This window comes from Vibrio sp. 1CM2L (assembly GCF_023161695.1).
In the GTDB taxonomy this organism is placed as follows: Bacteria; Pseudomonadota; Gammaproteobacteria; order Enterobacterales; family Vibrionaceae; genus Vibrio; species Vibrio coralliirubri.
In genome coordinates this window covers 1-115343 of the sequence record NZ_JALNTT010000009.1, presented here as the reverse complement: position 1 = coordinate 115343, position 115343 = coordinate 1, and the positions used below count along the sequence as shown (strand labels likewise).

102 protein-coding genes and 2 other RNA genes (1 of these 104 running past the window's edge) are annotated in these 115343 nt (G+C 44.1%); 28 read left to right on the top strand and 76 right to left on the bottom strand.

The window, feature by feature from the left end; translation table 11 throughout:
* From MSG34_RS21985 to MSG34_RS21960, 6 genes are all read right to left on the bottom strand, one after another.
* Positions 1-307, bottom strand: the beginning of a protein-coding gene (locus MSG34_RS21985) for a hemolysin family protein (protein ID WP_050646966.1). 983 nt of this gene lie to the left of the window's left edge; only the first 307 of its 1290 coding nucleotides appear in the window; its start codon is at positions 305-307; the stop codon falls past the left edge of the window.
* A gap of 214 nt (positions 308-521) precedes the next feature.
* Positions 522-2084: an AbgT family transporter gene (locus MSG34_RS21980; protein ID WP_248339404.1), complete on the bottom strand. Its 1563-nt coding sequence runs from the start codon at positions 2082-2084 to the stop codon at positions 522-524.
* A gap of 298 nt (positions 2085-2382) precedes the next feature.
* Positions 2383-2832: a type IV pilin gene (locus tag MSG34_RS21975; RefSeq protein ID WP_248339403.1), complete on the bottom strand. Its 450-nt coding sequence runs from the start codon at positions 2830-2832 to the stop codon at positions 2383-2385.
* Positions 2822-4162 (bottom strand): hypothetical protein, encoded by a 1341-nt coding sequence (locus tag MSG34_RS21970; RefSeq protein ID WP_248339402.1) that lies wholly within the window; start codon positions 4160-4162, stop codon positions 2822-2824. The genes MSG34_RS21975 and MSG34_RS21970 overlap by 11 nt, the downstream gene beginning before the upstream one ends.
* Positions 4159-4791, bottom strand: a complete 633-nt coding sequence (locus MSG34_RS21965; protein ID WP_248339401.1) for a pilus assembly protein PilW — start codon at positions 4789-4791, stop codon at positions 4159-4161. Before MSG34_RS21965 ends, MSG34_RS21970 begins: the two co-directional genes overlap by 4 nt.
* Complete coding sequence (locus tag MSG34_RS21960) at positions 4772-5278, bottom strand: GspH/FimT family pseudopilin (RefSeq protein WP_248339400.1); 507 nt, start codon at positions 5276-5278, stop codon at positions 4772-4774. Before MSG34_RS21960 ends, MSG34_RS21965 begins: the two co-directional genes overlap by 20 nt.
* 51 nt (positions 5279-5329) lie before the next feature.
* Between MSG34_RS21960 and MSG34_RS21955 the strand changes: the two genes are divergently transcribed.
* On the top strand, positions 5330-5812 hold the full coding sequence (locus tag MSG34_RS21955) for a type IV pilin protein (RefSeq protein ID WP_248339399.1): 483 nt from the start codon (positions 5330-5332) through the stop codon (positions 5810-5812).
* Positions 5813-5998: 186 nt separating this feature from the next.
* On the opposite strand, the gene dnaJ is transcribed toward MSG34_RS21955, so the two are convergent.
* The 5 genes from dnaJ to grpE all read right to left on the bottom strand — a co-directional run bounded on the left by dnaJ (position 5999) and on the right by grpE (position 13268).
* Positions 5999-7144 (bottom strand): molecular chaperone DnaJ, encoded by a 1146-nt coding sequence (gene dnaJ, locus MSG34_RS21950; RefSeq protein ID WP_102432252.1) that lies wholly within the window; start codon positions 7142-7144, stop codon positions 5999-6001.
* A gap of 284 nt (positions 7145-7428) precedes the next feature.
* On the bottom strand, positions 7429-9342 hold the full coding sequence (dnaK, locus tag MSG34_RS21945; protein ID WP_017059868.1) for a molecular chaperone DnaK: 1914 nt from the start codon (positions 9340-9342) through the stop codon (positions 7429-7431).
* A gap of 389 nt (positions 9343-9731) precedes the next feature.
* A complete protein-coding gene (locus tag MSG34_RS21940; protein ID WP_248339398.1) occupies positions 9732-10769 on the bottom strand; it encodes a polysaccharide lyase family 7 protein in 1038 nt (345 codons plus the stop codon).
* 254 nt (positions 10770-11023) lie between these two features.
* Positions 11024-12298, bottom strand: a complete 1275-nt coding sequence (locus tag MSG34_RS21935) for a dicarboxylate/amino acid:cation symporter (RefSeq protein ID WP_019823920.1) — start codon at positions 12296-12298, stop codon at positions 11024-11026.
* Positions 12299-12686: 388 nt separating this feature from the next.
* The gene (gene grpE / locus MSG34_RS21930; RefSeq protein WP_248339397.1) at positions 12687-13268 is read right to left on the bottom strand and encodes a nucleotide exchange factor GrpE; all 582 of its coding nucleotides are present in this window, start codon (positions 13266-13268) and stop codon (positions 12687-12689) included.
* 143 nt (positions 13269-13411) lie between these two features.
* On the opposite strand from grpE, the gene nadK reads away from it, so the two are divergent.
* The 3 genes from nadK to bamE all read left to right on the top strand — a co-directional run bounded on the left by nadK (position 13412) and on the right by bamE (position 16768).
* Positions 13412-14296, top strand: a complete 885-nt coding sequence (gene nadK, locus MSG34_RS21925; protein WP_248339396.1) for an NAD(+) kinase — start codon at positions 13412-13414, stop codon at positions 14294-14296.
* A gap of 280 nt (positions 14297-14576) precedes the next feature.
* On the top strand, positions 14577-16241 hold the full coding sequence (gene recN / locus MSG34_RS21920; RefSeq protein ID WP_248339395.1) for a DNA repair protein RecN: 1665 nt from the start codon (positions 14577-14579) through the stop codon (positions 16239-16241).
* Positions 16242-16408: 167 nt separating this feature from the next.
* Complete coding sequence (gene bamE, locus MSG34_RS21915) at positions 16409-16768, top strand: outer membrane protein assembly factor BamE (protein WP_004735159.1); 360 nt, start codon at positions 16409-16411, stop codon at positions 16766-16768.
* A 183-nt stretch (positions 16769-16951) separates the two neighbouring features.
* On the opposite strand, the gene MSG34_RS21910 is transcribed toward bamE, so the two are convergent.
* Both MSG34_RS21910 and MSG34_RS21905 read right to left on the bottom strand, forming a co-directional pair.
* Entirely contained in the window at positions 16952-17263 is a 312-nt protein-coding gene (locus MSG34_RS21910) for an RnfH family protein (protein ID WP_017084430.1), read from the bottom strand.
* Positions 17264-17266: 3 nt separating this feature from the next.
* Complete coding sequence (locus MSG34_RS21905) at positions 17267-17695, bottom strand: SRPBCC family protein (protein ID WP_012603332.1); 429 nt, start codon at positions 17693-17695, stop codon at positions 17267-17269.
* A gap of 119 nt (positions 17696-17814) precedes the next feature.
* On the opposite strand from MSG34_RS21905, the gene smpB reads away from it, so the two are divergent.
* The 5 genes from smpB (at position 17815) to MSG34_RS21880 (ending at position 22310) form a co-directional block, all read left to right on the top strand.
* Positions 17815-18300, top strand: coding sequence for an SsrA-binding protein SmpB (smpB, locus tag MSG34_RS21900; RefSeq protein ID WP_004735156.1), 486 nt, complete (start codon positions 17815-17817; stop codon positions 18298-18300).
* Between the two features lie 66 nt (positions 18301-18366).
* Positions 18367-18723, top strand: a transfer-messenger RNA (tmRNA) gene (ssrA, locus tag MSG34_RS21895).
* Between the two features lie 210 nt (positions 18724-18933).
* Positions 18934-19300, top strand: a transfer-messenger RNA (tmRNA) gene (gene ssrA, locus MSG34_RS21890).
* Positions 19301-19602: 302 nt separating this feature from the next.
* Complete coding sequence (locus MSG34_RS21885; RefSeq protein WP_248339392.1) at positions 19603-20670, top strand: DUF4297 domain-containing protein; 1068 nt, start codon at positions 19603-19605, stop codon at positions 20668-20670.
* Entirely contained in the window at positions 20670-22310 is a 1641-nt protein-coding gene (locus tag MSG34_RS21880) for an AAA family ATPase (protein WP_248339391.1), read from the top strand. The genes MSG34_RS21885 and MSG34_RS21880 overlap by 1 nt, the downstream gene beginning before the upstream one ends.
* Positions 22311-22411: 101 nt before the next feature.
* On the opposite strand, the gene MSG34_RS21875 is transcribed toward MSG34_RS21880, so the two are convergent.
* The 4 genes from MSG34_RS21875 to MSG34_RS21860 are packed head-to-tail and all read right to left on the bottom strand — an operon-like array spanning position 22412 to position 27832.
* Positions 22412-22855: a hypothetical protein gene (locus MSG34_RS21875; RefSeq protein WP_248339390.1), complete on the bottom strand. Its 444-nt coding sequence runs from the start codon at positions 22853-22855 to the stop codon at positions 22412-22414.
* The gene (locus MSG34_RS21870) at positions 22852-24858 is read right to left on the bottom strand and encodes an ABC transporter ATP-binding protein (protein ID WP_248339389.1); all 2007 of its coding nucleotides are present in this window, start codon (positions 24856-24858) and stop codon (positions 22852-22854) included. The genes MSG34_RS21875 and MSG34_RS21870 overlap by 4 nt, the downstream gene beginning before the upstream one ends.
* Positions 24855-26570: a hypothetical protein gene (locus MSG34_RS21865; protein WP_248339388.1), complete on the bottom strand. Its 1716-nt coding sequence runs from the start codon at positions 26568-26570 to the stop codon at positions 24855-24857. Before MSG34_RS21865 ends, MSG34_RS21870 begins: the two co-directional genes overlap by 4 nt.
* A complete protein-coding gene (locus tag MSG34_RS21860; protein ID WP_248339387.1) occupies positions 26570-27832 on the bottom strand; it encodes a tyrosine-type recombinase/integrase in 1263 nt (420 codons plus the stop codon). Before MSG34_RS21860 ends, MSG34_RS21865 begins: the two co-directional genes overlap by 1 nt.
* A gap of 811 nt (positions 27833-28643) precedes the next feature.
* On the opposite strand from MSG34_RS21860, the gene hipB reads away from it, so the two are divergent.
* Together hipB and MSG34_RS21850 are read left to right on the top strand one after the other, a co-directional pair.
* A complete protein-coding gene (gene hipB, locus MSG34_RS21855) occupies positions 28644-28892 on the top strand; it encodes a type II toxin-antitoxin system antitoxin HipB (RefSeq protein WP_017110259.1) in 249 nt (82 codons plus the stop codon).
* Positions 28892-30208, top strand: coding sequence for a type II toxin-antitoxin system HipA family toxin (locus MSG34_RS21850; protein WP_248339386.1), 1317 nt, complete (start codon positions 28892-28894; stop codon positions 30206-30208). Before hipB ends, MSG34_RS21850 begins: the two co-directional genes overlap by 1 nt.
* Before the next feature lie 130 nt (positions 30209-30338).
* Here the strand turns inward: MSG34_RS21850 and MSG34_RS21845 are convergent, their stop codons facing one another.
* The 4 genes from MSG34_RS21845 to MSG34_RS21830 all read right to left on the bottom strand — a co-directional run bounded on the left by MSG34_RS21845 (position 30339) and on the right by MSG34_RS21830 (position 35932).
* Complete coding sequence (locus MSG34_RS21845) at positions 30339-32219, bottom strand: RimK/LysX family protein (RefSeq protein ID WP_050651470.1); 1881 nt, start codon at positions 32217-32219, stop codon at positions 30339-30341.
* A gap of 305 nt (positions 32220-32524) precedes the next feature.
* Entirely contained in the window at positions 32525-33334 is an 810-nt protein-coding gene (locus tag MSG34_RS21840) for a M15 family metallopeptidase (RefSeq protein WP_248339385.1), read from the bottom strand.
* Between the two features lie 98 nt (positions 33335-33432).
* Complete coding sequence (locus tag MSG34_RS21835; RefSeq protein ID WP_248339382.1) at positions 33433-34161, bottom strand: DUF429 domain-containing protein; 729 nt, start codon at positions 34159-34161, stop codon at positions 33433-33435.
* Positions 34162-34219: 58 nt separating this feature from the next.
* Entirely contained in the window at positions 34220-35932 is a 1713-nt protein-coding gene (locus MSG34_RS21830) for a class I SAM-dependent methyltransferase (RefSeq protein ID WP_248339379.1), read from the bottom strand.
* Between the two features lie 270 nt (positions 35933-36202).
* Between MSG34_RS21830 and MSG34_RS21825 the strand changes: the two genes are divergently transcribed.
* The 4 genes from MSG34_RS21825 (at position 36203) to MSG34_RS21810 (ending at position 41612) form a co-directional block, all read left to right on the top strand.
* Positions 36203-37141, top strand: coding sequence for a hypothetical protein (locus MSG34_RS21825; RefSeq protein WP_248339376.1), 939 nt, complete (start codon positions 36203-36205; stop codon positions 37139-37141).
* A 197-nt stretch (positions 37142-37338) separates the two neighbouring features.
* On the top strand, positions 37339-38106 hold the full coding sequence (locus tag MSG34_RS21820) for a 1-acylglycerol-3-phosphate O-acyltransferase (RefSeq protein WP_248339374.1): 768 nt from the start codon (positions 37339-37341) through the stop codon (positions 38104-38106).
* Positions 38107-38253: 147 nt separating this feature from the next.
* On the top strand, positions 38254-39609 hold the full coding sequence (locus MSG34_RS21815) for an MBL fold metallo-hydrolase (RefSeq protein WP_248339372.1): 1356 nt from the start codon (positions 38254-38256) through the stop codon (positions 39607-39609).
* Between the two features lie 455 nt (positions 39610-40064).
* A complete protein-coding gene (locus MSG34_RS21810; RefSeq protein ID WP_017069529.1) occupies positions 40065-41612 on the top strand; it encodes an alanine/glycine:cation symporter family protein in 1548 nt (515 codons plus the stop codon).
* A 159-nt stretch (positions 41613-41771) separates the two neighbouring features.
* Here the strand turns inward: MSG34_RS21810 and MSG34_RS21805 are convergent, their stop codons facing one another.
* From MSG34_RS21805 to guaB, 5 genes are all read right to left on the bottom strand, one after another.
* On the bottom strand, positions 41772-42365 hold the full coding sequence (locus tag MSG34_RS21805; RefSeq protein WP_010440610.1) for a GPR1/FUN34/YaaH family transporter: 594 nt from the start codon (positions 42363-42365) through the stop codon (positions 41772-41774).
* A 1040-nt stretch (positions 42366-43405) separates the two neighbouring features.
* The gene (locus MSG34_RS21800) at positions 43406-44956 is read right to left on the bottom strand and encodes a Na+/H+ antiporter NhaC family protein (RefSeq protein WP_248339370.1); all 1551 of its coding nucleotides are present in this window, start codon (positions 44954-44956) and stop codon (positions 43406-43408) included.
* A gap of 273 nt (positions 44957-45229) precedes the next feature.
* Complete coding sequence (locus tag MSG34_RS21795; protein ID WP_248339368.1) at positions 45230-46942, bottom strand: chitinase; 1713 nt, start codon at positions 46940-46942, stop codon at positions 45230-45232.
* A 324-nt stretch (positions 46943-47266) separates the two neighbouring features.
* Positions 47267-48820 (bottom strand): glutamine-hydrolyzing GMP synthase, encoded by a 1554-nt coding sequence (gene guaA / locus MSG34_RS21790; protein ID WP_048614358.1) that lies wholly within the window; start codon positions 48818-48820, stop codon positions 47267-47269.
* Positions 48821-49198: 378 nt separating this feature from the next.
* Complete coding sequence (gene guaB / locus MSG34_RS21785) at positions 49199-50662, bottom strand: IMP dehydrogenase (RefSeq protein ID WP_017062496.1); 1464 nt, start codon at positions 50660-50662, stop codon at positions 49199-49201.
* A 269-nt stretch (positions 50663-50931) separates the two neighbouring features.
* Here guaB and xseA point away from each other — a divergent pair, with 269 nt between their 5' ends.
* Positions 50932-52278 carry an exodeoxyribonuclease VII large subunit gene (gene xseA / locus MSG34_RS21780; RefSeq protein WP_248339366.1) on the top strand — a complete coding sequence of 449 codons (1347 nt, stop codon included), beginning with the start codon at positions 50932-50934 and terminating at the stop codon, positions 52276-52278.
* Positions 52279-52390: 112 nt separating this feature from the next.
* Here the strand turns inward: xseA and ureG are convergent, their stop codons facing one another.
* From ureG to trmJ, 34 genes are all read right to left on the bottom strand, one after another.
* Positions 52391-53032, bottom strand: coding sequence for an urease accessory protein UreG (gene ureG, locus MSG34_RS21775; RefSeq protein ID WP_004735125.1), 642 nt, complete (start codon positions 53030-53032; stop codon positions 52391-52393).
* A gap of 46 nt (positions 53033-53078) precedes the next feature.
* The gene (locus MSG34_RS21770; RefSeq protein WP_050052930.1) at positions 53079-53759 is read right to left on the bottom strand and encodes an urease accessory UreF family protein; all 681 of its coding nucleotides are present in this window, start codon (positions 53757-53759) and stop codon (positions 53079-53081) included.
* 42 nt (positions 53760-53801) lie between these two features.
* Entirely contained in the window at positions 53802-54398 is a 597-nt protein-coding gene (locus MSG34_RS21765) for a HupE/UreJ family protein (RefSeq protein WP_248339365.1), read from the bottom strand.
* A gap of 73 nt (positions 54399-54471) precedes the next feature.
* Entirely contained in the window at positions 54472-54924 is a 453-nt protein-coding gene (ureE, locus tag MSG34_RS21760; protein ID WP_052879465.1) for an urease accessory protein UreE, read from the bottom strand.
* Between the two features lie 77 nt (positions 54925-55001).
* A complete protein-coding gene (ureC, locus tag MSG34_RS21755) occupies positions 55002-56705 on the bottom strand; it encodes an urease subunit alpha (RefSeq protein WP_048614369.1) in 1704 nt (567 codons plus the stop codon).
* A gap of 39 nt (positions 56706-56744) precedes the next feature.
* Positions 56745-57080 (bottom strand): urease subunit beta, encoded by a 336-nt coding sequence (locus MSG34_RS21750; protein WP_004735120.1) that lies wholly within the window; start codon positions 57078-57080, stop codon positions 56745-56747.
* An 11-nt stretch (positions 57081-57091) separates the two neighbouring features.
* Positions 57092-57394 carry an urease subunit gamma gene (gene ureA / locus MSG34_RS21745; RefSeq protein WP_004735119.1) on the bottom strand — a complete coding sequence of 101 codons (303 nt, stop codon included), beginning with the start codon at positions 57392-57394 and terminating at the stop codon, positions 57092-57094.
* A gap of 133 nt (positions 57395-57527) precedes the next feature.
* A complete protein-coding gene (locus MSG34_RS21740; RefSeq protein ID WP_248339364.1) occupies positions 57528-58475 on the bottom strand; it encodes an urease accessory protein UreD in 948 nt (315 codons plus the stop codon).
* Entirely contained in the window at positions 58472-59167 is a 696-nt protein-coding gene (gene urtE / locus MSG34_RS21735) for an urea ABC transporter ATP-binding subunit UrtE (RefSeq protein WP_248339362.1), read from the bottom strand. The genes MSG34_RS21740 and urtE overlap by 4 nt, the downstream gene beginning before the upstream one ends.
* A 1-nt stretch (position 59168) precedes the next feature.
* Positions 59169-60011, bottom strand: a complete 843-nt coding sequence (urtD, locus tag MSG34_RS21730; protein WP_017062506.1) for an urea ABC transporter ATP-binding protein UrtD — start codon at positions 60009-60011, stop codon at positions 59169-59171.
* Positions 60008-61180: an urea ABC transporter permease subunit UrtC gene (urtC, locus tag MSG34_RS21725; RefSeq protein WP_248339361.1), complete on the bottom strand. Its 1173-nt coding sequence runs from the start codon at positions 61178-61180 to the stop codon at positions 60008-60010. Before urtC ends, urtD begins: the two co-directional genes overlap by 4 nt.
* Before the next feature lie 10 nt (positions 61181-61190).
* The gene (urtB, locus tag MSG34_RS21720) at positions 61191-62819 is read right to left on the bottom strand and encodes an urea ABC transporter permease subunit UrtB (protein ID WP_248339360.1); all 1629 of its coding nucleotides are present in this window, start codon (positions 62817-62819) and stop codon (positions 61191-61193) included.
* 135 nt (positions 62820-62954) lie between these two features.
* Complete coding sequence (gene urtA / locus MSG34_RS21715; protein WP_048615208.1) at positions 62955-64241, bottom strand: urea ABC transporter substrate-binding protein; 1287 nt, start codon at positions 64239-64241, stop codon at positions 62955-62957.
* A 294-nt stretch (positions 64242-64535) separates the two neighbouring features.
* The gene (locus tag MSG34_RS21710; protein WP_086970921.1) at positions 64536-64763 is read right to left on the bottom strand and encodes a zinc ribbon domain-containing protein; all 228 of its coding nucleotides are present in this window, start codon (positions 64761-64763) and stop codon (positions 64536-64538) included.
* Between the two features lie 42 nt (positions 64764-64805).
* Positions 64806-65801, bottom strand: coding sequence for a sensor domain-containing diguanylate cyclase (locus tag MSG34_RS21705; protein ID WP_248339359.1), 996 nt, complete (start codon positions 65799-65801; stop codon positions 64806-64808).
* Between the two features lie 289 nt (positions 65802-66090).
* Complete coding sequence (locus MSG34_RS21700; RefSeq protein WP_248339358.1) at positions 66091-66993, bottom strand: alanyl-tRNA editing protein; 903 nt, start codon at positions 66991-66993, stop codon at positions 66091-66093.
* A 131-nt stretch (positions 66994-67124) separates the two neighbouring features.
* A complete protein-coding gene (der, locus tag MSG34_RS21695) occupies positions 67125-68606 on the bottom strand; it encodes a ribosome biogenesis GTPase Der (protein WP_017062511.1) in 1482 nt (493 codons plus the stop codon).
* Between the two features lie 158 nt (positions 68607-68764).
* Positions 68765-69925, bottom strand: a complete 1161-nt coding sequence (gene bamB, locus MSG34_RS21690) for an outer membrane protein assembly factor BamB (protein ID WP_048608131.1) — start codon at positions 69923-69925, stop codon at positions 68765-68767.
* 10 nt (positions 69926-69935) lie between these two features.
* Positions 69936-70550: a YfgM family protein gene (locus MSG34_RS21685; RefSeq protein ID WP_048615205.1), complete on the bottom strand. Its 615-nt coding sequence runs from the start codon at positions 70548-70550 to the stop codon at positions 69936-69938.
* 79 nt (positions 70551-70629) lie between these two features.
* A complete protein-coding gene (gene hisS, locus MSG34_RS21680; protein ID WP_017062514.1) occupies positions 70630-71898 on the bottom strand; it encodes a histidine--tRNA ligase in 1269 nt (422 codons plus the stop codon).
* 70 nt (positions 71899-71968) lie between these two features.
* Positions 71969-73090: a flavodoxin-dependent (E)-4-hydroxy-3-methylbut-2-enyl-diphosphate synthase gene (gene ispG, locus MSG34_RS21675; protein WP_050619863.1), complete on the bottom strand. Its 1122-nt coding sequence runs from the start codon at positions 73088-73090 to the stop codon at positions 71969-71971.
* Positions 73091-73097: 7 nt separating this feature from the next.
* Positions 73098-74054, bottom strand: coding sequence for a cytoskeleton protein RodZ (gene rodZ / locus MSG34_RS21670; protein ID WP_050052941.1), 957 nt, complete (start codon positions 74052-74054; stop codon positions 73098-73100).
* 440 nt (positions 74055-74494) lie between these two features.
* Complete coding sequence (locus MSG34_RS21665) at positions 74495-75637, bottom strand: bifunctional tRNA (adenosine(37)-C2)-methyltransferase TrmG/ribosomal RNA large subunit methyltransferase RlmN (RefSeq protein WP_019822113.1); 1143 nt, start codon at positions 75635-75637, stop codon at positions 74495-74497.
* A gap of 799 nt (positions 75638-76436) precedes the next feature.
* Positions 76437-76871, bottom strand: coding sequence for a nucleoside-diphosphate kinase (gene ndk / locus MSG34_RS21660; protein WP_016797173.1), 435 nt, complete (start codon positions 76869-76871; stop codon positions 76437-76439).
* A gap of 106 nt (positions 76872-76977) precedes the next feature.
* Complete coding sequence (gene pepB, locus MSG34_RS21655) at positions 76978-78273, bottom strand: aminopeptidase PepB (RefSeq protein ID WP_017062517.1); 1296 nt, start codon at positions 78271-78273, stop codon at positions 76978-76980.
* Positions 78274-78479: 206 nt separating this feature from the next.
* Entirely contained in the window at positions 78480-78680 is a 201-nt protein-coding gene (iscX, locus tag MSG34_RS21650) for a Fe-S cluster assembly protein IscX (protein WP_004740335.1), read from the bottom strand.
* Between the two features lie 134 nt (positions 78681-78814).
* Complete coding sequence (gene fdx, locus MSG34_RS21645) at positions 78815-79153, bottom strand: ISC system 2Fe-2S type ferredoxin (protein ID WP_010440525.1); 339 nt, start codon at positions 79151-79153, stop codon at positions 78815-78817.
* Between the two features lie 20 nt (positions 79154-79173).
* Positions 79174-81024 (bottom strand): Fe-S protein assembly chaperone HscA, encoded by a 1851-nt coding sequence (gene hscA, locus MSG34_RS21640; RefSeq protein WP_248339357.1) that lies wholly within the window; start codon positions 81022-81024, stop codon positions 79174-79176.
* 22 nt (positions 81025-81046) lie between these two features.
* Positions 81047-81562 carry a co-chaperone HscB gene (gene hscB / locus MSG34_RS21635; RefSeq protein WP_048608145.1) on the bottom strand — a complete coding sequence of 172 codons (516 nt, stop codon included), beginning with the start codon at positions 81560-81562 and terminating at the stop codon, positions 81047-81049.
* 84 nt (positions 81563-81646) lie between these two features.
* The gene (gene iscA / locus MSG34_RS21630) at positions 81647-81970 is read right to left on the bottom strand and encodes an iron-sulfur cluster assembly protein IscA (protein ID WP_010440519.1); all 324 of its coding nucleotides are present in this window, start codon (positions 81968-81970) and stop codon (positions 81647-81649) included.
* 97 nt (positions 81971-82067) lie between these two features.
* Positions 82068-82445, bottom strand: a complete 378-nt coding sequence (gene iscU, locus MSG34_RS21625; protein WP_004740340.1) for a Fe-S cluster assembly scaffold IscU — start codon at positions 82443-82445, stop codon at positions 82068-82070.
* A 33-nt stretch (positions 82446-82478) separates the two neighbouring features.
* Complete coding sequence (locus MSG34_RS21620) at positions 82479-83693, bottom strand: IscS subfamily cysteine desulfurase (protein WP_048613459.1); 1215 nt, start codon at positions 83691-83693, stop codon at positions 82479-82481.
* Positions 83694-83720: 27 nt separating this feature from the next.
* Positions 83721-84242, bottom strand: coding sequence for a Fe-S cluster assembly transcriptional regulator IscR (iscR, locus tag MSG34_RS21615; protein WP_010440512.1), 522 nt, complete (start codon positions 84240-84242; stop codon positions 83721-83723).
* A 116-nt stretch (positions 84243-84358) separates the two neighbouring features.
* Positions 84359-85087: a tRNA (cytosine(32)/uridine(32)-2'-O)-methyltransferase TrmJ gene (gene trmJ, locus MSG34_RS21610; protein ID WP_017062835.1), complete on the bottom strand. Its 729-nt coding sequence runs from the start codon at positions 85085-85087 to the stop codon at positions 84359-84361.
* A 181-nt stretch (positions 85088-85268) separates the two neighbouring features.
* Here trmJ and suhB point away from each other — a divergent pair, with 181 nt between their 5' ends.
* Positions 85269-86072: an inositol-1-monophosphatase gene (gene suhB, locus MSG34_RS21605; RefSeq protein WP_017062836.1), complete on the top strand. Its 804-nt coding sequence runs from the start codon at positions 85269-85271 to the stop codon at positions 86070-86072.
* A 318-nt stretch (positions 86073-86390) separates the two neighbouring features.
* Here suhB and secF read toward each other — a convergent pair whose 3' ends face one another.
* From secF to queA, 5 genes are all read right to left on the bottom strand, one after another.
* Complete coding sequence (gene secF, locus MSG34_RS21600) at positions 86391-87338, bottom strand: protein translocase subunit SecF (protein WP_017062837.1); 948 nt, start codon at positions 87336-87338, stop codon at positions 86391-86393.
* A gap of 14 nt (positions 87339-87352) precedes the next feature.
* Positions 87353-89209 carry a protein translocase subunit SecD gene (secD, locus tag MSG34_RS21595; protein ID WP_082154832.1) on the bottom strand — a complete coding sequence of 619 codons (1857 nt, stop codon included), beginning with the start codon at positions 89207-89209 and terminating at the stop codon, positions 87353-87355.
* Positions 89210-89229: 20 nt separating this feature from the next.
* Positions 89230-89559 (bottom strand): preprotein translocase subunit YajC, encoded by a 330-nt coding sequence (gene yajC, locus MSG34_RS21590; RefSeq protein WP_248339356.1) that lies wholly within the window; start codon positions 89557-89559, stop codon positions 89230-89232.
* A 110-nt stretch (positions 89560-89669) separates the two neighbouring features.
* Positions 89670-90806, bottom strand: coding sequence for a tRNA guanosine(34) transglycosylase Tgt (tgt, locus tag MSG34_RS21585; RefSeq protein WP_017056177.1), 1137 nt, complete (start codon positions 90804-90806; stop codon positions 89670-89672).
* Between the two features lie 190 nt (positions 90807-90996).
* Entirely contained in the window at positions 90997-92049 is a 1053-nt protein-coding gene (queA, locus tag MSG34_RS21580; RefSeq protein ID WP_017062523.1) for a tRNA preQ1(34) S-adenosylmethionine ribosyltransferase-isomerase QueA, read from the bottom strand.
* A 334-nt stretch (positions 92050-92383) separates the two neighbouring features.
* On the opposite strand from queA, the gene MSG34_RS21575 reads away from it, so the two are divergent.
* Complete coding sequence (locus MSG34_RS21575) at positions 92384-92830, top strand: CBS domain-containing protein (protein ID WP_048615199.1); 447 nt, start codon at positions 92384-92386, stop codon at positions 92828-92830.
* 69 nt (positions 92831-92899) lie between these two features.
* Here MSG34_RS21575 and MSG34_RS21570 read toward each other — a convergent pair whose 3' ends face one another.
* The gene (locus MSG34_RS21570) at positions 92900-93805 is read right to left on the bottom strand and encodes a hydrogen peroxide-inducible genes activator (protein WP_017062525.1); all 906 of its coding nucleotides are present in this window, start codon (positions 93803-93805) and stop codon (positions 92900-92902) included.
* Between the two features lie 210 nt (positions 93806-94015).
* On the opposite strand from MSG34_RS21570, the gene MSG34_RS21565 reads away from it, so the two are divergent.
* The 5 genes from MSG34_RS21565 to MSG34_RS21545 all read left to right on the top strand — a co-directional run bounded on the left by MSG34_RS21565 (position 94016) and on the right by MSG34_RS21545 (position 98027).
* Positions 94016-94624, top strand: coding sequence for a peroxiredoxin C (locus MSG34_RS21565; RefSeq protein WP_004740353.1), 609 nt, complete (start codon positions 94016-94018; stop codon positions 94622-94624).
* 313 nt (positions 94625-94937) lie between these two features.
* Positions 94938-95681, top strand: coding sequence for a copper homeostasis protein CutC (locus tag MSG34_RS21560; RefSeq protein WP_248339355.1), 744 nt, complete (start codon positions 94938-94940; stop codon positions 95679-95681).
* Positions 95682-95780: 99 nt separating this feature from the next.
* On the top strand, positions 95781-96710 hold the full coding sequence (locus tag MSG34_RS21555) for a LysR family transcriptional regulator (protein WP_248339353.1): 930 nt from the start codon (positions 95781-95783) through the stop codon (positions 96708-96710).
* Between the two features lie 128 nt (positions 96711-96838).
* Positions 96839-97390, top strand: a complete 552-nt coding sequence (locus MSG34_RS21550; RefSeq protein WP_050052383.1) for a porin family protein — start codon at positions 96839-96841, stop codon at positions 97388-97390.
* Positions 97391-97535: 145 nt separating this feature from the next.
* Positions 97536-98027, top strand: a complete 492-nt coding sequence (locus tag MSG34_RS21545; RefSeq protein ID WP_248339352.1) for a hypothetical protein — start codon at positions 97536-97538, stop codon at positions 98025-98027.
* Positions 98028-98036: 9 nt separating this feature from the next.
* Here the strand turns inward: MSG34_RS21545 and phoU are convergent, their stop codons facing one another.
* The 4 genes from phoU to MSG34_RS21525 form a co-directional block, all read right to left on the bottom strand.
* Positions 98037-98735 carry a phosphate signaling complex protein PhoU gene (gene phoU, locus MSG34_RS21540; protein WP_009848270.1) on the bottom strand — a complete coding sequence of 233 codons (699 nt, stop codon included), beginning with the start codon at positions 98733-98735 and terminating at the stop codon, positions 98037-98039.
* Positions 98736-98809: 74 nt separating this feature from the next.
* Positions 98810-99628, bottom strand: coding sequence for a phosphate ABC transporter ATP-binding protein PstB (gene pstB, locus MSG34_RS21535; protein ID WP_009848269.1), 819 nt, complete (start codon positions 99626-99628; stop codon positions 98810-98812).
* A complete protein-coding gene (gene pstA / locus MSG34_RS21530) occupies positions 99629-101338 on the bottom strand; it encodes a phosphate ABC transporter permease PstA (RefSeq protein ID WP_017062529.1) in 1710 nt (569 codons plus the stop codon).
* Positions 101339-101449: 111 nt separating this feature from the next.
* Positions 101450-103666: an ABC transporter permease subunit gene (locus MSG34_RS21525; protein WP_248339351.1), complete on the bottom strand. Its 2217-nt coding sequence runs from the start codon at positions 103664-103666 to the stop codon at positions 101450-101452.
* A 200-nt stretch (positions 103667-103866) separates the two neighbouring features.
* Between MSG34_RS21525 and ppk1 the strand changes: the two genes are divergently transcribed.
* Both ppk1 and ppx read left to right on the top strand, forming a co-directional pair.
* Positions 103867-105963 carry a polyphosphate kinase 1 gene (gene ppk1 / locus MSG34_RS21520; protein ID WP_248339350.1) on the top strand — a complete coding sequence of 699 codons (2097 nt, stop codon included), beginning with the start codon at positions 103867-103869 and terminating at the stop codon, positions 105961-105963.
* Entirely contained in the window at positions 105954-107465 is a 1512-nt protein-coding gene (gene ppx / locus MSG34_RS21515; RefSeq protein ID WP_248339348.1) for an exopolyphosphatase, read from the top strand. Before ppk1 ends, ppx begins: the two co-directional genes overlap by 10 nt.
* Positions 107466-107553: 88 nt before the next feature.
* Here the strand turns inward: ppx and MSG34_RS21510 are convergent, their stop codons facing one another.
* Genes MSG34_RS21510 through phoB form a run of 3 tightly spaced genes read right to left on the bottom strand, consistent with a single transcriptional unit; the run spans position 107554 to position 110549 of the window.
* Complete coding sequence (locus MSG34_RS21510; RefSeq protein WP_248339347.1) at positions 107554-108531, bottom strand: phosphate ABC transporter substrate-binding protein; 978 nt, start codon at positions 108529-108531, stop codon at positions 107554-107556.
* The gene (gene phoR / locus MSG34_RS21505; protein WP_019823041.1) at positions 108528-109826 is read right to left on the bottom strand and encodes a phosphate regulon sensor histidine kinase PhoR; all 1299 of its coding nucleotides are present in this window, start codon (positions 109824-109826) and stop codon (positions 108528-108530) included. Before phoR ends, MSG34_RS21510 begins: the two co-directional genes overlap by 4 nt.
* A 33-nt stretch (positions 109827-109859) precedes the next feature.
* Complete coding sequence (phoB, locus tag MSG34_RS21500; protein WP_004735064.1) at positions 109860-110549, bottom strand: phosphate regulon transcriptional regulator PhoB; 690 nt, start codon at positions 110547-110549, stop codon at positions 109860-109862.
* 194 nt (positions 110550-110743) lie between these two features.
* Between phoB and rdgC the strand changes: the two genes are divergently transcribed.
* The 3 genes from rdgC (at position 110744) to MSG34_RS21485 (ending at position 113557) form a co-directional block, all read left to right on the top strand.
* Positions 110744-111658, top strand: a complete 915-nt coding sequence (gene rdgC / locus MSG34_RS21495; RefSeq protein ID WP_248339346.1) for a recombination-associated protein RdgC — start codon at positions 110744-110746, stop codon at positions 111656-111658.
* Between the two features lie 206 nt (positions 111659-111864).
* Positions 111865-113268 carry a tRNA 5-hydroxyuridine modification protein YegQ gene (gene yegQ, locus MSG34_RS21490; RefSeq protein WP_019823039.1) on the top strand — a complete coding sequence of 468 codons (1404 nt, stop codon included), beginning with the start codon at positions 111865-111867 and terminating at the stop codon, positions 113266-113268.
* Positions 113269-113302: 34 nt separating this feature from the next.
* On the top strand, positions 113303-113557 hold the full coding sequence (locus MSG34_RS21485; RefSeq protein WP_004735061.1) for a YfhL family 4Fe-4S dicluster ferredoxin: 255 nt from the start codon (positions 113303-113305) through the stop codon (positions 113555-113557).
* Positions 113558-113598: 41 nt separating this feature from the next.
* On the opposite strand, the gene MSG34_RS21480 is transcribed toward MSG34_RS21485, so the two are convergent.
* The 3 genes from MSG34_RS21480 to MSG34_RS21470 form a co-directional block, all read right to left on the bottom strand.
* Positions 113599-113907, bottom strand: a complete 309-nt coding sequence (locus MSG34_RS21480) for a hypothetical protein (protein WP_048613433.1) — start codon at positions 113905-113907, stop codon at positions 113599-113601.
* A gap of 274 nt (positions 113908-114181) precedes the next feature.
* Positions 114182-115021, bottom strand: a complete 840-nt coding sequence (gene mepA, locus MSG34_RS21475) for a penicillin-insensitive murein endopeptidase (RefSeq protein WP_248339345.1) — start codon at positions 115019-115021, stop codon at positions 114182-114184.
* A gap of 129 nt (positions 115022-115150) precedes the next feature.
* The coding region (locus MSG34_RS21470; RefSeq protein WP_248339343.1) for a hypothetical protein at positions 115151-115343 on the bottom strand (193 nt) is incomplete at its 5' end.

The window sequence follows — 115343 nt, the reverse complement described above, 5'->3', positions numbered from 1 at the left end:
CAACCGCAGTAGACAAGATATTTGCTTGTGTTGGGTCTAATCCCCACAGTTCAAGTTGAACGGCTAGTGGAGCCGATAGCGTCGCCTCACCCACAATACCGCTGAGTAGGCCGATTACCGTGATACCGATTTGGATTGTTGAGAGGAAGCGGGTTGGGTTTTCTTTGAGCTCAAGAGCAATCTGAGCGGAACGGTGTTTTTCGGCTAAGCGTTTCAGCCGACTATTTTTTGCTGCTACCAATGCTATCTCTGACATGGCAAACAGACCATTTAAAACAATTAACCCTACTAAAAGCAGAATCTTCATGTGGCTTGGATTTCCTAAATTTACCGGCCAACAATTAGCCGTAATCCGGAGTATAAGCTGAGTGCCTTTATTTTGAATATAAAAAGTTTTGGATATAGAAAGTTTTGGATACAAAAAGTCTTGGATATAAAAAAATAGCGAAAAAAAAGCCCGCACATTTCGGTGCGGGCTTCGATGATTTTTATGTTACTTACTTTTGCTTTTCTTACTTCGCTTACATTGTGTAAGTGTAAGGTGCTTGGATACCTAGTGGGATACCAAGAGCCCAGTAAGCTAGCAAGAAGATAGACCAACCGATTAGCATAGCAATCGAGAATGGCATCATTAGAGAAGCTAGAGTACCGATACCTGTCGACTTAACGTAGCGCTGACAGTAAACAACAACCAGTGGGAAGAACACCATTAGTGGAGAGATGATGTTAGACACTGAGTCACCTACACGGTAAGCCGCTTGAGATAGCTCAGGAGAGATACCCACAACCATTAGCATTGGAACTAGGATTGGACCGATAAGAGCCCACTTAGCTGAAGCCGAACCTACAAGCAGGTTAACTGAAGCCGTTAGTAGAATCATACCAACAACCGTTGCTTCACCCGGAAGGTCCATCGCTTTCAAGCCTTCAGCACCGTAAAGTGCCAGCATAGTACCGATGTTTGATTGACCGAATGCAGATAGGAACTGTGCACAGAAGAACGACATTACAATGTATGCGCCCATCGTAGCCATTGTCTCTGACATTGCTTTGATTACGTCATTGCTGTTCTTGAAAGTACCCGCTACACGGCCGTAGACGATACCTGGAATGATGAACAGGATGAAGATCAGAGGAACGATAGACTTCATAACTGGAGCAGAGAACGCTGTCAGCTCACCTTCAGGCGAACGAAGCGCTGAGTTCTCAGGAACTAGAGCTGCGATAAGCAGACCAATACCCGCAACCATTGCCCAACCAGCAAACTTGAACGCTTTAGATTCGATTGCAGTGAACGTACCTAGATCAGGTGCTGCTTCTGCATCTTCATCAACTGGCGTATTAGCAAGACGAGGCTCGATAATTTTCTCAGTTACGTACCAACCGATAGCAACAATAAGAACTGAAGATAGGCCAGTAAAGAAGATATTCGCTAGAGGGTTAATCACGTATTCAGGGTCAAGAACGTTTGCCGCTGTTTGAGTGAAACCTGCTAGTAGCGGATCAATACCTGAAGGGATAAAGTTCGCTGAGAAACCACCTGATACACCAGCAAACGCTGCTGCAATACCCGCTAGAGGGTGACGACCCGCAGCGTGGAAGATGATACCGCCAAGAGGGATTACTAGAACGTAGCCTGCATCTGCTGCTGTGTGAGACACGATAGCAACAAGAATTAGCATTGGCGTTAGTAGCTTAGCTGGCGTGAAGTTAAGCATCTTCTTAAGGCCAGTCGTAATGAAGCCTGAAGAGTCTGCAACGCCAACACCTAGCATAGCAACAAGTACGATGCCTAGAGGTGCGAAGCCTGTGAACGTGGTAACCATATTCGCTAGGAAGCTAGCAAGCGCTTCACCAGTTAGTAGGTTGTTTACTTCAAGAGCAGCACCCGTTTGAGGGTTGATTAAGTCGAATGAAAGATTCGATAAAAGTGCAGATGCTACCCATACAATAACTAGAGCCCAGAAGAACAGGATTGCTGGATCTGGAATTTTGTTGCCGGCGCGTTCAATGAAGTTTAGAAAGCGGTCCATACCACTGATCTTGTCAGTCGATGGTGCTTTTTTTACGGCTTGGTTACTCATGGTAACTCCATATGTGATGTTGTTTTGTTTAGGCCTAATATAAGTTTTGACCACGGCCTATTGGTACAGCACATATTCTATTAAAGTCGTTATTAAAAAGCACAAGATTCCACCTAATTTTCCATAAATGGAGACATATTTTGCAAAAATACCATACAACCACAACAATATAAAAACACAAAAAACACCATTCCATATACAGAGTTTTAACTAGCACGTAAACAATGTCCGAGGAGTGAAAATTATCAGTAAAAGGAGTGGCATGAGCCTTGGCATGCAGTAAACGTTTGCTTGAGGGTCAATCAAACTCACTGTATTTGGAGAGCATAGTTTCGAGGTAAATACGTTGTGCGTGGTTCATACGATCTTGCCATGCAATTGTGACAGTAATGCTTTTTAACGCACTAGACAAAGCACCGTTTGCATCAGTCACTTCACAAGTCATGGCATAGGCAGAACCCGACAAACCGGATAAAGGGTCTGAACTTGCTATGTTGAGACAATGACTCGCCTGATTTAGTTCCGAAAAAGGAATTAAACCTACCGCCCCACTCGCATTAGACGCCCGAGTTCGATAATACTCCATCTGCCTTTCTGCAAAATGCAGCGCTTCTACACTGTGGAGCGCGAAATCCGATTTTTGTTCAGCATAAACTTGCAGCTTAACCAACCCAAGTGAGGCAACGCCAATCAACAGAAAAGGGATAAGAACCTCTATCAAGCTAAAACCTGAGTTCTTAGAAATCATTCCATGATCCTCGCTTCCACTGATAAGTTGAAGGCGGATCAATCGGATTAGAATCCGCACGAAAATCTAAGTCCATGTCACCAACAATGGTCGTCACACCTGCAGGTGAATCAAAAATAAGGCCACCAGAAGGCAAACCAGATGCAAACTGAATACCGACACTTTTTTTAATGACGCTAGCCTCATCAATATCTTTGATAAAAGGCGCAAACACGTTATTAGCAGCGAGCGAATTCCAGAAACCATCGACTCGAGTTTTCACATGGCTCTTTTGATAATCGACCAAATGATAAATCACTCCGTTGTAAGCCATGGCTCCATTCAATGCGAACACACCATCTTGCACAACCAGAAGCTGCGATGGATTGATTGTGGCCGCAACCGCAGCGTTGATATGGCAGTTGCCTTCAATCCACAGCCCTTTGGTTTGCCCTGCAGTAAAGTGGTCCATTATCTCAGTACCGCACTCCGTCGCATTCAATAGCTGAACATGCTTAAACAGATCTGTATCTTGTGATAAATCGACAATATTTTGATCGGTTTTAGTAACACCAAAGAAGGTGTAAAACGGATTCATATTTGGATCAGGGTTAAAGTCTTTCTGGAACGGAGGTGGGTTCGCTTTTTCATAGTAATCAGGAGCATAAATCGAATGGGAGCTGCCGGAAGTACCTTTCGGGATCGCTGTTTTATAGTCGCTATAGCAAATACCATCGAAGCCAGAAAATGGACCATCAGCACTAGGATCGAGCACCTCTAACCCCAATGCCTGCCCTGAATTACTATGTGTTGCGTCATATTGATAGGTGAACAGATCAGCAAAAGTAACACTGACACACTCATATTCATTGCCACTAATAGGGTCTTCTTTCGCTGTCGGCTTAAGACTCAGTGTACCGATGAGCTCAATAGGCCCCGTCGACTGAATCGCCCCACTGCCGAACTGAGACCTTTCTCTTACTGTCTTAAAAAGTGACTGTGCGTTTGAGGATGACGCTACGATGTAAGCGCTAGAGATCGCACTATCCGAGATGTCGATCTGCGGTTTATTTTCGTAAGGAGAACACCAATCAGAAAAATCTGCTGGGCGAGCACTCGCGTCTTTGATATCAGCAATTGTCTTGTCTAATTCAAGTAAGTAGGAGTAGGTACACTCTAAGCCCCCTTCCGAGCGCCAATGTTCTTGTCTGCCCTGAACTTCATTCTGAGCAACTCTAATTTGATGGAAAACACTGCGATACGTGCCCAACGTCACCACCAAAGCTCCAACTAAAAGAACCGATGTCACCAACAAGGTCACTACGCCGCGTTGCTTTCTAGACATCATCATTGCCAGTTCCTTTGTTTAACAGAAACCGAAACCGACTTAGAAACACCCGCAGTTGGAATTGATGCTGTGATATTGATATCGGTAAGCGTGGTTTTAATAGAGTTATGCTCTAATAGATGAGCATCAACGCTAAATGCGTCTACTTCGATAAGACTGTCATCGAACAATGAATAACACGATGTGACTTCATTGAACGAAAGGAGGTCATCTGAAACAAGCATGCCTTTTTCACATATTTGTAGCCGAGTCCCATCCTTGCGGTAAACGATATGTCGATGATCTTTACCGCTACTCGACCCTTCTCGGAAATAAACAAAACCCACCGCCACACCGCCACTGACTTGAATGGTGTCACTCGCGCCAGATAACTTGATTGAGTAACCGTTTGAACCATCGTAACCCGCTCGTTGGATATCCTCTTTCATGACCTGCATGGTGCTTGTTAGATTTTGTAGCAGCAATAATTCAATGCCTTTGTCTTTGGCAATTCTCTGCCCTGTTATAAAGACACTGCCAATAATCGAAATCGCAAACACACCAATCACTGACGCCACCATTAACTCAATTAATGATGTGCCTTGCTGTTTACTAGGTGCTACCACAATCGGATTAACACACATCATAGCCATACTGCGCACTCGACTCACCGCACACCTTAATTCGCCCAGGAGGGCTGGATAGTTTAACCAACAATCTGTCTGTGGACCCTGTGTTTGGAGAAAGATAAATCGTCCCTCTGGCTGGCCGCCCTCTCACACTCTCAAAGCTAATTCTTGCGCCTGTGTAGTTATGAGAAAACGAGACATCTCGAAACGGTTGACCCGATAACATCATCAGCGTTTCGCCGGAGAGATCTTCGGACGGCTTCAGCAACAAACTCCACTCCCCTGTAGATTGCTCTTCATTTTTATCCATAGAGAAATGCACCCACAGATCTTGGTTCCTTTTGACCGATTCAGACTTGGCTTGAATGAGAAAACCATTCAACTCTCCGGCGAGTCGCTGCATCTTGACGGTTTCTGTAACCGAACTAAAACTCGGGGCAGCCGCAACTATCAGTATCGATAGTACCGATACCGTTACTAACAGTTCTAATAAAGTAAACCCGCGAGTCATTTCCCAAATTCCTATGTAACTCAATGCGTAACTGCATTTAATCTTGCACCGATGCTACCACCAGAGAAAAATGGGCAGAGCTATGAAAGGAAACTACTCGCGATGATTCGAAGAAATATATGTAACAACAACAACTTAAGCATTAAAGGAATGACATTGATCGAATTATTGATCGCTGTCGCCATCGTGGGGATACTCGGTGCTATTGCCTATCCAAGTTATACAAACCATGTAATCAAGGCGCATCGAGTCACAGCGATGGCTGATATGACCAAGATACAATTGGAGATAGAAACGCTATACACGGGAAACTACGCGTCGGCAGCGAAGAATATTATTTCAGGAGGGACATGCTTGTTTTGCGATACCGATACTAGCCGGTACACGCTAGCGATCTCTGCGAGTAGCACCACCTATTCGATTCAGGCTGAACCACTTTCACCACAAACAAACGATGAGTGCTTAGATTCAACGACCGATATCTTGGAATTACACCACTCAGGGGTTTCAGAACCAGAAGCGTGTTGGAAGTAGCAAGGGCAACCACCAAAGGGCTCTAGAATTTTTCTGTGCAACCTCAGTTCTTTCCTCTATGAGCTTCTTTTCTCTAACCTACAGACACAAAAAAGCCTGCTACATAAGCAGGCTTTTCCAATTTTATCAACAACTTGAATCATCAAAAACTCAAGGTATCAATAACCTAAGACATCAATAAATTGATTACTTAGTTAGGTCATCGAAGAAGTTTTTAACGCCGCTAAAGAAACCTTCAGACTTTGGCTTGTGCTTGCTTGCCGCTTCGCCACAACATGTTTCTTCGAATTCACGCAATAGTTCTTTCTGGCGAGAGCTTAGCTTAACTGGAGTCTCAACCACTAGCTTAACGATTAGGTCACCCACACCGCCGCCACGAACGCCTTTCACGCCTTTGCCACGCATACGGAACATACGACCCGTTTGTGTTTCTTCTGGCACTTTAAGGTTTACACGACCATCCAGTGTTGGAACTTCAACTTCACCACCTAAAGCAGCCATAGAGAAGCTTACTGGAACTTCACAGTAAAGGTTGTTGCCGTCACGCTCAAAGATGTTGTGCTCTTTTACGTGTACTTGTACGTACAGGTCGCCAGCTGGAGCGCCTTGCTCTCCCGCTTCGCCTTCGCCAGATAGACGAATACGGTCGCCAGTATCAACACCAGCAGGGATCTTAACGTTAAGTGTTTTCGTCTTCTGTTTGCGACCTTGACCATGACATGAGTTACATGGGTCTTTGATGATCTTGCCTTTACCGTTACACGTAGGACAAGTCTGTTGAACCGCAAAGAAACCTTGGCGCATTTGTACTTGGCCGTGGCCATGACAAGTGCCACACGTTTGTGCAGAAGAACCCGCTTTCGCGCCGCTGCCATCACAAGTATCACACTCTACAAGTGTTGGTACTTCGATTTCTTTAGAAACACCACGAACCGCTTCTTCTAGAGAAAGTTCCATGTTGTAACGTAGATCTGAACCACGTTGTGCACGCTGTTGACCGCCGCCACGACGACCGCCGCCGAAGATGTCGCCAAATACGTCACCGAAGATATCGCCGAAGTCACCTTGGCCACCGCCGCCGAAACCGCCGCCGCCCATGCCACCTTGTTCAAAGGCTGCGTGACCGTATTGGTCGTAAGCTGCTTTCTTTTGAGAATCGGTTAGGATCTCGTACGCTACTTTTACTTCTTTAAACTTATCTGCTGCGGTCTCGTCACCCTGGTTACGGTCCGGGTGGAATTTCATCGCTAAGCGTTTGTACGCTTTTTTAATATCGCGCTCTGATGCATCGCGGCTTACGCCTAATACTTCGTAAAAATCACGTTTTGACATGTTCTAGGTCACCAAAATAATTGCTACTACCGAATGATCACTTCAGTAGTCTGTGTATCAATCTAGATAAAAGTTCTGCCGGCTGAAACGCCGAATAAAGCTATTATCTAGATCGACAAGTCTAAATACAAATTTACGGGCGTGAGAGTTACCTCTGACGCCCGCAATAATAAGTCTTTGAGACAAATTTCTAAGCAGATAGCTTGAGTTCTAGGAGGAAGCGCGGAGCCTACGTTAGTAGGTGAGCACTTCCGACAACGAAATCAGGCTACTCTGCAACGAAATTATTTTTTGTCTTCTTTAACTTCTTCAAACTCAGCGTCTACAACATCGTCGTCTTGCTTAGGTTGTTCACCAGCGTCAGCACCAGCTTGTTCAGCTTGAGCTTTCTGTTGAGCAATTTCCATTAGCTTTTGAGCTGCTTGCATAAGTTCTTGAACTTTAGCGTCGATAGCTTCTTTGTCGTTACCAGACTTAACTTCTTCTAGTGCCGTGATAGCCGCTTCGATTTTAGCTTTCTCGTCTGCAGGTAGAGCTTCACCAGCTTCTTCTACTTGCTTCTTAGTGCCATGAATCATTTGGTCAGCTTGGTTACGTGCAGTTACTAGCTCTTCGAACTTTTTGTCCGCTTCTTTGTTAGCTTCTGCTTCTTGTACCATTGCTTCGATCTCTTCCTCAGACAGGCCGCCTGATGCTTGGATAGTGATCTTCTGCTCTTTACCTGTTGCTTTATCTTTAGCAGATACGTTCAGGATACCATCAGCATCTAGGTCGAATGTTACTTCGATTTGTGGCATGCCACGTGGTGCTGGTTGGATACCTTCTAGGTTGAACTGACCAAGAGACTTGTTGTAAGTCGCTTGCTTACGCTCACCTTGAAGAACGTGGATAGTTACTGCGTTTTGGTTGTCTTCAGCTGTAGAGAACACTTGATCCGCTTTAGTAGGGATAGTTGTGTTTTTCTCGATAAGCTTAGTCATCACGCCGCCCATCGTTTCGATACCGAAAGATAGAGGAGTAACGTCTAGTAGTAGAACGTCTTTAACGTCACCAGCTAGTACACCACCTTGAACAGCAGCACCCATTGCAACAGCTTCGTCAGGGTTCACGTCTTTACGTGGCTCTTTACCGAAGAATTCAGTTACTTTAGCTTGAACCATAGGCATACGAGTTTGACCACCAACTAGGATAACGTCAGTGATTTCGCCTACAGATAGGTCAGCATCTGCTAGAGCAACTTTTAGTGGCTCAAGAGAACGTTGAACTAGGTCTTCAACTAGAGACTCAAGCTTCGCACGAGTCACTTTGATGTTCATGTGCTTAGGACCAGTCGCATCAGCAGTAACGTAAGGTAGGTTTACGTCAGTTTGAGTAGTAGAAGAAAGCTCGATTTTCGCTTTTTCTGCTGCTTCTTTAACACGCTGCATTGCTAGTGGATCAGCTTTAAGGTCGATACCTTGCTCTTTCTTGAACTCATCTACTAGGTAGTTGATCATGCGGTTATCGAAATCTTCACCACCAAGGTGAGTGTCACCGTTAGTTGAAAGAACTTCGAAAGTCTTCTCGCCTTCTACTTCATCGATTTCGATGATAGAGATATCGAATGTACCACCACCAAGGTCGTATACAGCGATAGTGCGATCACCACCTTGCTTGTCTAGGCCGTAAGCTAGAGCAGCAGCAGTTGGTTCGTTGATGATACGTTTAACATCTAGACCAGCGATACGGCCAGCATCTTTAGTTGCTTGACGTTGAGCATCGTTGAAGTAAGCAGGAACAGTAACAACTGCGCCAGTTACTTCTTCACCTAGGAAGTCTTCAGCTGTTTTCTTCATTTTCTTAAGAACTTCAGCAGATACTTGAGGAGCAGCCATTTTTTGGCCTTGCGCTTCAACCCATGCATCACCGTTATCAGCTTTAACAATGTTAAAAGGCATGATTTCGATATCGCGTTGAACTTCTTCATCTTCAAAACGACGACCGATTAGACGCTTAATTGCGTATAGCGTGTTTTGAGGGTTAGTAACTGCTTGACGTTTCGCAGGTTGACCAACTAGCGTCTCGCCGTCAGTGTATGCGATTACCGATGCTGTTGTGCGTTCGCCTTCAGCATTTTCTAGTACGCGTGGTTTGTCGCCGTCTAAAACAGCAACACAAGAGTTAGTAGTACCTAAATCAATACCAATGATTCGACCCATCAGGCTATCTCCGAAATATAATCTATATTAGTTTTTTGCTATACCCACATATGTGGGGGGCGGTAATCAGGGATTCAACCCTAATACACAAAATTTAAGTGCAAATGTAATTTGCTTTCGTATGCACCATAGATAAGGGCTGCAAACTGGTTTTCAAGGGAATAAGTAAAAAAAATCTGTTTTTTCCCGTATCTTTTTACATAAAGGTAAAAAGTGACCGATCCCTTGCCAATTAAGGCTCCGATGTTGAGAAATCCTCGCATTTGACGCCATATTAAAACCTCAACCCTATTCCAGATGCCATAAAAAAAGACCTTCATGTAGAAGGTCTTTTTCAAATAGATATTAATCAGTTAAATATTGTTCAAATGATTACTGATTCATACATGTTATTGGTTGAGCACTAACTGGTAGAAGCTCGCTTGAGTGTAATCACCTGCTTCCATACCACGCCATTCACAGGCAGAGCTCGACTTCTTGGTGTTGCATTGATTGTATGCGCCCGCCTTGAAGTACATCCAGTCTTGTCCATAACCAAGGTCGATATCATGCCCCTGATATTTGCCCTTTGCTAAATCGACATCATACGTCTTCACAATAGCATCGGCTGAGTTTGGATTCTTAGTAAAGGTTAAGTGCATGATGTTATCTTTGATATTCACATCGTATGAGAACACTTCACCTAGCTTGATACCATCAGTAGGATCAGAGCTGCCTTTTTTCAGATTGTATTGACCAAATACATCATGGCGAATGTCTTTACGAAGTTTCTTTCCGTTTTCATCCTTCGCATCTTTCATATCTGTCGGCGGATTGAGTTCATAGTTCCACGTTAACGAACCATGCTCATGCTCCGGCAGTTTACGGTAAACAATTTTCAGAGGCTCATTGTCTGAACCATGAATTTGGCCAATCACTACCGAGAATGCGCCTGTTTTTTTGTAGCTTCCGCTGGTACTCACCTGATCAACAGAAAGTGTTGCCGTCATTTGGCCACCGATAGAACCAAACTCTTCTGCGTTCTTATGGCTTGAAATCGCGAAGTTGTTGCTCGGCGCCGAGTAGCTGTCTGCCAGCATCGCTCTTAGTTCACTGCGTGTGTTTTTACTGTTTGGTGTCGTTGGTGCTGTATTCGGAGCCACAAATACCATCGCGCCAGATTCTGCATCAGTGTAGAACCATTTAGGATGAACGTAAGGCGTGTCTACATTCGACAATTCTTGCTTACCGATCTCCAATGTTTTGCCTTTTCTAGAGCCTTCTGTTGTTAGCTCCGGTAGGTTAATTTTCCATTTAGATAAATCGAAGTTTTGTGCTGGCGCTTTTGCTGGATCAAGATTGAACTGCTGACCAATATCGTGATTAGAAGCAAGAGCGGGAGCTGCTAAGAGGCTAGCAGTCAGTAGGCTAAGGTAAGACAACTTCATTATTTGGTTTCCTTTATGTCGTCATAATGTAGGTTGCCAGAACAATAAAATAATATTGTATTATTATATGTGATCTATATTAAATATTGAAAACTGATGACCCATTCAGCGCGAGTAAAAAGAAAAAATGAGACTTCGCACCAACACTGCCCCTTTTTGACATAGCAGCAGATAGCCTAAAACACCGATCAGCAGAGACAAAAAAGCCCCGCTCTGGTTGAGCGGGGCTTCTAATATCAAATCTTAATTAAGAATTAAGCTTCTGCTTTTTGTAGCTCAGCTTCTTCGTTAGCTTCAACGCCAATTTCGTTTTCAGATTTAGCAACGATAGTGTTAACCGCTGTATCACCGACTACGTTTGAAGAAGTACAGAACATGTCACAGATACGGTCAACAGCAGCAACAATCGCTAGACCTTCTGGTGGTAAACCTAGTTGGTGCAATAGAACACCGACCATCACAACACCGCCACCAGGAACACCACCAGCACCGATAGACAGTAGCAGGATAGTTAGACCAAGAGTGAAGATATCAGCAGTGTTGATTGGCTGACCAAACGCATTTGCTACGAACATAGTTGCTAGTGCGATGTAGATAGATACACCAGACATGTTCATGGTTGCACCTAGTGGTACACCGAAACCCGCTACTGACTTAGATACGTTTAGTTTGTCAGTTAAAGTACGCATTGTTACTGGGATTGTTGCGTTCGAACTTGCTGTAGATAGTGAGAATAGAACTTGCTCACGCGTTGCACGTAGGAACTGCTTTGGAGAAATACCAGTGAATGAACCAACCATCATTGGGTAGAAGAAGAAAATCCAGAACACAAGCATTGCAACCACAAGCGCCACATAGCCAGCAACTGACATTAGCGTGTCTGCATCCAGTGTTGCGCCCAGTTGAATCATCAGAGCAAATACACCGTATGGCGCCAAGCTCATTACTAGGCCGATAAGCTTCATCATGATTTCGTTAGCCATCTTGAATGTCTTGATAGCTGGGCCACCACGAGAATCAAGCGCTTGAATAGCAAGACCTGTCAAAATTGCCATGAAGATGATTTGTAGCATGTCGCCGCTTGCAAACGCTTCTACAGGGTTGCTAGGAACGATGTTAACAACAAGAGAGAAGATGTCTGGTGTTTCAGTTGTTGTAAGCGCAATTGTCTCAGAAACCGTACCCGCTAGATTCGCACCTGCACCTGGTTGGAAAATAAGACCAATCGTTAGCGCTGCTGAAATCGCGATGATGGTGTTAATAATGTAAAGACCAAAGGTTTTACCACCAAGACGACCAAATGAACGAATATCTTTTAGCTCAACAATACCGCAAACAATAGATACGTATACAAGAGGAACTACAAGCAATTTGATAAGTGATACGAACATACCACCAGCACCTTCGGCAGCGCCAAGTAGATACGTATCAAAAATAGCAATACCGCTGAATAGGTACTGAATAGCAGTACCAATAAGTAGACCGGCGAACAAGCCTACAAAAATTTTACTTGAGAGCGATTTATCCATCGTTCTTCTCCAGTTTGTTGTGTTTAAAATTTGTACTTTTATAGTTATATATGCGACCAAAATCGCTATATGGCAGTGGATTTTACATACAAAGATAACAATTAAAAGTATTTATTTACAAAAACATCACAAATGTGACATCAAAACATTTACTCAATCACAACAAGTTTCATAACACAAAACTCTAAATCGCTGATCTGAATGAAATAAAAAGAACGACATTCTTAATGCGGTTTTGATGCTTATTTACGTGGACTCTCAAGTTATAGGCACAAAAAAAGAGAGGCCTATGCCTCTCTTTTTATTTTACGTAAACCAGTGATTTATTTTGTCGCAGCGACTAACTCAGTCAATGTGCCAGTCAATCACTTGGCAACGTAATTCGTCATTACTTAGCAACCATAACCATCGCTGGGCGAACCACACGACCGTTTAGTTCGTAGCCTTTTTGCATCACAAACATAACTGTGTTTGATTCGTGATCTGGGCTTTCTTGGATAGACATCGCTTGGTGGAATTCAGGGTTGAACGCTTCACCTTCAGGGTTGATCTCTTTAAGACCAAACTTAGCAACTGTGTCTACGAACGTTTTGTGCGTTAGCTCAACACCTTCATACAGTGGCTTAACCACTTCGTTTTCAGCGTCTGCCGCTTGCATTGCACGCTCTAGGTTGTCGATTACAGGAAGCAGACCTTCAGCAAACTTGTTCAAAGCGAATTTACGCGCTTTATCAATTTCTTGTTCGCTACGGCGACGCATGTTTTCAACTTCAGCTTTCGCGCGAAGAACAGAATCTTGCTGATCTTTCACTTTAGATTCGCTAGAAAGCAGTGCAGCTTCCAGTTGAGCGATTTTTGCTTCCTGCTCATCAGCAGCGTCTTCATTCAGTTCAGCTTCTTCAACTTTCTCAGCTTCAGCGATGATCTGATCTAGCTCTGCTTCGGTTACTTTGTTTTCTTCGTTGCTCATGATATCTCCAGAATTCGTTTTCAATGCAAGTGACAGGCGTGTTTGCGCCCCAAATTGATATAAAACACTCGCATAGACGTTCAACTTGCCTTTATTATGGGGATGAAGAATTTTGATTCAAGCCTAATTCGTTTGGAAACGTTATGAAAAAGCCATTTGAAGTCATCGCCATTATCGGTAAACCTCGAGATCAGCAAGCAATTCAGACTCATAGAGAGCTCTATCAGTGGTTAAGTGCTGAGGGTTATCAAGTGTTTGTTGATGACAGACTCGCCACTATTTTAGACGACATCCCAAAAGAACATTTTTCCAGCCTGATTGAGTTAGGTAAACGCGCCGATCTCGCCATTGTGGTCGGTGGTGACGGAAATATGCTCGGTGCCGCTAGAATCCTGTCACGTTTCGACATTTCAGTAATTGGTGTTAACCGAGGCAACCTTGGTTTCCTAACCGATCTCAACCCTGAAAACTTCCAGAGTGCACTGACTGATGTACTCAAAGGCGAGTTCATGGAAGAAGAGCGCTTCTTACTTGAAACGGAAATTCATCGTCACGGCCAGATAAAAAGCCACAATGCAGCACTTAATGAGGCTGTACTGCACCCCGGACAAGTTGCTCACATGATCGAGTTCGAAGTGTACATCGATGACAGCTTCGCCTTCTCACAGCGCTCTGATGGCTTAATCATCTCAACACCGACAGGTTCTACCGCCTACTCGCTTTCTGGCGGCGGCCCTATCCTGTCTTCAAGCCTAAATGCTATCTCATTAGTGCCGATGTTCCCGCACACCCTTTCAAGCCGCCCACTTGTGGTGGATGGCAAGCGTCGTATTAAGCTGATCGTATCGCCTGATAACCGCGGAACTCAGGAAGTGAGCTGTGATGGTCAAATCTCACTGCCTGTTTCTCCTGGCGATGAGATCCACATTTACCAAAGCCCAAATGTGCTCAAACTGATCCACCCTAAAGACTACAACTACTACCACGTTCTACGTAACAAGCTAGGCTGGTCGAGTAAGCTGTTCTAAGTGAAAAGCGAACTATTTTAAAAGGCTGACGACATTCGTCAGCCTTTTTTATTGCCGATTCAAAGCCCACAATCTCTACCTTTACGCCAATCCACCACATCGTCATTCCCAAGAGGGAGGGACGACTGAGTTGGGAATCTATAGCGGTTTCAGTGATCTACAGACAAGCTCAATTCTGAGAGCTGTCGCAAAAAATTTTCACCTGTCGACTTTACTGTATAAAGAAACAGTATATACTGAGCTTATATACAGTATTGTTCAGTTATACAGGTAAATAAAAATGCTGGCTCATTTAAGTGTTAATAATTTCGCTATTGTTAAGTCTTTACAGCTAGAACTCTCTAAAGGCATGACAACAATCACCGGGGAAACTGGTGCGGGTAAATCTATCGCTATCGATGCTTTAGGCTTGTGCCTTGGGGGAAGATCCGATGCAGGAATGGTTCGACAAGGTGAAGAAAAAACCGAAGTCAGTGCCGCTTTTTTACTTGAGAACAATCTGCATGCAACCCGCTGGTTAGAAGACAACGAATTGCTCGATGGCAGTGAGTGCATCCTACGCAGAACCATCTCAAAAGAAGGTCGCTCTCGTGCATTCATCAACGGTAGCCCTGTCCCTCTTTCGCAATTGAAATCACTTGGACAACTGCTGATCAACATCCATGGTCAACACGCGCATCACCAGTTGATGAAAAGCGAGTACCAAATGGCCATGCTTGATCAATACGCAGGCCACTTGAACCTATTGAAATCGACACGTAATGCTTATCAAGCTTGGCGACAAGCGGATAACCACTTAAAAGAGTTACGTGGAAATAGCCAGCAAAACCAAGCTCAAAAACAACTGCTTGAATACCAAATCAAAGAGTTAAATGAGCTGTCTATTGGGGAGGAAGAATATGAAGACCTCGAACAAGAGCATAAGCGCCTCTCCAATAGCGGAGAACTGGCCACAACCTGTCAGCAAGCTATCGAGCTTATTTATGAAGGCGAAGAAGTTAATGCGCTTGGTATTCTGCAATCGGCCAATAACTCCTTAATTCAGTTAGCTGAGCTAGATGAAAGATTGGCCGAGTTACCTAACTTGCTTTCTGAAGCCATTATTCAGATCGAAGAGACCAACAACGAGTTAAGAACATACCTAGACAGCATTGATGTTGATCCCGGTCGTATGGCTTACGTTGAGGAGCGCTTCTCTAAAGTGATGTCGATGTCTCGTAAACACCACGTATTACCTGAAGAGCTGTATAAGCACCATCAAGACTTACTACAACAAGTTGAAGCGCTTGATTGCTCTGATGAAAAATTGGAAGAATTGGCAAACGAGGTAGAAAACCAATACCAATCGTTCGTTGCTAAATCCGAGAAGCTTCATAAATCTCGAACTCGTTACGCAAAAGAGCTCAACAAGCTGATCACGCAAAGCATGCACGAACTGAGCATGGAAAAAGCGCAGTTTGCCATTGAAGTGAACAACACCAACACACACCCTTCTCCATTGGGTATGGATAACGTGACCTTCATTGTTTCGACCAACCCAGGCCAACCGATGCAGCCAATTGCGAAAGTGGCCTCTGGTGGTGAGTTATCACGAATCTCATTAGCGATTCAGGTGATCACAGCGCAAAAAGTAGATACACCAAGCCTGATTTTCGATGAAGTCGATGTGGGTATCAGTGGGCCAACCGCTGCGGTTGTCGGAAAAATGCTACGTAAGCTGGGGGAATCTACGCAGGTGATGTGTGTGACGCACTTACCTCAAGTTGCCGGTTGCGGCCACCAACAGCTGTTTGTAGCGAAGAACACGAAATCAGGTAAAACCGAGACTCAAATGCATACGCTTGATGAGCAACAACGCGTTTCAGAGCTTGCTCGACTGCTTGGTGGCAGCCAGATTACCGAATCGACGCTTGCCAACGCAAAAGAGTTATTAATCGCAGCTTAGGTTACATATTCAGCAACTTTCTGATAATTTACCGAAAAATCTTGGCAATTTTGCAACTTAATTCAAAATTGCCAGTCATAACAAGCTCAAAGCGCAAGGAGCTTTTTACTTCTTGCTGGAGCTTGTTTATTATCAGGCAGTATTTTAGCGAAGAAAGATCTCAAACTATGCGAATTAAAAAGTGGTTAGTTGCAGTTCCACTTGCACTAACAATGTTGACCGGTTGCTCTCTATTAGAGAAGTTGGTTTATCGAATTGACATCAATCAGGGTAACTATGTTGAACAGGAAGCTGTCGACCAGCTCAAGTTTGGCATGACAAAAACACAAGTTCGTTACGTTATGGGCTCACCTATGCTTATCGAAAATGGCTACCCAGATACGTGGTACTACATTTACCACCACCAAAAAGGCCATGAAGACCCGATTCAGAAAAACCTAGTCGTTAACTTTGATGCCACTGGCACTCTAGTAACGATCAATGGTGATTTTGAAGCCAGTGATGAGTTCTTCGAAAGCCTTCGCTAGCTTTCCAGTCAACAAAGCTCTCAGCCGACAAAGCTATCAGTCGACAGAGCCAGAATCGCAAAAGCCTGCTCAATGAGCAGGCTTTTTAATATCTGCTAACAAATTAGGTCCGTTGTCTAATCCTCAGGCACAAAAAAGCTCGCCAATATAGCGAGCTCTCTTCTTAGTCAAACTTGTTTAGCATTACGATTTAGCTGCGGCCGCTTTTGCTTGTTCAGCGCGCTTACGACGAATCTCTTTTGGATCAGCCAACAATGCGCGGTAGATTTCGATACGATCTTTATCGCGAACCGTCGCATCAAGCTTAACGTTACGACTGAACACGCCAACCTTATTTTTCGCTAAATCGATTTCTGGATACAGTTCCAAAACACCAGACTGCGCAATAATCTCTTCAACGGTTGCGTTCTTGTTCACTATCAAGGTAAACACACGCTGCTCGTGCGGAAGTGCAAACACAACCTCTACGTGGATCATATCTGATTCAATAGTCATGGCTTAGTAAACCTGTTTCGCGCGTTGAGTAAAAGCACTGACCATATTGCTCGTCAGCTCATTGAAAACCTTACCAAATGCCATTTCAATCATTCGGCTAGAGAATTCAAACTCCAACTTAAGCTCAACCTTACACGCTTGATCGTCGAGCGGAGTGAAATACCAACCACCCTGCAGTTTCTTAAATGGGCCATCCACCAGCTCCATCAAGATCTCAGCGCCATCCGCTAAGCGGTTAGACGTAGTAAATGTTTTGCTGATACCGGCTTTAGATACATCAACCGAAGCCACCATAGCTGAATCTGAAGATTCGATCACACGTGAACCAGAACACCCTGGCAAAAACTCGTGATAACGAGCAACATCATTGACCAAGCTGAACATCTGGTCGGCACTAAACGACACTAATGCTGAACGAGTAACCTTTGGCATATAGACTCCTGTTAAAGACAGCGTTACATTAACACAAACTGCAATTTTAATTGTATTGGGCCAGAGCGCAAATAAAAAGGATTCCCCAACTAGGGCGCAATCCGTATAATGAGGCCATTATGGCAAAGAATAAATCAAAATCAAAAGCCGGTAGTAATACCATTGCGCTTAATAAGAAAGCTCGCCACGAATATTTCATCGACGATGAGATAGAAGCGGGGCTTGAGCTACAAGGCTGGGAAGTAAAATCCCTACGTGAAGGCAAAACCAATATCGCAGAAAGCTACGTTTACATCCGAGATGGCGAAGCATTCATCAGTGGTATGACGATCACTCCGCTGACTCAGGCGAGTACTCATATCGTGGCGAACCCAACACGTATCCGTAAACTCCTGATGTCGAGAAAAGAACTCGACAACCTTATCGGTCGTATTAACCGTGAAGGCATGACACTTGTCGCAACCGCACTTTACTGGTCTCGCTCTTGGGCGAAGATTAAAGTTGGCGTAGCGAAAGGTAAAAAGCTGCACGATAAACGTACTGATATGAAAGAAAAAGATTGGGCGAGAGATAAAGCACGAATTATGAAGAGTAATTTGCGTTAATTTTAAGCACTTAAACGCACAGTGCTAGACAGGGTAAGCTTTTCTGGTACTATGCAAATAACACTTGGGGCTGATTTAGGATTCGACAGGAATTTTGAAGTCTGAGGTGCATGCCGTGGGGCGGTTGGCCACGTTAAAAGCCGCAAAAAAATAGTCGCAAACGACGAAAACTACGCACTAGCAGCTTAATAACCTGCTCAGAGCTCTCTTACCCTAGCTTCCGCTCGTAAGACGGGGACCAATAAGAGATCAAACCCAAACTAGCTAGCGTGGCTTCTCCCACCTGAGAGGAAAAGCGCGAATTATAATTCAGGTTAGCCTTTAACTAGCGTGTCGGTTCGCAGGTTGCTGGTGAAATTAAAGATCGACTAAGCATGTAGTACCAATGATGAATGATTTTTGGACGCGGGTTCAACTCTACCATCAAGTCTTAAGTTTAGTATTTTTTATGAAAAGCCTTACTGAGTAAGGATTCAACGATATTTTTTCTGTTAATCGTATTTTTCATAAAATCTTGCATAAATTCTTAGTTATGATTATATTATTCATAACTTTAGTAAACGAATAAGTCGTTTTATGAACCTCAGATTCATAAAATGCACCGTATAAATTGCGAATCGATTTATACACAACGGGGGTGATTTAGGATTCGACAGGAATTTTGAAGTCTGAGGTGCATGCCGTGGGGCGGTTGGCCACGTTAAAAGCCGCAAAAAAATAGTCGCAAACGACGAAAACTACGCACTAGCAGCTTAATAACCTGCTGAGAGCCTCTTTGCCCTAGCTTCCGCTTGTAAGACGGGGAACAACAAAGAGTCAAACCCAAACTAGCTAGATCGGATTCTCCCGCCTGAGAGATGAAGTTCGAAATTTAATTCAGGATAGTCATTTACTAGCGTGTCGGTTCGCAGGTACTTGGTGAATTTAAAGATCGACTAAGCATGTAGTACCAATGATGAATGATTTTTGGACGGGGGTTCAACTCCCCCCACCTCCACATTCGAGAAGCCGTATATTCACTGAATATACGGCTTTTCTTTTATCTAGATTCTAATAGAAAAGACCAATCACAGAAATACACCTTAAATAAGCAATCCACCTTTATACAATTTGTTGCTTACTGTGAATATGGTAGTATGAACAATATGAACTCTACTTAACTAACATCATTAATAAAGTTGCCAGTAGTGTCTATAGCGAAAGAGTGAAGCAAGACATGCTTCCATTTTAGCCAAGAAGCTTGCACTCTTAGTAAACATATACGAGCCATATTTGGGCTTAAACGTCTAATAAAGGATTATGATGGAATTAGCTAAGAGTCTAATCGCTGTGCCGCAAACTGAACGAGGTGGTGAGATTGCTCAAAGAGGGTTTGATTTTCAAGCTTGTTGGGCTATTTCTCATATGTTTGAGTATGAACTTCTAGGAAAAGAGTACGTTTTTGTATTCGAATACCATGATGATGTACTAATTCTTGATTCAGAGACAACACCAACAAAAGCAACATTTGCTCAAGTTAAGACCAATGAAAAACCTTGGACATTAAGCAAGCTCATTGCCAGCACCAACAAAAAACCTATATCATTTATTGGTAAGCTATTCGAACAAAAAAGTAAGTTTGATAAGTCCGATGTAGAATTAATGTTTGTTTCAAATGCTTACTTCAGTTTTGATAAAAGAAATACTTTTAAGGCTAATGAGATTAAGCAGAACCATCAAGATGATTTACTTAATAAAGTATCGGCACAATTAACTAGTAATGACTCACTTGAGCTTTCAAAACTAACATTCTTAACTTCTGATTTAAGCTTAGAAGATCACTCTTCACATTTGAAGGGAAAGATCTGTGATTTTTTCGAATGTTATTTCGATGATGATATTGAAATAAATCCAGCATCTTTCGCTAGGACTTTAGAAAGTGCATGTCGAGACCGAGCCAAAGTAAGATCATCAGACATTAGGGATTTCGATGAACTTGTTAGAAGGAAAGGTTTTACTTCTAGCTTTATCAAAGACACTCTCAATAACATCTTCACTACCAGAATGCTACAGCCTGACTGGGAAAACGCTCGTGCTATATTCTCGGATATAGGAAAGAACCCTATTCAAATTCTCTCTTTGCAGTCAACATTTGCACGTATAAGCATTTCAGTAAAATCATCAAATAGTGTTGAAAAATTATACTTGGAAAAGACTGATTTGTTATTCAGCAGAAAATCTGTTGAAGCATGCATATCTAAATATATAATTAAATCTATTAAATCATTAGAAATATCAATACCCGATTACTCTCTAGCTTTAACTGATTCAAAAAAAGAATGCATCATCGTTTATTCAATAATTAAAAACATTATAGAAGGCGAGAAATAATGAGCCTAATACATTTTAAAGACATATCTATTCTTTCTCGTAGAGATAGAAAAGGTTTTAGTTTCGAATTTTCTCCTTCTGTTAATATGATCTTTGGCGAAAATGATACTGGAAAATCTAGTTTAATAAAAGCCCTGTATTTTACTCTGGGTGGTGACTGTCGTATTGATAAAGATTGGAAAGACGATGATATAATTACAAAAGTTTGTATCTGTGTTAAAGGGAAAAACTATTCATTTATTAGGCATAATAAGCGGATCTCCATATTTTCAGGAACGGACGATTCGAAGCCATTAGTAACCTCTAGCCACATGAGTGCTATTGCAGATAAAGTTAAAGATATTTTCGATTTTAATTTACAACTTTCTAATAAAAAGACAGGTAAACAAAGTCAAGCGAACCCAGCATGCTTATATCTTCCCTTTTACATTGACCAAGACAACGGTTGGCATACTATCTTATCGTCATTTTCAGGTTTAGCAATGTATGATGATTGGCAAAAGAACTCACTACAATTTCACTCAGGAATGAAACCTAAAGAGTTCTATGAACTTGTGGGGGAAATCAAGACAATACAGATTGATTTGGAAGAGCTTAGTGCGACACTTAAAGTAGTTTTAGCTGCTAAAAAGAAGTTTGAAGAATCATTCGGAAGAGTATTGTTTGATATAGATGTTGAATATTACCAAGATTTACTAAATAAGTTCTTAGCAAAGTGTCAAGAACTAAATGAAGACGAATCAGAATATAGATTAAATCTGTTGAATTTACTCTCTAGTAGAGATTCAATAGCGAATGAAATCGATGTATGTCGTAGCCTCCTAGAGAACTTTGGTGATCATACTACTAATGATGCCGCTGAAAAATATCATATGTTCGAAAGTAGAGAGCAAATATTAGAAATTCTTCCTTTAATGTATGATGAAAAGCAGATTTTAGATGACCAAATTAACTCAATTAAAGAGGAGTTAAGGCAGTCTAAAGCCTTGAGTTCAGAATTAAATGCCATGATGCAAGAAGTTCGAGGGGAGTTGACGTTACAAGACGTAATAAAGTCTCAAGCAAGTAAGGAAGTTGAGTTCACTTTTGATGAGCAGATAAAAAATCTTCATGAAAAAATTGGAGCACAAACAACAGCTTTAGAAGGTTTAATAACACAGCAAAACGAATTTACTGATCGAAAGCGTACACAAAGTATAAACGATGACTTTAAATCCTTTCTTGCAATAGCACAAGATCGATTAGGCATAGGTTCACCGATTATTGCTCCTTTAATCCAGTATGGGAAGATAACGAAAAGTAAAACTGGTAGTCGAAGCCCTAGATCAATCTTTGCTTACCATTATGGGTTACTAAAAACAATGGAAAAACATTCAACAATGAATATGTTACCTATTGTAATCGACTCTCCTAAACAACAAGATCTAGATACTGAAGGCACAGAGAAGTTAATAAGCTTATGTACAACCGATTTAGGTAGAAATAATCAAATGATTATTGGAGCTGTATCATTGGAAAGTAATATGCATGGCTATCATCAAATCGAACTTACCGAGAAGTATAGCTTATTGAAATCTGATAACTATGAAAAAGCCTTTAATGAAATAATGCCACTTTATGAAAGAGGTTTATGTTATTAAACTAGCTATCTCTTTCTAAAAGAGGCAGCATCATGCTATTTCCTCTCAAATAAATCCATCTTTTATAAATAAGTAAAAGATGGATTAGTTAAAGGTCACAATCATTTCAACAAAGACCTTATATTATCCGAAATATTAACCTTCGTTACTGAGCCAACCACACTGTCTAGGTCAATGTCTCGTCTGTTCTTATGCGCCACTGCATTCAATAAGGTAAATAACTCGGCATTTGTTCTGATTAACTCACTATTAGCTTTACGTAACTCAGATAGCTCCGCCTTCTTCTCAGCTAACTCTTTCTTTATCTTATCAATGTCTTCCGTTTTTTCTTGTCTGACATTTTGACTTAAAAGCCCCTGTTTTTGGGCTTTTTTTGCCTTGATAGCTTCTTCATGCAAATCAGGATATTGTCTTATTAAGCTACGACTAACTCTTGCCTCATCTTCTACAGCGGAAAGCGATATTTTCCGATCTGGGCTTATATTAATCGGCTTACCTTCCTTCAATCTTGTTAAAGCATCTCTTAATTTTTGTTCGCTACTCATGCTTGTACCTCAGGTTCTAAATTGAATGCTTTCATGATACGTAACGCCACTGCATTCTGACTTTTCATCATTTCCTCATTCCCTGCAAAGCCTTCCAAGCTCTCAAGCTTGAGTAACTTCATATTTCTATCGTATAGCTTTTTCCAATTAATGGCATTCTTTAGTGTGATTATCGTTGTATCACAAGTTTCTCCACAAGATGACGGATCGATGGTATCCGTTTTTTCACACTTATGCCCTTTTGTGCAATAGCCAAAAGGCGTTCTCGTTATATCCCATTCTCCACTTTCTATCAAAACCCTAATTTCATCATCAGTTAACTGAATTGCAGAGCCTCTCATTGCCTCGATCTCTTTGCCCTTGATACCTTCTAGGTGGCAGCCTGAGTAATGTAAGTCTCTGTATATGTTGGTTTTAACCAAGATGCTCTCATTAGCGATATCTTCCATGAAAGACCCATCTCTTAGCAACCTTTGAGTAAATGCTAATTCTGACCCTTTGCCATAATACTCTGTCATATACCCGTACATATGCTTTACCTGTTGTTTAACCGCTGGGGCAGAGGCAAGATCATGGGTAAGAAAATTAACTATTAGAGTTCTCCTGAATTGGTGTGTATTCAACTTCCAGATGCTTCCGAGCTTCACGCTCTCTCGACCTCGATTCATCGCTTTGCTTTGCTCTAAATCAGATTCAGTTACCATAAGTCCGATGTTTTTAGCTAAGTCTTGCAACGATTTTGTAACTGGGTTTAGGGCTGCGAATGTTGGGAGGATGCTGACATTTGCACTGACCAACAGAAAGTCGTTATCCTTCAAGGATGGGACTAATTTTTTAGCAGGTCTATGTATCAACTTTATGAGATCAATAGCTTTTTTCACTTCAGGAATAGTAATGTAATCTACATCAACCCCTCCTGATATTTTTGTCTCATATGCTCTAACATAATAATATTTATCGTCATCGTCATCGTCATCACCTGGGGTACATCGAAAACAATCATCTTTTAATGATGTAATTTCATCAAACCGCATCCCTGTATAAGATGAAATAATTACATAGCAAGCAGCAAACACACGGCTTATATATCCATGGTAGACTCTTGTATTCTTGTCTTTTGAGGCAAGATGACCCAACCCTTCATCTATCAAGAGCTGCTTTAAGCTTTTGAACTCACCCTTCTTTTCTTGAGAAACTCGATGCCTTTCTGCCTGGTATGTTACGTCTGTAAGAAACTTTGATTGTGCAACTGTTCTGGATTCTCTAACTTGCTTGAACTTTTTCTCTAAAACTCGATTAATTTTCGTTATCACATCTGGTGCGTCACGAATGATCTCTAACGATTCAGATACTAGCTTTGAGTGCAGCTCTAACGGTATGTACAAGGTTTGCTTAACATGAGCATTCTCAGCCACGTAAGGAGTAACTAGCTGCTTTATTGAACCCCAGCTACCCTTTAGTGTGTTTCCTCTTAGTGGAAGGCTAATATTTAAGCCATTTAGATCCAAACGGGAAGCAGAGTTAAGCCTCCCGATCCTACCTTCTAGTGTTGAATGAGAGTATTTCCCTTTAATTGAATCTAAATATTTAATCATCCCTATACTGCTGTTTAGCTTAGTCACTGACATAAGATTGCATTCTTGTAGCTCATTGAAGAGCGGGCGTAATGTTCTCATGGCTTCCGTGGCAACAGTTGCACGACCACTGGACTTGTACTCTGATTTAAAGACAGCTAAAACAACGACCCTCAGCTCTAACAGTAAGTTTGCCGACATTTTATCGGTTGGAAAGTACACTTTACATGTTGAGTTAGAACTGTTTTTCCTAAGGTCTCGATATGCACTGAAATCCCATTCAGGATCAGTAAACCTAGAAGCAACTTTGCCCTTTAAATCATAAGCAACAACAGGGTTTTGAGTTAATAACTCAAAAATATTCAAATCGGATAGGTTCTTACAAGGCTCTTTAACAAAGACTTCTGATTTAACTGAATATTTATTCATAGGTCATACATCCACAATGGTGAAATACCCTGTTCTCTCATCATATCTTTAGCTTTCTTAACCAGTTTTTTATCTAACTTATGCTCAGCAAGGTATTTAATATTCTTGATAGCGTTCTCTATTACTTTTCTACTTCCAAAAAGCCCTCCAGCCTCGCATTCATATCGACTATTAATTAAAACTTGTCGTAACGATAACAGTTGGTAAACATGGCTTTCGGATTTTACAAACAGATGATTTGGGCAGGTAATACACGACAAAAAACTTGTACAATAAACAACCTCCCCCTCTTTACGTAAGCCAGACTTCTTGATTTTTCGAGTGTTTCGCTCAGCCTCTTTAGATGAAACTGCATTGGTACACACTCCCCCCGAAGGCGTTTTAGTTGAGTTTTCATTATCATTAAGTACAGTTTTCGAGGCTGCTTCATCGATCACTTTTACCTGAATCAAATTTTGATAGGCAGCCATGCCTTTTTTTAGAGCTTTATTGTTTTCTTCGACAGAGCCTTGGTTATAGTGCTTATCAGAAACAGCTACCGAGTTATTAAGTACTTCTGCTCTTTGTTGAATGTCATTGAAAAATAATCCGTAGGAGTGTCGTAGCTTTCGAGTATCTAATTTTAAACTCTCAGTTCCTAGTGATAGATTTAAAGGGCTTAGAGTATTGCGCAGAAGACCCCTGTACGCTTGTGACTGAATAGGACCAATGCTGCCATCTGGGTTAACAAACGGAAAAAGGAATTCTCCGTCTGGATCAATCCTTTTTGAATGTTCAATAATCTTCTCAAGTAAAGCTTTAAAATGCTTCTTTACTAGTAACGGTTTTTCTGCATCTTTCTTCTTCTTTCTTTTGTCTGTTATCGATATCTTTATCATGTCATCTATGATTTCTGATTCCGATATAGAGCTTCTCTTCAACCTGAAAGCAGGAGACTGGTTGATACCCGTGATTGCAACAAACACCGAAGAATAAAGCATCGAAGCTATGTTCGAGATGTATCCCTTAGTATTGATAACTCCTGCGACCCTATGCTTGATGGTATAGGTTACATCTCTGATATCATGCTTAAATTGTGTGTCGTTAAGGCACTCAATTGGAGCACCTTGAGCACTCAAAGTGTGATAGAAACCAGCAGCATCTACTAAGAACTTAAGTAAAGCTTTGTACCCTTCTTTACTGTAACCTTTCGAGTTATCAATCCCATTAATAGTTGCGCCAAACAGCACCCCTGTTCGCTTACCTAAAGATGGAAAATACTTATCAAAGTCATGTTTATCTATAGAAAAGCAGTCAGACATCACTTGCTTCAGAATTTTTCTTTTCTTCTCGAAAGTCGCTTTTGATATCTCTTTAAGGTTGTATCTCCTGTGTAACAGTCCTTGATAACTTTCAATGTTATCTTTTGCTGCAACTGGCTTAACAGTGTCATACGTGCTTAAGTGCTGTACATATAATCTAAAATCTCGAACTTTGGTCAGTTTAGTTTCTGAAGAGGACGAACTACTTACAATATGCTTAACAAATAAAGATAACTCCTGCCTAATTTCTTTTGTATCTAACTCTGTTTCTTTTATCCAATTCAGCACATTTTCGGAATACTCTTTACCAAACTCATTGTCGAATTTGATGCAATATCCGATATCAGCAGCCCTGGTTTCCCTCGCCTGAGAACTCTTCGATACTTCGATCTTTCTTGATTTCTTAGCCATTAAGCCGCCTCACTAAAAATTAAGCCTAATAACTCTTCATTTAGCTTTGATTGCTCCACCAAAGCTTTAGACTTCTGAAAGTAAGAGAGATATCGCAATGTATCTGTAATATTTTTATGCCTCATTTGACTTTTAGTAAATCTCAATGCCTCACTATTGCTGAGGCTCTTTACGTTTAGAGCGGCATTCATTACATCAACACCAAATGTCACCCTTAGATCATGAAAGTCATGAGAAAATTCTGGATATTCAGGGTAGATATGTTTATGCACAAATTGATTAAAAAGGGTGGATATTGTGTGTTGTGAATAAGCTCCACCTCTTTGAGTAAGGAAGATATTAGCTCTTTCACCACCATTATTTTTGAACTTATTTAGTCGATTTACATAACGACTGCTGATGTGGTAACTCTTTAACATCTTAACGGCAGAACCTGCAATTGTGACGGGAAGGTCACTGTTCTGCTTCGTTTTGTGTTGTACTTTCGCGCCCAGTTCTAACTCAAAATGAGGATCATCATCTTTGTAACTCGTAAACATGTCTGTCCTAAGGTCTGCTATTTCACTTGCTCTAAGCCCTGATAGGATTGCCAACGAACATATCAGCAAAAATTCTTCCGAACCATGCTCTTTCAGCTTCGTAAAAAACATTTCTTGCTCCTGTACAGTAAACGGCTTTAAAGACCCTTCCTGACTTCGAGCTGACACGTCCAATTTTTCTTTAGATACGCACCTGACTTTGCTTCTTCCTGCTATATGTGCAAATGCATCATTATCAAACTGATTTATTTCTATATGCTCATATTCCATAGGAATAGAGGTAAATGGAGTATTTATATCTAAATGAAATATATAGAATTTAGCGACAACGCTAAAATATGATCGAGCAGTACTACCAGCAATATTGCCTTCTTCATACTGTTCTTTTAACCACCACTTAAACTCAGTAAAGGGTCTATCAACAGAGTCTGGCGCACCTACATTCCAAGAGAGATTGTGTTGATGAAGAAAGTCAAAATATAGCCGTAACGCTTTAGCCTGTGTTGCCGATGAGGTTTTTGAATGACTTCTATAGTGCGATACGATAAATGATAATACAGGCGGTACAACCACGCCTGTCTCACTCTCTATAACAATATATAGATTCTCACAAGTCTTCTTTTCGGACTCGGCATAGAGCACTCCATCTTTCAAGGATAAGTTTTTCTGCTCATAAAAATCGGATAGAAGATTTAGGTTTTTGATCTTGTGAGTCATGTACATACGAAGGCAACTTAGCTGTTAGTAATACAATCAGATTCGTTCATAAAAAACACAAAGTCAAGACTTTAGGGTTGTTCATATTATTAAAACATTAAGACTTGAGGGTCAATTCATACTTTAAGACTTGACGATACAACTCCCGCCAGCTCCACCAAACGTTTGGAAAGGGCGGTAACTCACTGAGTTATCGCCCTTTTTGTATTTATAATCATTAATTATACTATTCGTACTAAAAGCAGGTACTAAACGCGCCACCTTTCACTCCCGGTAAAAGGTACCTTGCACTTTCGCTTTCAAGTCCCCTCTCGCTTTCAACATACCTTCAAAAGTCGTAAATAAATCAAACGTAGCCTCCGCACATCCAGCTTGGATGATGCTCATGCCTTGCGTTACCATTATTTATTTCTTAATCGCCTGTGCTTTCACTCACAGGGGGACGTACAGTGTAAAGTGCTTTTGATTGCCATGACTTTAGTTTCGAACCATCTCATTGCGCTTCAAAGTCAGTATTTCTAATCAACTTTGTGTGGCATATTTGATCTACTTACGTGTAACCCTCATCTCACCTTACCCGCACGGATAATCGCTAGTCGACAGAAGAGCTTAGCGACAAGTCTAACAAAGGCTGGTATCCACCTTCTTGCAATACCTCTTTAAGCTAAAGGCTTTAATAATCCTACTTTATCCTCTACAAGGTATATAGCTTGCAATATCCCCTATAAGGTATAAAGTTACATATATCCCTTTGTTGGGATAGCATGACCAATATCCTCTCATGGGGATGAAACCTCATAGTAAGGAGTGATAACTTGTGATTTATAGCCCACAACAATTAGCTAATACTTTACTGCTAATACGCCAAAAGAATAGGTGGACTCAGTCTGAGCTGGCAAAAAAAGTAGGGATAAAACAAGCAACCATTTCGAACTTTGAAAATAGACCAGAAAAGGCCACTATTTCAACAATGTTCAAGCTCATCCAAGCATTAGATCTCACCCTTAAAATCGAACCCAAAGATGCAAAAAATAGTCAAAGCACTGTTGATGAGGAAGATTGGTAATGCAACGACTTAATGCCTATATGAATGGTGAGTTGGTCGGTACTCTAACAAAGCAAAACAATGGCTCTCATGAATTTAAATATAATGAGTCTTGGCTAAGTAGCGACAAATCTCGTCCATTATCTTTATCCCTTAAACTACAAATACCTACGATAGCTTCTGATGCCGTTATCAACTACTTTGACAACCTGTTACCAGACAATATTGCTATACGTAATAGGATTGTTGCACGCTATCAAACGGCTTCAAATCAACCTTTTGATCTTCTGAAAGAAATTGGCAAAGACAGCGTTGGTGCCATTGCTCTGCTCCCTCCAAGTCAACCCTATATCGAGAACAAACTGTCATACGAACTTCTTGATGAATCTCGGCTTGAAAAAATCTTAGCTGCCCATCATTCCGATATTCCATTAGGTATGATTAAGGAAGAAGATGATTTCCGAATATCGGTTGCTGGCGCTCAAGAAAAAACAGCATTGCTAAGGTTGAATGGAGATTGGTGTTTGCCTAAAGGGAATACACCTACAAGCCATATCATTAAGCTACCTATTGGTGAGATTAAGCAGCCCACCTCTATTCTAGATCTGACTGAAAGTGTCGAGAATGAGTTCATCTGTATTGAGTTAGCTAGAGAGTTGGGGTTTGATGTTCCGACCGTCGAGATCATCACAACCCATAATTATAAAGCCATTGCTGTTGAGCGTTTTGATAGACGTTGGATTAAGGATCGTACACACCTACTGCGCCTTCCTCAGGAAGATATCTGTCAAGCCAAAGGAATCCCTTCATCGATAAAATACGAAAGTGATGGAGGCCCCGGAATCGCCGATATTATGAAGCTACTTGAAGGCTCATCAAATGCACTGGAAGACAGATATAACTTCATGAAGTTTCAAGTTTTCCAATGGGCTATAGGCGCTATTGATGGGCATGCAAAAAACTATTCAATATTTATTGAAAAGCAAGGTAGTTATCGCTTAACACCATTTTATGACATTTTGTCTGCTTACCCTATCACGGGGAAAAAAGGACTAAACATCAGAAAATTAAAGTTAGCAATGGGATTAAAAGCTAGTCGTGGTAAGAAATACCAGATAAGCAAGATCTACTCTCGCCACTTTCTTGATACCGCCAATTCAGTTGGCTTTAATTCTGATAGCATGCAAAGCATATTGGATGACATGCAAACTGAATTACCCAAAGCAATTGAGCGCCTCGCCGCACGCTTGCCTGAAGATTTCCCAAAACACATAACCGAAGCTATCTTTGATAACTCTATTGCCATGCTTAACAAATTGAATTTGAGCAAGAACTAGATCATTTCCCTCTAGAGAAGATAGAGCTTGATGTGCTTTATAGAGCACTCAACAAAAAGCCACACATCCCAATACTGAAATGTGTGGCTGTTTAGAACTATTCTGATACGAACTTAGATAAGTTTAGGGATTACTCCATATCACCCAGCAAGTAATCTTCATCGCTGCTGACTACTGCGCCGTGTTTCAGGAAGTTCTTACCTAGGATCATGCTGTATTCGAAGCGAGAGCGATCTTGAAGGTTTACCCTCACCTCTTTCTCTAGGTCTCCGAGCTTAACCTTCATTTCAACGACAGGGCGAATGTTCACCTTCTCGCCTTTCTTGGCTTTAATACGCATTACATCAATCACGGGCTTGGTAAAGTCTTGCTTATCGCCTTGGTTGTTTTGATAGGTAAAGCTCACCATGTCTTGACCATCTTTCTTAAATCGTTTGATGTTGACTGCGTTCATTGAGCTTACATCCGCACCAGTGTCGAGCTTGGCCGGGAACTTCATGCCGTTCACTTCAACGACTTCAATGTGCCCTACTTTAAACAGTGGCTCAGCTTTCAGAAGGTAATCAGAACGCGTATTAACGTAAACGCCTTCTTTGGCCATCTTCTTGCCTAAAATAAAGTACGCTTCTTTCTCATTCGTATTGAGCACATCGATGGCAAACTCTTGCGTACGCACTTTTCCAGACACCGCAAACTCACCACTTACAACCGGACGAGTATCATCCCCGACTTTAAGCTTCTTAATAATTGGCTTGGTCACCTTCTGCTTCTCACCATTTACATCGGTAAGATAAAATTCAACGGAAGCATCTTTGCCTTTACCTGTCATTTCAAAACTGTCGACCTTCAGCAAAGGCGTATTGACAGTGAAAGAAGCCACAGCCTTAAGCGGGAAGTCATCTAGGGTGATATCCTCTTCCGGCGAGATAATCATAGGCTCACCAGACTCAGCCACATCACTAAAGTTCTCTGAACCTTCTGATAAAATATTCTCAGCACTGGTGTCAATCATGAAGAGTTCGCTGGCGGTGTTGGTTCCAAATCTCAACTGCGACTCACTACTTGAGCGCTCACGTAGGTATACTAGAACGTCTTTAGTTGTGTTTTCATCGAGTTGAACAGGCACATACACCAAAGGTCTCTTCTTACCGCTCACGCTTAACATACGAACCAACGGCAATGTCATCTCTTTTTGCTTGCCGTCGTTGTCGAACATATCAAACGTCACTTCTTTGTTCTTTTTGTCTATGTCGATGTCTTTTGCATGCAAAATGCTGTAGCGATTCTTTAAAGAGAAGGTCGCATTCATCGCCATTCCAGAGATAGAAACCACTTCTTTACGGCCAACCACCGTTGCGTTCTCTTGCTCTTGCAAGTAGTCATAGCCCGCAAACACCAGTGCGTTATCTGCAAGGAAGGTTTTGCCAATCAATACTGGTGCAGAGAAGTGACTTCTGTCAGTCAGGTTAACGTCTGTTTTTAGCTCTTGGTCTGCAATGGTAAGCGACATTTTTACGGTAGGACGAAGTAAAGGCGTGCTGCTGGTGCGGCTGCGTATCATACTGACACGCTCTAAAGGCGCTTCGATTAATACCATATCTCCTGTACGTGGATTTTGAACCTTAAAAGACACCACAGCTTCATATTTCGCAAAGGTACTGCCATCCCAATCATCGTAATCAACATCGGAATTGTTCAACAGGTCTTCGGTTAACGCCGCCATCAACTCTTTGTCTTTGAGGTTTTGGTAGTCGGGATTAGAGCTCTTCACATGAATGTCTTCAGCATGCATAGAGGTGGTTTCCGCACCGGTATCAATTTTACCAATGAAAGGAACGTCTTTTAGCCCTTTAACGCTTGATAGGTACACGTTCTCAGTGCGACCTAGTACCGACTTACCATCGAGTTCGTAAGTGGGATTTTGAGTGGTAGGTGAAGTGTCAGTAGCCAAAGTGTATTGTGAAAAAAGTAGAGTGCTTAAAAGAGTTAGAGCCAAAGGTATCTTTTTCATTAGTTGGTCCGTTGTGATCAGTTCACTAATAATACTGGCGTTTCAGCGAAGAGTTCCCCCACCAGCAATGGTTCTCACATAACGTTAACGCTATGAGTTTTTAAATGACAAACCGATGACTTTGCGCTGCATTCGCTTATCGATTATTGACTAATGGATACCCAATAACCTTTTCAATGCTCGGTGTTCTATTGAAGAGATGAATACAAAAAAGGCCAACGACGAGCGCTGACCTTAGCGATTCAAAACACACCTGAAGCGAGTTTAACTTGCTAAAACACAAACGGTTCTAGATAAACATAGCACTAAAAAGTCCCGACTGTTTTCTTTGCACAGATAGCTCGAGCTTTTTCTGCGTCCTCACCTTTATTTTTGAGATAGCACTGTCGATAAGATTCGACGTAGCGCTCAAATAACACCTTGGCTTCAGGTTGTGGTTTAGAGAGCAGTTGGTTAACAAACTTTCTTGAGCCGACCTCAAAATGCTGAGTATCAATTGGGGAGTTCCAGTCCCCTCCCCAAATCATAAATCCGTGATGGGCAAACAGCTCCACCACATCTTCTGCCATGCCGCGGCGTTCTATTTCATCACGCGCACGAAAGCGAGTACGGTTCACATAACTTGTCGCAGATTGTGAAGGTTTTACCGTGATTTTTCCGTTGCTATCGAACTCTAAGAAAGGGTTTTGAACTGGGTTGATGTCTATCGCCACACCATAGGCATGCTTCGACCAACCTCCTCCGCCTGTAATAGGCCGAGCATTAAACGCACTGCTGTTGTTCGCGTCCATTGAGGCGTTATCGTCACCTCTGAATTCACGCATTAGGCGAGCAGAATGAAGAGGGAAATTGCGCTGTTTGAGTTCTGAAAAGATTTGTTCAACAGCAGGTGCAACCACATCAAGCACGATCATATTGCCCTGTTGCGTTTCCCCTTTGAAATTAATGAAGTCGAAATCCACTTTGGATAGTCGCTCACAACCAACAGGCGCACCACTACTCAAAACATTGTTCTTTTTCATCATGTCGCATTGCCATTGAGATATAGGGGCAACTTGGGCATAACTCGCAGCACTAAGCACAGTGGCCAGCAAGCCGACAATAAAACGTTTCATATCAAAGACTCAAAAATAGTAAGAGTGAAAAGTAGCAGAGTTGGAAAATAACATAAGTTAGACAGTAACATATCAAGCCAAGTTGAGCGCACGCTTTGTTAGCGCGTTTTGTCCCAATAAACAATCTCTCGAACTCGTCCGTTGTGGTCGACATCCGCTTCTCCACCAACAACAAAAGGCTCTGGTAAGGTCGATAATTGCGGAGCGTAATAGGCAACCAACATAAGTACGAACGCATCATAGATATCGTCTATTGCGACGTCTTTACGCTTGGTTTTTGAAATGGCCAACGACAAGCCGTCACACCATTGATGAGCAAGTTGCTGAATAATAGAAAGCCGTTCCTCTTTGCCTTCTTGTGTTCGTTTGGAAAACGTCAGCGGTTCGCCTTTCAATGCTGCAAACACCACCTCAGGATGTGATTCTCTTATCGAAAGGCTTGGGTAAGATTCAATGAGCTCATCAAGCTCGCGGATCTTGGGCACAATTCCCCAAGTCTGTTTAGAAAACTTCTTATCAAGCAGCTCCACATTGGCACTGCACGCTGCAACGTAATCGGTTTGGTAAACCGCCTCTCGGCACGGCACTGGAAACACGGAGGAACCACGCTTGCTGGTTAGAAAACGTCTTGCTGCTTTATCGCATAATCTATCCGGAGTAAGCGAATCGCTAAAGCCAATCGGCATGTCGATTAACGTTGTTGATCCCGTAAGATCACCAACCAACTCATCGAGCGTATTTACCACCTTAAACGTAGGTATCTCATTGCCAGAGACAATCCAAGCGATCCAACCCGCCTTGCAGCCATCAATTCCGATGTATTTCATTATGTTCTCGATGATTAGTTTGTTGAGGGTTATTTGGGATAACTAGCCCACTTAATGATCAGTGCCACTCACTAATCAGCAGTCTGCTTTTTACACCACGTACCTGCAAGCCCATTGCATCGAACACCTCTTCAAAGTCTCGACACTGCGCAGGGATGTTAGGTAACGAAAGCGCGGCTTCTGAAAAGAATTGTTGTTCAAAATGAGCCGAATCGTTCCAAGCGAGTTGCCACCACTCTAAAATCCGTGACTTAGACGAGCGCAGCTTTTCAGCCGTAGGAACTTTGTCACTTTTACTTAAGTTCTCTTTGCTTGTAGTTGGAAAAAGATTCCACTTATCGTTGTTTGGCCAGTAAGCAAAAGGCAAACAGTGATCAACGTGATACTCATTTTTTAATGATTTTCCACTCCATACGCTGACAATGTCGGCATGATCAGATCTAAGTTTCTCGACACGTTTACGCACATCACGAGTATCGTGGTTTTGATCGATCCATACCAAGCAGTCGTGATAAGTCTGTAGTGAGATACTTCGCTGTCGGTTCAACTCGAAACGCTGCATCTCCATGACCCATTGATTCACCACCAACGGTTCAATCCAAGAGTGGTAGATTCTAAAGCACTCCCACAGGCTTTCATCGAGAGTGAAATAGCCAAAGCTTTCTAAGAACTCACTATCAATGACCAGCGATTCTCGGCTCTTCCGTCGTTTGTGAGGTGGGTATATATCGAATAGTCGGTTGTCTTTCGAGCCTTGATAAATAAAAGTCACAGGTCCTGATTTAATGGTACTAATCGTTTGTGAAAATAGCTTTTGTAGAGCCTTGGCTTCATCGCCGAGAAACATAGCGCCTATCGCTAGGTCATCAGCACTTAGGTGTTTGAGTTTATTCCACCCATCCTCTTTTACAAACCCAAGTCCCTTCGTTGTGTTGCTATTTTGCTGAATCCCAGCGCCTTGTATATCGATATCAATCAGTCGCTTAAACTGCCTAACCCAATACAGAGCAACCAAGCCCACTGGTAGAGAAATTTTCCCATCAGTTCGATCAATCACAGCGCCTGAATGCGCATCCGCAATTCTCAGTAGAGTTCTCAACAAAGCCAACTTGTATGTGGCCGACTTATTGTCATTCACAATAATGTGGCGCACCTTGTTCAAATCACCGGAGCCATCGTCTGGCAATGTCATCACCACGGTTTGCCACCACACTTCACTGCGGTTCAATGTATCTTGGCTATCATCAACATGACGAACCAACAAGGCGCTGTTTTTTGATAAACGCTCGAGCTCTTCAACCGAGACTTCATAGCCTTGTCGACTGTCTATAAATTCCCCATGACGCAGAGTGATCACCAGCTTGCCATTTGGAGCTAGCAAGTTAGACAACTTTCTAAATGCTCGTTCTCGATGAGACGGGGCTAAGTGCATCCAAACCGCACTGACCAATATCAGGTCAAAACGCATTCCGAGGTTTTCAGTGCGGCTAAGCGAAGGCAGTGAATCATCAATCCAGGTAACACTTGGGCCTGTATATTTCGAGCCTTGTTCGCGTAATGAAGCACTTGGTTCTATCGCAATAACATCAGCTCCGGCTTTGTGCATCCATAGAGCATCACGACCGCATCCAGCACCAACATCTAGTACTTTATCGCCCACTAAAGGCCAATAAGCTTGCCAGCTTTTATGCACCGTCTCGAATGTCACTGAGTTGTACTGCTGGCAAAGTATGTGAGCATTTTTATCGTAAAAAGGAATCGATGAGGACATATGCGTTATTAGGGTAAGGAGCCTATCTCAATAGTAATGGGGAGCTTAGGCGATTGCTAGCAGCTCATGCAAGTTCAGCCACACCGAGCAGTATTTATCGTTAGTGACTGTTTTATATCAATATCCACCTAATGAGTTCATCAGGCGAGTCACATCACGAATCAGTTTCGTCAGCAAAATAAAAACAAACAAGGTGCAAGCTGAGGTGCGAACAGAGATAATTGTTTGAAGATGATTAACTCGCCTCAAGCACCTAGCTGATAAAGACTAATGAACACATACTCACACATAGATACCCCATTCAACCTGCGCCATACCTGTTGGTTTTGTGGTGAACCTTCCAGTAACCTTGTTGAATTTCCTAAGACAGCGCAGGTTGTTGCCAAGATTGGCCACTCACCGATAGCACTGCCGGCTTGTAATGAGTGTGCGAGAATTAACTATTCAAAGAATCTGACCTCAATTTGGTCTGTGCGCGATCAGATAAAACACACGCTCATAGACAAGTACGCTAAGCACCTTGGCATCGGTGAGAACTGGACGGAGCAAGAGCTTATTGATTCTGATTTCTCGGGCTCGACACTTGGTGGGTTTGGACGCAGCGCTTGGAAGATGTATCAAATCGCCAAGCAACGCGTCGATTATAAAGGCTGGCCTTTGTCGGTTGATGACATCCCACTTGAGGTATACGACGAAACCAGTGGCTTTGAGTTTGACGGTACTCGTTATGCCTCAATCAATTCATGTATCGACTATTTCACCAAGGCAGCAGGCGTAGACAAAGAGCTGTTGTCGCAGCTTGTCGACATTGTTTCATCAGAAAGGTTTAGCTACGCACTGCGAATCGCCAAGCTGAACAAAAATGTCTCTAATACCAAGCGCTCGGAGATCGTCGAAGAGGTGCTGCAACAGGAGTCTGAACAAGAAGAGATATTGCTTGAGCAAGCTAATTCAATGTTTAACCCAAACGTCGAAGAGGTGAATATTTCAGGCTCAATAGCGCCTGTATTTGCAATTCAGTGGGCGCTGGCTAACAAGGTTAAAGATTTAGCCCACCTTTGTGCTCTCGAAGATGAGTATTTTGACTATTTCGAGCACCTCGGCGGACCTGCAGCTTTCATGTCTTATAACGGCCTACAACTCTACTTAGAATCTCGTCAAGATCCTGAATGGGTAGAAAAATCGGATCCAAATAAACAGTATTGGTGAACATACCTACCTACTGGTGAACACGTGTAAGCTCGATGATCGTGTCAAACACCCATTGTTAGTCATTGTTTTATATAAAGATCTAAAAACAGCCCCCTATAACAGTTAATTGTTGCAATTCGGTTAAATAGAGTGAAAACTTCAAGCATCTAAAACTATTTAATCACTGCAATCTTGCGGTGAGTAAGGAGTGAATTGTGCTTGCTGTTCTTCGTATAATTTTGGCTACGGTGTTTATTATTTTCACCACTCTATGTGCTTTTGTTTACTGCTTGTTTAGCCCCAAGAACCCTAAGCATGTGTATGTTTTCTGCCGTTGGTTCAATCAACTCCAAAAGATCGTCGGTGTAAAACTGGTGCAGCGCGGCCTAGGCAATGCCCCGACACCAGAAAACAGCGTCTACATCTCTAACCACCAAAGCATATTAGACTTTGTAACCGACCCAGGAATGCTAAGACCACGCACTGTTTCATTGGGCAAGCGCGATTTGTTGTATGTGCCTTTCTTTGGTCTGCTGTATTGGATCACCGGTAACATCATGATTAACCGCGAAGACAAATCCAAAGCACGCGATACCATCAAGCAAGTGGCGGAAGCGATTCATCAGAGAAACCTGTCTGTTTGGGTTTACCCGGAAGGAACCCGTAGTAAAGGGCGTGGATTGCTGCCATTCAAAACGGGCGCTTTCCGAATGGCGATTGAAGCTGGAGTTCCTATCACCCCGATGTGTACCAGCACCACTCACAATAAGATCGACTTTAATCGTGCCAATAATGGCATTGTGATCACCGAGATGCTGGAACCTATCGATGTATCCGGCTACAAGCTCAGTGATGCAAGGGAGCTGGCCAATCGCTGTCACGCACTCATGGCAGAGAAAATTGCAGAGCTTGATGCCGAAGTGGCTCGTTTAGAGGCACAGCAAAAACCAGAGCTGGATTCAGACCGTTCTTCTACGAACTAACTCGCAACGAAACCACTGAGTCATCGCTCAGTTACTTAAAAAGACACTCAACGATCGCAACTCTCATTGTTCTTGTTTTACTTGCTGGCGCTTATCCGCAAAATAAAAACAGGCGTTATCGGCTTTATAGAGCAATGGGAGTAAACGATGGAAGTGATTCACCATGGTGGCAAACATACTGTCACAGGATCTTGTCACGAGCTAAGAGATTCAGGCCAAGCGGTGCTCATCGATTGTGGCCTTTTTCAAGGTAAAGAGTCCCAAGGAGAAGATGCACGCCCTCTTGATATTGAATTTGAAACCTCCCACCTTAATGCTCTGCTGCTGACCCATACTCACATTGATCATATTGGCCGATTACCTTGGTTACTCGCCAGTGGGTTTAACCAACCTATTTATTGCACGCAAGCCACCGCTGAACTTGCCCCTTTAATGATTGAAGATGGCTTAAAACTGCAAGGACTCAGCAATAAACAGTCGAAGCTGATACTCAAAAAGATTCATTCGTTAATTGCTCCCAAGCCTTACGGGGAATGGTTTCCAATCACGTCTAAACAGCAAAACAACGGAATGGATCATCATAGGCCAAATACTCTGCATGCTCGCTTTCAACCTGCTGGGCACATCTTAGGTTCCGCCTATATCGAGATTAAGTTACCCAACCAAGAAGTAGTTGTGTTTTCTGGAGACTTAGGCCCGAGTAACACACCACTGCTGCCGGATCCCAAGTCACCACAGCAAGCCGATTATCTGTTTATCGAATCCACTTATGGCACCTGTACACATGATGATATTGCTACGCGATCTGAGCGTCTCAAGGCCATTATTGATCGTTCACTGCTCGATGGTGGCGTTATTCTAATCCCGGCTTTTAGTATCGGTAGAACTCAGGAATTGCTGTTTGATATCGAACACCTGATCTTTGAGCATCAACTAAGTAGAGATATTCCTATTATTCTCGATTCTCCGATGGCTCAAAAAGTGACGCGTTCATACCGACGTTTTAAAGAGTTGTGGGGACAAGAAGCAAAGCTGCGTCTTGAACTGAAACGTCACCCACTCGCTTTTGAGCAGTGCATTACCGTTGATGGACATAGAATGCACAAGAAAATCGTGAATCGCCTCAAGTCGACAGGTGAACCCGCGATTGTGGTCGCAGCTTCTGGAATGTGTCAGGGTGGCAGGATAATGAACTACTTATCTGCCTTGCTTCCCGATAAACGAACCGATGTAATTTTAGCGGGCTATCAAGCGCACGGGACGCTCGGGCGAGAACTGCAACAAGGCGAAATGCAGGTTTCTATTGATAACAAAGACGTTGAGGTTAATGCTCAAATTCATGGCATGTCTGGCTATTCTGCCCATGCTGATAAAGAAGACCTCTACCGATTTATAGAGGGCATCGCGACTCCACCGAAAGAGGTGCATTTGATTCACGGCGAGCCAAATACTCAGTCTGAGTTCGCTAAAGAATTACAGGCACGAGGGTTCGTGGTTGTTTGAAACAGGCATAAAATTAGCCACTTTCACTAGGTAGATATTAAAGCCTCAATTATCAAACCTTCAAAAACCATAGTCTCTTAGACCTGCTAGCTCACCCGATGCAGGTGATATATTCCAACCTACTTATCCCACCATCCATATGTCAGCCGTTTATGCTAAGTGGCTTTAACCGCTGTTTTGCGCAATTTCGTTTCTTATGCGCACCTCAAGATCCCCTTTCTGTATTAATCACTATTTATTCACTTTGCAAAACACCAGAAAACACAACCAGTTGCATAGGCAATTAAATAGAACGATTATCGAATTAGCACTAAGCATTAACAAACACCCTCTATAACTTGCTTTATGTCACAGTAATCCTAATGCGCAGTTAAATAATTTAACACTCGGGTTACAAGTGAAGTATTGTGTTGTTCGAAAAACAATCATAAGCAAAACTAACAGGGAAAATACTCATGCAGTCATTCGTTGATTTTTTGAATGGAATAATCTGGAGTCCAGTACTTATCTACCTATGTTTAGGTGCAGGTTTGTTCTACTCCATCATGACTCGATTTGTTCAAATCCGTCACTTCTTTGAAATGTGGCGCTTGCTACTATCGGGTAAAAGCTCATCAAAAGGCATCTCGTCTTTCCAAGCTCTAGCCGTTTCGCTATCTGGCCGTGTAGGTACAGGTAACATTGCTGGTGTTGCTGCCGCTATCGGTTTCGGTGGCCCAGGTGCAGTATTCTGGATGTGGGTTGTAGCCTTCTTTGGCGCCGCGACTGCTTACGCAGAATCTACGCTAGCGCAAATCTACAAAGAAGAAGACGAAGGCCAGTTCCGTGGTGGTCCGGCTTACTACATTGAAAAAGCAATGGGTCAGAAGTGGTACGCATGGATCTTTGCTATCGCGACTATTTTTGCATGTGGTATTTTGCTTCCAGGTGTTCAGTCAAACAGTATTGGTAATGCTGTAGAAGCTGCATTTGGCTCAGGTGACATGATTGAAACAGCTGTCGGTACATTCAGTTTCGCTAAAATTTTCACCGGTACTGTTGTTGCTATCATCCTTGCTTTCATCATCTTTGGTGGTGTTAAACGTATTGCGAACTTCACACAAATCGTTGTTCCTTTCATGGCATTGGCTTACATCATCATCGCGTTCGTTATCATTCTGCTAAACATCAGCCAAGTGCCAACTGTTTTCGCAATGATTGTTGGTGATGCATTCACACCTATGGCAGGCTTCGGTGCTGCAATTGGTTGGGGTGTTAAGCGTGGTGTTTACTCAAACGAAGCGGGTCAAGGTACTGGTCCTCACGCGGCAGCGGCTGCAAGTGTTGATCACCCAGCTCAGCAAGGTTTGGTACAAGCGTTCTCTATCTACATCGATACTCTTCTAGTATGTTCTGCTACAGCGTTCATGATCATCATCACTGGTGCTTACAACGTTCACGGCGGCGCGGAAGGTGTGTTCCTTGTTCAGAACCTAGCAGCAAACATTGGTGCGAATGGTCCTGTATTTACACAGCTTGCTATTGAAAGTGCACTACCAGGCATTGGTAAGCCATTCATCGCATTTGCTCTGTTCTTCTTCGCATTTACAACGATTCTTGCTTACTACTACATCGCAGAAACGAATATTGCTTACCTACGTCGTACCATCAAGATCCCTGGCATGATGTTCGTACTTAAGCTTGTTCTTATCACTGCGGTTTTCTATGGCACAGTCAAAACAGCTAACCTTGCATGGGCAATGGGTGATGTTGGTGTTGGCTTGATGGCATGGTTAAACATCGTAGGTATTCTGATCATCTTCTTCATGTCTAAGCCTGCGCTTAAAGCGCTAGCAGATTATGAAGAGCAACAGAAACAAGGTGTGACTGAGTACACATTCAACCCTGTAAAACTAGGCATTAAAGGTGCTACTTACTGGGAAGAGAAGTACAAGCGTAAAACAGGCAAGTCTCCTGAAGCAGAAGCTGCAGACACTAAACCTGTAGAGCAACCTTCAGCTTAAGATTACCTTAACAAATAGATTGCTTTAATAAATAGATCGCTTTAACTCGCGCTATTAATAACGCATAAAAAAGGGGTTAGCCATTTCGGCTAACCCCTTTTGTTTTATTCATAACCAATAAATGGCTTATAACAAACTAACTGTTCCCGAGTTAGAGTATTAAGCAGCGATTTCTTGTGTTGCCATTTGAGGTGCTTTCTTCTCACCGATAGGCAGTACTGTGCGGCCGTATTCGTTGTTGATTACTTGTGCCATTGCAAAGTAAATAGCTGAAGCACCACAGAAGATACCTTCAAAACCAGCGATAGTGCCGATTAGTTCGCTGCCAGTGAAATCACGAGCTGCAAGTAGGAAGAACAAGATAGTTAATGAACCGAATACTACTTGTTTCGCCACTGGGTAGCATAGAGAACCGATGAACATGAAGCCTGTGAAGATGCCCCATAGTAATAGGTACCAACCCATGAATGCAGCAGGGCTTGCAGGTAGGCCCATGTAAGGCATTACGATTAAACCAACCAAAGACAACCAAAATAGGCCGTAAGAAGTAAACGCAGTTGTACCGAACGTGTCACCACGTTTGAAACACATTGTGCCCACGATAACTTGGCTCAAACCACCGTAAAAAATACCCATAGCAAGAATCATTGAATCGATTGGAAAGAAACCTGCGTTGTGGATATTAAGAAGAATAGTGGTCATACCGAAACCCATTAAGCCTAGTGGCGCTGGGTTAGCTAGTTTGGTCGACATTGCGAATTTACCTTATTAAAGTGGTTGATTAAAAAAAAACGATAAAAGTTATCAGAAAATTTTAATCTATAAACCGTATAACTAGGTAATCCAGTTATCGAAAACTAAGATTGTGTAAATGATCTTATGGAAAATTAGTTTCATAACAATACCAATCAATTCACAGAAACTATAAGTAAGCAGGTTCCCTATCACGCTATAAAAAAGATGCGAGTAACGAGATACGAGATGCGAAAACAGTCTTTAGATTTGAGTAAGCGCCCCCTTAATAGCAAACGTAGGCAACAGAGGACGAGCTCTTCGTTACTCGTTTACTCGTATCCCACATCTACTTACTCGGTCGTCATTCCAGAATCGAGGGACGAGATATCTGGAATCTGCCCTTAGACATAAATACCAACCGTAAACGCCAGAGATTCCCTATCACGTTCGTTCCTCACTGTAGGGAATGACGGTGGTGTGTTTAGGTACGAGTAAACGAGGTTCGGGATACGAAGAGCGTGTTGAGATTGAAGTCAGTGATATGCATATAAAAAGGTACGGGTAACAAGATTCGGGATGCAAAAAGAGTCTTTAGGTTTGAGTAAGCGCCCCCTTAATAGCAAACGTAGGCAACAGAAGACGAGCTCTTCGTTACTCGTATCCCGTATCTACTCACTCAGTCGTCATTCCAGAATTGAGGGACGAGATATCTGGAATCTCGCACTTAGACATAAACACCGACGATAAACGCCAGAGATTCCCTATCGCGCTCGTCCCTCACTGTAGGGAATGACGGTGGTTTGCTTAGATGCGAGTAAACGAGATACGGGATACGAAGAGCATGTTGAGATTGAAGTCAGTGATATGCATATAAAAAGATGCGGGTAACGAGATTCAGGATGCGAAAAGAGTCTTTATATTTGAGTAAGCGCCCCCTTAATAGCAAACGTAGGCAACAGAGGACTAGCTCTTCGTTACCCGTATCTACTCACTCAGTCGTCATTCCAGAATCGAGGGACGAGATATCTGGAATCTCATCCCTCGTTTGTAATCTCAAATTACGCTTGTTGTGGTTTAGATTCAGGCACTTGAGATTGAACTTCTGAAGAAGCGTTTTTACTCGCGTCGCGCTTGGCTAACAGAGTGACAAGAATAAGCTGAGCAACAAGAGCGCCTAACACAACCAATGCACTTCCTGTAAAGCCTGCCACTACAAAACTAATCAGAGCGATAGAGCCGTTCATTAATGCGTAAGGGAGCTGCGTCTTAAAGTGTTCAAACTGATCACACCCCGCCCCGGTTGAAGAAAGAATCGTGGTTTCAGAGATCGGTGAGCAGTGATCACCGAACAAGCCACCTGATAACACGGCACCAATTGCGACGAGAAGCGGAGCATCTATCGCAATCGCGGTTGGAATAACCAATGGCATCATTATCGCGAAAGTTCCCCACGATGAGCCCGTTGCGAATGAAATAATGGCAGACAGCAAGAACGCGACCGCAGGCACTAACCAGTATGGAAAACCACTCTGTGCTTGCTCAGCAATATAAGCCGCTGCACCCAATTCTTTACCGACTGTGCTTAATGCCCAAGCCAATACTAAGATGATCGCTACGGGCATCATGTTTCCCATGCCTTTTAAGTACACAGAAACACCGTCTGAAAGCTTTCTTACGCCGTAGTAAGCCATTAATGAAATTAAGGTAATCGCGGCAAAGAAATAAGCCGATGATAATGCCGCTCTGAATGATGAACCGGCGACCTTTTGGAACGGGAAGCCTTGTGGAACCAACATGGCACACAACACCACCAGCATCACTAACAATGGTGCCCAGACAAAAGATGCCTTTGCATTTTTATGCGAGAACGGATTTAGTGATTCGTTATTCACGCCAGAGTTAATTCCCGCCTGGCAATCACGCTCAGCTTTTGCCATTGGCCCAAAATCTAAACCTTTAACGGACACGAGCGGAACGATGAAAATCGCGAGGAATGCGTAGAACTGAAAAGGAATTGCACCAATGAACGCATCCCAATCAGACATATTGACATTCAACGCCGTAAACTCTTTTTGGATCAGGCTCATGATGTAAACGCCCCATCCAATGAAAGGGATAAGAATAGCGACAGGCGACGAGGTTGAGTCGATGATGAATGCTAGCTTCTGCCTTGAAAGTTTTAGTTTATCGAAAAGAGGACGAAAAACAGGACCAACAATTAAAGGGGTGCCTAAGTCTGAGAAAAATATAACGATTCCACCCAACCATGCGGAGATTTGAGCTTGGCATTTGTTGCTTACCCACTGAGTAACACGTTTTGCAAATGCAACGCCGCCACCGGACTTCTCCATCAAAGCAACAAAGCCACCGATGAATACCAACAGCATAATCACGCCAGCGTTGTAGCTATCAGTCAATTGAGGGACTAGGTAACCCTTAACCATGGTACCAAACGTATCAAGCGGATTGAGTTCGCTGAACATGCCAGTCAGCATCGCAACGCCACTTAGCACGCCAGCAAAAAGGCCGATCACCACATTCCTTGTCGCCAACGACAACACCAAAGTAATCACAATGGGGATGAGTGACGTGATATCTGTCTGTTCCATAGGTACACCTTAACCCTAAAATAAGAGAATAAATATAAATTAAATTTGAATATAAATTCACATCCATCATTTGTACAGAACTTTATCCTCTAACTGGATAATTAGTCTTTAAATGCGCTTCAACATAGTCACATAGACCAATAGCCCTCCTTAGATAGCCAAGTTCGAAACGAAAAAAAGCCGAAAGTAGACACTTTCGGCTTTTGATTATTTATATCATTATGGTCGTACTACTGAACTCGTCGGTTAGACCGCTTTTCAGTATTCAGACGATCAATTACAACTAATTTCATCCCAGAACCAATTCGATTGAACAGGGCTTTCCCATACGCCCGGGCCGTTTTTAGCCACGAAGCACTTACCGTTATGCGTCACTTTATCCCCATTACTCACTTGGCTAACGCCCGCTTGCCATGTGATAAACACCGATGGGTCAACAACGACAGGCGGCTCAGTAACTGGCGGTTCAACTGGTGTTGGGTCTACCGGAACAGGATCAACAGGTGTAGGGTCGACTGGCGCAGGATCGGTGACGACTGGCGGTGTTGGCTCACCTGCCACTAATTTCCAAGGGCCGCCGTTGGCAGGGTCATCCCCTTGTGTCCACCATTTCGCTTCATAGGTTGCGCCGTTGTGAGTCACTTGCTCGCCCGCGTTGTAAACCTTGGTCGCACTCCAACCATTACCACCGGGATCTGTGCCAGGTTCTACCGGATCCAGCTTATCGACTACTTTCACTTCAGGCCAACTCGCATGTGACCCATAAAAATTGGTCACACACTTCTCGTAATCGCCAGCCACCAGCGCGGAATAAGCGGTTTGGAAACCAACAAGCTCACACTCAAATGAATACCCTTCTGGGCGGTCTGCGTAGTATTTCCAGTTACCATCCCAGTTGGTGTACAACACATCCGTTGCTCCGTTGAGATTCAAGCTTCCGTAAGGCGTTTGCTGCCAACATGTATTGGCTTCATCGGCTTCTACAGGAATTTCATAGTGCGCTGCTAACCCTTCCCAATAACGAATACGGTTAACTGGTTGGCCTTTGTCTTTGTTCTGCTCGCCACATTCAATACCACCATTGATCACGTTGATCGTGGTACCAAAGCCATAACCAATACCCGCATCCAATTCGCGTTGAGAGGGAGTCCAAGTACGGTCAATAACATGCAGCATTGCTGGTTTAGGTGCTTGAGGAGTAAGGAAGAACCAGATAGCAGAAGCCAAATTCAACCATGAATCAGCAACCAAGCCTGGATTATTCAATAGCACCGTTGCATCACCATCGAACATCACTTCAGAGAACGCGCCGTAATTAAAATGGTAAGAAAGCTGTTTAGCGCCACGTCCGAAGTAACCCTGCCCCGCAGCACATGGCCAACGGGCATTCTGCCAATCGTTCTGGCCACAACCTGTGGTGTAACCTTCTTGGCCTTCAGACCAACCCATTTCGCGAACATGCACCAGAGCTTGCTGCCATTCTTCGAGAGCTAATGGATTATCAGAAGTGTTGTCTATCGCGATGTGCCCGCCCGTCTCTTGTGAGAAATGAGCAAAGGCTGTGATGATGGATTTTTTACAGATTGCGTCTGAGTCACGGCCATCGGTGTACTCTCCACAGAAGGCTGGGAATTTACCAATCGCACGCAAGAAGCGGGTGTAGGTGTATTCTGGCGCTGCCATCTGAGTGAGAAAGTCCCATTCAGATTGAGGGAACACGCGCTCTACACGCTTTACGTTTTCAGGATTCGAGGGGGAGCCGGGTTCAATCGCTTCAACGATGGTGTTAGGGCGAGTTTGAAGGGCCTGTGACCAGATCGCGTACATAGGATCCGAGGTTTTCGCTTGTTCAGCAGCTTGTAGAGCCGACTTTTCAACAAGGTAACCATTCGGATTTTGCGGATCAGGTTGAATGTTCAAAGACGCATGACTTTGCGCTGCTAATGTGCAGCCCAGTACTGTCGCCAAATATTTGATTTTTAACATGATGGATTCTCTTATCTGTCCTTAATAAGTCCATCAAAGAGTATGCTTCACATGTTAAATGGCCTAGCTGTAGCTGTGTGAATTTATAAAAAGTGCGAGTGATCTTTTTGATACATGGCTCAACACAACAAAGCGTCTCATGGTTTCTTGAGCTGATATCTAGTTTCCAACTCATTTGGTTTCTAGTTATTATTCATTTGATTTCGAGGTATTGCTCATAAGCCTTTAATGTAATGAATCAATATAATCAATCGAAAAGAAAAAAGCCCCGAACTGAGTTCGAGGCTTAAGATCTTAATCAAAACTGGTTAAATCTCTAAGAGATTATTCCCACTCGATAGTTGCTGGTGGCTTACCAGAAATATCGTAAACAACACGTGAAATGCCGTTAACTTCGTTGATAATACGGTTAGAAACCTTACCTAGGAAGTCGTATGGTAGGTGCGCCCAGTGAGCAGTCATGAAGTCGATAGTTTCTACAGCACGTAGAGATACAACCCAATCGTACTTACGGCCATCGCCCATTACGCCAACTGAACGTACAGGTAGGAATACCGTGAATGCTTGAGATACTTTGTGGTAAAGGTCAGCAGCGTGAAGCTCTTCAATGAAGATAGCATCTGCGCGACGCAGTAGATCACAGTACTCTTTCTTCACTTCGCCAAGTACACGAACACCTAGACCTGGACCCGGGAACGGGTGGCGGTAAAGCATGTTGTATGGAAGACCAAGCTCTAGACCGATCTTACGTACTTCATCTTTGAATAACTCACGTAGAGGCTCAACAAGGCCCATTTCCATATCATCAGGAAGACCACCAACGTTGTGGTGAGATTTGATTACGTGTGCTTTACCTGTCTTAGATGCAGCAGACTCGATTACGTCTGGGTAGATAGTACCCTGAGCAAGCCATTTAGCATTCTTCAGCTTCTTAGACTCTTCATCGAAGATATCTACGAATACGTGACCGATGATCTTACGTTTAGCTTCTGGTTCAGCTTCGCCTTCCAGAGCGTCAAGGAAACGATCTTCAGCATCTACTTTGATGATGTTTAGGCCAAACTTGTTGCCGAACATCTCCATAACCTGCTCACCTTCGTTTAAACGAAGAAGGCCGTTATCTACAAATACACATGTTAGTTTGTCGCCGATAGCGCGGTGAGCAAGCATCGCAACTACAGATGAATCAACACCACCAGAAAGACCAAGGATAACTTCGTCGTCACCTACTTGTTCTTTAATACGTGCAACTGCATCTTCAATGATTGAAGCTGAAGTCCACAGACCTTCACAACCACATGCGTTAAGAACGAAGTTCTCAAGCATTTTTAGGCCGTTCTTAGTGTGTGTTACTTCTGGGTGGAATTGTACGCCGTAGTACTTCTTCTCTTCGTTTGCCATAGCAGCGTATGGGCAAGTGTCTGTTTCAGCGATCTTTGTGAAATCAGCTGGGATCTCAACCACTTTGTCACCGTGGCTCATCCAAACATCTTGAGTAGACTCAAGGTCTGCGAAAAGTGCAGATTCGCCAGTCACTTGTACCGCTGCGTAGCCGAACTCACGCTCAGTAGACGTTGCTACTTTACCGCCAAGTTGCTCAGCCATAGTTTGCATGCCGTAGCAGATACCGAAGACAGGAACACCTGAATCAAATACGTACTGAGGTGCACGTGGAGAGTTCTCCTCCGTTACACTTTCAGGACCACCAGATAGGATGATGCCGTCTGGATTGAATTCACGAATATCCGCTTCTTCTACGTCCCAGCTCCAAAGTTCACAGTAAACACCGATCTCACGAATACGACGAGCTACTAGCTGTGTGTATTGAGAACCGAAGTCCAGAATTAGAATACGTTGGTCATGAATATTTTTAGTCATTGTAAGCAGTCTTATTGGCTATGTGATAAAACGGAGGCGAGTTTACTCACCTCTGATTAACTCTTCAAGAAATAAAGCAAACGTTTTCGTTAGATATCTTTAACCACGTGTTTTGAGAGAATCACTCTCTAAACAAAACAGGCGGTAGATATAATACCAATCACAGTAAGTAAGTGTTCAGTAGTAGCGCTGGAAAAAAGCTTGAGAACAAGGCTGCTCTATTCAACAAAGAGTTCTGATAAGTAGTTATTCTACAATCAAAAATTCTAACGAAGTTATCGAGGTTTTTAACAAGCTAGGATGACCAGTTATTTACTACGATTGGTATATTAATGTGCCGACTAAATCAGCACATTATTCAAACGTTTGGACGTATTATTAACCTAAACGGTAGTTAGGTGCTTCTTTCGTGATTTGAACATCGTGTACGTGAGATTCTTTCATGCCCGCACCAGAGATACGAACAAACTCAGCTTTAGTACGCATGTCTTCAACAGTTGCAGAACCCGTTAGGCCCATGCTTGAGCGTAGACCGCCCATCTGTTGGTGAACGATCTCTTTTAGACGGCCTTTGTATGCGATACGACCTTCAATGCCTTCTGGAACAAGCTTGTCTGCAGCGTTGTCAGATTGGAAGTAACGGTCAGAAGAACCTTGAGACATAGCGCCAAGAGAACCCATACCACGGTAAGACTTGTAAGAACGACCGTTGTAAAGAATAACCTCACCCGGAGCTTCTTCAGTACCCGCGAACATTGAACCAACCATCACACAAGATGCGCCAGCAACGATAGCTTTACAGATATCGCCAGAGAAGCGGATACCGCCATCTGCGATTACTGGAATACCGTATTCGTTAGCTACTTCAGCCGCGTCTGCGATTGCTGTTACTTGAGGAACACCAACACCAGTAACGATACGAGTCGTACAGATTGAACCCGGGCCGATACCTACTTTAACCGCACTCACACCTGCTTCGATAAGAGCACGAGCGCCAGCGCCAGTTGCTACGTTACCACCGATGATTTGTAGATCAGGGTATGCAGCGCGAGTTTCGCGGATACGGTTGAGTACGCCTTCAGAGTGACCGTGTGAAGAGTCGATAAGTAGAACGTCTACGCCAGCTTCAACCAGAGCAGCAACGCGCTCTTCGTTACCAGCACCAGCACCAACAGCTGCACCTACACGTAGGCTGCCGCGCTCATCTTTACAAGCGTTTGGTTTACGTTCTGCTTTGTGGAAATCTTTTGCAGTGATCATTCCAGTAAGTTGGAAGTCATCATTTACAACAAGAACTTTTTCAACACGCGCTTCATGCATTTTCTCTTGAACTTCTTCACGAGTTGCACCTTCTTTAACAGAAGCAAGGCGAGCTTTAGGCGTCATTACTACATCAACTTTCTTAGAAAGGTCAGTAACAAAGCGAACGTCACGGCCAGTAATAATACCAACAAGTTCGTTTGTTTCAGTAACAACTGGGAAACCGGCGAAGCCGTGTTTTTGGGTAAGGGCTACAACATCAGCGATTGTCGCGTCAGGGCTTACAGTTACTGGGTGAGAAACCACACCAGCTTCGTAAATTTTAACCTGGCGAACCATTTCAGCTTGCTGTTCAATAGACATGTTCTTGTGAATGAAGCCTATTCCGCCTTCTTGTGCCAGTGCAATCGCTAGGCGAGCTTCTGTCACAGTATCCATAGATGCAGATATCATTGGGATGTTTAGGGAAATATTCTTCGTCAGCTGAGTGCGAAGATCAGCTGTATTAGGGAGAACGGTGGAGTGTGCTGGCACTAGCAGTACGTCGTCGAATGTCAGCGCTTCTTTGGCAATTCTTAGCATTTGCAATATCTCACAATAATAGGAGTAAAAAGAAACAATCCAATCTCATCGTTTCGCCTAATGAGGGCAGCCAATTAAGGAAAATCAAACTGCATTTGGATTAGATATTGCGGACGGATTATACGGCCAACGAAATCGCTTGGCTACACATTTTTGTATTTTTAATTTGCATTTACCCCCTTGCTATGTATTATATTGCCGCTATCTTCCATACTCACGCCCTGTGAGATTCCAAGAAAGACCTTCCTTCAAGGAAAGATAGTGCTTCTATGACTAATCCAAACATCTTTACTGTTTCTCGCCTCAACTCAGAGGTTCGTCTCCTATTAGAAAACGAAATGGGAATAGTCTGGCTCGTTGGTGAAATCTCAAATTTCTCTGCACCTGTCTCTGGTCACTGGTACCTCACGCTTAAAGACTCTCGCGCTCAAGTTAAGTGCGCTATGTTTCGTGGCAATAACCGCCGTGTGACTTTCAAGCCTCAGAACGGTAATCAAGTTTTAGTCAAAGCACGTTTGTCTCTTTATGAGCCACGCGGTGATTATCAACTGATCATCGAAAGCATGCAGCCAGAAGGTGACGGTCAGCTTCAGCAAGAGTTTGAAAAGCTGAAGATGAACCTTGCCGCAGAAGGCCTGTTTGCTCAATCGAATAAGCAACCACTTCCTGAACACCCAAAGCGCGTTGGCGTTATCACCTCGAAAACGGGCGCTGCGCTGTTTGATATTCTTGATGTCCTGAAAAGACGCGATCCTTCATTGCCTGTTGTGGTTTACCCGACCATGGTTCAAGGCGAAGAGGCGGCAATTCAGATTGCTCAAGCGATTGGACGAGCTAACGAACGCAATGAGTGTGATGTGTTGATCGTAGGTCGTGGCGGCGGTTCATTAGAAGACTTATGGTGCTTCAATAACGAGATCGTTGCTCGCACAATTGCAGCAAGCCAGATCCCGATTATCAGCGCAGTTGGCCACGAAATTGACGTCACTATCGCCGATTTCGTCGCAGATATGCGTGCTCCAACGCCGTCAGCTGCTGCAGAATTGGTTAGCCGTGACAACAGTCATAAAGAGCAAGCTTATGCGTCTAAACGCGCTCGCTTAGTCAGTGCGATTCGTCATGTGTTAATCAAACAAGCACAATCCACTCAAACGTTGAAATACCGCTTAGAGAAACAGCACCCGAGCTACCAACTGCAAAAGCAGAGTCAGCAACTTGATGACCTAGACATGCGTTTGCGTCGCGGTATGACTCAATACCTAAAGCAGCATGCACAGCGTGTTGAGCGTAAACAGCACCAGCTTCAGCTGAACTCGCCAGTAAAACGCCTTGGTGAACAAAAGCTACATCTGCAACGTTCAGAGCAAAAGCTATTGGATGCGATGGATAAAACGTTACTAACGACTCGCCACCAGCTCGCTATGGCCGCAGAGAAGTTAGAAACCGTTAGTCCACTTGCAACCCTAAAGCGTGGCTACAGCATTACTCATTCAGCATCGAGCAAGACTGTGTCATCGATTAACGATGTTGAGGTGGGCGAAGTGATCACCACCCAAGTTGAAGATGGTGTGATTGAATCGCAAGTGACAACAAGAGTCGCTAAGAGTGAGCTTTAGGTTCGACTAGAACGTTGAAAATCATTTAAAGCCAGAAAGCCCTACCGATAATCGACAGGGCTTTTTTTGTATCTACTGGCTGCAAAATAAAACAACCGGATTCAAACCTTACTCACGACTCAGTCGTAGAAGGCTCCTTCATGGTCAGCATCCCTTCCGTCACAATAAAGTTGATGATGAAATCTAAACCTTGGCTCTCTTTTAGGTTGGTGAACACGTATGGCTTGGTTGGTCGCATGCGTTGAGTGTCTTGCTCCATCACCTCAAGTGACGCACCCACATACGGTGCTAAATCGATCTTATTGATAACCAGCAGATCAGAACGCGTAATACCCGGCCCGCCTTTACGTGGGATCTTCTCCCCTTCCGCCACATCGATTACATAGATAGTCAGGTCGGCTAACTCAGGGCTGAACGTGGCACTGAGGTTGTCACCACCGCTTTCGACGAATACCACATCAAGGTTCTTATGCAGCTTAGCAAGCTCTTCTACGGCAGCTAAGTTCATCGACGCATCTTCACGGATCGCCGTGTGTGGGCAGCCACCCGTTTCTACACCAATAATACGATCTGGTTCTAGAGCCTCTGCTCGCGTGAGTATCTTTGCATCTTCTTGGGTGTAGATGTCGTTGGTTACCACGGCAATGTTGAGCTTGTCGCGAATTGCCTTACATAGCACCTCTAACAAGGCTGTTTTACCAGACCCTACCGGGCCACCAATACCAATTCGAAGTGGTTGCTTATAACTTTCCATTGTCTACTTCCTTATATTCTTTTTACTACACCGTTCGAGCTGACCGCTACGAACGAAATAGTCTCGTGTATTGTGTTTCGTGCAGTGAACTTGCTAATGCCATTGATGGCGAAAAGCTGCCTACCATCCAATCTTCTATCACGCGGGCCTTTTCGATTACCTCAGGAAAGGTGTTGGTGATATTAATCAATGCCAACTGCCCGTCGGTTTGCCCTAAAGGCACCAGTTTCACGCCTGCGGTAACGATATTTTCAAGCCAACTCCATAAGTAACCTTGCTTGAGGCTTTCTAAATCAATGCCCCAATGCTGGGCTGCCATACACATACCCAACAATTGGTTTGGGTGACTATCAACAGAGTCCACCAGTGAAATATCGATATCTAAGCGCTTCAACAAAGTATTCAATGCCTGCCCACGCTGCTTCTCTTCCGCCCGCAATTCACTGGTTTCACGGCTTGAGTACAGGTAGTTACACCAGTGCTCAATCTCATCGAGTTCACCCTTTTCTAGAGCGTGGTAAAGACGCTCTAAGATGGGCAATTCCAAAGTCGCGACACTGGAACTGACGATGGTATTAAGCCACTGTTCCATGCTGTTGCGATCGGTCACCCACCCCGCTTCAACCGCTAACTCTAAACCTTGCGAGTAAGTGAACCCACCAATTGGCAATGATGGACTGATCAATTGAAACAGACGATAGATGGCGACATTTTCTGTTGTGGTCATAATCGTGCCCTCAATTTTCTAGAATCGAAAAAGTTCGAGAGCTTATGCGCCTAGCAGTAATAGTGCGCTTGCTGAAGCCACGCCAACCGACATCCATTTTGAGTAAACCGCGCGGCCAACAAAAGCACCTATAACCATCAGAGCCAAAGCTGTGATGCTCATACCCGCTGCAAACTGAGTTAGGTTACCTGCAGCTTCAACGCCATGCGCATAACCATGGAAAAACAACATGCCAATCGAAGCTGCTAATACACTGTTCACTCGCTTAGTCGATGGTGAGAACACGTGCCATAAACATAAGCTGACAACGAATAGAGAAGCGATGATTGCAGGTTCAACAATCACAGAGAAACCTAAGGCTTGGCCTGCGATGAGTCCTACCACCAAAGACGCCAACCCACCGCCAATCAGAGCGGCTTTTGTCTTGGTGGAAAATGAAAGTGCGCCAATTAACAGACCAAAAGCGATCAACATGATCAGATGATCCATACCTGTCACCGGGTGAGTTAAGCCAGACATAAATGAGTGAGACTCATGAACCGAATGCGAACCGTGCCCCGGGTGAGCCAATGCCATCGTTGATGTTGTTAGAGAAGCTATTGTGAAAGTGCATAAGCCTGCTGCTGTTTTAAAGTTCATCGCGTCTTCCTTGCGTTTATAGTTATTAATATCGTGGTTGTATCTATAAATGGGTGAGTCTCAAATGACTCGATTAATGATGGTGATGATGCCCACCTGAGCGACCGCCATAAGCGCCGCCTTCTGGCTCAAACGGTTGTTTCTCGGTAGTCACCTTCGCGCCTAAACCTTCAACCATTTCATCCAAAACATGGTCGTGTTGGTAACGAACCCAACCCGCTTCCACTTGCAACGGAACATGACGGTTGCCAAGGTGATACGCCACTCGCGTTAGCAAATGTGGGTCTTCACAGTAAACAGTCGAAACGGTTTCAGGTGCCGCTTTCACTTCTACGACTAAACCGCATTCACTTGAGAGTTGTTCGCCGCCACGCAAGATATGACCTCGTGGTAGAAACAGCCCGGCATTACGCCCGTCATCTAGCATCACCTTAAGACGACTTTTAATGCGGCTATCGATCGGCAGGCTTAAGTAGCCGTCCGGTGTATTTTGTATTTGAGTATTCAGTTGAGTCAGTTCAATCATGCTATTACCTCAATCTCCTTGTGAGATTTATAACGTTCAAAATAGGATCACTAAAATAAGATTCTTTAGTCAAAGGCTTAGAATAGAAAGTACCGCTGAGCCATTGGCAGCTCTTCAGCTGGTTCACATGTCAGTAACTCACCATCGGCGCGCACTTGGTACGTCTGAGAGTCGACCTCAATCTTCGGCATCCAATCATTGAGCTTCATGTCGGCTTTGCTGATATTTCGGCAGTTGCTCACAACACCAATCAAGCTCTGCAGACCCAATTGCTTGTCGATGTTCTGCGCCTTGGCTTCCTTGGAAACAAATAACATTGATGTGTTCTGACACGCCTTGCCGTAGCTACCAAACATAGAGCGGTAGTGAACTGGCTGAGGTGTTGGGATTGAAGCGTTTGGGTCACCCATCGGTGCCATGGCGATCATGCCGCCTTTCAAAATCACGCTGGGCTTCACACCAAAAAAAGCGGGCTTCCACAACACGAGATCAGCTAACTTCCCTGCTTCAATAGAACCGATTTCATGAGACATACCATGAGTGATCGCAGGGTTGATGGTGTACTTAGCGACATAACGTCTTAAACGGAAGTTATCGCTGTAGTCTGAATCTTCTTTTAGGCTGCCACGCTGCACTTTCATCTTGTGCGCGGTTTGCCACGTGCGTGTCACTACTTCACCCACTCGTCCCATTGCTTGAGAATCCGAGGCGATCATCGAGAACGCACCTAAATCATGAAGAATGTCTTCTGCGGCAATGGTTTCACGGCGAATACGCGATTCAGCAAACGCGACATCTTCGGCAATCGACGGTGAAAGGTGATGACACACCATCAACATGTCTAAATGTTCATCGACCGTATTGACCGTGTAAGGTCGTGTTGGGTTAGTCGATGAAGGCAGAACGTTAGGTTCACCTGCCGCACGGATAATGTCGGGAGCATGACCACCGCCCGCACCTTCGGTGTGGTAGGTATGAATCACGCGGTCGCCAATTGCGCCAAGTGTTGATTCAACAAAACCAGACTCATTCAAGGTATCGGTATGAATCGCAACTTGTACGTCCATCTCGTCAGCAACACTTAAACAAGTATCGATTGAAGCAGGTGTTGTTCCCCAGTCTTCGTGCAACTTCAAACCCACAGCACCCGCTGCCACTTGCTCACGCAGTGCTTCAGGTTGGCTCGCATTGCCCTTACCTAACAAACCAAAGTTCATTGGGAACTGATCGAGCGATTCCAACATACGATGCATGTTCCACGGGCCCGGTGTACATGTGGTTGCGTTGGTACCGGTGTTTGGCCCCGTGCCACCGCCGATCATGGTTGTCACACCTGACGCCAGTGCTTCTTCAATCTGTTGTGGGCAAATAAAATGAATGTGTGAATCAATACCACCAGCAGTCAAGATTGAACCTTCGCCTGCTAAAATCTCTGTGCCCGGGCCAATCACAATATCAACGCCCGGTTGAACATCAGGGTTGCCCGCTTTGCCCAATGCCTGAACGCGACCATCTTTGATGGCGACGTCGGCTTTTACGATGCCCCAGTAATCCAACACAATCGCGTTGGTGATCACCAAATCTGGCGTTTCGGCACTTGGACGTTGGCTTTGCCCTTGTCCATCACGGATCACTTTGCCGCCGCCAAATTTCACTTCGTCGCCGTATACGGTGTAATCTTTTTCAACTTCTAGCCATAAATCAGTGTCAGCAAGACGCACTCGGTCACCGACTGTTGGCCCAAACATTTCGGCATAAGCCTGTCTGGATATCGTCGCCATGTTCAATCCTTTGTTATTTTCATTATTCCGTGGGAGCGCTTAGAGCTTGCCCATCACCTTTCCTTGGAAGCCATAGATCTCTAACTTACCGGCGTAACGCACTAACTCGACGCTACGCGACTGACCCGGCTCAAAGCGGGTTGCGGTGCCGGCAGGGATATTGAGTCGAAAACCTTTAGTGGCTTCTCGGTCAAAGATCAGTGATGGGTTTGCTTCATAGAAGTGGTAATGAGAGCCAATTTGAACAGGACGATCGCCAATGTTTTGTACCTTAACGGACGTTGTGTCGCGGCCTTCATTGAGAGTGATGTCACCGGGTGCGGTTTCTACTTTTCCGGGAACGAATCCTGAGTATTGTTTTGTGGAACCAGCCATATTACTTCTCCCTACACGATAGGTTCATGAACGGTCACCAGCTTGGTGCCATCAGGAAAAGTGGCTTCGACTTGTACATCAGGGATCATGGAAGGGATCCCCTCCATAACGTCATCGACAGTAAGAAGTGTGCGTCCAAAATCCATTAATTCTGATACGGTTTTACCCTCACGGGCACCTTCAAGAATGGCACTGCTGATCAGTGCAATAGATTCTGGGTAGTTGAGCTTTAAGCCTTTTTGTTTGCGCTGCTGTGCCAGCATTCCTGCGCAGAAGATAAGTAGCTTATCTTTTTCTCTTGGTGTTAATTCCATTTAGCCGCCCGCTGTTAGTGTTGTTTTCTTATTGCTCAAAAACGCATGAGCAGTAAGTGGGATTCAATCACAGCAAGCTTGAAAAAATGTACCTAGGGTCGGAAGTCACCCTAGGTACAAAAAGGGCTAATCGCTAAGTCGCCCAAATCCTTGGTAAATCAGGAGTCGTACCACATAAATGAGAGCGAGTTGCTTGCCATATCTGACCAAAGGCCTGGAGGATGTCTTCACTCCAATTACCCAAGGCTCGCACCACAATCAATCCTTCTATCTGAGTCGCACCCAATATTAATGTGGGTTCACTCGACGTTTTTGATGTAACTGATTGCTGTGAAGCTTGCTGTGTAATAGATAAGAGCAAGCTCTGTACCAACTCTAAATCTTGCTTCTCATTTGAAGTAATATAAAAGGTTCCCATCATTGAATAATCAAGTAACCCCATATTTATCATCAACTTATCTCCACCATGAAAATTGAAACCTTCAGTCAGAAGCCTTTGATTATCAAGATAGATTTCTGTTTTCCCAACGAGGTGACCATGCTCGAATCCCTCATTCTGTGCAGGGCGTCCAAAACAGTGCATCTCCCAACCCCAAAATTGTGCACCTTTTTCTAGGCGAATTTCAGTGTCTAAACGAACGTGTGCATTCGGGAAAAAGATGTTCTCTTGCGGCATCCATTCCAAGCGAGCATCTTTCTTCACTCGTAAGGTCTGCTTCTGCTTGACGTACTTGTTGTTTGAGCGATAAAACTTGGTCGCACCGGGTGTAGTGATCAACGCATGCGCACCGCTTTCGATGGTCGCGTCAATATTGAGAGTGTCACCACCTACCACTCCGCCGGGGGGATGAAGTAAGTAGGTGTGACACGTTTCCCCATCAGGATACAAAGGACGTTGCACCGCAAGCGGACCAGACTGCTGACGATTCTTTAATACGGTTTTATCACCGCGGTCGACAAAAGTGAGGTTTAAGCTCGCTTGCCAACCGTCTCGAATATCTTGTTCGATGATCTCATTCAGAGACAACACTCCCGCTAAAGAAGTGTTTATTGCTTCACTCGAAGAATATAGAGAGCTCATACGGTTAGGTACTCCTTAATCAAAGACTCATTGAGCCCTTTCATTTCACCTTCTGCTACCTGACGACCACGGTCGAGAATGCAAAATCGGTCACCGACCTTTCTCGCAAATGGCAGCTTCTGCTCAACAAGCAGGACTGTGAGCCCCATCTTCTCGTTAAGCATACGAATGATGTCACCAATCTCTCGCACGATATTGGGCTGAATACCTTCTGTCGGTTCATCCAAGATCAACAGTTTTGGATTAACCACCAGCGCACGCCCAATCGCGAGTTGCTGCTGCTGACCACCAGATAAATCACCACCGCGACGATGCAGCATCTCTTTTAATACTGGGAATATATCGAAGATGAACTCTGGGATCTTACGGTCGCCCTTTTCTCGAATCGGTAAGCCTACTTCTAGGTTTTCTTGAACCGTGAGCATCGGAAAGATCTGACGACCTTGCGGTACATAACCGATTCCCTGGCGAGCGCGATCTTCAGCATCGGTTTTAAGAAGCGACTCACCCGACAATGAGATGTCACCGCTTTCGACCTTAACCAACCCCATGATGCATTGCAGTAGAGTCGTTTTACCGACGCCATTTCGCCCCATTAGCACCGTGCATTTACCTTCTGGGATCTGCATATCCAAATCCCACAGCGTGTGGCTCTCACCGTAATATTGATTAACTGATTTAACCTCTAGCATCCTATTCTCCGAGATAAACTTGTTTAACTTCAGGGTGAGCCTGCACTTGATCCATGGTGCCTTCAGCCAACACATGACCTTGATGAAGCACGGTGACATGGCTGGCGATAGAACGAACGAAATCCATATCGTGTTCAACCACGACCACCGAATGCTTGCCTGCCAGCGAATTGAGCAATTCAGAGGTGCGATCCATCTCTTGGTGAGTCATACCTGCCACGGGTTCATCCACCAGCAACAGCTTAGGGTTTTGCATCAATAGCATGCCGATCTCTAACCACTGCTTTTGCCCATGAGACAAGTTACCTGCCAAGTTAGCCGCTTCGTCTTTTAAATGAATCAGCTCAAGTACCGAGGTCAGTTTGTCTTTCTGTTCACCAGACATCACAGCGGTGAACGTCGCCCACACTGAGCGGTCACCGGCCATGGCTAATTCAAGGTTCTGCCACACAGTTAAACACTCAATCACGGTCGGTTTTTGGAATTTACGCCCAACGCCTGCATTGGCGATTTCGGCTTCGTTCATCTTCAATAAGTTGATGTTCGAACCCAACCACACCTCGCCGGTGTCTGGCTTAGTTTTACCTGTGATGATGTCCATCATGGTGGTTTTACCTGCGCCATTAGGACCGATGATACAGCGTAGCTCTCCCTCTTTGATGTAGAGGTTCAGATCGTTTATCGCTTGGAAACCATCGAAGCTTTTGTTGACGCCTTCGACATACAACAGCACGTTATGTCGAGTATCGATGGCAGGATGAATATCGGGTTTGAGGTAATCAAAGACTTCGTCTCGACGAGTGAACGCCTGAACCGATTCCTTTACGCTATTAAATGTGGTCATGCGATCACCTCCTTGGCCTTGTACTGATCATCCTTATCTTTATCTTGGTTTTTCCCATTTGATGCCTTGCGCAGCTGCTGCCACTTTTCACTGACAAAGCCAATCACACCTTGTGGGAAGTACATGGTCGAGAGTACGAATAGTCCACCCAGAGCAAACAGCCACACCTCTGGGAACTCAACCGTAAACCAGCTCTTGGCGTAATTGATGATCAATGCACCGACAATGGCGCCAAACAAAGTGGCACGTCCGCCTAAGGCAACCCAAACCACAATCTCAATCGAGTTAAGAGGAGCAAATTCTCCCGGGTTAATGATGCCAACTTGAGGAACATATAAAGCCCCGGCAATACCCGCGATAACCGCAGAAAGAACGAACACCCACAGCTTGATGCCATCGACGTCGTAACCCATAAAGCGAGTGCGTGATTCCGTATCACGAATCGCTAATGCCACACGACCTAATCGACTGGTCACCACCATGCGACAAGCTATGTAGCTGAGAATCAGCGCAATACCAGTCGCGACAAACAGACCTATCTTGACCGCATCACTCTGCAAGCTCAGACCAATGATGTCTTTGAAATCCGTCAGTCCGTTGTTGCCACCAAAGCCCATTTCGTTGCGGAAAAATGCCAGCATCAATGCGTAAGTTAACGCCTGAGTCATGATAGACAGATACACCCCGGACACACGAGATCGGAAAGCTAAATAACCAAACAAGTAAGCCAATGCGCCCGGCACCAACACCACCATCAGACAAGCAAACCAGAACTGATCAAAGCCCTGCCAGAACCACGGCAACGCCGACCAATCAAGGAACACCATAAAGTCAGGTAGGATTGGATCACCATAAACCCCACGGTCACCAATCTGGCGCATCAAGTACATGCCCATCGCATAACCACCAAGCGCAAAGAAAGCACCGTGGCCGAGACTCAATATACCGAGATAGCCCCACACCAGATCGAGCGCCAACGCCAACATTGCGTAGCTCAGGTATTTGCCCATCAGTGAGATAGTGAAAGTCTCGACATGGAGCGGGTGCCCACTTGGTAACATGGTGTTAGCCAGTGGGATAAGAATGACGGCCGCAAGAATGGCAAGGATGGTCAGTTGGCCACCTTTATCACCACGCATCGCCGAAAGTACAAATGATTTTGACTGCATGATGTTGTCCTTAACCTTCAGCCGCACGACCACGTTGCGGGAAGAGTCCGCGTGGGCGTTTTTGAATAAATAGAATGATGAAAACCAGTACCAGAATCTTGGCGAGAACCGCACCAGCCCATGGTTCTAAAATCTTATTGAACAGACCAAGGCTTAAGCCTGCCACTAGCGTGCCCCATAGGTTGCCAACACCGCCGAATACCACCACCATGAATGAGTCGATGATGTACGCCTGCCCCATATTTGGACCGACGTTAGTCAATTGAGACAGTGCCACACCTGCGACACCCGCCACGCCAGAGCCTAATCCAAAGGTCATCGCATCAACTCGTTCAGAACGAATACCCATCGCACGAGCCATGCCACGGTTTTGAGAAACCGCACGAACCTGCAAGCCTAATGGTGTCTTTTTCAGAACCATCAATAAGCCCATAAACACCAAACCACAGAACAAGATGATATAAAGTCGGTTGTAGGTCAGAGACAACATTGGGTTCAGTTGAAGTGCGCCAGACATCCATTCAGGTGTGCTCACTGAGCGGTTCAAAGGAGAGAAAATAGAGCGAACAGCTTGCTGCAAGATCAAGCTAATACCAAAGGTCGCGAGTAAGGTTTCCAATGGGCGTCCATAAAGATGACGAATCACACTTCGCTCAATCGCAATGCCCACTAAGCCAGACACAATGAATGCCGCTGGAATGGAAAGTATCAGCGCTAGGCCAATATGATTCGGCATCAACAACTGCAATACGTAGGTGGTGTAAGCGCCAATCATGATCAGCTCGCCATGAGCCATGTTGATAACGCCCATCACACCAAAGGTAATCGCTAAGCCAATGCCCGCCAGCACCAATACCGAACCTAAGCTCAAGCCGAAAAATACCGTTTCTACACCCGAATAGAGTGCTTGGCTTTGTTGGTAGCTATCCATCGCACGTTCTGCTGCAGCGGTAATGCTTGGATCTTGCTCAGTGTTTAACAGTTGATTCAGTGTTTTCAGAACGACCGAGTGTTTGAAGTCACCAACTCGCTCAATCGACGTTACTCGATCTTCAATGGTTGCGCTTTTATCAAGGGAGCTATAAATAGCCAATGAGAGGTCCATCAGCTCTGCCACTTTGCCCTCTGATTCGTTGGCTCTGAGTTCAGCTATGCGTTCAATGATGTCAGCGTCTTTAGTCCCTAGTAGATCCAAAACAGCTTTATAACGCACATCCGGATTACTGCTGTTGAGTCCGATAGAAGCAATTTCCCCGCGCAAGATCCCGCGAAGTTTGTTATTCACACGAACCTTTTTAAACTGTCTCGCATTCTCGATATTCAGCGTTGAATCATCCCATACTGACTGAGCTGACGTCGCTGTTTTGATGCTTTGAATGAGGTAGAGCTGTTTATACTGCTCGCTCTGTTTATCACCAAAATAGTAAAGGTTTCCATTTAACCAACCATCCAGAATAGGTTTCGACACATCTTCCGTTTGCGTCTCAATCACCCAATCAATAGCTAATTCTTTATCCGATGTTTTCTTACCAACTAGCGCCTTGGTAAAGCTAGCTTCATCCGTTATTCCCGCAAAAGCCAACTGAGCACTGACTGCCATGAGCAACAGCGCCTTAAATACGTTTAATGCGTTTTTCATCCCTGCTTCCTTAGTCCATCGAGCTAGATATTGTTATTTTTGCTTGATGGATACTTGGATAATTATTGTTACCTGAGAAGTAGTGAGCCTTACCTTAGCTATATTGACTAAAGACAAGGCTCAACATTCATGACTCTAGTTACCGCCAGAACACTTCTTCGTTTCGACGTTAAACGCACCACATGAGAATGGCTTCGACCAGCTAGAGAACAGTTTTGCCGATTCAGGTAAGTAGCTCGACCAAGCATCACCCGCAACGAGACCTGTGGTTTCCCAAACAATATCGAATTGACCATCGTCTTGGATTTCACCGATCAGGACTGGTTTAGTAATGTGGTGGTTTGGCAGCATGGTTGAGTAGCCACCAGAAAGGTTAGGAACAGACACACCAATCAAGGCATCTTGCACAGATTCAGGATCGGTTGTGCCTGCATTAGTGACCGCTTGAGCCCACATGTTGAAGCCAACATAGTGCGCTTCCATTGGGTCATTGGTGACGCGCTTTTCACTCTTGATGAACGACTGCCACGTTTCAACGAACTCTTCATTGGCTTCGGTATCAACACTCATGAAGTAGTTCCATGCCGCTAGGTGACCTACCAGTGGTTCCGTGTCCATACCTGACAGTTCTTCTTCACCAACAGAGAATGCAATAACTGGGATGTCTTCAGATGAAATGCCTTGAGCGCCAAGTTCTTTATAGAAAGGTACGTTCGCATCGCCGTTCACAGTAGAAACCACAGCGGTTTTCTTGCCTGCTTCGCCGAACCTTTTGATGTCTGAAACGATAGATTGCCAATCAGAGTGACCAAATGGCGTGTAGTTGATCATGATGTCTTCTTCTGCGACACCTTTATCTTTTAAGTAGGCTTCTAAGATCTTATTGGTAGTACGTGGGTAAACGTAATCGGTACCTGCAAGTACCCAACGCTCAACTTCAAGCTCTTCCATCAAGTAATCCACTGCAGGGATCGCTTGTTGGTTTGGCGCGGCACCGGTGTAGAAAACGTTTTTAGAGGACTCTTCACCTTCATACTGTACTGGGTAGAAAAGGATGCTGTTGAGTTCTTCAAAAACAGGCAGCATCGATTTACGTGATACCGATGTCCAACCACCGAACACCACATCCACTTTCTCTTTTTCGATAAGCTCACGCGCTTTCTCAGCAAATAGCGGCCAGTTTGACGCAGGGTCAACCACAACAGGCTCTAGCTTCTTACCAAGCAAACCGCCCTTTTTGTTCTGCTCTTCGATAAGCATTAGCACGGTATCTTTTAGCGTGGTCTCACTGATCGCCATGGTGCCAGAGAGTGAGTGTAGAACACCGACCTTGATGGTCTCATCAGCAGCAAACACTGTTGCAGAAGAAAATGAAAGTGTTGTACACAGTGCCGCTAGCGATAAATTGAACACCTTGTTCATGATATTACTCCATAATTGTATTTTTGTTATTCAATTACAGAGTTACAAGAAGAGTGCCAAACTTATAAACCAGCGAAATTATTTATAAGTGATTGTATTAATAGAATTTAAAAGAAACTCACACCAATAGAGTGCATAGCAATCATGTAACTATGTTTCATACTGGTGCAGTGACGATGGGAATGAACCAAGATGACACATTCCTGTTCTTCAGGTACAAAAAAGACCCAACACTTTAGTATTGAGTCTCTGGTATAACATCACCGATGGTCGTTCAAACCATGCAGTTTAAGGCTATTCCGCTGGTTGAAATTCGAATTTTACTCTCGACTTTGATTTCAATTCGTTGCAATCGCCATTACAAAAGTAGCTCGCCGCACCACAGGCTTGAAGCTTCTCAAGTTGGCAGCTGCACTCTGGGCAAAACCCAACTTTAGTAAAGTGAGCCTGACAACTTTCACAGTGATACTTGCCATCCCAAGCTAGCTCAGACTGGCACTTAGGGCAGATATTTTCACTCATTAGCATTTCCTAATTTACGACTATTTTTACAATCTACTACTGCTAAGACTTGGCTTGCTTGATTTGATACATGTTCTTATCAGCTTGTGCGATCAACTGGTCTAATCCTTGAGGATCTTTGTCACAAGACAGCCCGACACTCACCGAGAACTGCACATCATTGATATAAAGCGCTTGTTGCAGTGCTTTCTCTAAGCTGTGGTAGAAGCTAACAACGCTTTCTTGATCATCAAAACATGAGAACACCACAAACTCATCACCACCATAACGACCTATCTTGGCACATGCTGTGGTTGCCTCATCAAGAACCTCGGCAACCGCCAACAGCACATCGTCGCCGAAACTGTGGCCATAGGTATCATTTATTGATTTGAACTTATCGACATCCACAAACAGACACGCCATCACCTTTTCTGAAAAACATCGCTTAGCCAACACTTTTTCAGCTTCATTGAACAGTGCACGACGATTCAAACAATGAGTCAGAGAATCCCGATTAGCGAAAAAGTTAAGCTGATTCTCCAGCTCAAACTTTTCTAGTGCTACCGAGTACAAGGAGGCCAGCAGTTCTAAGATCTCGAGCTCAAATTCATGTGGTTCAGAGATGTACTGACTATAAATAGCGAAGGTACCCAACACGTTACCGCGCGACGAGATTATGGGTACCGACCAACAGGCATGCAGATTCGCTTGATTGGTGAGGGCCAGAAAAGGTGCCCAGTTTGGGTGTGTATTTATGTTGGAGACCATCACTGCTTTTTTTAGCGCAGCTGCCTCGCCACAAGAGCCTATCCCCGCACCAATTCCTACCCCTTCTATCTGTTGATTGTAAAAATCAGGCAGGTTTGGGGCATATTCAAGGTGTAACGTTTTAGACTCTGAGTTGAGCAGTAAAATTGAAGCCATGCGCTGCCCAAAAAGCTGCTCGGTAAGCTGAATAATCTTGTGATTTAAATCTTTGCGATCCATCCCAAGCGCAAGCTTGCGCAGCAAACTATTGACGGCTCGATGGCCTTCTAATAAAAATTGTTGTTCCATTCACTAAGGCTTTCAATTGTGTAATCGGGTACAGCTTGTTCTTATGCAAGCTTGTTATTGGTCAATAATAACACACTAAATTAGTACGACACACAATCGAAGATCATAGGTTGATCTTTCGCTTTATCTATTTTGATCAGCGATCTACCCCAAAAAGAATATTTATATCACCACACACCGAAAGCATAAGTTACATGTGCTGCATTTCAATTTTAAATAGTCATTTATATTAAAAGTGACATTCAAAAACAAAATAAACAGCATAAGCTATTTCGATCTGTAGTCTAAATCATCGAATTACATGCGTCAGCATTTCAATATGCTGGTCATCTAACTGGGTTAACTTAACGGACAATGCCTTAAGCTCTGAGGTGTTCTCAATGTGAGTACCACCACACGGAATAGACACTAAAGTGTCGGCATTCAACTGCCATTCCCAATAGCGAGAGTCTGTTAATGCCTCGCCTTCCAGTCGCATCGCAACTGGCGTCGGCTCTGCAAGCCAGCCCGAAATCATCTGGTTGATGTCGGCTTCGATGTCATCAAGATTTGCTAGCATGTCTGCAACGTTCAAACCGCGCTTCTTGAGGGTTTTGCCTAAACGATACTTATCGGTACACAGCTCTGGAGTCACAAAGCTTGTCACTTGTGCGTAGCTATTGAAGTCGTAACTGCCAAGCGGATCTTTTCTGTCCGCATCTTTACGCCAGTAGCTCTCAGCCAATACTTTATTCAAAGCTAGGAAAGCGATGTGGCCAGCACTGTGACCACGGCTCAAACTGGCTTGGTACTCTTTATCAACCGACAACACGACTTCGTCGTTAACGTTAATCATAGAAGCAGATGCAGGTAGCTGGTGGACAACCACAAACGCCCACCCTTCCGTATCACGCTTAACAGGGATATCTGCTGCGATATGAAGCTTGCCAGTAGATTGTTCTATAGCACCAACAAGGCAGTCTTCAACTGGATATTGCACGTCACCAACACTCACAAAGCCTTGGTCTGCAGGGTGATCTGGCCAAATGTGACTCACTGGGTGGAAAGGTGTCACGTCGGTGATCAGGTAAGTTTTGCTGTCGTCGCTTTCAACGTACAGCGCTTTAGCATTGATCTGCCAAGCCTGATGACAAAATTGAGTGATGGTTGGTGTGATTGCTGACGCAGGTGTAATCAAATCGCTAGTAGTCATATCGTTCTTCTTTTGGAATCTAGTCTGATTCGTTAAGCCAGGATGATAAAAACGTATTGTTATGGCTTAACGTGAATTTTGCTTAAAAAAATACCCGAGACAGGCTCGGGTATCAAATCTATTGGAAAGGTTTACTTACGACCTTTAACCATGCTCATCATACGTTTACGTTTACGTTCTTGAGAAATTGTCAGCTTGTTAGTCTTAGCTTCAAATGGGTTCTCGCTGTTCTGGAATTGAATGCGAATAGGTGTACCCATAATTTCTAGTGAACGACGGTAGTAGTTCATCAAGAATCGTTTGTATGAATCTGGCAAGTTACGAACTTGGTTACCGTGGATAACGATAATCGGTGGGTTGTAGCCACCAGCGTGCGCGTATTTCAGTTTCACACGACGACCACGAACCATAGGCGGTTGGTGATCATCAGTTGCCATCTTCATGATACGAGTTAGAACAGAAGTACCAACACGAGTCGTCGCTGACTTGTAAGCTTCTTGTACAGACTCAAACAAGTGACCAACACCTGTACCGTGAAGTGCAGAGATAAAGTGAATACGTGCGAAGTCAACGAAACCTAAGCGACGGTCTAGCTCTTTCTTAACGCGTTCTTTAACGTCGTTATCCAGGCCATCCCACTTGTTTACGGCAATAACAATTGAACGACCAGCGTTCAACGCAAAGCCTAGCAAGCTTAAGTCTTGATCAGAGATGTTTTCGCGAGCATCGATAAGCAGCAATACAACGTTAGCATCTTCAATCGCTTTCAGTGTTTTAACCACTGAGAACTTCTCTACCGTTTCGTTGATGTTTTTACGACGACGAACACCCGCAGTATCGATGAGAACGTATTCACGCTCATCACGCTGCATTGGGATGTAGATAGAGTCACGAGTCGTACCTGGCATATCGTAAACAACCACACGCTCTTCACCAAGAATACGGTTAGTTAGCGTTGATTTACCTACGTTAGGACGGCCAATGATCGCTAGTTTGATCGGTTGATCTTGAAGACGCTTGAATTCTGCTTCAGCTTCTTCTTCTGTAAATTCAACCTGCTCTTCTTCTTCGTCTTCAAACTCAGTTAAATCGCTTACTTCGCCATTCTCAGCTTTTAGCGCTTCTGCGAATGGGTTAAGAGCAAGGTCAATAAGTGCAGTAACACCACGACCATGCGCCGCAGCGATTTGGTACATGTCTTCTACACCTAGTTGCCAGAAGTCAGCACTTGCAGCATCAGGGTCGATACCATCAACCTTGTTTACTACTAGCATTGAAGGCTTTTCTAGTTGACGTAGGTGCTTAGCAATCGCCACGTCTGAAGGTGTTAGACCCGCACGGCCATCTACCATAAATAGAACGACATCAGCTTCATCAATCGCCGCTAGCGACTGCTCAGCCATTTTAGTTTCAACACCTTCTTCAGTACCGTCGATACCGCCAGTGTCAATAACAATAAAGTCATGCTCGCTAAAATGAGCATGACCGTATTTACGGTCACGCGTTAAGCCAGGGAAATCCGCAACCAATGCATCACGAGTTCGAGTCAATCGGTTAAATAACGTAGATTTACCTACGTTCGGACGCCCTACTAGAGCAACAACAGGTACCATAACAACCTCTACAATTTCTTCTCTAAATGTAGTTATAGGTAAGCACTTGTTCGCAAGTTTAAACTCTTACCTATAACCACACGGTTTATTAATTTTTAACAACAAAACGGCTCCTGGCTGTTACCAACCAGGAGCCGACTGTGAATTATATCACGCTTTTATTGGCTAATCGTTAGTTTCTTTACATCGCCATTGCGAGTCGTCACTAAGTAGCCTTCAGGCAGTTCAATTGGTGCAACCGCAAAGCCGCTATCATCGACAAGCTGTTGAGCAACAAACTCACCCGATGAACGATCTAACCAGTGCAGATAACCTTCAGTGTCACCCACGACTACATAACCATTAATAATAGCAGGTGCTGTCAGTAAGCGGTTTTCTAACAATGGAGTGCTCCAAAGTTCAGTACCACTGCGCGCATCAACCGCAACCACATGGTCTTTGTCGGTAACAACGAACAAACGGCTACCATCACTTGCTAAATCAATCGCTGATGAGTAGTTACGTTTCCAAACTGGCTTACCAGAACGAAGGTCGATAGCAATCAGCTGACCATTGATACCTACGGTATACAGGGTGCCACCAAGAACAATTGGAGATGCATCAACATCAACCAAACGATCAATTTCCGTTGCGCCTTTTGGCGTGCCTACTGGCTGTTGCCAAATAAGCTGACCACGATCAACGATAGCCGCAGCTAGACGACCATTTGCTGTACCCCAGAATACACCACCAGAAACTGCAACAGGCGAGCTGTCGCCACGGAGTGTTAGGCTTGGTACTTCAGTACTGATGGTCCATTTTTGTTCGCCGCTTGCTTGATCTAACGCGATCAACATACCGCGACTGGTATGAACAATGACCATGTTGCTATCAGTTGCTGGGGATGCAAGCACCTCGCCATTCACTGATACACGCCACAGCTCTTCACCGGTCGATTCTTCCAGTGCGATCACTTCGCCATTTTCAGAACCAACAAATACTTTACCGTAAGCCGCGGTTAAGCCGCCTGATAAACGAGCCAGTACGTCTTTCTCAAGATCGACTTTCCACAGCGCTTTACCTGTATCAGGATCAAGCGCTTTAACCATACCTTCACGGCTTGCAACAAACACTTTGTCGTAAGCCAATTCTGGCGTTAGTTTTGAAAAGTAGTGACCAACACCATCACCAACCGACGTAGACCACTCCTGACTGGGAGTGAACTCGCTGTTTACCGTTGGTACTGGAGCCATGATTACGGTGTCTTCTTCACCCGCACAGCCAGCTAGTAGGCCAAGAGCAATCGCACACAACGCCGCTTTTGGAAACATCTTCTTCATTCAAAGCGCCTTATTTAGCTAGGTCGTCAAGTTTGATTTGAAGCGTTTGGCTAGCGTCAACAGCTTGCTGTGCTTCTGTGTAAGCACTGTATGCTGCGTCAGTGTCACCTTTACGAAGTGAGATATCACCACGCAGTTCAGCAACACGGCCTTTCCAAGATTCATCTGTCATAGCAGCAAGATCAGTCAGTGCTGCGTCAAATTCACCTTGCTCAGCTTTAATACGTGCAACACGGTAAGTAAGTAGTGGCGCAAGTGCCGCGTCCTTAGTTGCCGATTTTGCCCACTCTAGCTGTTCAAGTGCTGCTGATAGCTCACCCGCTTGTACTTGTACTTTTGCTAATTGCATAGCAGCAAGTACTGAGTATTCAGCGTCTTTATTTGCGTCGATAAAAGCTTGAATATCAGATTGAGCATCAACGCCCTTAGTATCAAGAGCTGAAATTACAGAGGTGTAGCCTTCTGAAGCAGCTTCACGCGCTTCAACTACTGAATCTTGGTAATAGCGCCAGCCAAATAGACCACCTAAACCAATAACCGCACCAAAGATTACGGCTTTACCGTTCTCTTTCCACCAATCTTTAATGGCTTCAACTTGTTGCTCTTCGCTATCGTAAAGTTCCACTTCCTGTCCTCTTTAATTCTTTAAACGCCAGCATAGTGCTGACGTTAGTATTCATTATGAGCGTTTGCTCAATGGCTAATTAGATTAGCGCAGCAACTTTCTCTGCAACTTCCGTTTGAGACACGGTTTCTTGCTCGCCGCCAACCAGATCTTTTAGCACAACTGTATTGTCAGCAACTTCGTTCTCACCAAGTACCAGCGCCACAACAGCACCTACTTTGTCAGCACGTTTGAATTGCTTCTTGAAGTTACCACCACCGAAGTGGTTCATTACACGCACGCCTTCAACGGTGTCGCGTAATTGATTCGCTAACTGCATGCCCGCGATCATAGTACCTTCGCCAGCAGCAACTACGTATACATCAACGCTACGACGAACTTCTGTTAGCTCTAGCGTTTCCATCATCAGAACCAGACGCTCTAGACCCATTGCGAAGCCAACTGCATTGGTTGCTTTGCCGCCTAGTTGCTCAACAAGACCATCGTAACGACCGCCGCCACATACTGTACCTTGAGCACCAAGGCTGTCTGTGATCCACTCAAATACGGTGCGGTTGTAGTAATCTAGGCCACGTACTAGACGCTCATTAACTTGGTATTCGATACCAACAGCGTCAAGAAGTTCACACAAACCAGCAAAATGTTGCTTCGATTCTTCACCTAGATATTCAGATAGTCGAGGTGCGTCACCTAAGATAGCTTGAACATCAGGGTTCTTAGTATCAAGTACACGTAGAGGGTTAGTGTGCATGCGACGTTTGCAGTCTTCGTCAAGCACATCAATGTGTTGCTCAAGGAAAGCCACTAACGCAGTGCGGTAGCTTACGCGATCTTCTTGAGAACCGATTGAGTTCAGCTCTAGACGAACGTGCTTATCGATGCCTAGCTCACGCCACAAACGTGCTGTCATCATGATAAGTTCTGCGTCAACGTCTGGACCGTCTAGGCCAAACACTTCAACACCACATTGGTGGAATTGACGGTAACGACCTTTTTGAGGACGCTCGTGACGGAACATAGGACCCATGTACCATAGGCGCTGTTCATCACGGTTGATAAGGCTATTTTGAATACATGAACGAACACAACCTGCTGTGCCTTCTGGACGCAGCGTTAGGCTATCGCCATTGCGGTCGTCAAAGGTGTACATCTCTTTAGAAACAACGTCTGTCTCTTCACCAACTGCACGGCTAAATAGGTTTGTTTCTTCAACGATAGGCATACGTACTTCGTTGTAACCGTATGCACTCACCACGTTTTTAACTGCGCTTTCTACTTTCTGCCACAGTGGTGATTGAGTTGGAAGGCAGTCGTTCATGCCTCGAATTGCTTGGATATTTTTAGCCACAGTATTTATTCCGTAATTTCTCACGACCAGGTGTTAGTGCGAATAGACAATCACACCCCATCGCGTTGTATTAATCTTCTAAGTTTTCTACATCAATGCGATTTGCTTTATCAAGCACTGACGCTTTTGCACGAATCTTAGCTTCAAGTTTATCGACAAGGTCATCGTTGTCGAAGCGCTCTTTCTGACGCTTACCGTCTTCGTAGAAGGCACTCTTACGAGCACTACCGGCTAAACCTAAGTGAGACACTTCAGCTTCACCAGGGCCGTTAACCACACAACCGATGATAGATACATCCATTGGAGTAATCACGTCTTCTAGGCGTTCTTCAAGGGCATTAACGGTGTTAATAACATCGAACTCTTGACGAGAACAGCTCGGGCACGCAATGAAGTTGATGCCACGCGAACGAATGCGCAAAGATTTAAGAATATCAAAGCCAACTTTGATCTCTTCAACAGGATCAGCCGCTAGCGAGATACGCAGCGTATCGCCGATACCTTCAGAAAGAAGCATACCTAAACCTACCGCTGACTTCACAGAGCCAGCACGCGCACCACCCGCTTCGGTAATGCCAAGGTGAAGAGGTTGATCAATCTGCTGAGCCAGCAAACGGTAAGAACCGACTGCTAGGAATACATCAGACGCCTTAACGCTGACTTTGAATTGATCAAAGTTCAGACGGTCTAGAATATCTACATGACGCATTGCTGATTCAACAAGCGCTTCAGCTGTAGGTTCTGTGTATTTCTCTTGGATCTCTTTCTCAAGAGAACCGCCGTTAACACCAATACGAATCGGAATATTCATATCACGTGCACAATCAACAACTGAGCGGATACGGCTTTCGTTACCGATGTTACCTGGGTTGATACGCAGACAGTCAACGCCGTATTCAGCCACTTTAAGTGCGATACGGTAGTCGAAATGAATATCAGCAACCAAAGGAACAGAGACCTGCTGCTTGATTAGCTTAAAGGCTTCAGCTGCATCCATAGTCGGTACAGATACGCGAACGATATCAGCGCCAACTTTTTCCAGAGCTCTAATTTGAGCAACGGTCGCGGCTACATCTGTTGTTCTTGTGTTGGTCATGGATTGCACAGCAATTGGTGCACCATCACCGATCGGCACATCACCCACATAAATACGGGTTGATTTGCGACGAATAATAGGAGATTCGTGTTGCATATTAACTCTAAGGTAAGGTTATTCTAGCTACTTTGCCTGAAGTATACCCAGAAAGGTCGACAGGTTCACTTGCAAATGTCATTGATACGCCTTCTGGCGCACCTAGAATCACTTTATATGGCGCAGTTCCTGAAAGATTTAACGACTGACCTGCTTTTTTGATGCCAGTTGACAAGGTTTTACCCGTTGCATCTTTTACTTGGATCCAGCAATCAGCAGTGAACTGCATCACTAGCTCGTTAGCCACAGCTTCAGGAGCAGTACTTGCTTCAACCGCTTCTGCATTAGCAGCAACTTCAGCAGTTGGTTCTGTCTCTGTTGCTTGTTGTGCAGGAGTTTCGTCAGCTGGAGTAACAGCATCTGAAGTATCTTCCGCATCGCTTATCGCAGCAAGGCCTTCAGTACCGTCAACAACAGAAGCACCCGCTTCGTTTTGTTCAGCTTCAATCACTTCTAAAGAGGTGAATTCAGGGGCAAGTGATTCTTCTACCGCTAGTTCTTCTGAGCTTTCAGTATTCGCTAAAGATTGAGATAGGGTGTCTTGTTGTTGGTTCTGCCACCACCAAAGTGAGGAGATACCCGCAATGACCGCAAAAATGCTCCAAGTCAGGATCATAATACGGCTGTTGTGCTTCTCGGTTTTGGTCTTACGAGAAAAACTCAGCATTTCTTGCTCTTGGTGCTGAGCATCACCGGCATGATGCAGCGCACTCAATACGACTTTTTCGTCAAGATTGACGTATTTCGCGTATGAACGAATGTAGCCACGCATAAACGTCGCCACTTGATCTGACTCGAATTGGTTTTCTTCAATTTGTTGGATCAGCGTAACGCGAAGTTTCAAGCGATCAGAAATCTGCTTTTGCGTTAAACCAAGAGATTCTCGTTTGTTCTTAAGCAGCGTTCCCGCTTCCAAAGCTGGAGCTACGTTTTCTTGCGCTTGTGTATCTTGTTCTGTGTTCATAGAGAGTGAACTTCTAAAGTATTATCGCAGGTTGAGGAGAGCGTTTTCTTATTGTCGTTTAAGCTCAATCTAACAACCCACGTTATGTGGAATTTTTCCTGCTATCTAAATCATCAACCCTTAAAGGCGAACATCATTCATTTGTTATGGATGACCTTCTCAGGAAGCTAGTTTATCAAGTAGCCAACCTAAATAGACATATTGATGATCAGTAGCAAGCGAGCACTTAAATTAATTTAAGATTAGTTAATCATAAGCTAATGCCATTACAAGGCAAAAACACTTTAAACAAAATTTACCGTCAGCTCATGGTTTTGTCCAAAATTTGACGAAAAATGTAAGAAAGCGTGGGCAAGAAGTCCAAAAAATCAAAAACTGTACCCCAGAAAAGCAACAAGCCAGAAGTAAGACTTCTGGCTTGTTTAGGTTCTAATCGGGTTTTATACCGCTTTTACTTCAATCACACCACCGGCAATCAAGTTCGCTTCAGAGGCTGCTTTGATCATTTTGGTACGTTTGGTTCTATCAATCACATCACCGACTAATTGGCCACACGCGGCATCAATATCATCACCACGAGTTTTACGAACCGTTACTGTGTAGTTGTATTCCATCAGCGTTTTTTGGAAGCGATCAATACGAGAGTTGCTTGGCTTCTTATAAGGCGACCCCGGGTAAGGGTTGAATGGAATCAAGTTGATCTTACAAGGCGTCTCTTTCATTAGCTCTGCAAGTTCACGTGCGTGGTCCATATCGTCATTCACATGATCCAATAACACGTACTCAACCGTTACTTTACCGCGGTTAGCATTTGAAGATGCAATGTAACGACGAACAGATGCTAGGAAGTCTTGGATATCCCAACGATCGTTGATCGGCATGATTTGGCTACGTAGTGCATCGTTTGGCGCATGTAGAGAAATAGCCAATGCGACATCGATGTTGTCTGTCATTTGGTCAAGGCCAGAAACAACACCAGAAGTTGATACGGTTACACGACGCTTAGACAGTGCGAAACCTAGATCATCAAGCATGATTTCTAATGATGGCATTAGGTTCTTCATGTTCAATAGAGGCTCGCCCATACCCATCATTACAACGTTAGTAATTGGACGACGACCGGTTTCTTTTTCTAAGCCGATTTCGCGAGATGCACGCCAGATTTGGCCAACAATTTCTGAAACTTTTAGGTTACGGTTGAAGCCTTGTTGAGCTGTAGAACAGAACTTACATTCAAGTGCACAACCAACCTGTGAAGATACACATAACGTCGCACGGTCACCATCTGGGATATATACCGTTTCAACGTCTTGGTCGCCAACGCTCATCGCCCATTTAATTGTGCCATCTGAAGAGTGTTGAGCTTCAGAAACAACAGGTGCAACAATCTCACAGCGACGTTGAAGTTTCTCACGTAACTTTTTGTTGATGTTGTTCATTTGTTCGAAGTCATCGACACCGAAGTGATAAATCCACTTCATCACTTGCTCTGCTCGAAACGCTTTCTCATTCAGTTCTTCTGTGAAAAATTTACGAAGACCTTTACGATCAAAATCGAGTAGATTGACTTTAGCTGTGGTCATGATGCCTCTCAATGACGGAACAATAATTAAGGGCGCGAATTGTACAGGCTTTACGCAACTTCAACAAGCATTGTAAAACCCTGTGTTTATTAAGACATTCAAACTTAAGCGATTAAAATTTGAACAATTGTGTTTATTAGTCTGAGATTACCCAATTTAAAGAAAAGATTCCCGATTACACTCCTCCGTCGCTTTCGGGAATGACGTAAATAATCTCCAACAGATTAGTAATACTTAGCTCGAAATTGTAGCCCCGCTATTCATCGCCGTCAGGTCATCAACTCCTCAAAGCCCGTCATTCCAGAACCGAGGGACGAGGTATCTGGAATCTCCAACAGCTAACAGAGATTGCCGACTACACTCCTTCGTCACTTTCGGGAATGACGTGAAGACTTACTCAATAACTTTCCATTCATCGCCATGCGATCGTGACACCCCAAATACATCGTCATTCCAGAACCGAGGGACGAGGTATCTGGAATCTCCAATAACAAAAAGCAGATTCCCGATTACGCTCCTTCGTCGCTTTCGGGAATGACGTGAATACCCACCAACAGCTCGCAATATTTGCCACGAGATTGTGGCTCCCAAACTCTCCGTCATTCCAGAACTGAGGAACGAAGTATCTGGAATCTCCAATAGCCAACAGAGATTCCCGATTACGCTCCTTCGTCGCTAACGGGAATGACGTGAATACTTCCTCAGTAACTTTCCATTCATCGCCATGCGGTCGTGACACCCATCAGAAACAAAAAAGGCCTCACCGAAGTGAAGCCTTTCGAATAATTTGCTGTGCCGATTATTGAGCTGGGCGTGGGCAAATTTCAGATTCTGGGAAGAAAAATTCGATTTCGCGAGCTGCAGACTCAGGGCTGTCGCTGCCGTGTACTGAGTTGTAACGCATGCTGATTGCGTAGTCAGCACGGATAGTGCCGCATGCCGCTTCTTCTGGGTTAGTTTTACCCATTAATTCACGGTAACGAGCGATAGCGTTTTCGCCTTCAAGCACTTGAACCATGATAGGACCAGAAGTCATAAACTCTTTAAGAGCTGGGAAGAACTCTTTGCCTTCGTGTTCAGCGTAGAAGCCACTCGCTTGCTCTTCAGTAAGACGAACCATCTTAGCAGCAATAATTTCTAGGCCTGCTTTTTCGATACGGTGATAGATTTCACCAACAAGGTTACGCTTAACTGCATCCGGCTTAACAATTGAGAACGTTCTTTCTAGAGCCATAGGGATTCCTTCACTTCATTTTTTTGTTATTAAATACTGAAATTGCTGAGATCTTTCGATCTGAGCTTTATGAATGAGCGGCACAAAATACCGCTCACCCTTATTATTATTTTGCTTGGTCGATAAGAAGACGAGCCAGTGTACGAACACCCATACCCGTTGCGCCTGCCGCCCACTTGTCACTTGCTGACTTACGGTAAGTACCTGCGCAATCCATATGAATCCAACCTTTTTTGTAATCATCTACAAAGTAAGAAAGGAATGCCGCTGCTGTACTTGCACCCGGTGTGTAATCACCCGTGCTGATGTTTGAAAGATCAGCAAAGTTTGAAGGCAACATGCCACGGTGAAAATCAGCAAGAGGCAATGGCCATAGGCCTTCTTTCTCTTGGTTTGCCGCCGTTAGCGCTTGGTGAGATAACTCATCATCGAAGCTTAATAGTGCGTGGTAGTCGTTACCTAGTGCGTTTTTAGCCGCGCCTGTTAGCGTTGCACAGTCGATGATCAGCTCAGGGCTTTGTGCACTTGCGTACATTAGGCCATCAGCCAGCACTAAGCGACCTTCCGCATCAGTGTTCATGATCTCAACGGTCTTACCGTTTTTGTAGGTAATGATATCGCCAAGCTTCAATGCGCGACCAGAGATCATGTTCTCTGCACAACATAGAATAAGCTTGATGCGCTTGTTCAGGCCGCGTTCAATCGCCAGACCTAAACCACCAGTAATCGTTGCTGCGCCACCCATGTCAGCTTTCATTGCAGTCATGAATTGGCCTGGTTTGATGCTATAACCGCCCGAATCGAACGTAATACCTTTACCCACTAAACAAGCAAACACGGGTGCGTTTTCGTCACCTGTTGGGTTGAAGTCCAGTTGAAGCATTGCTGATGTACGCTCAGAGCCGCGACCGACCGCGTAGATACCTTCCCAACCTTCGGTTAGTAGATCCTTGTCTTTAACGATCTTCGCTTTAACAGTGCCCGCTGGTGCCACTGATTTGATGTATTCTGCAGCCATTGTCGCGAGTTGACGAGGTGCCACTTCTTCAGCGGTTTTATTGATAATGTCACGCGTCCAGTCAGTTGCGCGAATACGAGCTTCAAGCTCTGTTTGATCGGCTTCTGAAAGTGCATCCCATTCCAATGCATTCTTTTTCTTTGGTCCACGGTAGCCTTGGTAGAAAGCCCAAACGCTTTCTAGATCCCAACCTTCACCACGAAGTGAAACGAATGCGATACCTTGTCCGTCAAGCGTACGACCCGCACGTTGAACTGCGCCTAGATCGTGGCCTTCACCAATGTGAATTGTCGCTCCCGCTTCTGAGAACGATAAAATAGCTCTTGCTCCCCACTGAGGCTGGGCAGCTTCTTGACTTAAAAATACTGACATCTGTGTAGACATGATTTCTCCTTGTCATGAACCACTTTGAGTGTGTGATTCTGATTATTTTTTATTAGCGCACTGATGTTAGCATTATGTAGGAGGAAAATGTCATTTTGATAAAAAAACGGACCATAAGGTCCGCTTTTTTTAGTAAGAATTGTTAACTTGGCTGCGTTTTATATTGGACTGATACCAACCCGCGACCAAATCATCAGACAAGAGGATTAATCCATCTCATCCATCCAGCACAAAATAATAGCCTCTAAGATTTTCTCATTCGAGTGGTTAGGCTCGTCGTCGAACTCTTCAAGGTCTAGCACCCATTGATGCAGATCGGTAAAACGTACCGTTTTAGGATCAGTATCAGGGTACAAATCACATAGCTCAATTGCGATATCTCGCGAATCAATCCACTTCAAGCTCATAACACTTCCTTATATTTATCAGCGACGCTCTGTCACCTTTATGATCTATATTCTAGGCCAGTTTTCTTAGTATGTTTGTCTAAGCAATAGCTCTCTCAGTCATCACTGTCTTAGCCATGACTGAGAACAGGTTCTTAGTGGTCTTCAGAAGCCAGGTTCAACGTGTACTTTGGAATCTCTACAACAAGATCCGTATCAGCCACTTTGGCTTGGCAACCAAGGCGAGATTCCATCTCTAAGCCCCATGCTTTATCTAGCATGTCGTCTTCGAGATCATCACTCTCTTCTAAAGAATCAAAACCTTCACGAATCACAACGTGACATGTTGTACATGCACACGATTTTTCACATGCGTGTTCAATACCAATACCGGCCTTCAGTGCAACATCAAGAACCGTCTCACCAGTTTTTGCTTCTAAAACAGCGCCTTCTGGACATAGATCTTCGTGAGGTAAAACAATAATCTTTGGCATGTTTATCTATTCTCTAACTATTAAATATTATCGACTGACTGACCTGACAGTGCAGCACGAATTGATTTATCCATACGACGAGAAGCAAAGTCTTGGCTCGCTTTGTCGGTATTCTTAATTTCTAGTTCAATGGCGTCTGCATTGTCGCCATTGCGCACTTCAATCAGTGCTTCAATCGCTTGAACAAGTTGTTGTTTGCCTTGCTCATCAAGTAGCTCATCGCCATCGGCTTGCATTGCAGCGATAAGGCCTTCGATCACGCGATCCGCTTCTACGCGTTGCTCAGCAAGAGCACGCGCTTGCATGTCTTCTTTTGCAAACGTCATCGAATCTTTCAGCATGCTAGCCACTTCGTTGTCGCTCAGACCGTAAGAAGGCTTAACTTGGATTTCAGCTTGAACGCCAGTGCTCTTCTCCATTGCAGTAACCGATAGCAAGCCATCAGCATCCACTTGGTAAGTAACACGAATATGAGCAGCACCTGCAGTCATCGGCGGAATGCCTTTCAAAGCAAATCGAGCCAGTGAACGACAGTCATCGACCATCTCACGTTCACCTTGCACGGTGTGTACTGTCATTGCAGTTTGACCGTCTTTGAATGTGGTAAATTCTTGTGCGCGAGCAACTGGGATCGTGGTGTTACGAGGGATGATCTTTTCGACCAAGCCGCCCATGGTTTCGATACCAAGAGACAGAGGGATAACGTCCAGTAGTAGCATTTCAGAGTCAGGCTTATTACCGACTAAGATATCCGCTTGAATCGATGCACCAATCGCAACCACTTCATCAGGATTAATGCTGGTTAGTGGCAGACGACCAAAGAAGTCACCGACCATTTCACGTACAAGTAATGTGCGAGTTGAACCGCCGACCATCACAACTTCTAGTACTTCATCCGCGTCTACTTCCGCATCTTTTAGTGCGCGACGGCATGAAAGCAGTGTTTTCTTAACGAGCGGTTTGATGATCTCTTCAAACTCTTCACGAGTTAATGAACCAGACCAATCGAGTACGTCAACATCAACGCTTTCCGCTTCAGATAAGCCAATCTTCGCTTCTGTTGCGGCATCTAGAAGAATACGATTCTGTTCTGCTGTTAGCTCTGATAAGCCCATTTGTTCTTGGAAATGATCCGCAACTAAATGGTCAAAGTCGTCGCCGCCTAATGCAGAGTCACCACCTGTTGCTAAAACTTCGAAGACACCTTTCGATAGGCGTAGGATAGAGATATCAAACGTACCACCACCTAAGTCATAAACAGCAATTACCCCTTCTTTACCTGAATCCAGGCCGTAAGCAATCGCAGCTGCAGTCGGTTCATTAAGAAGACGTAACACGTGAAGACCAGCAAGTTGCGCCGCGTCTTTCGTACCAGCACGCTGTGCATCATCAAAGTAAGCAGGAACGGTAATAACAGCACCAGATAGCTCACCACCGAGTGTTGACTCAGCACGTTGACCTAGCGCTCGCAGGATGTCTGCAGATACTTGAATTGGGTTCTTGTTACCTTGCTCTGTACGAATCACAGGCAAACCATTATCACTTTCTTCAAATTGATATGGCAGAGATGGGTATCGCTGTTGAATATCTGACAGTGAACGACCGATTAGTCGCTTAACTGAGATAATGGTATTTTTAGGATCAGTCTGTGCATTTGCACGAGCTTCATCACCAGTCGTGTGCGACTCTGACGTATAGTGAACAACGGAAGGAAGAATACTGCGACCTTGTTGATCAACCAGTGTGCTCGCCTCACCACTGCGCACTGCCGCAACCAATGAGTTTGTTGTACCTAAATCAATACCCACAGCAAGCTTGTGCTGGTGAGGAGCGGCGCTTTGCCCTGGTTCTGCAATCTGAAGTAGTGCCATGGATGTGTCCTTGTTATACGAACTAGCCGATCAGACGATCTTCAACTAACTCGATTTCATTCTTTAATTTTGCAATAAACTTAAGCTTTCTTACTCGGTCTGCAGCTTCTAACCAAGCCTCACTGTCTAGTTCTTGTTGGATAGCGCTTAATTGTTGTTTATACATTTTGCTAACCTTTCCTTCAAATGCAAACAAAGCATCTTCAGGATCAGAACTGTCGGCGATGTCTTCAAGCTCTTCACGCAATTCCATTTGTTCCATCAGGAACATAGGATCTTGCAGGGTCTGCTGCTCACCTCGAATATCCTCACCATGTTGTACTAACAGGTATTCAGCTCGGCTGATTGGATTCTTCAATACCTGATACGCATCATTGATTTGCGCAGCTTTTTGCACGGCTAATAGGCGATCACGCTCAGAAGCTGTGGCAAATTTATCAGGGTGGAATTGGCGTTGCAGATCTCTAAACTGAGAAGAAAGAAGGCTACCATCCAGTTGAAACTGAAGTGGTAGCCCAAATAATTCGAAATGATTCATGTAACGGTGGTCCTAAGTTTAGGCTCTTCAATCAGAGCCTAATTTTATTCTTCGCTCACTATAAACGCTCAACGATTGAAGCGTTTATACGTTGAAGCTCTCACCACAACCACATTCGCCTTTCGCGTTAGGGTTGTTGAATTCAAAACCTTCGTTTAGGCCTTCTTTTACGTAATCAAGCTCAGTACCGTCTAGGTAAACTAGGCTCTTTGGATCAATGATGACCTTAACACCTGAATGCTCAAACACTTCGTCTTCTTCGTTAAGCTCGTCAACGAATTCTAGTACATACGCCATACCCGAACAGCCAGTAGTTTTTACCGCTAAGCGCAACCCGATACCTTTACCTCGGTTATCTAGGAAAGCTTGAACTCGGCTTGCTGCCGTATCTGTCATGGTGATGGCCATACTACAACCTTGTGTTTTATATAAATTGATAACTCAGGGGGAGCACAAAGGATGCTCCCAAATATTGCTTATTTTTTGTGATTACTTAATGAAACGATTAACGCTTCTTTTTGTAATCCGCAACTGCTGCTTTGATTGCATCTTCAGCAAGAATTGAACAGTGAACTTTCACTGGTGGCAACTCTAACTCTTCTGCGATTTCAGAGTTTTTAATAGCAGCCGCTTCATCAATACTTTTACCTTTAACCCACTCAGTTACTAGTGAGCTAGAAGCGATTGCGCTACCGCAGCCGTAAGTTTTGAATTTTGCATCTTCGATAATGCCTTCTGGCGTTACCTTGATTTGCAGTTTCATTACGTCACCACAAGCTGGTGCGCCAACCATACCGCTACCTACACTTGGGTCTTCTTTATCAAACGAACCTACGTTACGTGGGTTTTCGTAGTGATCAATTACTTTTTCGCTATATGCCATGATAGTTACCTCGAATCCTCTATTTCCGTGAGATTAGTGATGAGCCCACTCAACAGTGTTCAAATCAATCCCTTCTTTATACATATCCCATAGAGGAGACATGTCGCGTAATTTGTTTACCGCTACACGAATTTGTGCAATCGCATAGTCGATTTCTTCTTCCGTTGTGAAACGGCCGAATGAGAAACGTACTGAGCTGTGTGCCAGTTCATCGTTCAGACCAAGAGCACGTAGAACGTATGAAGGCTCTAGGCTTGCTGATGTACATGCAGAACCTGATGATACCGCTAGGTCTTTTAGAGACATAAGCAGAGACTCACCTTCAACGAAAGCGAAGCTCACGTTTAGGTTGTGTGGTACACGTTGGTCTAGGTCGCCGTTTACCGTTACCGCTTCTAGATCTTGAACACCTTTCAATAGGCGCTCACGAAGTGCTAGTGCGTGATCGTAATCTTTCTGCATGTCTTGTTTAGCGATTGCAAAAGCTTCGCCCATACCCACGATTTGGTGAGTAGCAAGAGTACCAGAACGGAAACCACGTTCATGACCGCCACCGTGCATTTGCGCTTCTAGGCGAATACGTGGCTTACGACGAACGTACAAAGCGCCGATGCCTTTAGGGCCGTATGCTTTGTGTGCAGACATAGAGATAAGGTCTACTTTCATCTCTTTTACGTCTAGTGGGATTTTACCCGCAGACTGCGCCGCATCAACGTGGAAGATGATCTTGCGTGCACGACATAATTCGCCGATTGCAGAGATATCTTGGATTACACCAATCTCGTTGTTTACGTGCATGATAGAAACTAGAACAGTATCTTCACGCATTGCAGCTTGTAGCTTGTCTAGATCGATGATGCCGTTAGCTTCTGGCTCAAGGTATGTCACCTCAAAACCTTCACGCTCTAGTTGGCGACATGGATCAAGAACCGCTTTGTGTTCTGTTTTGCACGTGATTACGTGCTTACCTTTCTTCTCGTAAAAGTGCGCAGCACCTTTGATAGCAAGGTTATCTGACTCTGTAGCACCTGACGTGAAAACAATCTCACGTGGGTCTGCATTTAGTAGATCGGCAATTTGCTCACGAGCATTATCTACTGATTCTTCTGCCTGCCAGCCGTAACGGTGTGAACGAGATGCAGGGTTACCGAAGTTACCGTCCATCGTCATGCACTGAACCATTTTTTCAGCAACACGTGGATCGACTGGGCATGTAGCTGAATAGTCAAAGTAAATAGGCAGTTTCATTTTCTACTCCAATGTAAAAACTGACCGCTAAGAGCGGGCATTAACACCGTGAGGTGCTGCACTAATCGTTGTAGTGCTCGTATTTTTATGTGCAAAACCATTATTAACCGCAAGATCGATATCTTGACGATCAGAAATCTCTAAAACTTCGTTATCTTTCATTAGCTCACCGAGCGTAATGTCGTTTAAGAAGCTGCTGATTCGGGAGCTTAAATCACGCCATAAAGTGTGAGTTAAACAACGACTACCACCTTGGCAATCTGCTCGACCGTGACACTTAGTTGCATCCACTGATTCGTCTACTGCAGCAATGACAGTTCCGACAGCGATGTCGCTCGCTTCAGCACCTAAACGGTAACCACCGCCAGGACCACGAACACTAGCAACTAAGCCAGCTTTACGTAACTTAGAAAATAGCTGTTCTAAGTAAGATAACGAGATGCCTTGTCGCTCTGAAATATCAGCCAGAGGAACTGGGCTTTTTTGCGAATGCAGTGCTACATCTAGCATAGCTGTTACCGCATATCTTCCTTTAGATGTAAGTTTCATATCACACCGTATCCACATTGTTTATGTGGTTGGAATCTTCCCATACCCGACTAAATTGGTCAAGTATTTAGTTGACTATTTTAGTCAGGTATTCACCCTTAGGGTTTGTACGGGCTTTATTTGTCGTTTTTGCTCTTCTCAATTGAAGTCAAAATGCCGCGTAGAGTATTGATCTCTTGCAGCTCTGGACGAGCTCGACTGAACAGACGACGTAGCTTATTCATCACCTGACCCGGCTTATCCTTAGAGATAAATTGGGTATCAATGATCACTTTTTCAAGGTGCTCGTAGAACATTTCTAGTTCTTCGTGACGAGGGTACTCATCTTGTTGCTGTGGCTGATATTGACTAGCGACCATATCAAGGTGGGCTACACGCACTTCGTAGCTCAGAGTCTGCACTGCCATTGCTAGATTTAGCGAGCTGTATTCAGGGTTAGCTGGGATACATACATGGAAGTGGCACTTCTGAAGCTCATCGTTAGTTAAGCCAGTACGCTCTCGGCCGAACACTAATGCGACAGGGTGCTTTTGACCTTCAATCGCAAACTTTTGTCCACACTCACGAGGCTCAAGCATTGGCCATTCCAGCGTACGTGAACGTGCACTCGAACCCACCACTAAACCACAGTCTTTTACAGCTTCGTCCAGTGTAGAAACGATGGTCGCGTTTTCTGCGATGTCACCTGCACCCGCAGCCAGTGCTAAGGTCTGCTCGTCAACTTCACATTGAGGGTCTACAAGAACCAATTGACTCAAACCCATCACTTTCATTGCGCGAGCTGCTGATCCGATATTTCCCGAATGAGACGTACCAACCAGAACGACTTTTACATTGTCTAACATGCTATATGACACCACTTTAAAAATAATCGCGAGATATTAACACATAGCAAAGTAAAATGGTCAGACCCTTCGCGTAATGTGAAACCAAGAGTTCAAAAAATAACCACTTCCCTTTTGGTAAAACTTTGGTATACTCGCCGCCGCTTTAAATTGTTCTTTAACATCTTGTGGGAAAAACCATATGCATCCAATGCTAAACATTGCGATACGCGCTGCGCGTAAAGCTGGCAACCATATTGCTAAATCTCTAGAAACAACTGATAAGATCGAATCGTCTCTAAAAGGTAACAACGATTACGTTACCAACATTGCTCAAGAAGCTGAGTACATGATCATTGAGACAATCAAAGCATCTTACCCAGAGCACAGCATTATTTCTGAAGAGAAAGGCCTGACTGAAGGTAAAGACTCTGATGTACAATGGATCGTTGACCCACTAGATGGCACCAACAACTTTGTAAAAGGTTTCCCTCACTTCTCTGTATCTATCGCTGTTCGCATGAACGGTCGTACAGAAGTTGCTTGTGTTTATGACCCAATGCTAAACGAGCTATTCACAGCTCAACGTGGCGCTGGCGCTCAACTTAACAACGCTCGTATGCGTGTTACTCAGCTAAAAGACCTTCAAGGTACTGTTCTAGCGACTGGTTTCCCATTCAAGCAAAAACAACACTCTGAATCTTTCATGAAGATCATCTCTGGTCTATTCATCGACTGTGCTGATTTCCGTCGTACTGGTTCTCCTGCTCTTGACCTATGTTACCTAGCAGCTGGCCGTGTTGATGGTTACCTAGAACTTGGCCTTAAGCCATGGGATCTAGCAGCTGGCGATCTAATCGCTCGTGAAGCTGGTGCTATCATGACCGACTTTGCTGGCGGTACTGATTACATGACTTCTGGTAATGTTGTTGCTTCAAGCGCACGTGGTGTTAAGTCTATTCTTAAGCACGTTCGTGAGAACGCTAACGAAGGTATGCTGAAGTAATTCAGACCTTACGTTAACGCTCCCTGCTTTAAGGGCGCATAGAAATTCCAAAGCCTCGCTATATAGCGAGGCTTTTTTGTATCTGCTATTTGAGATACGAGATACGAGATGCGAGATGCGAGATGCGAGATGCGAGATGCGAGATGCGAGATGCGAGATGCGAGATGCGAGATGCGAGAATGATGTAGGTCATTGAAATAAAAGCAACTCACTTGTTGCATTAAATGCCTTTAGGATTATTCCACAAAATACAGACGTAAAAAAACCGCTAGTTGCCTAGCGGTTTTTTTGGTTTAGCGAAACTTATTAAGCCAAGGCCTAAGGCATCTCGTCAAACTCTTCACCTTCTTTGTCCACTTGTGGTGGCATTAGGTGTTCACGCGTAATACCCAACTTCATCGCTAGTGCAGATGCAACGTAGATAGAAGAGTAAGTACCAACCGTAATACCCAGTAGAAGTGCAGTCGCGAAGCCGTGAATCATAGCGCCGCCCTGAACGAACAGTGCGATAACTACGAATAACGTGGTACCAGAAGTGATCAATGTACGGCTCAATGTTTGTGTGATTGAGCTGTTCAGTACTTCAGGTGCTTCACCCTTACGCATCTTACGGAAGTTCTCACGAATACGGTCGAATACAACGATGGTATCGTTGAGGGAGTAACCGACGACCGTTAGCAAGGCTGCTACGATAGTAAGGTCGACCTCAATTTGCATTAGAGAGAACACACCAAGTGTGATGATAACATCGTGCGCCAGTGCTAATACCGCACCCGCAGCCAAACGCCACTCGAATCGCACTGATACGTAGATCAAGATACAGATAAGAGAAACAAGGATAGCAAGGCCACCCGCTTCTGTTAATTCGTCACCCACGTTAGGACCAACGAACTCGATACGACGCATTTCAACTTGCTCACCAGTACCATTCTCAATAGCAGAAAGGATTTGGTTGCCAAGCGTTTCGCCCGCTACGCCATCACGTGGACGTAGACGAACCATCACATCACGAGCTGAACCGAAGTTCTGTACCGTTGCATCACCAAAGCCTTCGGCTTCTAGTGCACTACGAATATCAGGAAGGTGTGCCGGTTGTTCAAAACCAACTTCAATCAGAGTACCGCCAGTAAAATCTAGACCCCAGTTCAACGATTTCGTTGTTAGGGTGAAGATAGCAGTACCAATCATCAAGATAGAAAAAACAAAGGCAACCTTTGACCAACGCATAAAGTCGATCATTTTGTCTGCTTTTAGAATCTGAAACATATTAATTCCTAGCCTTAGATCGACAGTTTTTTAACGCGTTTGCCGCCATACATCAGGTTCACGATACAACGTGTTCCGACAATAGCTGTAAACATTGAAGTCAAGATACCGATAGACAGCGTTACCGCGAAGCCTTTGATAGCACCAGTACCCACAGCAAATAGAATGATTGCTGTTAGTAGTGTGGTGATGTTGGCATCGGCGATTGTGCTAAATGCGTTCGCGTAACCTTGGTGAATTGCTTGTTGTGGACTGCGTCCATCTCGAAGCTCTTCACGTATACGCTCAAAGATCAGAACGTTCGCATCAACCGCCATACCGACCGTTAATACGATACCGGCAATACCTGGTAGGGTCATGGTAGCCCCCGGAATCATCGACATCACACCGATAATCAACACCAAGTTAGCCATTAGCGCAACGTTCGCAATCAGACCAAAGCTACGGTAGTAAAGCAGCGTAAACAGCATTACAGCAGCCATACCCCAAACCATCGCCATGATACCCATATCGATGTTTTGCTGACCCATAGATGGACCAATGGTACGTTCTTCTACAATCGAGATAGGCGCAATCAACGCACCAGCACGCAGTAGAAGTGCCAAGTTATGAGCTTCAGCCGTTGAGTCAATACCAGTAATACGGAAGTTACGGCCTAGCGCAGATTGAATCGTCGCTTGGTTAATCACTTCTTCGTGCTTACTTAAGATAACTCGACCTTCAGGTGTTTTACGACCGCTGTCTTTGTACTCTGCAAATACCGTTGCCATTAGCTTACCGATATTCTGACGAGAGAATGCAGACATCTTGCTACCACCTTCGCTGTCTAGCGAGATGTTAACTTGAGGACGACCATATTCATCAACACTTGAGCTTGCATCAGTAATACTTGAACCGCCTAGAATAACGCGCTTCTTAAGTACCACAGGACGACCATCACGATCTTGCTTGATTTCGCTACCCGCAGGGGCACGACCAGAAGCGGCAGCGGCTAAGTCAGCACTGCTATCGACTTCACGGAACTCAAGCGTCGCGGTAGCACCAAGGATTTCTTTAGCGCGAGCCGTGTCTTGAACACCAGGCAACTCAACTACGATACGGCTAGAACCTTGACGTTGAACCAAAGGTTCAGCAACACCAAGTTCGTTTACACGGTTACGTAGAATGGTAATGTTTTGCTCAACCGCGTAGTTACGGATTTCTTGAAGGCGAGCCTCTGTAAAGCTTGCAACCAAAGAGAAACGGCCGTTAGATTCAGAATCTACAAACGTCATATCTTGGTGCTTCGATTGCAGTAGCGATTTCGCTTCAGCAAGCTGCTCTTCGTTACGTAGAATCACTTCAACCGCATCTTTACCAGATGGGCGAATCGCACGGTAACGGATTTTCTCTTCACGAAGTTCACTACGGAATGCTTCTTCTTGTTGGCCAACCAGCTTTTGCATCGCAGCGTCCATATCCACTTCCATTAAGAAGTGAACACCACCACGTAGGTCAAGACCAAGTTTCATTGGTGCAGCACCAATAGATTCAAGCCAATTAGGAGTTGAAGCCGCTAGGTTTAAAGCAACGATAACGTCATCGCCTAATGCTTCTGTGATGATATCACGGGCACTAATTTGCGTATCTGTGTCGTTAAAGCGAACAAGAATGGAACCGTCTTCGAGAGCAACGGATTTAGTAGAAAGGTTTTCTGCTTCAAGAGCATTGGTGACAGCATCCAGCGTAGACATATCTACAGAGGCGCCGCGCGCCCCTGTAACTTGAACTGCCGGATCTTCACCGTATATATTTGGAAGTGCGTACAACGCAGCGATAGCGATGGCAAACACCACCATCAAATACTTCCATAACGGGTAACGGTTTAGCACAGCGAGGATCCTCTAGCTGTTTATAGAGATTTCAGAGTACCTTTTGGTAGCACTGCTGTAACGAAGTCTTTCTTGATAACTACTTCGTTGTTTGCGTTCAGTTCGATAGCAACGTAGTCGCTGTCTTCAGCAATCTTAGTGATCTTGCCAATTAGGCCGCCGCTTGTAAGAACTTCATCGCCTTTGCCCATAGAAGACATAAGGGTCTTGTGCTCTTTAACACGCTTAGCTTGTGGACGGTAGATCATGAAGTAGAAGATCACAGCGAACATACCTAGCATGATAAGCATTTCGAAACCGCCGCCTGCTGGTGCACCTTCTGCTGCTGCGTGAGCTTGAGAAATAAACATTTAAAACATCCTCTATTATATTTTCGTAATTATTTGTCTAATTGGGTCGCATCCCTTTATTTTCAAGCCCCATCACTCGGAAGAGAGATAGGGCTCGCAAAAAAGAAATACTAAGATTCTTTACCTAGTGGTGGCACTTCACGCCCCATTCTTGCGTAGAACTCTGCAACGAACTCTTCAAAGCGGTCTTCATCGATAGACTGACGAATGTCTGACATTACTCGTTGGTAGAAACGCAGGTTATGAATCGTGTTCAGTCGAGCACCTAGGATTTCGTTACAACGATCCAAATGGTGTAAGTACGACTTGCTGTAGTTCTTACAAGTGTAACAGTCACACTCTGAATCTAGTGGTGTTGTATCGGTTTTATGCTTCGCATTACGGATCTTGATCACACCTTCAGTCACAAACAGGTGGCCGTTACGTGCATTTCGCGTTGGCATTACACAGTCAAACATGTCGATACCGCGACGAACACCTTCAACCAAGTCTTCAGGTTTGCCTACGCCCATTAGGTAACGTGGCTTATCTTCCGGCAGTTGAGGACATGTGTGCTCAAGAATACGGTGCATATCTTCTTTTGGTTCGCCTACTGCTAGGCCGCCTACTGCGTAACCGTCAAAACCAATTTCAGTTAGGCCTTTAACGGATACATCACGAAGGTCTTCGTACACGCCACCTTGAACGATACCGAACAGTGAGTTCGGGTTTTCAAGTTTGTCGAAGTGGTTACGTGAACGCTCAGCCCAACGAAGAGACATCTCCATTGAGTCTTTTGCTTCTTTGTGTGTCGCAGGGTAAGGCGTACACTCATCGAAGATCATTACGATGTCTGAACCTAAATCTTTTTGGATTTCCATAGACTTCTCAGCGTCCATGAAGATCTTGTCACCGTTTACAGGGTTACGGAAATGAACACCTTCTTCGGTGATTTTACGCATTGCACCTAGGCTGAATACTTGGAAGCCGCCTGAATCTGTCAGGATAGGACCGTGCCAGTTCATGAAATCGTGCAGGTCACCGTGCATTTTCATGATTTCTTGACCAGGACGTAGCCATAGGTGGAATGTGTTACCTAATAGGATTTCAGCACCTGTGTCTTTTACTTCTTCAGGTGTCATACCTTTAACAGTACCGTAAGTACCTACAGGCATGAATGCTGGGGTTTCAACGGTACCGCGTTCAAACTGAAGTTGACCACGACGTGCGCCGCTATTAGTTTTTTTAAGTTCGTATTTTAATTTCACGAAGCCTCCAATATGCCAGAGAAACAATCTGACTGTTAATTCAGAACCTTAGGCCAAACAAAAGTTCAGTCTAGTGGGTTCTATGAGGAGCGGTCGCGTATTCCTTGCGAGAGATTAGACAGACACCCTGCCCGACTCCTAGCTTACTGCTAGCACCCGTAAATTTTTGTATCGCTTAAACCAGCTTAAATTAGCTGGTTTTCTTATTGATGAACATAGCATCGCCGTAACTGAAGAAACGGTATTCGCTCTTCACTGCGTGATCGTATGCGCCCATCACATTGTCGTAGCCAGCAAATGCACTCACCAACATAATCAGTGTTGATTCTGGCAAGTGGAAGTTGGTAATCAAGCAATCCACCAACTGGTATTCATAGCCAGGGAAGATGAAGATTTCTGTATCACCAAAGAAAGGAACGAGTTCGGTGCCTTTCTTCAATGCATCTTGTGCTGCACTTTCTAGTGAACGTACTGATGTTGTACCAACAGCAATAATACGACCGCCACGCGCTTTTGCTGCAGCTACGGCGTCAACCACTTCTTGCGGTACTTCAACGTACTCAGCGTGCATGTGGTGATCATTGATGTTATCTACTTTTACTGGCTGGAACGTACCAGCACCAACGTGAAGCGTCACGTAAGCAAACTCAACACCTTTTTCTTTCATGTCGGCCATTAGCTTGTCATCAAAGTGAAGGCCTGCTGTTGGCGCTGCAACCGCACCCGGCTTTTCATTATAGACAGTCTGGTAGCGCTCTTTATCAGCATCTTCATCAGGACGATCGATGTAAGGAGGCAGTGGCATGTGACCAACACTGTTAAGAATCTCTAAAACGCTTTGATCGGATGTGAAATGGATTTCAAATAACGCATCGTGACGCGCCACCATTTCTGCTTCATATTCATCGTTCTCACCAAGGAACAACTTGGTACCCGGCTTCGGTGATTTAGAACAACGAACATGCGCAAGAATGCTTTTCTCATCAAGCATACGTTCAACCAGCACTTCAAGCTTACCGCCTGAAGCCTTGCGACCAAATACACGAGCTGGAATCACTCGAGTGTTATTGAAAACAACAAGATCGCCTGGCTCAACCAAGTCTAAAACGTCTTTAAACGAACCATCAGCTAGGTTACCGCTGTTGCCATCTAATTTAAGCAGGCGGCTTGCTGTACGCTCCTCTTGAGGGTAGCGAGCAATGAGTTCATCTGGTAGGTCAAAGTGAAAATCTGAAACTTGCATGTGTCTAGTCTTGTCTTAGTTGATGAGATTTGTGCCGTTGACGAATCATAAATCGTAGTTGCTGGATAATCGTTACGGTAAGTCAATCGTTACCAGAAACACATCGCAAACACGACTAAAAATTTCGCAGTGGGCTAGTATAGGCACACGAGCCGCAATAGCAAGGTTTACAGCACTGGATTATTGTAAAGAGGCGTAAAATAATGCTATTGATTCACCTCCTCAAACGAAAGAATTAGTTGCATAAAACTCACCCAAGAATGCGTCAGATCTCAGTTATTTTTTGGATAAAAAACTATAGTAATAGCAACAAATAAAAAAGAAGGAGGTTCGTATGATCAAGGTTGAAGATATGATGACTCGCAACCCTCATACGCTATTGCGCTCACACTCACTGGCCGATGCTAAGCACATGATGGAAGCGCTTGATATCCGCCATATTCCGGTCGTTGATTCCGATAGGCATCTACTAGGTGTCGTCACACAACGAGACGTTCTAGCCGCTCAAGAATCCAGCCTACAAAACATCCCACAAGCTCAATCTTTTACTCTTGCTACTCCCCTCAACGACATCATGCACAAAAGTGTTATGTCGGTAGAGCCGCGAGCAGGGTTAAAAGAGTCGGCTATCTATATGCAAAAACATAAAGTGGGCTGTTTACCTGTCGTAGAAAACCACGAACTAGTAGGCATTATTACAGACAGCGATTTTGTCACGATAGCGATCAATTTGCTGGAGCTGCAAGAAGAAGTCGAGCCAGAAGAAGCGGAAGTAGAATAACGTTCGGAAATGATATAAAGATGAGCGGCCAATTCAGCCGCTCAGAGGAATTGTTGTCGCAGCGGATTATTATAAAAGCTCAGAAACCACATCCGCTAATTGATGGAATGTCTCACGACGCGAAGAGCTTGGTCGCCAAACAAGGCCAATATCTCGGTAGGCCTGCTGACCAGGAGGATCGATCACAACGAGATTCTGGTTTTCCAATAAACCGTGGTCGATCGCCATTTGCGGAATAAAGGTGGTTCCTAAACCATTGGCCACCATTTGCACCAATGTGTGAAGACTCGTCGCTGTGAACGGGTTGATCTTCTCTTTATCCGTTAACTTACAAGCCGACACTGCATGCTCTGTTAAGCAGTGCTCGTTCTCCAACAAGAATACAGATTCGTCTGGCAGGTCATCGTATTTAATCGGAACGCGAATACCATCAGCTTGATTACGACTGATCACCATTCTAAACGGATCTTGCCCAACAACTTGGCTTTCCATATTGTCAATATCGACAGGCAAAGCCAGAATCAGTACATCTAGGTCTCCATGACGCAGCGCAGCCAATAGGTTGGTCGTTGTATCTTCACGTAACAATAAATTAAGCTGAGGAAAGCGTTGGTTGGCCTCTTGTACCAAATCACATAAAAGGAAAGGCGCGATAGTAGGAATACACCCTACTCGTAACTGCCCTTGCATCGCATCCCCGTTACATAGATTTCCAAGTTCAACCAGATCTTGCCCTTTCGCTAGTAGCTCTCGACCGTGCTTGACCACCAACTCACCTGCTTGCGTGAAAACCAGCGGGCTCTTTTTATCTTTCTTCTCATAAAGCGGGCAACCAATGAGTTCTTCTAGGTTTTGAATGCCTTTACTTAACGTAGATTGACTGACGAAACAGCGATCAGCGGCATCACTGAAATGACGAGTTTCGTGAAGAGTAACAAGATAGTGAAGTTGCTTAAGACTTGGCCATTTATTCATGAAATTACTTTGTAATATGAGTAGGATAAGTTACGTAAAGGTCATTCGACCTAAGGACAGGACAAAGAATAAGCTTATCGCTTTTTTCGATTAACTTAATCTATTTAATTCGCTTTTTTCTATAGTACCGATTGTACTATAGTTTGTCCCGTAGAAACGGAGCCCAAACAAAGATGTGTTGGGCCAACTAATTTTTTAGGAGATTCCAAAATGGTACTAGTAGGTCGTCAAGCCCCTGACTTTACTGCAGCAGCTGTTCTAGGTAACGGTGAGATCGTTGATAACTTCAACTTCGCAGAATTCACTAAAGGTAAGAAAGCTGTAGTTTTCTTCTACCCACTAGACTTCACTTTCGTTTGTCCTTCAGAGCTAATCGCTTTCGACAACCGTCTTGAAGATTTCCAAGCTAAAGGCGTTGAAGTAATCGGTGTTTCTATCGATTCTCAATTCTCTCACAACGCATGGCGTAACACTGCTATCGCTGATGGCGGTATCGGTCAAGTTAAATACCCTCTAGTTGCTGACGTTAAGCACGAGATCTGCAAAGCATACGATGTTGAGCACCCAGAAGCAGGCGTTGCTTTCCGTGGTTCTTTCCTAATCGACGCTGACGGCCTTGTACGTCACCAAGTAGTTAACGATCTTCCACTAGGTCGTAACATCGACGAAATGCTACGCATGGTAGACGCACTAAACTTCCACGAGAAGAACGGTGAAGTTTGTCCTGCACAATGGGAAGAAGGTAAATCAGGTATGGACGCATCTCCAAAAGGTGTTGCAGCATTCCTATCTGAGCACGCTGACGACCTAAGCAAGTAATTACCTCTTAAGCCCGAACTCAACGCGGGTTAATGGTTGGAAGACTCTCTATAAAGAGACATAAAGCATAAGCTAATAGCGCAAAGCGCACCGCCAATCAGTTAAGAAGTAAAGTCCTATTAAAAGCCCGAAGTTAACGCTTCGGGCTTTTTGTTTTCCCCTCCTCGCCGCCACCCTAGACTGCCTCTTGTAATAGATAATTGAGGTAGCGATAAACCTAAACTTTACCTCTATTTTCCCTTATCCCCATCTATTCAGAATCACACCTAGATTGCTATTATTTCATCAGTATCTTTTTAAACGGATAAACACGATGAACACCGAAATTGAAGTCTGTATCGATAACTTAGAATCTCTTAATAACGCACTATTTGGTGGCGCGAATCGAATTGAGCTTTGCTCTTCATTAGCACTTGGCGGATTAACTCCCAGCTTCGGAATGATGAAGCAAGCGGCAAAAATTTCGTCGGTTCCGGTCTACGCTATGATTAGACCAAGACAGGGCGACTTCATTTTCGATAACGACGATATGCTCTGTATGCTTGAAGATATTGAAGCTTGTGCAAATGCAGGATTGGATGGGGTCGTACTTGGTGTGTTAGCACCAAACGGAAGTATTGATATGCCAAAAATGCAACAACTGGCTGACAAAGCGCACTCGTTAAAGCTTGGGATTACCTTCCACAGAGCCATCGATCAAAGCTCTGATTTCCAAGCAGCATTAGAACAAATCATTACACTTGGATGCGAAAGAGTCCTGACATCAGGGCTTGCTGCTAATGCTGAGCAAGGCATCGATGTATTGGCTGCAATGGTCAAACAAGCCGATGGACGAATTGATATCATGGCGGGGGCTGGCGTTAACGCTGCGAATGCCAAAATGATTCAAAGCGCTACCCAAGTACCTGCTCTTCACCTTTCAGGTAAATCAACAAGACCGAGCCTAATGGAAAACAACTCGAGTGCTCAAATGGGCAATGATGATATTGATGATTATCAGATCCCAGTGACAGATACGAGTAAGATATCTGATGTGAGAGCCGCCCTCACCGCTTAGGGCAATAGTCGCCAGCATAAATCCAGAGAACCTCGCTGACTAATCTAACTGACTGACGTATATTAGATTTAATAGCGCAGAAAATTTTCATGGATAGATATGGCTAAAGACTTATTCAGCTCTCTTGATTTAAACCTGTTACGAACATTCCTGATTGTTTATCAAGAAAAAAACACCAGAAAGGCTGCGGAGCGACTCTTTGTTTCACAGCCTGCTGTTAGTCAGGCCTTACAGAAGCTACGCCACCACTTCAACGATGACCTTTTTGTAAAGGTACATGGTGGCTTACAACCGACCGCTTTCTCAGAACAGCTCACCAACAAGATCAAACCATTCATGGAAGGTCTATCTGTTGCTATTAATACCTCAAACACTTTCGACCCGAAAGATATCGACTACACACTTAAAATAGCTCTATCACCTATCGTGCTATCTTGTTTATCTGGTTCTCTGTTTAAAATGATAAGAGAGCAAGCACCGAATGCGAATCTAGAATTAGTCTCTTGGACCAATGCTTCTGTTTCTGACATTCAGAAAGGAGAGGTGTTGATGGGGGTCAGTTACCTTGGTAGCAAAACGAATAAAGAAGTTTATACGAAGAAGTTAATTGAACTAACAGCGCGTATTTTTGTAAGAAAAGAGCACCCTTTAAAGCAAGAAATCGTTACACCTTATGATGTAGCGGGGTACGATATCGCTTCATTAGTCACACCAGGTTGGAACGACAACTATAGTTTGGCATCGAATATCCTAACTGAGCTTTCTATTGAGCATAATGTTGGTTTCCGTAGTGAGCTAATTATGGCGGTCATTGATGTCATTCAACATACAGATATGTACATGCCACATTCGAATCTTTTCCTCGTTGATAATTACCCAACCCTACGCGGAATCGATGTTGTGATAGATGGCGAGCCTCCCAAAACTCCTGTTTACTGCCACTTACATACTAAAAACAGAAACTCCCCTACTACCAATTGGTTATTTGAGTTAATACAAAAAGCACTATCAACTCAGATTAATAAGTAATACTTATTATAGAGATACCAATATCTACTTAGTCTAAAAATAAAACACTGTTTAATATTAGCCCTATCAAAACGGATACTGAACTACGAAGGATCGTGCAGTTAAGTTAACCCTAAATAGAGACTAATATGAAAATTGCACTTACTACCCTAATTTCAGCTTCACTACTTTCTGTTCCAGTTCTTGCAAACAACTTTGACAGCCAACACCGTGTGGGTATCGGTTACAACCAAACTCAAGTAGACGATTGGCTAACCGATGACACAGTTGATTGGGGTAACGGTATCAAACTTGAATATGGTTATGAATTTAACCGTATCGTAGGTATCAACGTTTCTTACGCAACGAATAGTGACGACGAAAACGTTGAAGGTATAAAAGCTGAGATCGACGGTTACAAGTTCCAAGTTGATGCTGACATCGGTTATAAATTTGAATTGGATGGCTTCTCTTTGAAACCTTACGGTGTCCTTGGTCTAGCGCGTCAAAGCGAAGATAATTCTATTGGTTATTCAGATACAACGTGGACTGAATCATACAACGATACCAGCTTCGTTGTTGGCCTAGGTGGTCGAGCTGAATTCGGACCACACCTATACACTGACATGCGCTTTGAATTCGCGAGCTACGATGACGTAGATTACGACACATTCTCATGGACTGTCGGTTACCGCTTCTAATAAATTGAAAAGCCAGCGTTCAAGCTGGCTTTTTACGATCAGTCAATTGCTGGGTTCTAACACCTCATCAAAGTTGACCCACTTTCGAACAATTCGAATCAAAATTCATTGCAGCCACGGACGGCTAATTGCTTTAGGTATTTTTATGAAGATAAAAACTTCCCTGCTTTTACTTTCAGCCCTTTCTACTTCAATTTCAGCAAGTGCTCTTCATTTATCCCCAGAACTAAAAATTGGCTCTTATCATGGCTTCGGAGTGCAAGCTGGCATTACTGATGTGGCAAATTTAGGTGCCGTTTATCTTAGCTATTCTCACCTTTGGTATGACAGCGATCGATATGACGAAACAGTTGATGCGTATCGTGTTGGTATCCAAAACATGTTTGGAAGAAACCAAATCCACGGCTTTCAGGCTGAGATTGGTGTGGCAAGTTATGACGGTACAAAAACGCGCTCAGGCGAAGTAGAAGAGAAAACAACACATGGTATAAGCCTAGGTGGTGCCTACGTTTACCAAGCGACACCAATGCTTGGATTACGTGCTGGTGTTGATATGAATATTTTTGATCACAACAAAACCTTTGTGCCTTACGACACAACGGTCAATTTCAATCTTGGTGCAATAATTAGCTTCTAAAGATAAGCTCTATTTTAGTGCGTCATCAAGGCTTTGATCGCCTAAGTGACGTACATCTTTACCCTTCACAAAATAAATAATGTATTCGCAGATATTTTGGCAGCGGTCTCCCACTCGTTCAATCGCACGCGCTGACCACATCACCTGCAAAATATTAGGGATGTTCTTAGGGTCTTCCATCATATAGGTCATTAACTGACGAATAACGGCCTCGTACTCCGCATCCAACTTATCATCAAGCTTGTGAACTTCAGCTGCCGCATCAACATCCATACGAGCAAAAGCATCTAATACTTGGTGAAGCATGGTGATAGCCTGACGGCAAAGAGGCTCTAAAGATACGTGGAATTTTTGCTCTTTGGTTGAAGGAATCTCTATCGCGCCTTGCGCAATTTTAGAGGCAACATCACCAATACGTTCCAGATCGGTAATCGTTTTGATGATCGCCATAATCAAACGCAGATCTTTCGCTGTTGGCTGACGCTTTGCAATGATTCGAGTACACGCCTCATCAATCGACACTTCCATCGCATTCACTTTGTGGTCATCACGAATCACTTTTTTGGCCAATTCAACATCGTCTTTATGAAGCGCCTGCATTGCAAACGAGAGTTGCTGCTCCACTAACCCGCCCATGGTCAATACATGAGTACGGATCGATTCTAACTCGACATTGAATTGCCCTGAAATGTGGCGACCGAAATGCATACTTGCTCCTTGAAAGAAATGAAGAAAGCCATTTTTGTAGAGTGACTTAGCTCTAGATGACACCTTTGCAGAGGTTAGCCATATCTACCAGTAATGTAGTCTTCCGTCTGGTTTTTCAATGGAGACGTAAAAATTGAGTCCGTATCTGAGTACTCGATCAATTTTCCCATATGAATAAAGGCAGTATGGTCACTTACGCGCGCGGCTTGTTGCATGTTGTGGGTAACAATCACCACTGTGTATTGGGTTTTTAGATCGTTGATCAGCTCTTCAATCGTCAAAGTAGAAATCGGATCCAGTGCCGATGTCGGCTCATCTAACAAAAGCACTTCAGGTTCAATCGCAACCGCACGAGCGATAACCAAACGCTGCTGTTGACCGCCAGATAAACCAAAAGCGTTCTCATGCAAACGGTCTTTCACTTCATCCCATAGCGCAGCAGCGCGTAGAGAGCGTTCAACCGCATCATCAAGGTCTCGGCTGTTACTCACGCCTTGTAGCCTCAAGCCATAAACCACATTCTCATAGATAGATTTAGGAAAAGGGTTTGGACGTTGGAATACCATACCAACACGACGTCGCAAGGTCGCGACATCAACCTTAGGGTGATACACGTTCTTACCATGAAGCTTCACTTTGCCGGAAACCTTACAGCCTTCAACAAGATCATTCATGCGATTAATACAGCGCAGCAGAGTCGACTTACCACAGCCAGAAGGGCCGATAAAAGCCGTCACCTGCCCCTTCGGGATCTGCATCGAGATATCATCAAGTGCTTGGCTCTCTTTATAGTAAAGATTTAGCCCTTCAATCGAGATAGCAATTTGCTCATCCTTCAGGTTGTGAACATCAAGTGGTGCTTGGTAACCCAAGGTTTCATTAATCGAGAACATCTAATCTTGTCCTAAGGTTCGGTATTTTTCACGCAAGTTATTACGGATATTGATGGCTGTTAAATTCAACCCAACAATCACCGTAACCAATAAAAATGAAGTCGCATACACTAAAGGTCGTGCCGCTTCGATATTAGAGGTTTGAAAACCAACATCATAGATATGAAAGCCTAAATGCATGAACTTTCTGTCTAAGTGTAGATACGGGAACTGACCATCGACTGGCAAGCTGGATGCTAATTTCACAACACCCACCAGCATGAGTGGAGCAACTTCCCCCGCGGCTCTCGCGATTGCCAAAATTAAACCAGTGATAATCGCTGGGCTTGCCATCGGTAAAACAATGCGCCACAGCGTCTCAAACTGAGTCGCACCAAGCGCTAATGAACCGTGCCTCACTGCACTAGGAATGCGCGTTAAGCCCTCTTCAGTGGTTACGATAACGACTGGAAGCGTCAAGACCGCCAAGGTTAGTGCTGACCAAAGTAGACCCGGCGTACCAAATGTCGGAGCGGGTAATCGCTCTGCATAAAACAACGTATCAATCGAGCCACCGATGGTATAGACGAAGAAGCCTAAACCAAAAACGCCATACACGATTGACGGTACACCCGCCAAGTTAATCACGGCGATACGAATCAAACGTGTCAGTGCGTTGTTTTTTGCGTATTCATGAAGATATATCGCAGCGACCACGCCAAGAGGCATCACGACGATCGACATGAGAATAACCAGCAGAACAGTGCCGAAGATCGCAGGAAATACACCACCTTCAGAGTTTGAGTCTCGTGGGTTCTCTGATAAGAACTTCCAAACTTGTTTGCCCCAATGCCCAACCTTTTCTAGGTAAGACATATTATTCGGGTACCAATAATCCAGAATGTGACTGAGCGAAATCTCGACTAACTCGCCTGTCATATCCTCAACGAGTAAGCTTTCGACATTGAGCTGCGTTCTAAGGTGCTCAAGTTTAACTTCGGCTTCACCTAACTGGCGGTTTAATTCCAGTTTAGTTTGAGTATAGGTTTTAAGGTATTCATCGCTCACTGACTCATTGAGTTCAAGCTTACGCTTTTCTAAGCGCAGGTTTTCCAATTGCCAACTGATATTGCGAATTTCTTGGTTCACGACACGCGACGTTTCTTTACGTAATGTATCAGCGAACGCCAAGCCTTGTTCGAGCTTTTGGTCTATGTTCGAATCAAAGGTGCCAGAAGCAGTTTTAAAACCCACCGGCTTACCAAAGAAATAACCACCTCGACTTCGTTCAATCACAACCCAATCAAGCGGGGTTGTTGGCTCACGTAAGTTAACATCCAGTATGGAAACAAAGTCCGCAGGGTACAGTTCTCTGTTGGCAACTTTGATGCTTAAGCGCTGAATTAGTCCCGTCGAGAGGTTTTGAGGCGACAAGAGATCATGGACTTGTGGAACTTGCTCTATCGGGATGTATTTTCGTTCATATAGCTGACCAACCAATACATCTTGTTTTGATACGGTTTCGTCAAGATCGACCACGAGTGATAAGTCTTTGGAATCAACTTGCCATTGGTACAAAGGTGCGGGCCAAAAATAGGTTAAGCCCTTCCAACCAATCAGCAGCATTAGGCCAAGAACAGAAAGCATACTTATGCTCACCGCCCCACCCGTTAGCCAGATCCACGGAGAGCCCGATTTAACCCAAGATAATAATGACTTCAGTTTATTCATCATGACCGACCTTGCTCTCGACGTACTGAACTTAAGGAACTGAGAAGATCACGGGATACGCTAGCAAAACCACTAAAAGCCATTGATACACATTGAGGCAAACCTTTAAAACTACAGCGCACGATATTTATCTCTCAGTCTTTGTCTAACCCACTCAGCAACTGAGTTCACCGCGAATGTGAAGATAAACAGCAAGAGTGCAGCCAAGAACAGCAAGCGGAAATGAGAACCACCCACTTCTGATTCTGGCAGCTCAACAGCAATCGTTGCCGATAACGTTCTCATCCCTTCCAAAATATTCCAGTCAAGAATTGGTGTGTTACCTGTCGCCATCAAGACGATCATAGTTTCGCCAACAGCTCGCCCTAGGCCCATCATAACCGCAGAAAAGATACCTGGACTCGCCGTCAATAACACCACATAAATAAGCGTCTGCCACGCCGTCGCACCCAACGCTAATGAGCCATCAGACAAATGCTTAGGTACAGAGAAAATAGCATCTTCAGCAATAGTAAAAATCGTTGGGATGACCGCAAAGCCCATAGCAAAACCAACCACTAGAGCATTGCGTTGATCAAAGTCGATACCATAGCTGGCCAAGAAAGTACGAATATCACCACCAAATAACAATGCTTCAATGTTGTTTCCACCAGCAAACACCGCAACCACTGTAATCACCAATACTGGAATCAATATCAGTGCGTGCCAACCATTAGAGAAGCGACCCGTTACCATCTTCGGTAAACAGAACCAAACAAGTCCAGTTAGCAGTGTGCTAAGTGGCAATAACACCATTAATGAGAAGACAGCCGTTAAATGCGTCTCGACGATTGGAGCAAACCAAAGCCCAGCCAAAAATCCGATGATCACGGTTGGAAGAGCTTCCATCAGCTCTATCGAAGGCTTCACCACTCTTCGCATGCGTGGAGACATGAAGTAAGCGGTGTAAATAGCTCCGAGCACAGCAACTGGCACAGCAAACATCATCGCAAACAGAGCGGCTTTAATAGTGCCGAATGTGATAGGTACTAAACTGAATTTCTCTTCAAAGTCATCGTTCGCCGATGTTGATTGCCAAACGTATTGTGGCTCAGGGTAACTTTCATACCAGACCTTTTGCCAAAGCGATGAGAATGAGATTTGTGGGTATTCATTGTCGACTTTAGCCACACTGATGGTGCCATCAATCAAGGTCGCCAGATGCAGTTCATTGGCAGACATAGCGGCTAGTTGTGGTGATTTATCAAAGGCTCGTTCAAACAACGACAGCTTTTCACTGGTCGTATAGTGGCTTTGTAATGTGCCGTTCTTATAGAAGCTATAAAAACCCTTTCTATAAGTATCAGGAAGAATAAATTGCACTTGTTCAGCAAGTTGGAAGTCTCGAATATGGGTCAGGCTACGTTTTTCATCTTTGAGTACATCGAACCATTGAGAAACCTGTCCGTCCTCATGCGTAACCAACAACGAGTATGCACCAGACAGTAAATCGATGCTTTTCACGGAATGCTTCGCATCATTTAAGCTAAGATCAATCACTTCACGAACATCAAAACCGTTATCTGATAGTTTCAAAACAACCAAATCCGACTGTGCTCGAAGGTACAAAGTTTGCCCATCAGGTGTGACAAGCAGTTGCTGTTGCAAGCCCAGCTTATCCGAAAGCCATTGGCTCTTCTGGAAAACATACTGACCAGTAAGGTCACTCTGATACCACTTAACCAAGACTCGTTGGTCACTTAACTGCGCGGCAACCGTAATCCCACGTCCATTTTTAGAGAACGCGAATTTGTCGATCGTCGCCCCATTTGATGATTCATCATTTAACAACGGTTCAGGGAGAGTAATTTGCTCAATTTTAGGTTCGGCTTCGCTGCCCTTTTTCAGCACAGGCGCACTATACTCAGGGTAGAAAAAGGTAAGATTGCTTGCGCTGTCGGCAAAGGCAAACCAGTTTTCAGATGGGGTATTTCGAGAAAAGGCGATGGGGTTGGCTACAACATCACGCTCAAAGTAAGAGTGTGTATTTTGAGACTCTAAATCCCAAAACTGTACCAAACCGGATTTTTCGATAGTAAATGCATGTTGACCATATTCATCAACCGATAAGACGATAGGCTCTTCTACGGCAACGGTCTTTACGGCTTGGTCTGTCTCTAAACCAGTATCTGAAAATACCGGTAAAATGACCATTGCCAAGTAAACAAAGATCAATACTAGGGCAGCTAGAACACTGACCGCGCCACATGTCACCGAAAAACGGACGAGACGATCTTTCAACCATCTTTTTTTGTCGCGCTCTTTCAATGAAAATTGGGCTGAAGCCATCTGTTTATCTACCTTTTTTTAGCTACTGACATAATATGTACGTTAGATGACAATTATATTACAAGTTACGTTAAACAACTGAAACTAATAACAAGTTTGTTAGCCATATTTCTTAAAGTAAGATCATAGATTTGGTGTATTTTGCCATTCTAATTTAAAGTAATCAGCTCTATAGCCAGTACTCAAGGATTCTCATCTCGATGGAAAAAGACTATGTCACAAAAGAACTTAGCTGGTTATCCTTCAATGAAAGAGTGCTCCAAGAAGCGGCAGATAAGTCAGTCCCCTTAATCGAAAGAGTTCGTTTTTTAGGTATTTACTCGAAAAACCTCGATGAGTTTTACAAAGTCCGATTTGCTGATGTGAAGCGAAAGATCTTACTTCAAGATCCACAGCTAACCTCCAACTCACCGAAAGCCTTGCTGACTCAAATGCAGAGCAAAGCGAGCAAGCTCGATGCTCAATTCCATAAACTGTATAACGACTTGCTATTGGAATTGGTACGCAATCGTATTTTTCTGGTCAACGAACAACAAATCAGCGAAGAACAAAGTGGCTGGATAAAAAAGTACTTTAAGAAAAAAGTGCTGCCACACTTAACGCCGCTTCTCTTGAACGAAGATAGCCAGTTACTTAATATTCTCAAAGATGAACAAAGTTACTTAGCCATCGATATCGAGCGCGAGACATCATCTCAATATGTCTTACTCGAAATCCCATCAGAGACGCTCCCTCGATTTGTTAAGCTACCGGAACCTTCGGGTTCGCAGCGTACAACTTTGATCTTGTTAGATAATATAGTTCGATTTTGTTTGGATGACTTACTTAAAGGATTCTTTGAGTATGACTCATTGCGTTGTTTTGCGATAAAAATGACACGTGATGCCGATTATGATCTTCAAGAAGACAATGAAAATAACCTATTAGAATCGATGTCTTTAGGTTTAGAGCAGCGCTTAACGGCACTGCCGATACGTCTGATCTATGAGTCAGAGATGCCCGCTGAAATGCTCAACTTCTTACAAGTCAGACTTAAACTGTCTGACTATGACAGTGTCATCGCAGGTGGGCGCTATCATAACTTCAAACATTTCTCTGAGTTCCCAAGCCTTAACCGACGTGATTTAGTTAATCGTCCTCTACCCGCGATTAAATGCGCGCATTTCAGCCATTACCCAAACTATTTCGAAGCGATCAAAGCTCGTGACATCTTACTCCATTACCCTTATCACACTTTTAATCACATCACTGAACTTGTTAGGCAGGCTTCCTTTGATCCCAAGGTAACCTCCATCAAAATAAACGTTTACCGTGTTGCGGAGGGCTCAAAACTCCTCAGCTCGATCATCGATGCAGCACACAATGGCAAAAAGGTCACTGTGGTTGTCGAGCTGCAAGCACGCTTTGATGAGCAAGCCAACATTCAATGGACCAAGAAACTTCAAGAAGCGGGTGTAAAAGTCATCCATGGCATCCCAAGTTTGAAGATCCATTCCAAGTTGCTGCTCATCAAACGAAAAGAAGGCAAGCATACCGAGCATTATGCCCATATTGGCACTGGCAACTTTCATGAAGTGACAGCGCGCGTATATACCGATTTTTCTCTGCTCACTGCGAATGAAGATTTGACTCAAGAGGTGAGACAAGTCTTTAAGTATATTGAAAACCCTTATCAAAAGTCCCAATTCAAACAACTGATTGTGTCACCAAAGAATACTAGAAAACGTCTGTACCAATTGATAGATAATGAAATACAAAACGCGATAGAAGGTAAACCTGCAAGCATCACTCTAAAACTCAACAACTTGGTTGATCGAGAGATCATTGAAAAGCTCTATCAGGCTAGCCAAGCCAATGTAAACGTGAGAATGGTCATTCGCGGCATGTGCTCTCTTGTCCCTGGCATACCCAACATCAGTGATCATATTGAGATAGTCAGTGTGGTCGATCGTTTCCTCGAACACCCTAGAGTGATGATATTTGGTAACGCTGGAAAGCCGAAGGTCTATATATCTTCCGCTGACTGGATGACACGAAACTTTGATCACCGTATCGAAGTTGCAGCTCCAATTTTAGATCCAAAGATTAGGCAAACCATTATCGATATCACCGAGTTTCATTTCGATGACAGCAACAAAGCTCGAGTACTAAACCAATCGATGAGCAACCCTTACATACAACCACCAGCAAACCCACTTTATTACCCGACGTCACAACTCTCCACTTACCACTATATTAAACGTATGGAGAAACTTGCTCGCAAGAAGTACAAACAAGAGAAGAAATCATGCCGCTAATTGATAACAAACATTCTCGATGTATTGCCGCTATCGACTTGGGTTCGAACAGCTTCCACATGGTGGTTGCCCGGGTATTCGATCAACACCTGCAATTAGTCAGCAGACACAAACAGAAAGTGAGATTAGGTGATGGATTAGATGAACGTAACTTCCTATCCGAAAGCGCTATCGATCGGGGCCTAGAATGTCTCAAGGTGTTCGCAGAACGACTGGCGGATTTTGAGCTTGATGATGTCAGAGTTGTTGCGACTCATACCCTAAGAAAGGCCAAAAACGCTAAAGATTTCTTAGAGCAAGCCAAACCGCTGTTTCCTTTTCCAATAGAGATCATTTCCGGTCAAGAAGAGGCTCGAATAATCTATAACGGAGTAGAACATACTCAAACCGCTTCTGAATCTAAGTTGGTTATTGATATCGGTGGAGGCAGTACCGAACTCGTCGCAGGACAAGGCTTTACCCCCCTAATTACGCGCAGTTTACCGATGGGATGCGTCAACTTCACTCAACGTTTTTTTTCTGATGAAGGGCTAACTTCACAACACTTCTCAAATGCTTATACCGCAGCTACTCGTCTATTGATGCCATTGATTAAAGAATACACAAAAGCCCCTTGGCAAATCGCTTTTGGCTCATCTGGAACCGCGAAATCAATAAAAGAGGTACTCATTGGCTTAGGGTTCACCGATGGTCTCATTACGCCCCAACGCCTGTCCTATTTAAAGAATCACTTATGTGAGTTTTCATCATCCAACACCTTAAACCTTTCAGGCTTAAGTGATGAGAGAAAGCCTGTGTTTGCTGCAGGCGTCACCATTCTTTCAGCAGCCATGGATACGCTAGACATCAAGGAGTTACATTTTTCTGATGGAGCCCTGAGAGAAGGCGTTCTTTATGACATGGAGGATAGGTTTAAAGATATTGATGTTCGAACAAGAACTGCCGAAACGCTCGTCTCTCGATACCATGTAGACGTAACTCATGGCCAGAAAGTGAAAGTGCTCGCCCTTGCATTACTGAAGCAAGTGCAACCTCAAGTGACAACTGCGGTCACTAATGAGCTGTATGGTTTGCTTGGTTGGGCTGCCTTGCTTCATGAGGTAGGACAAAGCATTGCATTCCAAGGCTATCACCGACATTCGGCTTATCTACTGAAGCACACGACAATGCCAGGATTTAATACTGAGCAACAACGTTTTATATCAACATTGGTTCGCTATCAAAGAAAAGCGCTCAAGCTACAAGATTTACCGGAACTTTCTCTGTTTACCCAACAACAAATCACCCTGCTGATTCGTATATTGAGACTCGCTATCTTACTCAACCGTCAGCGAAATCAAGCACTAACTCCAGACGTAACTCTAACGATTGAACAACAAGATAACTGGGAATTGAAAGGATCTAACAGCGATTGGTTGTCCCAAAACCAACTGCTTGATTGTGAACTCAGAGAAGAGCAACAACGTTGGCAAAATGCAGGATGGTCGTTGAAGCTAAAATAACGAACAGTCAAAATTAAAACAGCCTGCGACATCGCAAGCTGTTCATACGTTTTTTCTAAGTTTGTCGTAGCCTGAATTAGAGCCTCAATTAGAGTCCGACTTTTGCCAATTCTTGCTCTGCGAACTCAGACGGTATCGCTAAATAGCCATCTTTCTCTACCAGTTCTTGCCCTTGCTTTGAGAACACAAAAGTGAGGAACTCTCTCTCAACAGGAGAAAGCGGTTTATCTGGGTGTTTATTCACGTATACGTAAAGAAAGCGCGATAGAGGGTAATCACCACTCAAGATATTCGCTCGAGTCGGCTCTACAAAATCAGAACCATACTCAGCAATAGGAATTAGCTTAACGCCAGCGACACGATAACCAATACCTGAGTAACCTATGCCACTGATTGATGATGCGACCGACTGTACAACCGATGCAGAACCTGGCTGCTCATTGACTCGGTTCTTAAAGTCACCACCACATAATGCGTTTTGTTTGAAATAGCCATAGGTTCCCGAAACGGAATTGCGCCCAAACAGTTGGAATCGATGTTTCGCCCAAGGTTGGTCGACGCCTAGATCTTGCCAATCGTTGAGTGGCTTAGCCGCACCACAGCGTAATGTCTCTGAAAAGATGCCATCAATCTGACGAAAGTTGAGCCCCTCAATAGGGTTATCGCGGTGAACAAAAAGTCCAATCGCATCGATCGCCACTCGCAGTGCTGTCGGTTTATAACCATGTTCTCTTTCAAACGCCTCTACTTCTCGCAAGCGCATCGGACGACTCATTGGTCCCAGATGGGCAGTACCTTCGGTTAAGGCTGGAGGAGCCGTAGAAGAACCAGATGCTTGGACTTGAGCGTTAACGTTCGGATAGTAAGATTTAAACTCTTCCACCCATAACGTCGTCATGCCCGCTAAGGTATCCGAACCTACCGATAATAAGCTCCCAGAAATCCCCGGGACCTTAGAATAATCAGGAAGAGAATCGACACTCTGTTCGGCATGAACAGAGTTAACCAAAGCAAACGCTAATAATGAGCTGACTGGCAAACGCATCCTGCGTGTCAAACAACTCATGACACTGTCAGTCGATTTGGCAATGTAAAATGGAATCGACTACCGACACCTACTTCACTTTGAATTTCTAAATGTGAGTCATGATGACTAAGCGCATGTTTCACAATCGCCAATCCAAGACCACTACCACCTGTATCACGTGAGCGTGCTTTATCTACACGATAGAAACGCTCTGTGAGTCGATGTAAGTGTTGTGGTTCGATACCGTCTCCGGTGTCTGACACATCCAAACAGGCACCTTGACTGGTCTGGTACCAACGCACTTTCACCGTCGCGCCTGGTGGTGTGTATTTCACTGCGTTGTAAACCAGATTCGATATCGCACTTCTCAGCTGATCTTCATCAGCAAGAACGCGTAGGCTCTTATCGATATCAAACTCAAGCTTATGCTCTCTATCACCACTTAGGCTTGCCGCTTCTTTCTCAAGAACCTCAAGCATCGCCGGAACGTTCACCACTTCATCGAGTTCGTGCATTGGTGCGGCTTCGATCTTAGAAAGTGTTAATAATTGATTGACCAGACTGTTCATGCGATTCAATTGCTCGGTCATCACACCATGAGCCTTAGGCCACATAGGGCCAACGACCATGTCTGGATCTTCCGTCATTTCAAGGTAGCCCTGAAGTACGGTCATAGGAGTTCGTAGCTCGTGAGAAACGTTAGCAAAGAAGTTACGACGCATGCCTTCTAGCTGTTTTAGCTGAGTAACATCACGTACCACCATCAGGTGTTCACCCTCGGTATACGGCACGATACGAAGCTCAAGCATACGTTCCACGTTAAGTGGCGAAGGCATCTCTAACGGTTCTGAAAAATCTTGTTTATTAAGATACTTGATGAAGTCCGGCGTGCGGATCAAGTTAGAAATCGGTTGTCCTGAATCGTCTGGCCAGCGAAACCCAAGTAAGTACTGAGCTAGCTTGTTACACCAAACGATATTGCCTTCACCGCGAAATACCACAACGGCATCGGGAAGGGATTCCGCACCGTTTCTGAAACGGCGGATCAGGTTGGTCAGCTCTTTACGTTTGCGACGCTGTCTCTGCTGCATACGATAAATACCGTTGAACAGAGATTCCCAATTCCCAGAACCTGATGGTGGCGTTAGACGCTTCTCATCCCACAACCATGCGGACAAACGCATTTGATTGTGTAGATGCCAGCCGAGCTGCAATACCGTAGCAGCCAGCAGTAACCAAGGTAGGTAGCCGAATATCCATCCAACTAAAACCCAAGGTGCGTAAAAAAAAGCCAGCTCCCAAGCCAGCTTTTTCCAGGTTAACTTTTCAACCATTCAGGACTCCGTAAACTGGGTAGCGAAGCCACACTAAGCCTTTGTAGAAAAACGGTAGCCCGCGCCGCGAACCGTTTGGATTAGCTTGTCGTGACCTGCAGATTCAAGTGCTTTACGCAGGCGTCGAATATGTACGTCAACGGTACGGTCTTCAACGTAAACGTTGGTGCCCCAAACGTTATTCAGCAGTTGCTCTCGGCTGTACACACGCTCTTGGTGTGTCATAAAGAAGTGCAACATTTTGAACTCTGTTGGTCCCATATCAACCGGACCTTCGCTTGCGGTAACGCGGTGAGATACAGGATCTAACTTAAGACCTTGCACATCAATCACGTCTTCCAGTGCGGTAGGCGTTACACGGCGAATAACCGCTTTCAGGCGAGCAACAAGCTCTTTTGGTGAAAATGGCTTGGTGATGTAGTCATCAGCGCCCACTTCTAAACCACGAACCTTATCTTCTTCTTCGCCACGAGCCGTTAGCATCACCACTGGGATGTTGCGAGTTAACTCTTCACGCTTCATGTGCTTGATAAAGTTTATCCCGCTACCACCAGGTAGCATCCAATCTAGTAATACTAGATCTGGGAAAGGTTCACATAGCTTGTTTACCGCTGTATCGTAATCTTCAGCCTCTACTGCTTGGTAGCCTTTTTGTTCAAGCACGAAACACAGCATCTCACGAATAGGTGCTTCATCTTCAACGACCAGAATCCTTCTCGACATAATTGAATAGCCTTTGTATTTAATCAACGCATTGCATTATCTGAGTTAATTATGACACTTTTGTGACCTTTGAAAACAAATTTTCATATAACTGTCTCAAACATTTCACTTTATAACTTTTGATACAGAGCTAGGGACAAATCGAATTAGATCTCATATCATGAAGCACTTCTAAAAAGGTATGAGAAAAATTTATGTGGTTTAAAAATTGCCTAGTCTATCGCTTCAACCGTGATATTGATTTCAACGCAGATCAGCTAGAGAAACAACTTGAAGAATTCCGCTTTACTCCTTGTGGTAGCCAAGACAAACAAAAGTTTGGTTGGGTACACGCAATGGGTAGACATGGCGATATGATGACGCACGTATCAGAAAACCGCATTCTTATCTGTGCAAAGAAAGAAGAGAAAATGCTACCCGCTTCTGTGATCAAAGAATCATTGAACGCAAAAGTAGAAACGCTTGAGGCAGAGTCTGGTACACCTCTGAAAAAGAAAGAGAAAGACAACCTAAAAGAAGACATCATCATTGATCTACTTCCTCGCGCATTCAGCCGCAGCAACTTCACTTACGCGCTGGTCATGCCAAAAGAAGGTTTCATTGTGGTTGATGCGAGCAGCTACAAAAAAGCAGAAGATGTATTGGCATTGCTACGTAAGACAATGGGTAGCCTGCCAGTAGTGCCAGCTATTCCAGAGCAAGCGATCGAAACGACTCTTACAGAATGGGTGAAATCAGGTGATACGCCACAAGGCATCACTATGCTTGATGAAGCAGAACTAAAATCTATTCAAGAAGACGGCGGTATTGTTCGAGTTAAGAAACAAGAACTAGAAGCTGATGAGATTATAAACCACATCGAAGCCAATAAGATGGTGACGAAACTTCTTATCAACTGGCAAGACCGTATTGAATTCATTCTTGCAGAAGATGGCAGCATCAAACGCCTAAAATTCAGTGATGAGCTCAAAGACGAAAACGACGATATTCCTCGTGAAGATCAAGCTGCTCGTTTTGATGCAGACTTCTCATTGCTGTGTGGTGAGTTCAGTGTTTTCCTTCCAAACCTATTTGAATCATTAGGCGGGTTAACTCAACCTAACGCTTAATCAGTCAAACTATAAGCTCAGGTGCTAACGGTATCTGAGCTTATTTTTCACTAAGTTCTCGCTTATATCTGCCTCTCTGCCCTCTTGTTAATGTCATTGCTATCTTTAGGGCTATCAACCAAACTCATTTTAGCGTAAAATTTGCGCCCCTTTGATATCACTTGGTGGTATCAACCTGACTTGAGATCAGATTAGAGAACGAAGTAATGACTACACAAAAACCATTTGTACCTGAACTATTATCACCGGCAGGAAGCCTTAAGAACATGCGTTACGCATTCGCCTACGGCGCAGATGCAGTTTACGCAGGCCAGCCACGTTACAGCCTTCGTGTTCGTAACAACGAGTTCAATCACGAAAACCTACAAATCGGTATCGATGAAGCTCATGCTCAAGGCAAAAAGTTATATGTTGTATGTAACATTCAGCCGCACAACTCTAAGTTAAAAACATTCATTCGCGACCTTAAGCCAGTTGTAGACATGGGCCCTGACGCGCTTATCATGTCAGATCCTGGTCTTATCATGATGGTTCGTGAAGCATTCCCTGAAATGCCAATCCACCTTTCGGTTCAAGCAAACGCAGTAAACTGGGCGACCGTTAAGTTCTGGTCAACCCAAGGCGTTGAGCGTGTAATCCTATCTCGTGAGCTATCGCTTGAAGAGATCGAAGAGATTCGCGAACACTGCCCAGAAACAGAGCTAGAGATCTTTGTTCACGGTGCACTTTGCATGGCTTACTCAGGCCGTTGCCTGCTTTCTGGTTACATGAACAAACGCGATCCAAACCAAGGTACTTGCACGAACGCTTGCCGCTGGGAATACAAAACAGAAGCAGCGAAAGAAGACGAAAACGGTCAGATCGTTGAAGCTAATCCAACTGGTGTCGCTATTCAAGAAGTTGAAGTTCAAGATGAACGTCCAGACAACACACTAGGTCTTGGTAAACCAACAGACGAAGTGGTTCTGCTTTCTGAATCACACAAGCCAGAAGAGAAAATGGCAGCGTTTGAAGATGAGCATGGTACTTACATCATGAACTCAAAAGACCTTCGTGCAATCCAACACGTTGAGCGCCTAACTAAGATGGGTGTTCACTCTCTGAAGATTGAAGGTCGTACTAAGTCTTTCTACTACTGTGCACGTACAGCTCAGGTTTACCGTAAAGCTATAGACGATGCAGTGGCAGGCAAACCATTCGATGAAAGCCTAATGGGTACCTTAGAGAGCCTAGCTCACCGTGGTTACACTGAGGGCTTCTTACGTCGCCATACACACGATACATACCAAAACTACGAGTACGGTTACTCTATCTCTGACACTCAACAGTTTGTTGGTGAGTTCACAGGTAAGCGCCGTGGCGACCTAGCGGAAGTAGAAGTGAAGAACAAGTTTCTAGTAGGCGACAGCTTAGAAATGATGACACCGAAAGGTAACGTTGTTTTCAAACTGGAAGTTATGGAAAACCGTAAATCTGAAGCGGTCGACGATGCGAAAGGTAACGGTCACTTTGTATTTATTCCTGTACCAGCAGATCTAGATCTAGAGTACGGCTTGCTGATGCGTAACTTGAGCGAAGGCCAAGATACACGTAACGCATCAGGCAAATAATTTTTACTTAAGCGACTTACTTGAGAAGAAAACAATGGCTCTGTTAATTACTGACAAGTGCATAAACTGCGATATGTGTGATCCTGAATGCCCAAATGGTGCAATCACTATGGGTGACAGTATCTTCGAGATCGATCCAGATTTATGTACAGAGTGTAAAGGTCACTATGAAAAGCCAACATGTCAGTCAGTGTGCCCGATTACAAAATGCATCATCACTGACCCAAACCATATTGAAACTGATGACGAGCTACTTGAGAAGTTTGTTATCATTCAAGGCTTGACCTAAAAGAAGAAAGGTTCAACTTAACCATAAGTTGAACCTTTTTTTCATCCTGATTTTTCGATTGGATAAATATTGCAGAAGAGCTCTTTTTCAAATTGATATTCGAGTCGTTCTCGCCAGTTTATTGATTGAGCTATCGGAACAAGATAAAAGTTTTCCCTGCTGGTATCGGTCACAAATGCCATTCCATACTGCATCAACTCATAATGAACATCATTTACGAAGCTAGGGTCTAAACGCTGTCTGCCTGTCAGTTGAGTAATGTCATCTCTCGAAATAGAAATACCCGAGCTTTCAGCGTTGAATCTATGTCTTAACCATTCTGAAAATTCCTTTGCACAAATCATAGTCATAGTCTTATCCTTGAATTATATATCGACGGGTATCAGACTCTGATTTTGTATACTGCATATAAGCCGCATCTTTCACCCCAAAAACACTCTATCCCTGACCAAACCTTGTCAAATTCGTCATCGCCTTTGCTGATATCGTTATTGGTTTTATCAATATCAAACGATGTTCTTAATCTCGTGTTTATAAACTCTAGACAAAAGTGTGATGTTTCTCCAGTTTTAGAGTCGAGAAAACCAGTGGCAGTACCACTGTAAAAAGCCTCGATGAACAGGATTACTTATTCGATATCAAGGCCAAACACTGACTTGGCATCACTTTAACTTTTTTCTTTTTCTTAGTTTTCGCTACTTTTTTAGGAGGTGGAACTGGAACAGTCTTTGGAGCCCAACTTGCAAGTTCATCTCCACAACCGTCACCTTTAGGAGGGCTCGATTGAGCTATGCAGTTTGAACTGCCTTCAGGACACTTTAAACGAACGTGGAAGTGGGAATGGTGTCCCCACCAAGGTCTTATTTTGCCTAACCAAGCTCTATCATTAGCGTCAGAGTTTTCTTGTTCACAAAGGGTTTGCTTGATCACTGGATGAACAAAAATACGCACCACTTTTTCATCTTTCGCTGCATAACGAATAACTTGAAAGTGATCATCGGTCCAATTCGATTGGCGCAATTTGTAGTTGGTAAGATCCACGACGCTCACAGGTTTAGGTACCGCTAACTCGTTCTCTGACAACCTTTTACTGGTTAACCTTAACCATATATCAATATCTAACCCTGTTTGATGACTTGAATGACCTGAAGAAAAGCGCCCTCCTCTGGGAAGAGAAATATCACCGACCAATAAATTAGTATTGAGTTTCTCGCTGGTCGTAACTCCTAACCTCTCAATAAACTTGATAGCTTCTGTATGACCATAGTAGCGCTCTCTTTGAGGGCGAATGATCTGATACCCCAAACCATTAATCGGCAAAGCCTGTGCGCCGTCTAGACAACCATTAGCATAACTTCCAATTGATGAGGATGAGTTTTTAGTAGGGTGACTCTCTTTTTCCCACGAAGTTGCTGATAGAGAAAATGAACAAAAGAATACAACCAGTGCAAAAAAGAACCTCATAATAATCCCAAATTACTGACGCTTACTCATTATATTAGTCGCCATTTAGGATTAGGTGCATATCGTATTTAAATTTTTGGTGGTAGTTGGTAAATTAGGCCGGTTAAAGCAATAAAACAGAAAATGTCGCTAATGATGAATAATGAATGATGAATGATGAATGATGAAGCGTAATGGCTGTTTATGCCAAGCTACCTTCTGTAACTTATCAAAATCCAGAAAGCAAAAAGGCTCTAGTCTTTCGACTAGAGCCTTAAATATGGCAGGGGTGGAGAGATTCGAACTCCCAACACGCGGATTTGGAATCCGCTGCTCTGCCAAT

What these genes read in the sequence shown, in the direction of transcription:
- grpE (WP_248339397.1), bottom strand. Translation starts at nt 13,268, where the DNA reads ATGAGCAACGAAGAAAACAAAGTAACCGAAGCAGAGCTAGATCAGATC.
- MSG34_RS21875 (WP_248339390.1), bottom strand. Translation starts at nt 22,855, where the DNA reads ATGAGTAGCGAACAAAAATTAAGAGATGCTTTAACAAGATTGAAGGAA.
- pepB (WP_017062517.1), bottom strand. Translation starts at nt 78,273, where the DNA reads ATGTCTACACAGATGTCAGTATTTTTAAGTCAAGAAGCTGCCCAGCCT.
- ureG (WP_004735125.1), bottom strand. Translation starts at nt 53,032, where the DNA reads ATGGAAAGTTATAAGCAACCACTTCGAATTGGTATTGGTGGCCCGGTA.
- MSG34_RS21870 (WP_248339389.1), bottom strand. Translation starts at nt 24,858, where the DNA reads ATGAATAAATATTCAGTTAAATCAGAAGTCTTTGTTAAAGAGCCTTGT.
- yajC (WP_248339356.1), bottom strand. Translation starts at nt 89,559, where the DNA reads ATGTTTATTTCTCAAGCTCACGCAGCAGCAGAAGGTGCACCAGCAGGC.
- MSG34_RS21740 (WP_248339364.1), bottom strand. Translation starts at nt 58,475, where the DNA reads ATGAGCTCTCTATATTCTTCGAGTGAAGCAATAAACACTTCTTTAGCG.
- MSG34_RS21550 (WP_050052383.1), top strand. Translation starts at nt 96,839, where the DNA reads ATGAAAATTGCACTTACTACCCTAATTTCAGCTTCACTACTTTCTGTT.
- hscB (WP_048608145.1), bottom strand. Translation starts at nt 81,562, where the DNA reads ATGAATCATTTCGAATTATTTGGGCTACCACTTCAGTTTCAACTGGAT.
- ppx (WP_248339348.1), top strand. Translation starts at nt 105,954, where the DNA reads ATGCCGCTAATTGATAACAAACATTCTCGATGTATTGCCGCTATCGAC.
- hscA (WP_248339357.1), bottom strand. Translation starts at nt 81,024, where the DNA reads ATGGCACTACTTCAGATTGCAGAACCAGGGCAAAGCGCCGCTCCTCAC.
- MSG34_RS21960 (WP_248339400.1), bottom strand. Translation starts at nt 5,278, where the DNA reads ATGACTCGCGGGTTTACTTTATTAGAACTGTTAGTAACGGTATCGGTA.
- MSG34_RS21805 (WP_010440610.1), bottom strand. Translation starts at nt 42,365, where the DNA reads ATGTCGACCAAACTAGCTAACCCAGCGCCACTAGGCTTAATGGGTTTC.
- MSG34_RS21795 (WP_248339368.1), bottom strand. Translation starts at nt 46,942, where the DNA reads ATGTTAAAAATCAAATATTTGGCGACAGTACTGGGCTGCACATTAGCA.
- MSG34_RS21485 (WP_004735061.1), top strand. Translation starts at nt 113,303, where the DNA reads ATGGCTCTGTTAATTACTGACAAGTGCATAAACTGCGATATGTGTGAT.
- MSG34_RS21935 (WP_019823920.1), bottom strand. Translation starts at nt 12,298, where the DNA reads ATGGATAAATCGCTCTCAAGTAAAATTTTTGTAGGCTTGTTCGCCGGT.
- urtD (WP_017062506.1), bottom strand. Translation starts at nt 60,011, where the DNA reads ATGACCACATTTAATAGCGTAAAGGAATCGGTTCAGGCGTTCACTCGT.
- MSG34_RS21800 (WP_248339370.1), bottom strand. Translation starts at nt 44,956, where the DNA reads ATGGAACAGACAGATATCACGTCACTCATCCCCATTGTGATTACTTTG.
- MSG34_RS21970 (WP_248339402.1), bottom strand. Translation starts at nt 4,162, where the DNA reads ATGATGATGTCTAGAAAGCAACGCGGCGTAGTGACCTTGTTGGTGACA.
- MSG34_RS21815 (WP_248339372.1), top strand. Translation starts at nt 38,254, where the DNA reads ATGGAAGTGATTCACCATGGTGGCAAACATACTGTCACAGGATCTTGT.
- guaA (WP_048614358.1), bottom strand. Translation starts at nt 48,820, where the DNA reads ATGACTAAAAATATTCATGACCAACGTATTCTAATTCTGGACTTCGGT.
- MSG34_RS21910 (WP_017084430.1), bottom strand. Translation starts at nt 17,263, where the DNA reads ATGACTATTGAATCAGATATGATCCACGTAGAGGTTGTGTTTGCACTT.
- MSG34_RS21770 (WP_050052930.1), bottom strand. Translation starts at nt 53,759, where the DNA reads ATGACCACAACAGAAAATGTCGCCATCTATCGTCTGTTTCAATTGATC.
- phoR (WP_019823041.1), bottom strand. Translation starts at nt 109,826, where the DNA reads ATGGTTGAAAAGTTAACCTGGAAAAAGCTGGCTTGGGAGCTGGCTTTT.
- nadK (WP_248339396.1), top strand. Translation starts at nt 13,412, where the DNA reads ATGAAAAAGCCATTTGAAGTCATCGCCATTATCGGTAAACCTCGAGAT.
- mepA (WP_248339345.1), bottom strand. Translation starts at nt 115,021, where the DNA reads ATGAGGTTCTTTTTTGCACTGGTTGTATTCTTTTGTTCATTTTCTCTA.
- MSG34_RS21810 (WP_017069529.1), top strand. Translation starts at nt 40,065, where the DNA reads ATGCAGTCATTCGTTGATTTTTTGAATGGAATAATCTGGAGTCCAGTA.
- MSG34_RS21980 (WP_248339404.1), bottom strand. Translation starts at nt 2,084, where the DNA reads ATGAGTAACCAAGCCGTAAAAAAAGCACCATCGACTGACAAGATCAGT.
- iscA (WP_010440519.1), bottom strand. Translation starts at nt 81,970, where the DNA reads ATGGCCATCACCATGACAGATACGGCAGCAAGCCGAGTTCAAGCTTTC.
- iscU (WP_004740340.1), bottom strand. Translation starts at nt 82,445, where the DNA reads ATGGCATATAGCGAAAAAGTAATTGATCACTACGAAAACCCACGTAAC.
- MSG34_RS21570 (WP_017062525.1), bottom strand. Translation starts at nt 93,805, where the DNA reads ATGAATAAATGGCCAAGTCTTAAGCAACTTCACTATCTTGTTACTCTT.
- ppk1 (WP_248339350.1), top strand. Translation starts at nt 103,867, where the DNA reads ATGGAAAAAGACTATGTCACAAAAGAACTTAGCTGGTTATCCTTCAAT.
- MSG34_RS21620 (WP_048613459.1), bottom strand. Translation starts at nt 83,693, where the DNA reads ATGAAACTGCCTATTTACTTTGACTATTCAGCTACATGCCCAGTCGAT.
- MSG34_RS21965 (WP_248339401.1), bottom strand. Translation starts at nt 4,791, where the DNA reads ATGGCTATGATGTGTGTTAATCCGATTGTGGTAGCACCTAGTAAACAG.
- urtE (WP_248339362.1), bottom strand. Translation starts at nt 59,167, where the DNA reads ATGCTAGAGGTTAAATCAGTTAATCAATATTACGGTGAGAGCCACACG.
- iscR (WP_010440512.1), bottom strand. Translation starts at nt 84,242, where the DNA reads ATGAAACTTACATCTAAAGGAAGATATGCGGTAACAGCTATGCTAGAT.
- dnaK (WP_017059868.1), bottom strand. Translation starts at nt 9,342, where the DNA reads ATGGGTCGAATCATTGGTATTGATTTAGGTACTACTAACTCTTGTGTT.
- MSG34_RS21940 (WP_248339398.1), bottom strand. Translation starts at nt 10,769, where the DNA reads ATGAAGTTGTCTTACCTTAGCCTACTGACTGCTAGCCTCTTAGCAGCT.
- bamE (WP_004735159.1), top strand. Translation starts at nt 16,409, where the DNA reads ATGCGAATTAAAAAGTGGTTAGTTGCAGTTCCACTTGCACTAACAATG.
- smpB (WP_004735156.1), top strand. Translation starts at nt 17,815, where the DNA reads ATGGCAAAGAATAAATCAAAATCAAAAGCCGGTAGTAATACCATTGCG.
- phoU (WP_009848270.1), bottom strand. Translation starts at nt 98,735, where the DNA reads ATGCATTTCGGTCGCCACATTTCAGGGCAATTCAATGTCGAGTTAGAA.
- fdx (WP_010440525.1), bottom strand. Translation starts at nt 79,153, where the DNA reads ATGCCAAAGATTATTGTTTTACCTCACGAAGATCTATGTCCAGAAGGC.
- MSG34_RS21480 (WP_048613433.1), bottom strand. Translation starts at nt 113,907, where the DNA reads ATGACTATGATTTGTGCAAAGGAATTTTCAGAATGGTTAAGACATAGA.
- MSG34_RS21825 (WP_248339376.1), top strand. Translation starts at nt 36,203, where the DNA reads ATGAACACATACTCACACATAGATACCCCATTCAACCTGCGCCATACC.
- MSG34_RS21710 (WP_086970921.1), bottom strand. Translation starts at nt 64,763, where the DNA reads ATGAGTGAAAATATCTGCCCTAAGTGCCAGTCTGAGCTAGCTTGGGAT.
- ispG (WP_050619863.1), bottom strand. Translation starts at nt 73,090, where the DNA reads ATGCAACACGAATCTCCTATTATTCGTCGCAAATCAACCCGTATTTAT.
- ndk (WP_016797173.1), bottom strand. Translation starts at nt 76,871, where the DNA reads ATGGCTCTAGAAAGAACGTTCTCAATTGTTAAGCCGGATGCAGTTAAG.
- MSG34_RS21665 (WP_019822113.1), bottom strand. Translation starts at nt 75,637, where the DNA reads ATGACCACAGCTAAAGTCAATCTACTCGATTTTGATCGTAAAGGTCTT.
- MSG34_RS21525 (WP_248339351.1), bottom strand. Translation starts at nt 103,666, where the DNA reads ATGGCTTCAGCCCAATTTTCATTGAAAGAGCGCGACAAAAAAAGATGG.
- ureC (WP_048614369.1), bottom strand. Translation starts at nt 56,705, where the DNA reads ATGGCGACGATATCCAGACAGGCTTATGCCGAAATGTTTGGGCCAACA.
- MSG34_RS21845 (WP_050651470.1), bottom strand. Translation starts at nt 32,219, where the DNA reads ATGAAAAAGATACCTTTGGCTCTAACTCTTTTAAGCACTCTACTTTTT.
- MSG34_RS21510 (WP_248339347.1), bottom strand. Translation starts at nt 108,531, where the DNA reads ATGAGTTGTTTGACACGCAGGATGCGTTTGCCAGTCAGCTCATTATTA.
- MSG34_RS21835 (WP_248339382.1), bottom strand. Translation starts at nt 34,161, where the DNA reads ATGAAATACATCGGAATTGATGGCTGCAAGGCGGGTTGGATCGCTTGG.
- MSG34_RS21975 (WP_248339403.1), bottom strand. Translation starts at nt 2,832, where the DNA reads ATGATTTCTAAGAACTCAGGTTTTAGCTTGATAGAGGTTCTTATCCCT.
- rdgC (WP_248339346.1), top strand. Translation starts at nt 110,744, where the DNA reads ATGTGGTTTAAAAATTGCCTAGTCTATCGCTTCAACCGTGATATTGAT.
- pstA (WP_017062529.1), bottom strand. Translation starts at nt 101,338, where the DNA reads ATGAATAAACTGAAGTCATTATTATCTTGGGTTAAATCGGGCTCTCCG.
- urtA (WP_048615208.1), bottom strand. Translation starts at nt 64,241, where the DNA reads ATGAACAAGGTGTTCAATTTATCGCTAGCGGCACTGTGTACAACACTT.
- MSG34_RS21860 (WP_248339387.1), bottom strand. Translation starts at nt 27,832, where the DNA reads ATGTACATGACTCACAAGATCAAAAACCTAAATCTTCTATCCGATTTT.
- MSG34_RS21700 (WP_248339358.1), bottom strand. Translation starts at nt 66,993, where the DNA reads ATGACTACTAGCGATTTGATTACACCTGCGTCAGCAATCACACCAACC.
- MSG34_RS21840 (WP_248339385.1), bottom strand. Translation starts at nt 33,334, where the DNA reads ATGAAACGTTTTATTGTCGGCTTGCTGGCCACTGTGCTTAGTGCTGCG.
- ureA (WP_004735119.1), bottom strand. Translation starts at nt 57,394, where the DNA reads ATGGAATTAACACCAAGAGAAAAAGATAAGCTACTTATCTTCTGCGCA.
- MSG34_RS21575 (WP_048615199.1), top strand. Translation starts at nt 92,384, where the DNA reads ATGATCAAGGTTGAAGATATGATGACTCGCAACCCTCATACGCTATTG.
- pstB (WP_009848269.1), bottom strand. Translation starts at nt 99,628, where the DNA reads ATGTTCTCGATTAATGAAACCTTGGGTTACCAAGCACCACTTGATGTT.
- MSG34_RS21555 (WP_248339353.1), top strand. Translation starts at nt 95,781, where the DNA reads ATGGCTAAAGACTTATTCAGCTCTCTTGATTTAAACCTGTTACGAACA.
- suhB (WP_017062836.1), top strand. Translation starts at nt 85,269, where the DNA reads ATGCATCCAATGCTAAACATTGCGATACGCGCTGCGCGTAAAGCTGGC.
- urtB (WP_248339360.1), bottom strand. Translation starts at nt 62,819, where the DNA reads ATGAAAAACGCATTAAACGTATTTAAGGCGCTGTTGCTCATGGCAGTC.
- dnaJ (WP_102432252.1), bottom strand. Translation starts at nt 7,144, where the DNA reads ATGTCAAAACGTGATTTTTACGAAGTATTAGGCGTAAGCCGCGATGCA.
- ureE (WP_052879465.1), bottom strand. Translation starts at nt 54,924, where the DNA reads ATGATTGAACTGACTCAACTGAATACTCAAATACAAAATACACCGGAC.
- guaB (WP_017062496.1), bottom strand. Translation starts at nt 50,662, where the DNA reads ATGCTAAGAATTGCCAAAGAAGCGCTGACATTCGACGACGTACTGCTA.
- MSG34_RS21750 (WP_004735120.1), bottom strand. Translation starts at nt 57,080, where the DNA reads ATGGCTGGTTCCACAAAACAATACTCAGGATTCGTTCCCGGAAAAGTA.
- bamB (WP_048608131.1), bottom strand. Translation starts at nt 69,925, where the DNA reads ATGAAGAAGATGTTTCCAAAAGCGGCGTTGTGTGCGATTGCTCTTGGC.
- iscX (WP_004740335.1), bottom strand. Translation starts at nt 78,680, where the DNA reads ATGAGCTTGAAGTGGATTGATTCGCGAGATATCGCAATTGAGCTATGT.
- recN (WP_248339395.1), top strand. Translation starts at nt 14,577, where the DNA reads ATGCTGGCTCATTTAAGTGTTAATAATTTCGCTATTGTTAAGTCTTTA.
- MSG34_RS21765 (WP_248339365.1), bottom strand. Translation starts at nt 54,398, where the DNA reads ATGAACTTTAAAACAGCAGCAGGCTTATGCACTTTCACAATAGCTTCT.
- MSG34_RS21560 (WP_248339355.1), top strand. Translation starts at nt 94,938, where the DNA reads ATGAACACCGAAATTGAAGTCTGTATCGATAACTTAGAATCTCTTAAT.
- MSG34_RS21955 (WP_248339399.1), top strand. Translation starts at nt 5,330, where the DNA reads ATGCTACCACCAGAGAAAAATGGGCAGAGCTATGAAAGGAAACTACTC.
- MSG34_RS21885 (WP_248339392.1), top strand. Translation starts at nt 19,603, where the DNA reads ATGGAATTAGCTAAGAGTCTAATCGCTGTGCCGCAAACTGAACGAGGT.
- MSG34_RS21705 (WP_248339359.1), bottom strand. Translation starts at nt 65,801, where the DNA reads ATGGAACAACAATTTTTATTAGAAGGCCATCGAGCCGTCAATAGTTTG.
- MSG34_RS21850 (WP_248339386.1), top strand. Translation starts at nt 28,892, where the DNA reads ATGCAACGACTTAATGCCTATATGAATGGTGAGTTGGTCGGTACTCTA.
- rodZ (WP_050052941.1), bottom strand. Translation starts at nt 74,054, where the DNA reads ATGAACACAGAACAAGATACACAAGCGCAAGAAAACGTAGCTCCAGCT.
- yegQ (WP_019823039.1), top strand. Translation starts at nt 111,865, where the DNA reads ATGACTACACAAAAACCATTTGTACCTGAACTATTATCACCGGCAGGA.
- queA (WP_017062523.1), bottom strand. Translation starts at nt 92,049, where the DNA reads ATGCAAGTTTCAGATTTTCACTTTGACCTACCAGATGAACTCATTGCT.
- phoB (WP_004735064.1), bottom strand. Translation starts at nt 110,549, where the DNA reads ATGTCGAGAAGGATTCTGGTCGTTGAAGATGAAGCACCTATTCGTGAG.
- MSG34_RS21830 (WP_248339379.1), bottom strand. Translation starts at nt 35,932, where the DNA reads ATGTCCTCATCGATTCCTTTTTACGATAAAAATGCTCACATACTTTGC.
- MSG34_RS21565 (WP_004740353.1), top strand. Translation starts at nt 94,016, where the DNA reads ATGGTACTAGTAGGTCGTCAAGCCCCTGACTTTACTGCAGCAGCTGTT.
- xseA (WP_248339366.1), top strand. Translation starts at nt 50,932, where the DNA reads ATGACTAATCCAAACATCTTTACTGTTTCTCGCCTCAACTCAGAGGTT.
- secF (WP_017062837.1), bottom strand. Translation starts at nt 87,338, where the DNA reads ATGTTTCAGATTCTAAAAGCAGACAAAATGATCGACTTTATGCGTTGG.
- MSG34_RS21545 (WP_248339352.1), top strand. Translation starts at nt 97,536, where the DNA reads ATGAAGATAAAAACTTCCCTGCTTTTACTTTCAGCCCTTTCTACTTCA.
- MSG34_RS21905 (WP_012603332.1), bottom strand. Translation starts at nt 17,695, where the DNA reads ATGCCAAAGGTTACTCGTTCAGCATTAGTGTCGTTTAGTGCCGACCAG.
- urtC (WP_248339361.1), bottom strand. Translation starts at nt 61,180, where the DNA reads ATGCAGTCAAAATCATTTGTACTTTCGGCGATGCGTGGTGATAAAGGT.
- der (WP_017062511.1), bottom strand. Translation starts at nt 68,606, where the DNA reads ATGGTACCTGTTGTTGCTCTAGTAGGGCGTCCGAACGTAGGTAAATCT.
- MSG34_RS21880 (WP_248339391.1), top strand. Translation starts at nt 20,670, where the DNA reads ATGAGCCTAATACATTTTAAAGACATATCTATTCTTTCTCGTAGAGAT.
- trmJ (WP_017062835.1), bottom strand. Translation starts at nt 85,087, where the DNA reads ATGTTAGACAATGTAAAAGTCGTTCTGGTTGGTACGTCTCATTCGGGA.
- MSG34_RS21865 (WP_248339388.1), bottom strand. Translation starts at nt 26,570, where the DNA reads ATGGCTAAGAAATCAAGAAAGATCGAAGTATCGAAGAGTTCTCAGGCG.